At 74.8% G+C, this 115,343-nt stretch carries 82 protein-coding genes and 2 pseudogenes (2 of these 84 running past the window's edge); 44 read left to right on the forward strand and 40 right to left on the reverse strand.

Features of this window, described 5'->3' with window-relative positions; translation table 11 throughout:
* From RM555_RS01880 to RM555_RS01910, 7 genes and pseudogenes are all read left to right on the forward strand, one after another.
* Nucleotides 1-5,411, forward strand: the 3' end of a protein-coding gene (locus tag RM555_RS01880) for an SDR family NAD(P)-dependent oxidoreductase (RefSeq protein ID WP_449560137.1). Its footprint begins 5,572 nt before the window's first position; 5,411 of the gene's 10,983 nt are visible here — the last part of the coding sequence; its start codon lies beyond the left edge, outside the window; it ends in the stop codon at nucleotides 5,409-5,411.
* 36 nt (nucleotides 5,412-5,447) lie between these two features.
* Nucleotides 5,448-10,448, forward strand: a complete 5,001-nt coding sequence (locus RM555_RS01885; RefSeq protein WP_311410125.1) for a type I polyketide synthase — start codon at nucleotides 5,448-5,450, stop codon at nucleotides 10,446-10,448.
* 49 nt (nucleotides 10,449-10,497) lie between these two features.
* Nucleotides 10,498-20,004 carry a type I polyketide synthase gene (locus tag RM555_RS01890; RefSeq protein WP_311410126.1) on the forward strand — a complete coding sequence of 3,169 codons (9,507 nt, stop codon included), beginning with the start codon at nucleotides 10,498-10,500 and terminating at the stop codon, nucleotides 20,002-20,004.
* Between the two features lie 25 nt (nucleotides 20,005-20,029).
* Nucleotides 20,030-25,501, forward strand: a pseudogene (locus RM555_RS01895) (type I polyketide synthase); the annotation flags it as partial.
* Between the two features lie 88 nt (nucleotides 25,502-25,589).
* Complete coding sequence (locus RM555_RS01900) at nucleotides 25,590-26,642, forward strand: ABC transporter ATP-binding protein (protein WP_311410128.1); 1,053 nt, start codon at nucleotides 25,590-25,592, stop codon at nucleotides 26,640-26,642.
* Nucleotides 26,639-27,478, forward strand: a complete 840-nt coding sequence (locus RM555_RS01905; RefSeq protein ID WP_132240281.1) for an ABC transporter permease — start codon at nucleotides 26,639-26,641, stop codon at nucleotides 27,476-27,478. Before RM555_RS01900 ends, RM555_RS01905 begins: the two co-directional genes overlap by 4 nt.
* A 448-nt stretch (nucleotides 27,479-27,926) precedes the next feature.
* On the forward strand, nucleotides 27,927-29,333 hold the full coding sequence (locus tag RM555_RS01910) for a glycosyltransferase (RefSeq protein WP_311410271.1): 1,407 nt from the start codon (nucleotides 27,927-27,929) through the stop codon (nucleotides 29,331-29,333).
* Nucleotides 29,334-29,400: 67 nt separating this feature from the next.
* Here RM555_RS01910 and RM555_RS01915 read toward each other — a convergent pair whose 3' ends face one another.
* Nucleotides 29,401-32,217 carry a helix-turn-helix transcriptional regulator gene (locus tag RM555_RS01915; RefSeq protein WP_311410129.1) on the reverse strand — a complete coding sequence of 939 codons (2,817 nt, stop codon included), beginning with the start codon at nucleotides 32,215-32,217 and terminating at the stop codon, nucleotides 29,401-29,403.
* 779 nt (nucleotides 32,218-32,996) lie between these two features.
* Nucleotides 32,997-35,849 carry a helix-turn-helix transcriptional regulator gene (locus RM555_RS01920; protein WP_311410130.1) on the reverse strand — a complete coding sequence of 951 codons (2,853 nt, stop codon included), beginning with the start codon at nucleotides 35,847-35,849 and terminating at the stop codon, nucleotides 32,997-32,999.
* Between the two features lie 1,392 nt (nucleotides 35,850-37,241).
* Here RM555_RS01920 and RM555_RS01925 point away from each other — a divergent pair.
* Entirely contained in the window at nucleotides 37,242-38,621 is a 1,380-nt protein-coding gene (locus RM555_RS01925) for an AMP-binding protein (RefSeq protein ID WP_311410131.1), read from the forward strand.
* 45 nt (nucleotides 38,622-38,666) lie between these two features.
* On the opposite strand, the gene RM555_RS01930 is transcribed toward RM555_RS01925, so the two are convergent.
* The gene (locus RM555_RS01930; protein WP_311410132.1) at nucleotides 38,667-39,146 is read right to left on the reverse strand and encodes a cold-shock protein; all 480 of its coding nucleotides are present in this window, start codon (nucleotides 39,144-39,146) and stop codon (nucleotides 38,667-38,669) included.
* 173 nt (nucleotides 39,147-39,319) lie between these two features.
* Between RM555_RS01930 and RM555_RS01935 the strand changes: the two genes are divergently transcribed.
* The gene (locus tag RM555_RS01935; RefSeq protein ID WP_311410133.1) at nucleotides 39,320-39,982 is read left to right on the forward strand and encodes a 4'-phosphopantetheinyl transferase family protein; all 663 of its coding nucleotides are present in this window, start codon (nucleotides 39,320-39,322) and stop codon (nucleotides 39,980-39,982) included.
* Here RM555_RS01935 and RM555_RS01940 read toward each other — a convergent pair.
* A complete protein-coding gene (locus tag RM555_RS01940; RefSeq protein WP_311410134.1) occupies nucleotides 39,979-41,388 on the reverse strand; it encodes an acyl-CoA synthetase in 1,410 nt (469 codons plus the stop codon). The two genes, RM555_RS01935 and RM555_RS01940, sit on opposite strands and share 4 nt — an antisense overlap.
* A gap of 237 nt (nucleotides 41,389-41,625) precedes the next feature.
* Here RM555_RS01940 and RM555_RS01945 point away from each other — a divergent pair, with 237 nt between their 5' ends.
* The 5 genes from RM555_RS01945 (at nucleotide 41,626) to RM555_RS01965 (ending at nucleotide 45,179) form a co-directional block, all read left to right on the forward strand.
* On the forward strand, nucleotides 41,626-42,300 hold the full coding sequence (locus tag RM555_RS01945) for an HAD-IA family hydrolase (RefSeq protein ID WP_311410135.1): 675 nt from the start codon (nucleotides 41,626-41,628) through the stop codon (nucleotides 42,298-42,300).
* 305 nt (nucleotides 42,301-42,605) lie between these two features.
* Nucleotides 42,606-43,547, forward strand: coding sequence for an ABC transporter ATP-binding protein (locus RM555_RS01950; protein WP_311410136.1), 942 nt, complete (start codon nucleotides 42,606-42,608; stop codon nucleotides 43,545-43,547).
* Nucleotides 43,544-44,281, forward strand: coding sequence for an ABC transporter permease (locus RM555_RS01955; protein WP_311410137.1), 738 nt, complete (start codon nucleotides 43,544-43,546; stop codon nucleotides 44,279-44,281). Before RM555_RS01950 ends, RM555_RS01955 begins: the two co-directional genes overlap by 4 nt.
* A 250-nt stretch (nucleotides 44,282-44,531) precedes the next feature.
* Nucleotides 44,532-44,777 carry a DUF5988 family protein gene (locus RM555_RS01960; RefSeq protein WP_311410138.1) on the forward strand — a complete coding sequence of 82 codons (246 nt, stop codon included), beginning with the start codon at nucleotides 44,532-44,534 and terminating at the stop codon, nucleotides 44,775-44,777.
* Nucleotides 44,778-44,798: 21 nt separating this feature from the next.
* The gene (locus RM555_RS01965) at nucleotides 44,799-45,179 is read left to right on the forward strand and encodes a VOC family protein (RefSeq protein ID WP_311410139.1); all 381 of its coding nucleotides are present in this window, start codon (nucleotides 44,799-44,801) and stop codon (nucleotides 45,177-45,179) included.
* Between the two features lie 32 nt (nucleotides 45,180-45,211).
* Here RM555_RS01965 and RM555_RS01970 read toward each other — a convergent pair whose 3' ends face one another.
* The 7 genes from RM555_RS01970 to RM555_RS02000 form a co-directional block, all read right to left on the reverse strand.
* Nucleotides 45,212-46,960 carry a hypothetical protein gene (locus tag RM555_RS01970; protein ID WP_311410140.1) on the reverse strand — a complete coding sequence of 583 codons (1,749 nt, stop codon included), beginning with the start codon at nucleotides 46,958-46,960 and terminating at the stop codon, nucleotides 45,212-45,214.
* Nucleotides 46,961-46,966: 6 nt separating this feature from the next.
* Nucleotides 46,967-48,415 (reverse strand): VWA domain-containing protein, encoded by a 1,449-nt coding sequence (locus RM555_RS01975; protein WP_311410141.1) that lies wholly within the window; start codon nucleotides 48,413-48,415, stop codon nucleotides 46,967-46,969.
* A 35-nt stretch (nucleotides 48,416-48,450) separates the two neighbouring features.
* Nucleotides 48,451-50,628 carry a serine/threonine-protein kinase gene (locus tag RM555_RS01980; protein ID WP_311410142.1) on the reverse strand — a complete coding sequence of 726 codons (2,178 nt, stop codon included), beginning with the start codon at nucleotides 50,626-50,628 and terminating at the stop codon, nucleotides 48,451-48,453.
* On the reverse strand, nucleotides 50,625-51,494 hold the full coding sequence (locus RM555_RS01985) for a hypothetical protein (protein WP_311410143.1): 870 nt from the start codon (nucleotides 51,492-51,494) through the stop codon (nucleotides 50,625-50,627). Before RM555_RS01985 ends, RM555_RS01980 begins: the two co-directional genes overlap by 4 nt.
* A gap of 14 nt (nucleotides 51,495-51,508) precedes the next feature.
* A complete protein-coding gene (locus RM555_RS01990; protein WP_311410144.1) occupies nucleotides 51,509-52,591 on the reverse strand; it encodes a transporter substrate-binding domain-containing protein in 1,083 nt (360 codons plus the stop codon).
* Complete coding sequence (locus RM555_RS01995) at nucleotides 52,588-53,982, reverse strand: hypothetical protein (RefSeq protein WP_311410145.1); 1,395 nt, start codon at nucleotides 53,980-53,982, stop codon at nucleotides 52,588-52,590. Before RM555_RS01995 ends, RM555_RS01990 begins: the two co-directional genes overlap by 4 nt.
* A gap of 245 nt (nucleotides 53,983-54,227) precedes the next feature.
* Nucleotides 54,228-55,466 carry a PucR family transcriptional regulator gene (locus RM555_RS02000; RefSeq protein WP_311410146.1) on the reverse strand — a complete coding sequence of 413 codons (1,239 nt, stop codon included), beginning with the start codon at nucleotides 55,464-55,466 and terminating at the stop codon, nucleotides 54,228-54,230.
* An 85-nt stretch (nucleotides 55,467-55,551) separates the two neighbouring features.
* Here RM555_RS02000 and RM555_RS02005 point away from each other — a divergent pair, with 85 nt between their 5' ends.
* The 3 genes from RM555_RS02005 (at nucleotide 55,552) to RM555_RS02015 (ending at nucleotide 59,229) form a co-directional block, all read left to right on the forward strand.
* Entirely contained in the window at nucleotides 55,552-56,643 is a 1,092-nt protein-coding gene (locus RM555_RS02005) for a ferredoxin reductase (RefSeq protein ID WP_311410147.1), read from the forward strand.
* A gap of 14 nt (nucleotides 56,644-56,657) precedes the next feature.
* Nucleotides 56,658-57,800, forward strand: coding sequence for a fatty acid desaturase family protein (locus RM555_RS02010; protein ID WP_311410148.1), 1,143 nt, complete (start codon nucleotides 56,658-56,660; stop codon nucleotides 57,798-57,800).
* A gap of 256 nt (nucleotides 57,801-58,056) precedes the next feature.
* A complete protein-coding gene (locus RM555_RS02015; protein WP_311410149.1) occupies nucleotides 58,057-59,229 on the forward strand; it encodes an alanine--tRNA ligase-related protein in 1,173 nt (390 codons plus the stop codon).
* A 258-nt stretch (nucleotides 59,230-59,487) separates the two neighbouring features.
* On the opposite strand, the gene RM555_RS02020 is transcribed toward RM555_RS02015, so the two are convergent.
* Nucleotides 59,488-61,068 carry a pectate lyase family protein gene (locus RM555_RS02020; protein ID WP_311410150.1) on the reverse strand — a complete coding sequence of 527 codons (1,581 nt, stop codon included), beginning with the start codon at nucleotides 61,066-61,068 and terminating at the stop codon, nucleotides 59,488-59,490.
* Nucleotides 61,069-61,719: 651 nt separating this feature from the next.
* On the opposite strand from RM555_RS02020, the gene RM555_RS02025 reads away from it, so the two are divergent.
* Together RM555_RS02025 and RM555_RS02030 are read left to right on the forward strand one after the other, a co-directional pair.
* On the forward strand, nucleotides 61,720-63,537 hold the full coding sequence (locus RM555_RS02025; protein WP_311410151.1) for an acyl-CoA dehydrogenase: 1,818 nt from the start codon (nucleotides 61,720-61,722) through the stop codon (nucleotides 63,535-63,537).
* 111 nt (nucleotides 63,538-63,648) lie between these two features.
* Nucleotides 63,649-64,014 carry a hypothetical protein gene (locus tag RM555_RS02030; protein WP_311410152.1) on the forward strand — a complete coding sequence of 122 codons (366 nt, stop codon included), beginning with the start codon at nucleotides 63,649-63,651 and terminating at the stop codon, nucleotides 64,012-64,014.
* A 60-nt stretch (nucleotides 64,015-64,074) separates the two neighbouring features.
* Here RM555_RS02030 and RM555_RS02035 read toward each other — a convergent pair whose 3' ends face one another.
* Nucleotides 64,075-65,769 (reverse strand): long-chain-fatty-acid--CoA ligase, encoded by a 1,695-nt coding sequence (locus RM555_RS02035; RefSeq protein WP_311410153.1) that lies wholly within the window; start codon nucleotides 65,767-65,769, stop codon nucleotides 64,075-64,077.
* A 110-nt stretch (nucleotides 65,770-65,879) separates the two neighbouring features.
* Here RM555_RS02035 and RM555_RS02040 point away from each other — a divergent pair, with 110 nt between their 5' ends.
* Entirely contained in the window at nucleotides 65,880-67,508 is a 1,629-nt protein-coding gene (locus tag RM555_RS02040; RefSeq protein WP_311410154.1) for a glycosyltransferase 87 family protein, read from the forward strand.
* Here the strand turns inward: RM555_RS02040 and RM555_RS02045 are convergent.
* Nucleotides 67,465-67,641 (reverse strand): hypothetical protein, encoded by a 177-nt coding sequence (locus RM555_RS02045; RefSeq protein WP_311410155.1) that lies wholly within the window; start codon nucleotides 67,639-67,641, stop codon nucleotides 67,465-67,467. The two genes, RM555_RS02040 and RM555_RS02045, sit on opposite strands and share 44 nt — an antisense overlap.
* A gap of 11 nt (nucleotides 67,642-67,652) precedes the next feature.
* On the opposite strand from RM555_RS02045, the gene RM555_RS02050 reads away from it, so the two are divergent.
* On the forward strand, nucleotides 67,653-67,883 hold the full coding sequence (locus tag RM555_RS02050) for a hypothetical protein (protein WP_311410156.1): 231 nt from the start codon (nucleotides 67,653-67,655) through the stop codon (nucleotides 67,881-67,883).
* Nucleotides 67,884-68,196: 313 nt separating this feature from the next.
* On the opposite strand, the gene RM555_RS02055 is transcribed toward RM555_RS02050, so the two are convergent.
* The gene (locus tag RM555_RS02055) at nucleotides 68,197-68,910 is read right to left on the reverse strand and encodes a polyamine aminopropyltransferase (protein WP_311410157.1); all 714 of its coding nucleotides are present in this window, start codon (nucleotides 68,908-68,910) and stop codon (nucleotides 68,197-68,199) included.
* Nucleotides 68,911-69,042: 132 nt separating this feature from the next.
* Here RM555_RS02055 and RM555_RS02060 point away from each other — a divergent pair, with 132 nt between their 5' ends.
* Nucleotides 69,043-70,047: a zinc-binding dehydrogenase gene (locus RM555_RS02060; protein WP_311410272.1), complete on the forward strand. Its 1,005-nt coding sequence runs from the start codon at nucleotides 69,043-69,045 to the stop codon at nucleotides 70,045-70,047.
* 366 nt (nucleotides 70,048-70,413) lie between these two features.
* Here RM555_RS02060 and RM555_RS02065 read toward each other — a convergent pair whose 3' ends face one another.
* The 8 genes from RM555_RS02065 to RM555_RS02100 form a co-directional block, all read right to left on the reverse strand.
* Complete coding sequence (locus RM555_RS02065) at nucleotides 70,414-70,953, reverse strand: hypothetical protein (protein ID WP_311410158.1); 540 nt, start codon at nucleotides 70,951-70,953, stop codon at nucleotides 70,414-70,416.
* A gap of 77 nt (nucleotides 70,954-71,030) precedes the next feature.
* On the reverse strand, nucleotides 71,031-71,687 hold the full coding sequence (locus RM555_RS02070) for a response regulator transcription factor (RefSeq protein WP_311410159.1): 657 nt from the start codon (nucleotides 71,685-71,687) through the stop codon (nucleotides 71,031-71,033).
* The gene (locus RM555_RS02075) at nucleotides 71,669-72,799 is read right to left on the reverse strand and encodes a hypothetical protein (protein WP_311410160.1); all 1,131 of its coding nucleotides are present in this window, start codon (nucleotides 72,797-72,799) and stop codon (nucleotides 71,669-71,671) included. Before RM555_RS02075 ends, RM555_RS02070 begins: the two co-directional genes overlap by 19 nt.
* Nucleotides 72,792-73,850, reverse strand: coding sequence for a sensor histidine kinase (locus RM555_RS02080; RefSeq protein ID WP_311410161.1), 1,059 nt, complete (start codon nucleotides 73,848-73,850; stop codon nucleotides 72,792-72,794). Before RM555_RS02080 ends, RM555_RS02075 begins: the two co-directional genes overlap by 8 nt.
* Before the next feature lie 209 nt (nucleotides 73,851-74,059).
* Entirely contained in the window at nucleotides 74,060-74,968 is a 909-nt protein-coding gene (locus tag RM555_RS02085) for a sulfite exporter TauE/SafE family protein (RefSeq protein WP_311410162.1), read from the reverse strand.
* Nucleotides 74,965-75,567: a rhodanese-like domain-containing protein gene (locus RM555_RS02090; protein ID WP_311410163.1), complete on the reverse strand. Its 603-nt coding sequence runs from the start codon at nucleotides 75,565-75,567 to the stop codon at nucleotides 74,965-74,967. Before RM555_RS02090 ends, RM555_RS02085 begins: the two co-directional genes overlap by 4 nt.
* Nucleotides 75,568-75,703: 136 nt before the next feature.
* On the reverse strand, nucleotides 75,704-77,107 hold the full coding sequence (locus RM555_RS02095) for an MBL fold metallo-hydrolase (protein ID WP_311410164.1): 1,404 nt from the start codon (nucleotides 77,105-77,107) through the stop codon (nucleotides 75,704-75,706).
* Between the two features lie 136 nt (nucleotides 77,108-77,243).
* Entirely contained in the window at nucleotides 77,244-77,513 is a 270-nt protein-coding gene (locus tag RM555_RS02100; protein WP_089000744.1) for a metal-sensitive transcriptional regulator, read from the reverse strand.
* Nucleotides 77,514-77,728: 215 nt separating this feature from the next.
* Here RM555_RS02100 and eccB point away from each other — a divergent pair, with 215 nt between their 5' ends.
* On the forward strand, nucleotides 77,729-79,114 hold the full coding sequence (gene eccB / locus RM555_RS02105; protein ID WP_311410165.1) for a type VII secretion protein EccB: 1,386 nt from the start codon (nucleotides 77,729-77,731) through the stop codon (nucleotides 79,112-79,114).
* A 138-nt stretch (nucleotides 79,115-79,252) separates the two neighbouring features.
* On the opposite strand, the gene RM555_RS02110 is transcribed toward eccB, so the two are convergent.
* From RM555_RS02110 to RM555_RS02130, 5 genes are all read right to left on the reverse strand, one after another.
* The gene (locus RM555_RS02110) at nucleotides 79,253-79,858 is read right to left on the reverse strand and encodes a class I SAM-dependent methyltransferase (RefSeq protein WP_311410166.1); all 606 of its coding nucleotides are present in this window, start codon (nucleotides 79,856-79,858) and stop codon (nucleotides 79,253-79,255) included.
* Between the two features lie 95 nt (nucleotides 79,859-79,953).
* On the reverse strand, nucleotides 79,954-80,592 hold the full coding sequence (locus tag RM555_RS02115) for a GNAT family N-acetyltransferase (RefSeq protein ID WP_311410167.1): 639 nt from the start codon (nucleotides 80,590-80,592) through the stop codon (nucleotides 79,954-79,956).
* A gap of 50 nt (nucleotides 80,593-80,642) precedes the next feature.
* Nucleotides 80,643-81,509 carry a carbohydrate ABC transporter permease gene (locus RM555_RS02120; protein WP_132240245.1) on the reverse strand — a complete coding sequence of 289 codons (867 nt, stop codon included), beginning with the start codon at nucleotides 81,507-81,509 and terminating at the stop codon, nucleotides 80,643-80,645.
* Nucleotides 81,509-82,471 carry a carbohydrate ABC transporter permease gene (locus RM555_RS02125; protein WP_151454691.1) on the reverse strand — a complete coding sequence of 321 codons (963 nt, stop codon included), beginning with the start codon at nucleotides 82,469-82,471 and terminating at the stop codon, nucleotides 81,509-81,511. The genes RM555_RS02120 and RM555_RS02125 overlap by 1 nt, the downstream gene beginning before the upstream one ends.
* Complete coding sequence (locus RM555_RS02130) at nucleotides 82,468-83,862, reverse strand: ABC transporter substrate-binding protein (protein WP_311410168.1); 1,395 nt, start codon at nucleotides 83,860-83,862, stop codon at nucleotides 82,468-82,470. The genes RM555_RS02125 and RM555_RS02130 overlap by 4 nt, the downstream gene beginning before the upstream one ends.
* A gap of 116 nt (nucleotides 83,863-83,978) precedes the next feature.
* On the opposite strand from RM555_RS02130, the gene RM555_RS02135 reads away from it, so the two are divergent.
* From RM555_RS02135 to RM555_RS02160, 6 genes are all read left to right on the forward strand, one after another.
* Nucleotides 83,979-85,019, forward strand: a complete 1,041-nt coding sequence (locus RM555_RS02135; RefSeq protein ID WP_311410169.1) for a zinc-binding dehydrogenase — start codon at nucleotides 83,979-83,981, stop codon at nucleotides 85,017-85,019.
* Entirely contained in the window at nucleotides 85,016-85,834 is an 819-nt protein-coding gene (locus tag RM555_RS02140; RefSeq protein WP_311410170.1) for a sugar phosphate isomerase/epimerase family protein, read from the forward strand. The genes RM555_RS02135 and RM555_RS02140 overlap by 4 nt, the downstream gene beginning before the upstream one ends.
* Complete coding sequence (locus tag RM555_RS02145; protein WP_396888657.1) at nucleotides 85,831-87,195, forward strand: MGH1-like glycoside hydrolase domain-containing protein; 1,365 nt, start codon at nucleotides 85,831-85,833, stop codon at nucleotides 87,193-87,195. The genes RM555_RS02140 and RM555_RS02145 overlap by 4 nt, the downstream gene beginning before the upstream one ends.
* 139 nt (nucleotides 87,196-87,334) lie before the next feature.
* Complete coding sequence (locus RM555_RS02150) at nucleotides 87,335-87,724, forward strand: DUF2267 domain-containing protein (RefSeq protein WP_311410171.1); 390 nt, start codon at nucleotides 87,335-87,337, stop codon at nucleotides 87,722-87,724.
* A 270-nt stretch (nucleotides 87,725-87,994) separates the two neighbouring features.
* Nucleotides 87,995-88,753, forward strand: a complete 759-nt coding sequence (locus RM555_RS02155; protein ID WP_311410172.1) for a thioesterase II family protein — start codon at nucleotides 87,995-87,997, stop codon at nucleotides 88,751-88,753.
* Nucleotides 88,754-88,840: 87 nt separating this feature from the next.
* Entirely contained in the window at nucleotides 88,841-89,794 is a 954-nt protein-coding gene (locus RM555_RS02160; protein WP_311410173.1) for a TauD/TfdA family dioxygenase, read from the forward strand.
* Between the two features lie 3 nt (nucleotides 89,795-89,797).
* On the opposite strand, the gene RM555_RS02165 is transcribed toward RM555_RS02160, so the two are convergent.
* Nucleotides 89,798-91,054, reverse strand: coding sequence for a hypothetical protein (locus RM555_RS02165; protein WP_311410174.1), 1,257 nt, complete (start codon nucleotides 91,052-91,054; stop codon nucleotides 89,798-89,800).
* A gap of 31 nt (nucleotides 91,055-91,085) precedes the next feature.
* Nucleotides 91,086-91,676: a D-alanyl-D-alanine carboxypeptidase family protein gene (locus tag RM555_RS02170; protein WP_311410175.1), complete on the reverse strand. Its 591-nt coding sequence runs from the start codon at nucleotides 91,674-91,676 to the stop codon at nucleotides 91,086-91,088.
* 598 nt (nucleotides 91,677-92,274) lie between these two features.
* On the opposite strand from RM555_RS02170, the gene RM555_RS02175 reads away from it, so the two are divergent.
* Complete coding sequence (locus RM555_RS02175; RefSeq protein ID WP_311410176.1) at nucleotides 92,275-93,912, forward strand: BCCT family transporter; 1,638 nt, start codon at nucleotides 92,275-92,277, stop codon at nucleotides 93,910-93,912.
* Nucleotides 93,913-94,056: 144 nt separating this feature from the next.
* Nucleotides 94,057-94,635, forward strand: coding sequence for an AAA family ATPase (locus RM555_RS02180; protein WP_311410177.1), 579 nt, complete (start codon nucleotides 94,057-94,059; stop codon nucleotides 94,633-94,635).
* Between the two features lie 166 nt (nucleotides 94,636-94,801).
* Here the strand turns inward: RM555_RS02180 and prfH are convergent, their stop codons facing one another.
* The 4 genes and pseudogenes from prfH to RM555_RS02200 all read right to left on the reverse strand — a co-directional run bounded on the left by prfH (nucleotide 94,802) and on the right by RM555_RS02200 (nucleotide 98,807).
* Nucleotides 94,802-95,491, reverse strand: coding sequence for a peptide chain release factor H (prfH, locus tag RM555_RS02185; protein WP_311410178.1), 690 nt, complete (start codon nucleotides 95,489-95,491; stop codon nucleotides 94,802-94,804).
* Nucleotides 95,488-96,663 (reverse strand): RNA ligase RtcB family protein, encoded by a 1,176-nt coding sequence (locus RM555_RS02190; protein ID WP_311410179.1) that lies wholly within the window; start codon nucleotides 96,661-96,663, stop codon nucleotides 95,488-95,490. The genes prfH and RM555_RS02190 overlap by 4 nt, the downstream gene beginning before the upstream one ends.
* Nucleotides 96,664-96,888: 225 nt before the next feature.
* Nucleotides 96,889-97,593 (reverse strand): annotated as a pseudogene (gene blaOXA, locus RM555_RS02195) (class D beta-lactamase); the annotation flags it as partial.
* Between the two features lie 611 nt (nucleotides 97,594-98,204).
* On the reverse strand, nucleotides 98,205-98,807 hold the full coding sequence (locus RM555_RS02200; protein WP_311410181.1) for a DUF4291 domain-containing protein: 603 nt from the start codon (nucleotides 98,805-98,807) through the stop codon (nucleotides 98,205-98,207).
* An 88-nt stretch (nucleotides 98,808-98,895) separates the two neighbouring features.
* On the opposite strand from RM555_RS02200, the gene RM555_RS02205 reads away from it, so the two are divergent.
* Complete coding sequence (locus RM555_RS02205; protein ID WP_311410182.1) at nucleotides 98,896-99,378, forward strand: type II toxin-antitoxin system PemK/MazF family toxin; 483 nt, start codon at nucleotides 98,896-98,898, stop codon at nucleotides 99,376-99,378.
* A 4-nt stretch (nucleotides 99,379-99,382) separates the two neighbouring features.
* Here RM555_RS02205 and RM555_RS02210 read toward each other — a convergent pair whose 3' ends face one another.
* Both RM555_RS02210 and RM555_RS02215 read right to left on the reverse strand, forming a co-directional pair.
* Complete coding sequence (locus RM555_RS02210; RefSeq protein ID WP_311410183.1) at nucleotides 99,383-100,033, reverse strand: flavodoxin family protein; 651 nt, start codon at nucleotides 100,031-100,033, stop codon at nucleotides 99,383-99,385.
* A gap of 118 nt (nucleotides 100,034-100,151) precedes the next feature.
* Nucleotides 100,152-100,802, reverse strand: coding sequence for a GGDEF domain-containing protein (locus tag RM555_RS02215; RefSeq protein ID WP_132240227.1), 651 nt, complete (start codon nucleotides 100,800-100,802; stop codon nucleotides 100,152-100,154).
* Nucleotides 100,803-101,063: 261 nt separating this feature from the next.
* Between RM555_RS02215 and RM555_RS02220 the strand changes: the two genes are divergently transcribed.
* The 6 genes from RM555_RS02220 (at nucleotide 101,064) to RM555_RS02245 (ending at nucleotide 106,350) form a co-directional block, all read left to right on the forward strand.
* Nucleotides 101,064-101,303, forward strand: a complete 240-nt coding sequence (locus tag RM555_RS02220; protein ID WP_132240226.1) for a DUF397 domain-containing protein — start codon at nucleotides 101,064-101,066, stop codon at nucleotides 101,301-101,303.
* Between the two features lie 135 nt (nucleotides 101,304-101,438).
* Nucleotides 101,439-102,320, forward strand: coding sequence for a helix-turn-helix domain-containing protein (locus RM555_RS02225; RefSeq protein WP_396888658.1), 882 nt, complete (start codon nucleotides 101,439-101,441; stop codon nucleotides 102,318-102,320).
* Between the two features lie 107 nt (nucleotides 102,321-102,427).
* Nucleotides 102,428-103,276, forward strand: coding sequence for an SAM-dependent methyltransferase (locus RM555_RS02230; RefSeq protein WP_311410185.1), 849 nt, complete (start codon nucleotides 102,428-102,430; stop codon nucleotides 103,274-103,276).
* 145 nt (nucleotides 103,277-103,421) lie between these two features.
* The gene (locus RM555_RS02235; protein ID WP_311410186.1) at nucleotides 103,422-104,477 is read left to right on the forward strand and encodes a LacI family DNA-binding transcriptional regulator; all 1,056 of its coding nucleotides are present in this window, start codon (nucleotides 103,422-103,424) and stop codon (nucleotides 104,475-104,477) included.
* Nucleotides 104,478-104,479: 2 nt separating this feature from the next.
* Nucleotides 104,480-104,683: a hypothetical protein gene (locus tag RM555_RS02240; RefSeq protein WP_311410187.1), complete on the forward strand. Its 204-nt coding sequence runs from the start codon at nucleotides 104,480-104,482 to the stop codon at nucleotides 104,681-104,683.
* 104 nt (nucleotides 104,684-104,787) lie between these two features.
* Nucleotides 104,788-106,350 (forward strand): serine/threonine-protein kinase, encoded by a 1,563-nt coding sequence (locus RM555_RS02245; RefSeq protein WP_311410188.1) that lies wholly within the window; start codon nucleotides 104,788-104,790, stop codon nucleotides 106,348-106,350.
* 6 nt (nucleotides 106,351-106,356) lie between these two features.
* Here the strand turns inward: RM555_RS02245 and RM555_RS02250 are convergent, their stop codons facing one another.
* The gene (locus RM555_RS02250) at nucleotides 106,357-107,184 is read right to left on the reverse strand and encodes an MOSC domain-containing protein (protein WP_311410189.1); all 828 of its coding nucleotides are present in this window, start codon (nucleotides 107,182-107,184) and stop codon (nucleotides 106,357-106,359) included.
* Nucleotides 107,185-107,360: 176 nt separating this feature from the next.
* Between RM555_RS02250 and RM555_RS02255 the strand changes: the two genes are divergently transcribed.
* The 4 genes from RM555_RS02255 (at nucleotide 107,361) to RM555_RS02270 (ending at nucleotide 111,393) form a co-directional block, all read left to right on the forward strand.
* Nucleotides 107,361-108,167 (forward strand): DedA family protein, encoded by an 807-nt coding sequence (locus tag RM555_RS02255; RefSeq protein ID WP_311410190.1) that lies wholly within the window; start codon nucleotides 107,361-107,363, stop codon nucleotides 108,165-108,167.
* Between the two features lie 680 nt (nucleotides 108,168-108,847).
* Nucleotides 108,848-109,441 carry a hypothetical protein gene (locus RM555_RS02260; RefSeq protein WP_311410191.1) on the forward strand — a complete coding sequence of 198 codons (594 nt, stop codon included), beginning with the start codon at nucleotides 108,848-108,850 and terminating at the stop codon, nucleotides 109,439-109,441.
* 272 nt (nucleotides 109,442-109,713) lie between these two features.
* On the forward strand, nucleotides 109,714-110,685 hold the full coding sequence (locus tag RM555_RS02265) for a pirin family protein (RefSeq protein WP_311410192.1): 972 nt from the start codon (nucleotides 109,714-109,716) through the stop codon (nucleotides 110,683-110,685).
* Between the two features lie 42 nt (nucleotides 110,686-110,727).
* Nucleotides 110,728-111,393: a hypothetical protein gene (locus RM555_RS02270; protein WP_311410193.1), complete on the forward strand. Its 666-nt coding sequence runs from the start codon at nucleotides 110,728-110,730 to the stop codon at nucleotides 111,391-111,393.
* Between the two features lie 257 nt (nucleotides 111,394-111,650).
* Here RM555_RS02270 and RM555_RS02275 read toward each other — a convergent pair whose 3' ends face one another.
* Nucleotides 111,651-112,301 carry a DUF1345 domain-containing protein gene (locus RM555_RS02275; protein WP_311410194.1) on the reverse strand — a complete coding sequence of 217 codons (651 nt, stop codon included), beginning with the start codon at nucleotides 112,299-112,301 and terminating at the stop codon, nucleotides 111,651-111,653.
* A 236-nt stretch (nucleotides 112,302-112,537) separates the two neighbouring features.
* Complete coding sequence (locus RM555_RS02280) at nucleotides 112,538-112,810, reverse strand: DUF2795 domain-containing protein (RefSeq protein WP_132238082.1); 273 nt, start codon at nucleotides 112,808-112,810, stop codon at nucleotides 112,538-112,540.
* Between the two features lie 154 nt (nucleotides 112,811-112,964).
* Here RM555_RS02280 and RM555_RS02285 point away from each other — a divergent pair, with 154 nt between their 5' ends.
* The gene (locus tag RM555_RS02285; protein ID WP_311410195.1) at nucleotides 112,965-113,375 is read left to right on the forward strand and encodes a DUF2267 domain-containing protein; all 411 of its coding nucleotides are present in this window, start codon (nucleotides 112,965-112,967) and stop codon (nucleotides 113,373-113,375) included.
* A gap of 29 nt (nucleotides 113,376-113,404) precedes the next feature.
* On the opposite strand, the gene RM555_RS02290 is transcribed toward RM555_RS02285, so the two are convergent.
* A complete protein-coding gene (locus tag RM555_RS02290) occupies nucleotides 113,405-114,571 on the reverse strand; it encodes a CaiB/BaiF CoA transferase family protein (protein ID WP_311410196.1) in 1,167 nt (388 codons plus the stop codon).
* Nucleotides 114,572-114,644: 73 nt separating this feature from the next.
* Between RM555_RS02290 and RM555_RS02295 the strand changes: the two genes are divergently transcribed.
* Nucleotides 114,645-115,343, forward strand: partial view of a glycosyltransferase gene (locus RM555_RS02295; RefSeq protein ID WP_311410197.1) — the 5' portion only. It continues 480 nt past the right edge of the window; 699 of the gene's 1,179 nt are visible here — the first part of the coding sequence; its start codon is at nucleotides 114,645-114,647; the stop codon falls past the right edge of the window.

Here is a 115,343-nt window from a genome sequence, read left to right on the forward strand (position 1 = left end):
CCGACCGGGGCTGGGACCTCGACAGCCTCTACAGCCCCGATCCGGACGCCCCCGGCACCTTCTACGCCCGTGGCGGCGGCTTCCTCAGCGGCGTCGACCGCTTCGACCCCGGCTTCTTCGGCATCTCGCCCCGCGAGGCGCTGGCCATGGACCCGCAGCAGCGGCTGCTGCTGGAGACCACCTGGGAGTCCTTCGAGTCCGCCGGCATCGACCCGGCCGACGTACGGGGCAGCAGCACCGGCGTCTTCGTCGGCACCAGCGGCCAGGACTACGGCTCGCTGCTCGCGTACTCGCCGGAGGCCGCCGAGGGCTACATGCTGACCGGGATGACCAGCAGCGTCATCTCGGGCCGCGTGGCGTACACGTTCGGGCTGGAGGGGCCGGCGGTGTCGCTGGACACCGCCTGCTCCTCGTCGCTGGTCGCACTGCACTGGGCCGGTCAGGCGCTGCGGCGCGGCGAGTGCGACATGGCCCTCGCCGGCGGCGTCATGGTGATGGCCACCCCGACCGCGTTCGTCGAGTTCTCCCGGCAGCGCGGCCTCGCGGCCGACGGCCGGTGCAAGTCGTTCGCCGCGTCCGCCGACGGCACCGGCTGGTCCGAGGGCGTCGGCATGCTGCTCGTGCAGCGGCTCTCCGACGCCCGCCGGCAGGGCCGCACCGTGTACGCGGTGGTGCGCGGCTCGGCCATCAACCAGGACGGCGCCTCCAACGGGCTGACCGCCCCGAACGGCCCCTCGCAGCAGCGGGTGATCCGGCAGGCCCTCGCGTCGGCCCGCCTGACGACCGCCGACGTGGACGTGGTCGAGGCGCACGGCACGGGCACCACCCTCGGCGACCCGATCGAGGCGCAGGCCCTGCTCGCCACGTACGGGCGGGAGCGGCCCGCCGACCGGCCGCTGCTGCTCGGCTCGATCAAGTCGAACATCGGTCACGCCCAGGCCGCCGCCGGTGTCGCCGGTGTGATCAAGATGGTGCAGGCCATCCGGCACGGCCTCGTCCCGGCGACGCTGCACGTGGACGAGCCGTCCCCGCACATCGACTGGACCTCCGGCGCGGTGGAGCTGGCGACGGAGTCGCGGCCGTGGCCGGCGGTGGACCGGCCGCGCCGGGCGGCGGTGTCCTCGTTCGGCATCTCCGGCACCAACGCCCACGTGATCATCGAGCAGGCCGACGAGCCGCAGGCCGTGGCTCCGGCCGAGCCCGGCCCCGGGCTCGTGACCTCCGACGCGGTGCTGTGGTCGCTGTCGGGGCGGTCGAAGGGCGCCCTGACCGGACAGGCGGCCCGCCTGGCGGAGTACGTGCGCGAGCGCGGCGACATCGACGCGGCGGCGGTGGGCTGGTCCCTCGCCGCCACCCGGTCGACGTTCGACCACCGCGCCGCCGTCGTCGGGTCGAGCCTGGAGGAGCTGCTGGCGGGGCTGGACGCCCTGGCCTCCGGGACGCCGGCCGGGAACGTCGTCGCCGGCACCGCCACGCCCCACGGTGCGGGCCCGGTGTTCGTGTTCCCGGGTCAGGGTGCGCAGTCGGCGCGGATGGCGGCCGGTCTGGTGGGTCGTACGCCGGTGTTCGACGCGCGGCTGGCGGAGTGCCAGCGGGCCCTCGCCCCGTACCTGGACGTGGACCTGGTGTCGGTGTTGACCGGTGACGACGAGTCGTGGCTGGAGCGGGTCGAGGTCGTGCAGCCGGTGCTGTGGGCCGTCGGCGTGGCCCTGGCGGCGGTGTGGCAGCACGCGGGGGTGACCCCGGCTGCGGTGGTCGGTCACTCGCAGGGCGAGATCGGCGCGGCCTGCGTGGCCGGGATCCTCAGCATCGAGGACGCGGCGAGGGCCGTGGCGCTGCGCTCGCGGGCGCTGACGGTCCTGCGGGGCACCGGCACGATGGCGTCGGTGGACCTGTCGGCCGACGCGGTCGCCGAGCGGCTGCCGGCGTTCCCCGGCGTGGGTGTCGCGGCGGTGAACGGCCCGTCGACGGTCGTGGTGTCGGGTCCGCCGCAGCCGGTCGCCGACCTGGTGGAGTCCTGCCAGGCCGACGGGGTGCGCGCGCGGTTGATCCCCGTGGACTACGCGTCGCACTCGGCGGCGGTGCAGGAGGTCGCCGAGCAGTTGCGTGCCGACCTGGCCGACGTGGCGCCGCAGCAGGGCCACACCCGGCTGGTGTCGACGCTGACGGGGGACTGGGTCGAGCCGGCGTCGATGACCGCCGGCTACTGGTTCGACAACCTGCGGCAGACCGTCCAGTTCGACGCCGCCGTGCGGGTGGCCGTCGCCGCCGGGCACACGACGTTCGTCGAGATCAGCCCGCATCCGGTGTTGACGATGCCGGTCACGGCGATCCTGGACGACGCCGGCGCGAGCGGGCACACGCTGGGCAGCCTGCGGCGGGGTGACGACGACGCGACGCGGTTGCTGACGAACCTCGCCACCGCCCACACGATCGGCCTGCCCGTCGACCTGGGCACGGTCCTCGCCGGGACCGACGTCGTGGCGCTGCCCACGTACGCCTTCGACCACCAGCGGTACTGGGTCGAGCCGCCGCTGCACCGGGCGCAGGACGTCAGCTCCGCCGGCCTCCAGGACGCCGGGCACCCGCTGCTCAGCGCCACGCTGACCTTCCCCGACAGCGAGCGGATGGTCTTCACCGGGCGGCTGTCGGTGCGTACCCACCCGTGGCTCGGCGAGCACCGGGTGATGGACAACATCCTGCTGCCCGGCACCGCCTTCGTCGAGCTGGCCACGTACGCCGGCGAGCAGGCCGGCTGCCCGACGGTGGAGGAGCTGACCCTGCTCGCCCCGCTCGTCCTGCCCGAACTCGGCGCGCTCCAGGTGCAGCTCATGGTCGGCGACCGGGACGACGACGGGCGGCGCACCGTCCAGCTCTACTCCCGGCCCTACCGGGACGGCTCCGACGAGATCCTGGCCGACGTCGCCTGGACCTGCCACGCCACCGGCCTGCTCGGTCCGCAGCCGGCCGACGCCGCGCCCGCCTTCGACCTGGGGGTGTGGCCGCCGCCCGGCGCGACGCGCGTCGAGGCCGACGACTTCTACTCCGGCATCGAGGCCACCGTCTTCGGGTACGGCCCGGCGTTCCGTGGCCTGCGCGCCGCGTGGACCCGCGACGACGAGGTCTTCGCCGAGGTCGAACTGCCCGCCGACCACCACGCCGAGGCCGGTCGCTTCGGGGTGCACCCGGCGCTGCTGGACGGCGCGTTGCAGGCCATGTCGATCGGCGGCTTCCTCGGCCGGATGGGCGACGGCGCCGACGCCACCGTGCCCCGCCTGCCGTTCGCCTGGACCGGGGTGTCCCTGCTCGCCGCCGGGGCCACCGCCCTGCGCGTACGCGTCGCCGCCGCCGGCGAGGTCGGCGTCTCCTTCCAGGTGGCCGACGCCACCGGCGCCCCGGTGCTGCACGTCGACTCGCTGATCATGCGCCGGGTCTCCGGCGACTCGCTCGGCGCGGCCCGCTCCGGCCGGCACGAATCGCTGTTCCAGGTGGACTGGCCGGCGCTGCCGGTGCCCACCGGCCCCGTGCCGGCGGCCACCCGCTGGGTGGCGCTCGGCGACGACCTGGCGCTCAGCGCCGCCTGCGAGGCGGCCGGCGCCCGGGTGCGTACCGACGTCGGCCTCGACTCGCTGGGCGACCTGCTCGCCGGGGGTGAGCCGGCGCCCGAGGCGGTGATCGTGCCGATCGGCGACGCCGGGGACCCGACGGATCCGGCGCTGGCCGGGCAGGCGCGGGCCACCACGCACCGTACCCTCGCCGCGTTGCGGACCTGGCTCGCCGACGACCGGTTCGCCGAGTCCCGGCTGGTGCTGGTCACCCGCGACGCGGTCGCGGCGGGCGAGCAGCAGGTGGTCAACCTGCGCCAGGCCCCGGTCTGGGGTCTGCTGCGCACCGCCCAGCTCGAACACCCGGGCCGGTGCCAGCTCGTGGACCTCGACGACACCCCGGACAGCGCCACCGCGCTGGCCGCCGCGATCGCCTCCGGCGAGCCGCAGCTCGCCGTGCGGGCCGGGCAGGTGCGCACGCCACGGCTCGGGCGGGTCCCGGCCGGCGTGGAGCCGCTGCCCGGCGGGATCGACCCGGACGGCACCGTGCTGATCACCGGCGGCACGGGCGTGCTGGGCCGCATCCTGGCCCGCCACCTCGCCGCCACCCACGGCGTGCGGCACCTGCTGCTGGCCGGGCGGCGCGGCGCGGCGGCCGAGGGGATCGACGACCTCGTCACCGAGCTCGCTGGCGCCGGTACGGAGGTGACCGTCGCGGCCTGCGACGCCGCCGACCCCGACGCCCTGTCGGCGCTGCTGGCCGGGGTGCCCGCGGCGCACCCGCTCACCGCCGTGGTGCACGCCGCTGGCGTCCTCGACGACGGCGTGCTGGAGTCGATGACGCCTGAACGGGTGGACGCGGTCGCCGTGCCGAAGATCGACGCGGCGTGGCACCTGCACCGCCTCACGGCCGACGCGAACCTCGCGGCCTTCGTCCTCTTCTCCTCGGCGGCGGCCACCCTGGGCAGCGCCGGCCAGTCCAACTACGCCGCGTCGAACGCCTTCCTCGACGCCCTCGCGGCGCACCGCCGGGCCCGCGGGCTCGCCGGCATCTCGCTCGCGTGGGGCCTCTGGGAGCAGGCCAGCGGCATGACCGGCCACCTCGGCGACGACGACGTGCGGCGGATGGCCGAGCAGGGCGCCGCCGGTCTCGCCACCGAGCAGGCGCTGAACCTCTTCGACGCCGCGTGGCGGCTCGACGCGGCGGCCGTCGTGCCGATGCGCCTGGACGTCGGGACGCTGCGGGGGCAGGCCGAGGCCGGCACCCTCGCGCCGATGCTCCGGGCCCTGGTCCGGGTGCCGCTGCGGCGCTCCGTCGACGCCACCGGCGCCCGCTCCGGCGGGGTGCAGCTCAGCCAGCGGCTCGCCGGCCTGGCCGGCCCGGAGCGGCTCAAGGTCGTGCTCGACGTGGTACGGGCGAACATCGCCGCCGTCCTCGGTCACGCCGGCGCCGACGCCGTCGACCCGAACCGGCTCTTCACCGACCTGGGCTTCGACTCGCTCACCGCCGTCGACCTGCGCAACCGGCTCAACGGCCTGTCCGGGCTGCGGCTGCCGGCGACGCTGGTCTTCGACTACCCGACGCCGACCGCGCTCGCCGAGAAGCTGACCAGCGAGATCGCCGCCGACGCGGCACCCTCCACGCAGCCCCTCTTCCAGGGCATCGACACGGTGGAGAGCCTGCTCAACGCCATCCCGCTCGACCCGGCGGCCCGGGCCCGGTTCACCGCCCGGATGCAGGACCTGCTCGCCAAGGCGTCCGACCTGGCGGCCGGACCCGCCGCCGAACCGGACCGGCCCGACCTCGACTCGGCCAGCGACGACGAGATCTTCGACTTCATCAGCAAAGAGTTTGGAATCTCCTGAGATGACCAACCTTCCAATCGAGGCAGGTGCCCCCCGATGAGCGATGACAAGCTGCGGTACTTCCTCAAGCGGGTCACCGCCGACCTGCACGAGACCAAGCGCAAGCTGCAGACCGTCGAGGCGCGCGACCAGGAACCCCTGGCCATCGTCTCGATGAGTTGCCGCTTCCCCGGTGGCGTTGGGTCGCCGGAGGACCTGTGGGAGCTTGTCGCCGACGGCCGGGACGCGCTCACCGAGTTCCCCGACGACCGGGGGTGGGACCTGGAGTCGCTCTACGACCCCGACCCCAACAAGCCGGGCAAGAGCTACACGCGCATCGGCGGGTTCCTCGACGGCGCCGGTGACTTCGACCCGTCCCTGTTCGGGATCTCGCCGCGTGAGGCCCTCGCCATGGACCCGCAGCAGCGGCTGCTGCTGGAGACGTCCTGGGAGGCCATCGAGCGGGCCGGCATCGACCCGCTGTCGCTGCGCGGCAGCTCCACCGGTGTCTTCGTCGGGCTGAGCACCTCGAACTACGGCATGGGTCTGCCGCACGTGCCCGAGGGCGTCGACATGTACATCGGCACCGGCAACACCACGAGCGTCGCGTCCGGCCGGATCTCGTTCACCCTCGGCCTCAACGGCCCCGCCGTCACCGTCGACACCGCCTGCTCCTCCTCGCTGGTGGCCCTGCACCTCGCCGTGAACGCGCTGCGCCGCGGCGAGTGCGACCTGGCCATCGCCGGTGGCGTCACCGTGATGGTCACCCCCGGCGTCTTCGTCGTCTTCTCCCGGCAGCGCGGCATGTCCGTCGACGGCCGGTGCAGGGCCTTCGCGGCCGGCGCGGACGGCACCGGCTGGGGCGAGGGCGGCGGCGTGCTCGTCGTGGAGCGGCTGGCCGACGCCGAGCGCAACGGCCACCCGATCCTCGCCGTGATCCGGGGCAGCGCCCTCAACCAGGACGGCGCGTCCAACGGGCTCACCGCCCCGAACGGCCCCTCCCAGCAGCGGGTCATCCGGCAGGCCCTCGCGAACGCCCGGCTCGGCACCGCCGACGTCGACATGGTCGAGGCGCACGGCACCGGCACCACCCTCGGCGACCCCATCGAGGCGCAGGCGCTCATCGCCACGTACGGGCAGGACCGGCCCGCCGACCGGCCGCTGTGGCTGGGCTCGGTCAAGTCGAACATCGGCCACACCCAGAGCGCCGCCGGCGTCGCCGGGCTGGTCAAGATGGTGATGGCGCTGCGCAACGGCGTCATGCCGGAGACCCTGCACGTCGACGAGCCCTCCCCGCACGTGGACTGGACCGCCGGGGCGGTCTCCCTGCTCACCGAGTCCAAGCCGTGGCCGGAGCTGGACCGCCCCCGCCGCGGCGGCGTCTCCTCGTTCGGCGTGAGCGGCACCAACGCGCACGTGATCCTGGAGGAGTACCGGCCGCGCGTCGCCGAACCGGCGTCCGTGGACGGCGACGAGGCCGTCGAGGCCACCGCCGTCGAGCCCGCGCGACGCCCCGGCCTGGTCGGCTCGGACGTGACCCTCTGGCCGGTGTCGGCCCGGTCGCGCTCCGCCCTCGCCGGGCAGGCCGCCCGGCTCGCGCGGCACGTGCGCGAGCACGGCGACCTCGCCCCGGCGGCCGTCGGCTGGTCGCTGGCCACCACCCGCTCGACGTTCGACCACCGCGCCGCCGTGGTCGGCCTCGGCACCGACGAACTGCTCGCCGGGCTGGACGCCCTCGCCGCCGGCCACCCGGCCGGCAACCTCGTCACCGGTACGGTCACCAGCGCTGGCGCGGGCCCCGTCTTCGTCTTCCCGGGTCAGGGTGCGCAGTCGGCGCGGATGGCCGCCGGTCTGGTCGGTCGGACGCCGGTGTTCGACGCGAAGCTGGCCGAGTGCCAGCGGGCCCTCGCCCCGTACCTCGATGTCGATCTCGTGTCGGTGCTGACCGGCGACGACGAGTCGTGGCTGGAGCGGGTCGAGGTCGTGCAGCCCGTGCTGTGGGCCGTCGGCATCGCCCTCGCGGCCGTGTGGCGCGCGGCGGGCGTCGTCCCGGACGCGGTCGTCGGCCACTCGCAGGGCGAGATCGGCGCAGCGTGCGTGGCCGGCATCCTCAGCCTGGACGACGCCGCGAGGACCGTGGCGCTGCGCTCCCGCGCCCTGGCGGTGCTGCGTGGCACCGGCACGATGGCGTCGGTGGACCTGTCGGCCGACGCGGTCGCCGAGCGCCTGCCGGCGTTCCCGGGCGTCGGTGTCGCGGCGGTCAACGGCCCGTCCACCGTCGTGGTCTCCGGCCCGCCGCAGCCCGTCGCCGACCTCGTGGCCGCGTGCCAGGCCGAGGGCCTGCGCGCCCGGCTCATCCCCGTGGACTACGCCTCCCACTCCGAGGCCGTGCAGCAGGTCGCCGAGCAGCTCCGCGCGGACCTGGCCGACGTCACCCCGCAGGCCGGCCACACCCGCCTGGTCTCCACCCTCACCGGGGACTGGGTCGACCCGGCCTCGATGACCGCGGACTACTGGTACGACAACCTGCGCCGCACCGTGCGGTTCGACGCCGCCGTCCGGACGGCGATCGCCGCCGGGCACACCACGTTCGTGGAGATCAGCCCGCACCCGGTGCTGACGATGCCGGTCACGGCGATCCTCGACGACACCGGCGTCACCGGCCACACCCTGGGCAGCCTGCGCCGCGGCGACGACGACGCGACCCGGCTGCTGGCCAACCTCGCCACCGCGTACGCCATCGGCCTGCCCGTCGACCTCGCGAACGTCCTCGCCGAGACCGAGGTGGCGCCGCTGCCCACGTACGCCTTCGACCACCAGCGGTTCTGGCTGGACGGCAGCGGCGGCCCCGACCTGCAGAGCCTGCTCCAGGGCGCGGCCGGCGGCGACCCCAGCGACACGAGCTTCTGGGCGGCCGTCGAACGCGGGGACGTCACCGCCCTCGCGGAGACCATCGCCACCGAGGACACCCCGGCCCACGAGGTCCTCGACGCGCTGCTGCCGGCCCTGCCGCTGCTCACCTCGTGGCGCCGGCAGCGGCGCCGCCAGTCCGACATCGACAGCTGGCGCTACCAGGACACCTGGAAGCCGCTGACCGGCGTCGCCAACCGGGGCATGAGCGGCACCTGGGTCGTCGTGCTGCCCACCGGCGACATCATCGAGCCCTGGCAGGACGCCTGCGTCGAGGCGTTCGCGGCGGCCGGCGCGACGCTCGTCCCGGTGCCCGTCTCCACCCCCGACGTCGACCGCGACCAGTTCGGCAAGCTGCTTCAGGAGGCGCTCGCCGCCGCGCCGGGTGGCGACGACGCCGCCGCCGAGGTGACCGGCGTGGTCTCGCTGCTCGCCTTCGACGAGCTGGCCCACCCGCTGCACCCGTCGGTGCCCGGCGGCTTCGCCGCCACCGTCGCGCTCTTCCAGGCCCTGGGCGACCTCGGCCTGCGCGCTCCGATGTGGAGCGTCACCTCCGGCGCCGCGTCCGTCGGCATGGCCGACCTGCTGCGCTCCCCGGTGCAGTCGCTGGTCTGGGGCTTCGGCCGGGTCGCCGCGCTGGAGCACCCGCAGCGCTGGGGCGGTCTCGTGGACCTGCCGGAGGCCGTCGACGAGCGCTGCGCCGACCTGCTGGTCGCGGCCCTCACCGCCGCCGGTGAGGAGGACCAGATCGCGGTACGCCCCGGCGGCCTGCTCGCCCGCCGGCTCACCCGGGTGCCGCTCGGCGAGAGCCAGCCCGCGAACCCGTGGCAGCCGTACGGCACGGCGCTGGTCACCGGCGGCACGGGCGCGCTCGGCGGGCACGCCGCCCGCTGGCTGGCCCGCAGCGGCGTGGAGAACATCGTGGTCGTCAGCCGGCGGGGCATGGCCGCGCCGGGCGCGCAGCAGCTCGTCGACGACCTCACCGAGCTGGGCGCCCAGGCCACCGTCGTCGAGTGCGACGCCTCCGACCGGGACGCGCTGGCCGACCTGATCGACGCGATTCCCGCCGAGTACCCGCTCACCACGGTCGTGCACGCCTCCGCCGTGCTCGACGACGCCATGATCAACGACATCCGGCCGGAGCAGATCGAGCGGGTGCTCCAGGCCAAGGTCGACGTCGCGTACAACCTGCACGAGCTGACCCTCGACCACGAGCTGTCGGCGTTCATCATGTTCTCGTCCTTCGCCGGCAGCGTGGCCAGCTCCGGCGTCGGCAACTACGCCCCGAGCAACGCGTTCCTCGACGCCCTCGCCCAGCACCGGCGTGGCCTCGGCCTGACCGCCACCTCCATCGCCTGGGGGGCGTGGGCCGGCGGCGGCATGGCCGACGGGCCGCTCGGCGAGCTGCTGCACCGCCACGGCGTACCCGAGATGACCCCCGAGGCGGCCATCGCCGCGCTACACCAGGCCGTGGACCACGGCGAGGCGTTCCTGACCATCGCCGACATCGCCTGGGAACGGTTCTCCGTCGCCTTCACCGCCACCCGGCCCGGTCCGCTGATCAGCGACCTGCCGGACGTGCGGCGCCTCGTCACGGCCGAGCAGATGGCCAGCGTGGAGGCCGGCGACGGCCCGGAGACGTTGCAGGACCGGCTCGCCGGCCTGCCCGCCGCCGAGCGGCTCGCCGTGCTGCTCGGCCTGGTCCGCAGCCAGGTCGCCGCCGTGCTCAACTACCCGTCCGCCGAGTCGGTGGACGAGCACCGGGCGTTCCGGGAGCTGGGCTTCGACTCCGTCACCGCCGTCGAGCTGCGCAACCGGCTCGGCTCGGCCACCGGCGTGGCCCTGCCGGTCACCCTGGTCTTCGACTACCCGACCCCGACGACCCTGGCGGAGTACCTCTTCGCCGAGGTCGCCCACGACGACGTGGTCACCCCGACCGCCCTCCTCGACGATCTGGACCGGATCGCCGACAGCCTCGACGTGGTGGCGCGGGACGAGGCGGCCCGGGTGCGGGCCACCGTACGCCTGCAGGCGATGCTGTCCCGGCTCGCCCAGGACAGCGGTGGCGCCGACATCGGCCGGCACCTCGACGACGCCACCGACGACGAGTTGTTCGCGATGGTCGACAAGGACCTCGGCATCTCCTGACCTTCCAGCTCCAGCTCTCTCCCGTCCCTTTCGAGGAAGCGGCACTCCGATGGCCAACGAAGACAAGCTCCGCGACTACCTCAAGCGGGTCATGGCGGATCTCCACGACACCCGCCGCCGGCTCAGTGAGGCACAGTCCCAGGAACTGGAGCCGGTGGCGATCGTGGCGATGAGCTGCCGGCTGCCGGGCGGGGTGCGCAACCCCGACGACCTGTGGGAGCTGTTGCGGGACGGCCGGGACGCGGTCACCCCCTTCCCCGACGACCGGGGCTGGGACCTGGAGCGCCTCTACCACCCCGACCCCGACCACCCGGGCACCTCGTACGCCCGGGAGGGCGGGTTCGTCGACGGGGCCGGCGACTTCGACTCCGCCTTCTTCGGCATCTCGCCCCGCGAGGCGCTGACCATGGACCCCCAGCAGCGGTTGCTGCTGGAGACGTCCTGGGAGGCGGTCGAGGCCGCCGGGATCGACCCGGCCTCGCTGCGCGGCAGCCGGACCGGGGTGTTCGTCGGCACCAACGGGCAGGACTACGGCACCCTGCTGATGATGTCGCCGGACGGCGACGAGGGGCACTCGATGACCGGGGGCGCGGCGGCCGTCGCGTCGGGCCGGGTGTCGTACACCCTCGGGCTCGAAGGGCCGGCCGTCTCCATCGACACGGCGTGCTCGTCGTCGCTGGTGGCACTGCACCTCGCGGTGCAGGCGCTGCGGGCGGGGGAGTGCGACCTGGCGCTGGCCGGCGGGGTGACCGTGATGGCCACCCCGGGCCTCTACATCGGATCCAGCCGGCAGCGCGCCCTCTCCACCGACGGGCGGTGCAGGTCGTTCGCCGCCAGCGCCGACGGCGCCGGGTTCTCCGAGGGCGTCGGCTGGCTGCTGGTCGAGCGGCTGTCGGACGCCCGCCGCAACGGCCACCACGTCCTCGCGGTGGTCCGCGGCACCGCCGTCAACCAGGACGGCGCGTCGAACGGGCTGACGGCCCCGAACGGGCCGGCGCAGCAGCGGGTGATCAGCCAGGCCCTCGCCTCCGCCCGGCTCTCCACCGCCGACGTCGACGTCGTGGAGGCGCACGGCACCGGCACCAAGCTGGGCGACCCGATCGAGGCGCAGGCGCTCATCGCCACGTACGGGCAGGACCGGGGGGACGCACCGCCGCTGCTGCTCGGCTCGGTGAAGTCGAACATCGGCCACGCCCAGGCCGCCGCCGGCGTGGCCGGGGTGATCAAGCTGGTGCTCGCCATCCGGCACGGCGTCGTCCCGGCGACGCTGCACGTCGACGCGCCGTCCCCGCACATCGACTGGACGGCCGGCGCGGTGGAACTGGCCACCGAGGCCCGGCCGTGGCCCGAGACGGGCCGGGCGCGGCGGGGCGCCGTCTCCTCGTTCGGCATCTCCGGCACCAACGCCCACGTGATCATCGAGCAGCCGGACGAGTCGGCCGAGGAGCGCCACTCCGACTCCGCCCCCGGGCTGGTCGCGGCCGACGCGCTCCTCTGGCCGGTGTCGGCCCGGTCGAAGGCCGCCCTGGCCGGGCAGGCCGCCCGGCTCGCGTCGCACCTGCGACAGCGCGACGGGCTGGAGCCGGCCGCGGTGGGCTGGTCCCTGGCGGCCACCCGGTCGACGTTCGACCACCGCGCCGCCGTGGTCGGCTCGACCACCGACGAGCTGCTGGCGGGGCTGGACGCGGTCGCGGCCGGCCTGCCCGCCGGGAACGTGGTCAGCGGAGTGGCGTCGAGCCCCGGCGCGGGCCCCGTCTTCGTCTTCCCCGGTCAGGGTGCGCAGTCGGCGCGGATGGCCGCCGGTCTGGTCGGTCGGACGCCCGTGTTCGACGCGAAGCTGGCCGAGTGCCAGCGGGCCCTCGACCCGCACCTGGACGTGGACCTGGTGTCGGTGCTGACCGGCGACGACGAGTCGTGGCTGGAGCGGGTCGAGGTCGTGCAGCCGGTGCTGTGGGCCGTCGGCATCGCCCTCGCCGCGGTGTGGCAGCACGCGGGGGTGACCCCGGCCGCGGTGGTCGGTCACTCGCAGGGCGAGATCGGCGCGGCGTGCGTGGCCGGGATCCTCAGCCTGGAGGATGCGGCGAAGGCGGTGGCGCTGCGGTCCCGCGCCCTGACCGTGCTGCGCGGCACCGGCACGATGGCGTCGGTGGACCTGTCGGCCGACGCGGTCGCCGAGCGCCTGCCGGCCTTCCCCGGCGTGGGGGTGGCGGCGGTCAACGGCCCGTCCACCGTCGTGGTCTCCGGCCCGCCGCAGCACGTCGCCGACCTGGTGCAGGCGTGCCAGGCCGAGGGGGTCCGGGCCCGGTTGATCCCCGTGGACTACGCGTCGCACTCGCCCGCCGTGCAGGAGGTCGCCGAGCAGCTGCGCGCCGACCTGGCCGACGTGACGCCGCAGGTCGGCCACACCCGCCTGGTCTCCACCCTCACCGGGGACTGGGCCGACCCGATCTCGATGGGCGCGGACTACTGGTACGACAACCTGCGCCGGACGGTGCTCTTCGACACGGCGGTGCGGGTGGCCGTCGCCGCCGGGCACACCACGTTCGTGGAGATCAGCCCGCATCCCGTGCTGACGATGCCGGTCACGGCGATCCTCGACGACACCGGAGTCACCGGCCACACCCTGGGCAGCCTGCGCCGCGACGACGACGACGCGACCCGGCTGCTGACCAACCTCGCCGCGGCGCACGCCATCGGCCTGCCCATCGACCTGACGAAGGTCCTGCCCGCCGCGCCCACCGTCGACCTGCCCACGTACGCCTTCGACCACCACCGGTACTGGCCCGCTCCGCCGGCCTTCCTCGCCGCGCCCGACGGCGAGCCGGACCTCGACCGGTGGCGCTACCGGGTCACCTGGCAGGCCGTGCCCGACCTGCCGCTGACCTGGCTCGCCGGCACCTGGCTCGTCCCGGTACCCGCGGCGCTGGCCGGGGACCCCCTGGTCGCCGACGTGCTGTCGGCGCTCGGCAACTTCGGCGCGGACGTCGTACCCGTGGAACTGGACGCCACCGACGACCCGGCGGCGCTGGCCGAGCTGCTGCGCGCCGCACTCGCCGGCCCGGACGGACCCGCCGCCGTGCTCTCCCTGCTGGGCCTGGACGAGCGGGCGCACCCGGAGCACCCGGCGACCTCGCTGGCCGTCTCGGGCACCGCCCTGCTGGTGCAGGCGCTCGGGGCGCTCGGCGTCGAGGCGCCGCTGTGGTGCGCCACCCGGGGAGCCGTCGCGGTCAGCGCCGACGACCCGGCGCCGAGCCCCGTCGCCGCCTCCGTCTGGGGGCTCGGCCGCGCGGTCGCCCTCGAACACCCCGCCCGCTGGGGCGGCCTGCTCGACCTGCCGTACACCCTCGACGCGCAGGCCGGCGCCCTGCTCTGCGCGGCGCTCGGCGCCAGCGGCGAGGACCCGTTCGGCGGTGACGCCGACCAGTTCGGCGACGACGACGGCGCGGAGCGGTTCGGCGGCGGCGAGGACCAGCTCGCCGTGCGCGAGTCCGGGGTCTTCGTCCGCCGGCTCACCCGGCTCACCGAACCCGAGTCGACCGCGTCCGGCGACGCCGTCGACGACACGTGGCGGATGCGCGGCACCGTGCTGATCACCGGCGGCACCGGCGGGCTGGGCGGACACCTGGCCCGCTGGGCGGCCCGCTCCGGCGCCGCGCACGTCCTGCTGGCCAGCCGGCGCGGCCCGGACGCCCCGGGCGCCGCCGAGCTGGAGGCGGAGCTGACCGGCCTCGGCGTACGGGTCACCGTGGCCCGCTGCGACGTCGCCGACCGGGCACAGGTGGCCGACCTGCTGGCCGCCGTCCCCGCCGACGCCCCGGTGACCGCCGTGCTGCACACCGCCGCCGTCCTCGACGACGGGATCGTGGACACCGTCACCCCGCAGCGCCTGCACACCGTCGCCGCGCCCAAGTGCGCCGCCGCCGTCCACCTGGACGAGCTGACCCGGGACCTCGACCTGGACGCCTTCGTGCTGTTCTCCTCGGTCGCCGGCACCACCGGCAACGCCGGGCAGGGCGCGTACGGGGCGGCGAACGCGTTCCTCGACGCCCTCGCCGAGCGGCGCCGGGCCGAGGGCCTGCCCGCCCTCTCGGTGGCCTGGGGCGCGTGGAGCGGGGCCGGCCTGCCCGCCGACAACGAACGCGCCCAGCAGCGGCTGCGCCGGGGTGGCATGCTCGGCATGGACCCGGAGCTGGCCGTCGAGGCCCTCGCCCGGGCGCTGCGGCGCGGCGAGACCACGACCCTGATCGCCGACATCGACTGGGCCCGGTTCGCCCCCGCGTTCACCCTGGTCCGGCCCAGCCCGCTGATCGGCGACCTCGCCGAGGTGCGCGAGGCGACGCGGCCGGACCCGCAGGAGGCCGCCGAGGAGGCGACGGACGTACCGTCGGCCCTGGCGCGGCGGCTCGCCGGGCTCGCCGCGGCGGAGCGCGCCGCGACGCTGCTGGAGCTGGTCCGCCAGTGCGCGGCGACCGCGCTCGGCTACGGCGCGGCCGACGACATCCCGGCCACCCTGCCCTTCCGCGACCTCGGCCTGGACTCGCTGACCGCCGTGGACATGCGCAACTTCCTGGCCACCGCCACCGACCTGCGGCTGCCCGCGACCCTCGCCTTCGACTACCCGAACCCGACGGCGCTCGCCGCGCACCTCGACGAGCTGCTCACCGGGGCCGCCCCGGACGTGGCCACCCCCGCCCCGGCCGCACTGGCCGACGACGACGATCCGATCGCCATCGTGGCGATGAGCTGCCGCCTGCCCGGCGGGGCGGACACCCCGGAGCAGCTGTGGCAGCTCCTCGCCGCCGGCGGCGACGCGATCGGCGAGTTCCCCACCGACCGGGGCTGGGACCTCGACCGGCTCTTCGACTCCGACCCGGAGAAGGAGGGCACCAGCTACGCCCGCGAGGGCGGATTCGTCACCGGGGCCGCCGACTTCGACGCCGGCTTCTTCGGCATCAGCCCCCGCGAGGCCCTGGCCATGGACCCGCAGCAGCGGCTCCTGCTGGAGGCGTCCTGGGAGGCGATCGAGCGGGCCGGCATCGACCCGCACGCGCTGCGCGGCAGCCAGACCGGCGTCTTCGTCGGCACCAACTACCAGGACTACCGGAACCTGATGTTCAGCGCCGAGGGCGCCGAGGGGCACCTGATGACCGGCAACGCCGGCAGCGTGCTCTCCGGCCGGGTGTCGTACACCCTCGGGCTGGAGGGGCCTGCCGTCTCGGTCGACACCGCCTGCTCGTCGTCGCTGGTCGCGCTGCACTGGGCCTGCCAGGCGCTGCGCCGCTCGGAGTGCTCCCTCGCCCTCGTCGGCGGCGTCACCGTCATGTCCACCCCCGGGGTGTTCGTCGGCTTCAGCCGGCAGCGGGGACTCGCCCCGGACAGCCGGGTCAAGGCGTTCGCCTCCGCCGCCGACGGCACCAGCTGGGGCGAGGGCCTCGGCCTGCTGCTCGTCGAGCGGCTCTCCGACGCCCGCCGCAACGGCCACCCCGTGCTCGCCGTGATCCGGGGCAGCGCCGTCAACCAGGACGGCGCCTCCAACGGCCTGACCGCCCCGAACGGGCCGTCGCAGCAGCGGGTGATCCGGCAGGCGCTCGCCAACGCCGGCCTCACCCCGGCCGACGTGGACGCCGTCGAGGCGCACGGCACCGGCACCAAGCTCGGCGACCCGATCGAGGCGCAGGCCCTGCTCGCCACGTACGGCCAGCGGCCCGCCGACCAGCCGCTCTGGCTCGGCTCGATCAAGTCCAACATCGGGCACACGCAGGCCGCCGCCGGCGTCGCCGGGATCATCAAGATGGTGCTGGCGCTGCGGCACGGCTACCTGCCGCAGACCCTGCACGTCGACGAGCCGACCGACCAGGTGGACTGGTCCGTCGGCGCGGTCGAGCTGCTGGGCGAGGGCCGCCCGTGGCCGGTCACCGACCACCCGCGCCGCGCGGCCGTCTCCTCGTTCGGCATCAGCGGCACCAACGCGCACACCATCCTGGAGCAGGCCCCGGAGCCGTCCGTCGTCGAGCCGCCGACGGGGGAGCCGGCCGGGCTGCCGGTGGTGCCGGTGCTGCTGTCGGGACGTACGGCGGTCGCGCTGGCCGCCCAGGCCGACCGCTGGGCCGAGCAGCTCACCGGGCTGGAGGCACCCCGGACGGTCGACGTGGGCTGGTCGTCGGCGGTCTCCCGGGCCACCCTGGAGCACCGGGCCGTCGTGCTGGCCACCGACCGGATCGCGCTGGGCGCCGGGCTGCGCGCCCTCGGCGCCGGTGAGGACTCGCCGCTGGTGGTCACCGGCGTGGCCGCGTCCCGGCCGAAGGTGGCGTACCTGTTCTCCGGGCAGGGGGCGCAGCGGGCCGGGATGGGTCGCGAGCTGGCCGAGGCGTTCCCGGTCTTCGCCGCCGCGCTCGACGAGGCCTGCGCCGCACTCGACCCGCACCTGCCCCGCCCGCTGAAGCCGCTGCTCTTCGCCGAGCCCGACACCGGAGAGGCCGAGGCGCTGGACCGGACCGAGTTCACCCAGCCGGCGCTCTTCGCCGTGGAAGTGGCGCTGTTCCGGCTGTTCGAGGCGTGGGGGGTGCGCCCCGACGCGGTCGCCGGGCACTCCATCGGCGAGTTCGCCGCGGCCCACGCCGCCGGGATGCTCTCCCTGGCCGACGCCGCCGAGCTGGTCGCCGCCCGGGGCCGGCTGATGCAGGCGCTGCCGGCCGGCGGGGCGATGCTCGCCATCGCCGCCACCGAGGCCGAGGTGACCGCCGGGCTCGGCGACCGCGCCGACCGGGTCTCCGTCGCCGCCGTCAACGGTCCCGCCGCCGTCGTGGTGTCCGGGGCCGGCGACGCCGTCGAGGAGCTGGCCGCCGAGTGGAGCGCGCGGGGCGTCCGGATCCGACGGCTGACGGTCAGCCACGCGTTCCACAGCCCGCTGATGGAACCGGTGCTCGACGACCTCGCCGCCGTCGCCGGACGGCTGCGGTACCAGGACCCGACCATCCCGATGATCTCCACCGTCACCGGCGCGCCGGTCGACGCGGCGGAGCTCGGCACGCCGGAGTACTGGGTGCGGCACGCCCGCGACGCCGTGCGCTTCGCCGACGCCGTCGCGGCGCTGCGGGAGCGCAACGTCACCGGCTACGTCGAGATCGGCCCGGACGGGGTGCTCACCGCCCTCACCCAGGCCGTCCTGGCCGAGGACGCCCCGACCGGCGGCCGGGCCCCGCTGGTCGTGCCCGCCCTGCGCCGGGACCGCCCCGAGCCGACCACCCTGCTGCGGGCGGTCGCCGCGCTGCACACCCACGGCGTCTCCCCGGACTGGTTCGCCCTCTACGCGGGCACCGGCGCGCAGCGCGTCGACCTGCCCACCTACACGTTCGACCGGCAGCGCTACTGGCCGGAGCCGCCGCCGTGGGCCAGCCTGGCGGCCGAGGACGACCGCACCGACGTCGAGCGCCGCTTCTGGGCGGCCGTCGAGGCCGAGGACCTCGAGTCGCTGGCCCGCGACCTGGACGTGGACCGCGACCAGCCGTTCGGGACGGTGCTGCCCGCGCTCTCCGCGTGGCGGCGGCGCGGCCGGGAACGGTCCCTGGTCGACGGCAGCCGGTACCGGGTCGTCTGGGAGCCCATCGAGGAGACCCCGCAGGAGCAGGATCCCGGCCGCTGGCTGGTGCTGCTGCCCGCCGACCGGGCCGACGACCCCGACCTGAACTCCTGCACCTGGGCCCTGGGCACCGACGTGACCATCGTGCCCGTGGACACCGGCGCCGACCCCGACGAGCTGTGCGGCGGGTTCGCCGACGTGCTCACCGAGGCACTCGGCGAGGACGGGGGACCGCTGTCGATCCTCTCCTTCCTCGGCCTGGACGACGCCCCGCACGCCGAGCACCCGGCGCTGCCGCGTGGCCTCGCCGCGACCGTGCACCTGCTCCAGCAGCTCGTCGACCTCGACGCCCCGGCCCGGCTCTGGTCCGTGACCCAGGGTGCCGTCGGGGTCGGCGACGGCGACGTCCCGGCCAACCCGCGGCAGGCGATGCTGTGGGGCCTGGGCCGGGTGGCCGCGCTGGAACAGCCCGCCCGCTGGGCCGGTCTGGTCGACCTGCCCACCGACCTCGAGCCCTGGACGGCGATGCGGCTCGGCGGCATCCTCACCGGCGGCGGCGTGGAGGACCAGCTCGCCGTCCGCGAGTCCGGGGTGCTGGTGCGGCGGCTCGTCCCGGCCGTCACCGACGGGGAGCCCACGCCGTGGCAGCCCCGGGGCACGGTGCTGATCACCGGCGGCACCGGCGCGCTCGGCGGGCACGTGGCCCGCTGGGTGGCCGGCGCCGGCGCGGAACGGGTCGTGCTGACCAGCCGGCGGGGCACCGACACCCCCGGCGCCGCCGAACTGCTCGCCGAACTGACCACCCTCGGGGTGGACTGCCGGGTCGCCCGCTGCGACGCCGCCGACCGGAACGCGGTGGCCGAGCTCCTGGCCGACCTCGGGCGGGAGGGACCGCCGCTGCGCGCGGTGGTGCACGCCGCGGGGGTCAGCGAGGTGGTGCCGCTGGCCGACACCACCCTGGAGGACCTGGCGTACGTCATCGCCCCGAAGCTGTCCGGCGCCGAGCACCTCGACGAGCTGCTCGACGACGTCGACCTGGACGCGTTCGTGCTCTTCTCGTCCATCTCGGCGGTGTGGGGCAGCGGCGGGCAGGGCGCGTACGCGGCCGGCAACGCCTACCTGGACGCCCTCGCCGAGCGGCGCCGGGGCCGGGGCCTGGCGGCCACCTCCGTCGCGTGGGGGCCGTGGACCGAGTCCGGCATGTACACCGAGGGGGCGGCGGAGCAGCTGCGCCGCCGTGGCCTGCGGGTGATGCCGCCGGGCGTGGCGATGGCGGGGCTGCGGCACGCCCTGGCCGCCGGGGACACCTGCGTCACCGTCGCCGACGTCGACTGGGCCACCTTCGCGCCGCTGTTCACCTCGCTGCGGCCCAGCCCGCTGCTGGCCGACCTGCCGGCCGTACGTGAGCTGGCCGTCACGCCCGCCGACGCGCCGGACGCCTCCGCGCCCGTCGCCCGGGACCTGCTCGCCGAGTTGCGGGCGTTGCCCGGCGACGAGCGGCGGGCCGCCCTGCTGGAGATGGTGCGCATCGACGCGGCGAAGGTGCTCGGCCACTCCTCCGCCGACGTGATCGAGACGGACCGGGGCTTCCTGGACCTCGGCTTCGACTCGCTCACCGCCGTGGAGCTGCGCAACCTGCTCACCGCGGCCACCGGGCACGACCTGCCCACCACGGTCGTCTTCGACTACCCGACGCCGGCCGGCCTGGCAGACCACCTCTACGAGGAGCTCTTCGCCGACGGCGACGGGGAGTTCGGCGACGACGGTGACGAGGAGTCGGTCCGCCGGGCCCTCGCCGCGATCCCGCTGGACGAGCTGCGGCGGACGGGCCTGCTCGACCAACTGCTCCAGTTGGCCCGCACGAGCGCCGGTCCGCCGGCCGTGGCGCCCGTCGCCCCGGCCGCGCCCGAGGCGCAGATCCACGAACTCGACGTCGCGGGCCTGGTCCGGATGGCCCTGGAAGGCTCCGACTCGTGACCCGGCCGGCCCTGAGGAGCCCCCGATGAGTGTTTCACTGGACGAGGTCGTCGGCGCGCTGCGCGCGTCCCTGCTCGACAACCAGAAGCTCAAGCAGCAGAACCAGCAGCTCACCGCCGCGCTCAGCGAGCCGGTGGCGATCATCGGCATGAGCTGCCGGTTCCCCGGCGGCGTCGGGTCGCCGGAGCAGTTGTGGGACCTGGTGGCCGACGGCACCGACGCGATGTCGGCGTTCCCCGACGACCGGGGCTGGGACCTGGGGGCGCTCTACGACCCCGATCCCGACCCGGACAGCCGGGGCACGTCGTACGTGCGGGAGGGCGGGTTCCTCTACTCCGCCGGGGACTTCGACCCCGCCTTCTTCGGCATCAGTCCCCGCGAGGCCCTCGCGATGGACCCGCAGCAGCGGCTGCTGCTGGAGACCGCCTGGGAGGCGTTCGAGCGGGCCGGCATCGACCCGACCACGCTGCGCGGCGCGCCCACCGGCGTGTACGCGGCGACCAGCAGCCAGGGCGACTACGCCGCGCTGCTCACCGGGGTCAGCGGCGGCGTCGAGGGCTACCTCGGCACCGGGAGCGCCGCCGCCGTGGCCAGCGGCCGGATCTCGTACGCCCTGGGACTGGAGGGGCCGGCGGTCACCGTGGACACCGCGTGCAGCTCGTCCCTGGTCGCGCTGCACCTCGCCTGCCAGGCGCTGCGGCTGGGGGAGTGCACCATGGCGCTGGTCGGCGGGGTGTCGGTGATGGCCACCCCGACCGTCTTCGTGGAGTTCTCCCGCCAGCGCGGCCTGTCCACCGACGGCCGGTGCAAGTCGTTCGCCGCCGCCGCCGACGGCACCGGCTGGTCCGAGGGGGCCGGCATGCTGCTGGTCGAGCGGCTCTCCGACGCCCGCCGCAACGGCCACCCGGTCCTCGCCGTGGTGCGCGGCAGCGCGGTCAACCAGGACGGGGCGAGCAGCGGGCTGACCGCCCCGAACGGCCCGTCCCAGCGGCGGGTGATCCGGCAGGCCCTGACCAACGCGGGGCTGACCGCCGACCAGGTGGACGTCGTCGAGGCGCACGGCACCGGCACCACGCTCGGCGACCCCATCGAGGCGCAGGCGTTGCTGGCCACGTACGGGAAGGACCGCCGCGCCGACCGGCCGTTGTGGCTGGGGTCGGTGAAGTCGAACATCGGGCACACCCAGGCGGCGGCGGGCGTCGCCGGTGTGATGAAGATGGTCCTGGCGATGCGGCACGGGGTGCTGCCGCCCACCCTGCACGTGGACGAGCCCACCCCGCACGTCGACTGGTCGGCCGGGGCGGTCTCCCTGCTCACCGGGGCGGAGCCCTGGCCGGAGACCGGGCAGCCGCGCCGGGCCGGGGTCTCCGCGTTCGGGATCAGCGGCACCAACGCGCACGTCATCATCGAGCAGGCCGCCGAAGCGGACACCGACGACGCCCGGCCGGCCGGTACGCCCGCCCCGCCGACCCCCTGGATCGTCTCCGCCCGCTCCGCACCGGCCCTGGCCGGGCAGGCCCGGCGGCTGCTGGCGCACCTGGCCGACCACCCCGACCTGGCCCCGGCCGACGTGGCGTACTCGCTGGTCACCACCCGCGCGGCCCTGCCGCACCGGGCAGCGGTGATCGGCGAGGACCGCGACGCGCTGCTGGCCGGCCTGCGCGCGGTCGCCGAGGAGCGCAACACCCCCGGCGTGGTACGCGGGGTGGCCCGCCCGGCCGGCAAGGTCGCCTTCCTCTTCACCGGCCAGGGCGCCCAGCGCCTCGGCATGGGCGCCGAGCTGTGCCGCCGGTTCCCGGTGTTCGCCGCGGCCTTCGACGAGGTGGCCGGGGAACTGGACCGGCACCTGAGCCGGCCGCTGCGGGAGGTGGTCTTCGCCGATCCCGACTCGCCCGAGGCGGCGCTGCTGGACCGTACCGAGTTCACCCAGCCGGCACTGTTCGCCTACGAGGTCGCCGCCTACCGGCTGGTCACGGCGTGGGGGCTGCGCCCGCAGCTCCTGCTCGGCCACTCGGTCGGCGAGCTGGCCGCGGCGCACGTCGCCGGCGTGCTGTCGCTGGCCGACGCCGCGGCCCTGGTGGCCGCCCGGGGCCGGCTGATGCAGCAGCTGCCGCCCGGCGGGGCGATGCTGGCGGTGCGGGCGTCCGAGGCCGACGTGACACCGCTGCTCGACGAGCGGGTGTCGCTGGCCGCCGTGAACGGTCCCCGGTCGGTGGTGCTCTCCGGCGACGAGGAGGCCGTGCTCGCGGCCGGTGCGCGGCTCGCCGCCGAGGGCCGGCGGCCCCGCCGGCTGCGGGTCAGCCACGCCTTCCACTCCGCCCGGATGGACGCCATGCTGGCCGACTTCCGGGTCGTCGCGGAGAAGGTCACCTGGCATCCGCCGACCCTGCCGGTCGTCTCCGACCGCACCGGCGCGCCGCTCACCGCCGCCCAGGCCACCGACCCGGGCTACTGGGTCGACCACGTCCGGGACACCGTCCGCTTCCACGAGGGCGTCGCCACCCTGGCCGCCGCCGGCGTGGGCACCTTCCTGGAGCTGGGCCCCGACGGCGCCCTGACCGCGCTGGCCCGCGAGTGCCTGCCCGACGTCGAGCCGGCGGCCTTCGTGCCGCTCAGCCGCCGGGACCAGCCCGAGCCGGCCAGCCTGCTCGCCGCGCTCGCCGCCGTCGACCTGCGCGGCGCCGGGGTGGACTGGCCGGCCCTCTTCGCCGGCAGCGACGCCGCGCGCGTCGAGCTGCCCACCTACGCCTTCCACCACGAGCGGTACTGGCCGGATCCGCCCGCCGTCGACCTCCGTCAGCCCGCCGCGCCGAGCGACGACGACGAGTTCTGGGCCGCCGTGACCCAGGACCGGCCGGCCGCGCTGGCCGCCGCGCTCGGCCTGGACGCCGACCGGCAGGAGGCGCTCGCCGAACTGCTGCCCGCCCTCGCTTCCTACCGGGACCGGCGGCGTCGCGGCTCCGCGCTGGACGGCCTGCGGTACCGCGCCGACTGGGTCCGCGTCGCCGCGCCCTCCGGCACCGCGACGACCGGCGGCTGCCTGGTGGTGGCCGGGACGCGGACCGACGCCACGGGCGTGCTGACCGCACTGCGCGCCGAGGCACTGGACCCGGTGCTCGTGACCGTGGGCGACGACCCGGACGAGATCACCCGGGCCATCGAGCGCGCCGGCGGCGCCCCGTCGGTCGTGGTCTCGCTGCTGGCGGCGGAGGCCACGGGGACGGTCGCGCTGGCCGGGACGGCCGCGCTCGTCCGGGCCCTCGCCGGGGGCAGCGCGCCGGTGTGGACCGTGACCCGGGGCGCGGTGGCCGTCGACGCGGACGATGCCGCGCCCGGCGTCGCCGGCGCGTACCTCTGGGGCCTGGGCCGGGTGCTGGCGTTGGAACAGCCGCGCCTCTGGGGCGGGCTGGTCGACCTGCCGGCGGAGCCGGACGACGCCGCGCTCGCCGCGCTCGCCCGGCTCGTCGCGGCCGGCGGCGACGAGGACCAGCTGGCGGTACGTTCCGGCGGGGTGTACGCGCGGCGGCTGTCGCGCGCCCCGGCCGGCACCGCCGCCGACGCGGACTGGCGGCCCCGGGGTGCGGTCCTGGTGCACGGGGCCGCGGCGGTACGCACCCCGCACCTGCTGCGGTGGCTCGCCGACCGCGGCGCCACCCATCTCGTCCTCGCCGGTCCCGGGGTGCCCGCCGGCACGGTCGGCCCGGACGTCGAGGTCACCGTCGTCGACGACCTCGACGGGCTGCCCGAGGCGCTGGACCGGCTGGCCGACGCCGGGACCGTGGTCCGCACCGTCCTGCACGTCGCCGACTCCGACGGGGCCGGCGAACCGGTCGCGGCGCTGGACCCGCGCGAGCTGGCCCACGCCGTGGCCGCCCGTACCGCCGGGGTGGAGCTGCTCGACCGGGCCTGCGCCGGCCGGCCGATCGACGAGTTCGTGGTCTTCACCTCCACGGCCGCCGTCTGGGGCAGCGGGGGAGCGGCGATCGCCGCCGCCGCCGGCGCCGGGCTGGAGGCGCTGGCCGCCGGCCGGCGCGCCGCCGGCCGCCCGGCCACCGTCGTCGCGTGGGTGCCCTGGGCCGACGAGGTCACCGACCCGGCACAGCTGCGCCGCCGGGGGGTCCGTCCGCTCCCCGCCGAACTGGCCGTGTCCGCGTTGCAGCAGGCCGTGGGCCGCGGCGACGACCAGCTCGCGGTCGCCGACCTCGACTGGCCGGCGTTCGTCCCGGCCTTCACCGCCGTACGGCCCGCACCGCTGCTGCGCGGCGTGCCCGAGGCGGCGGCAGCCGCGGACCGGGACGCCGGCCCCGGTGGCGAGGCGACCGACCCGGCCCGGGCCTTCCGGGACCGGCTGGCCGGCACCCCGGCCGGCGATCGGCACGGGATCCTGCTGGATCTGGTCCGCGCGCGCGTGGCCACGGTGCTCGGGCACGCCTCGCCCGGGGCGGTCGAGGCCGACCGGGACTTCCTGGAGCTCGGCTTCGACTCGCTGACCGCACTGGAGCTGCGCGACGCGCTGTGCCAGGAGACCGGGGCGGAGCTGTCGGCCACCCTGCTCTTCGACCACCCCACCCCTACGGCGCTCGCCCGCCACCTGCTCGGTCAGCTCGGCGGCGCGGACGCGGCCGGGGACGGCGCGGACGACGCCGGGGGACCCGCTGCGGAGAGCTCCGGCGGCGGACTGCTCGGCGGGCTGTTCAACCAGCCGAAGGCGCGCGAGGATCCCGCCGGGTACGCCGAGCTCCTGGTCAAGCTCGCGCAGTTCCGGCCCAGCTTCAGCGAGCCGGCGCAGCTCACCCGCCCGGCCGGCATCCTGCGGCTGGCCGAGGGCGCCGCCGCGGCGCAGCTGGTGTGCTGCTGCACCATGTCCCTGCTCTCCGGCGCCCACGAGTACGCCCGGCTCGCCGCCGGCTTCCGGGGGGTGCGCAACGTCTGGGCCCTGCCCAACCCCGGGTTCGGCGTGGGCGAGGAGCTGCCCGCCGACCTCGACGCCCTGCTGCGGGTGCACGCCGACACGGTGCTGCGCGCCGTCGACGGCGGCCCGTTCGTGCTGGCCGGTCACTCGGGTGGCGCGATGGTGGCCAACCTGCTCGCCGGCGAGCTGGAACGCCAGGGCCGCTCGCCGGACGCGGTGGTGCTGATGGACACCTACCCGGCGAACAGCGAGGTGCTCGGCGGGTGGGTGCCGCAGCTGCTCGACGGGATGATCGACCGGGAGACCGCGTACACGCCGATGGACGACTGGCGGACGACCGCGTGGGCCGGCTACCTGCCCCTGTTCCTGGACTGGCAGCCGACCGAGATGGCGGCGCCGACCCTGCTGGTCCGGGCCAGCGAGCCGTTGGGGGAGTGGGACGGCGAGGAGGACGGCTGGCGGTCCCGCTGGCCCTACCCGCACGAGGTGGCGGACGCGGCCGGTGACCACTTCAGCATGGTCGCCGACCGGGGGCCGGAACTCGCCGGCACGCTTCAGCGGTGGCTGGCCGCGCGGGGCCTGTGACCGTTCCCGCCCCTGGCGTGCCCCTAGCGGCCCCCTATCGGCGCACACACATCTATCGAACCGACGTTGCAGGACGGAGCATGACGACGTGGACGAGGCAGTGGTGGTCACGGAGCTGGTCAAGCGGTACCAGCCCAACATGCCACCGGCGGTGGACGGGCTGAGTTTCTCCGTCGCCGCCGGTGAGGTCTTCGGCCTGCTCGGGCCGAACGGGGCGGGCAAGACGACGACGATCGGGGTGCTGACCACTCGGGTACGGGCCACCTCGGGCCGGGCCCGGGTGTGCGGCGCGGACGTGATCGGCGCGCCCGCTGTCGCGCGGCAGTTGCTGGCGGTCGTACCGCAGCGGGTGAACCTGGACCGGGCGCTGACCGTCCGGCAGAACCTGCTGTTCCACGCGGCGTACCACCGCGTGCCCCGGGCGGAGCGCATCCGGCGGGCGGACGAGCTGCTGGACCAGATGGGGCTCAAGGACTTCGCGAACCACCGCACCGACTTCCTGTCCGGCGGTCTCGCCCAGCGCACGATGATCGCCCGCGCGCTGATGCACTCGCCCCGGGTGCTCTTCCTCGACGAGCCGTCCGCGGGCCTCGACCCGCAGTCCCGGCTCTTCGTGCACGACCGGGTCGCCGAGCTGAAGCGGTCCGGGGTGACCGTGGTGGTCACCACGCACGACATGGACGAGGCGGAGAAGCTCTGCGACCGCGTCGGCATCGTCGACCACGGCAAGCTGCTCACCCTGGACACCCCGTCCGCGCTGACCCGTACGCTGCCGGGCAGCAGCACCCTGACCCTCGTGGTGACCCCCGGCGCCCCCGCCGAGCAGGTGCGGGTCGCGCTCGACGCGATCCCGGACGTGGAGCAGGTGGAACACTTCAAGGTGACCGCCCCGGCGCCCGTCGCCGCGCCGGCGTTCCCGGGCATGCCGGCGATGCCGATGCCCGCGCCGGCCCCCGACGCGCCCGCCGACCCGGACGCCCCGCTCTCCTTCCGGGTCTACACCAGCGGCCAGCCGGCCAACGCCATTCCGATGGCGATGAAGATCCTCGCCGACCTGGGCTGCGAGGTCCGTGACCTGAACATCGGCCAGCCCAGCCTGGAAGATGTCTTCATCCACCTGACCGGAAGGGAACTTCGGTGAGCGTCGCCGCCCCCGCCCCCCCGTCCGCGCCGTCGCCGGCCTCGTCGCCGCCGCCGGTGCGCGCGCTGGACCAGTTCGCCACGTTCCGGGCGGTGCTCTCGCGGGACCTGTTCGTCACCGGCCGGGAGCTGGTCGGCTTCCTGCTCCAGGTCTTCATCCAGCCGCTGTTCATGCTGTTGATCTTCGGCAAGGTGCTCAGCGACCTGGGCTACGCCAGCGACGACTTCTCCAACGTGCTGCTGCCCGGCGTCATCGCGCTGAACGCCTTCCTGATCGGCCTGGAGAACACCGCGCTGCCGATGATGATGGACTTCTCCTTCACCCGGGAGATCGAGGACCGTCTCCTGTCGCCCATGGCGATTCCGCTGGTGGCCCTGGAGAAGATCGTCTTCGGCGGCATCCGCGGCCTGATCGCCGGCGTGGTGCTGATCCCGGTCGGCATGCTCATGCTCGGTGTCACCTGGCCCTGGGCGGTCGTGCTCAAGGTGGTCGGGGTGTTGGCGATCGGCGCGCTGGTCGGTGCGGCGGTGGGCCTCGCCTTCGGCACGCTGGTGCCGACGCAGCACATCCAGATCATGTTCACCGTGGTGATGACCCCGATCATGTTCACCGGCGCGACCCAGTTCCCGCTGCTGGGCCTGGACTCGCTGCGCTGGTACCAGGTGATCTGCTCGCTGAACCCGCTCACCTACATCAGCGAGGCGACCCGGTCGCTCGTCGGCCCGCCGGGGGTCGAGTCGCTGCCGCTCTGGCTGTGCATGTGCGTCCTCACCGGGGTCTTCGTGGTGTTCTCGATGATCGGCATGCGTGGCTTCATGCGCCGCGCCGTGGACTAGCCGAACCGCGGTCGCGGACCGCGCGGCCCCGGCAGGGGCGCGCCGGCCCGGCGATCCCCGTCCCCGTTCCCCGTACCACCTCGACGCCGATGGCCCGAGCCGCTTCCGCGGCTCGGGCCATCGGCGTCGGTGCGTGTACCCCATCGGCAGGCACGAATGTCGACATGGTAGGTTAGTCCGAAATAATCGGCACATAACCCGCCCCTCCAGCGAGCGTTGCCATGCCAGCCGTGGCAGTCTGTGCAGAGGGCGCCAGCTCGAGGTCCCGGCTGTTCCGGAGTGCCAGCCCTTTCGACCCGAGCTTCGCCGCACGTTGCTGCATCGATGTGTATCGATGTCGATCCGCCGCCGACCGAACGGCTCCACGAACAGCCCGCCGGCGCGGCGTACTCCAGGGTCGGACGGCGCGGGTCGCCGCACAGGCGGGAAGGAGTGACGGACGGTGGACATGACCGGAAACGACCGTGACCGGGCGGTACTCGTCGTCGCCTACAACAGCGCGGGGATGTTCAACCCGCTGCTCAGCATCGTGGGCGAGCTGAAGGCCCGGGGCGTCGGGAACGTCTGGTTCGCCTCGACCGAGGATCGCCGGGCGGACGTCGAGGGACTGCGAGGGCCGGGCCAGGTCTCGTTCGTCTCGCTCGGCCCGGCCCGGCCGCAGTCGTCACCGGACAGCTGGGACGACGCGACGTACCGGGCGCTGACCACCGGCGACCGGGCGACCAGCTTCGCCCGGTACCTCGACGTCAGCACCGACTACGACCACGTGCGGCAGCTCTACCGGCGCTGCCTCCAGGTCATCGACGTGGTCGGGCCGGTGGTGGCCGTGGTCGACAGCCTCGCCAGCTGGGCGATGGACGCGGCGCAGACCCGGCAGCTGCCCTTCGTGGTCAGCATCTCGCTGCCGCCGTCCAACTTCTTCCAGGAGCAGCTGCCGTCGCGCTACCCGGCCCCGTTCTCGGGGCTGCCGGAGCGGATGACGCCCCGGCAGCAGGCGGCCAACCTCGGCTTCCGCAACCGGCTGGTGCGGGCGCTGATGGAGCCGGACCGGCTGCGGCGCAGCCTCGCCGCCGTGGCCGCCCGGAAGGCGGCCGGCATCCACAACCCGGAGATGCGCCCGGCCGGCTACGTCGAGGCCGCCGAGGCGCTCATGGCGTACACGGTGTTCGGCTTCGAGTACCCCTTCGCGACCGCCCCGGAGAAGCTGCGGATGCTCGGTCCCGTCGTGCCCCGGGAACTGCCGCCCGCCGACGGCGACGACGAGCTGACCCGGTGGCTCGACGCGCACCCCTCGGTGGTCTACGTCGGCTTCGGCACCATCATGCGACTGTCGCGCGGCCAGGTGGACGCGATCGTCGAGATCGCCGACCGGCTCGGGCCCGAGCACGCCGTGCTGTGGAAGGTGCCCGCGCGCCAGCAGCACCTTCTCCCGCCGGCGCGGCGGCTGCCGGGCAACCTGCGGGTGGAGGCGTGGGTGCCGTCGCAGCACCGGGTGCTGGCCCACCCGCACGTGCGGGTCTTCTTCAACCACGGCGCCGCCAACGCCATCCACGAGGCGGTCCACTTCGCCGTGCCGCAGCTGGTGATGCCGTTCTGGCTGGACTGCCCCGACGGTGCGGTGCGCGCGGTCGACAGCGGGGTGGCCCTGTCCGTCGAGCGCGCCGACTCGCCGGACGTCGAGGACGTCCTCGCCAAGCTCGCGCGGCTGCTGGGCGAGGAGACGTTCCGGGCGCGGGCGCAGCTGTGGAGCCGGCGGATGCGGGAGGCCGGCGGGGTCACCGCCGCCGCCGACCTGGTGCTGGAACACCGCGACGAGGCGGCGGCCCGTCGTACCGTCGGGCTGGCCGTCGGCTGATCTCCCGGTCGCCGTACGCGCCGCAGGGGCGCGGTGGGCCACACCCACCGCGCCCCTGCGACGTCGGTCAGGACGCGGCGCCCTGGGTCTCGTCGGCCAGCGCCTCCGCGTACGCGACGAGTCGGGACGGCAGGTCCGTGCGCCGCTTGACGTCGAGCTTGCGGTAGACCCGGGTCAGGTGCTGCTCCACCGTGCTCACGGTGATGAAGAGCTTGCTGGAGATCTGCCGGTTGGTGTGCCCCTGGGCGGCCAGCGCGGCGACCCGGCGTTCGGCGTCGCTCAGCCCGTCGTCCGGCTCCTGCAACTCGGCCGCGGCCGGGTACGCCGGCAGCCCGCTGCCCGGCTCCCGGCGGATCAGCCGCTGGGCCAGCACCGACGCCCCGCAGTCCTGGGCGAGCTGGTAGGCCCGGCGGACGAGCAGTCGGGCGCGGGCGGAGTCCCCGGCGCGTTGGAGCGTCTGGCCGGTGTCGCCGAGGGCCCGGACGAGTTCCAGCCGGTCGCCGCTGGACTGGAGCAGGTTGACCGCTTCGGAGAGCAGCTTGCGCCGGTGGTCCTGGGCGGCGGTGGTGGCGAGCAGCCGGAGCGTACGGCCCCGGGTGCGGTCGTCGACCCCGTGCGGCACCCGCAGCTGCTCCTGGAGAAGCTGCGTGGCCTGCGTCTTGTTGCCGACGCTGAGCTGCACCCGGGCCAGCTCCAGCCGCCACGGCACCAGCCCGGCCGCGTCGACGCCCCAGGCGCGCATCAGCTCGCCGCAGCGGCGCAGGTCGGTGGTGGCGGCGTGCGGCCGGCGCACGGCCAGGTGGTGCCGGGCCCGGGCGGCCAGGTAGTGCAGGCCCAGCGGGGTGCGGAAGATGCCGGGCGGGACGGGGTGGGCGAGCCACCGTTCGGCCTCGGAGAACCGGCCCGACTCGGTCGCGCAGGCGACCAACGTGGCCAGCGGGCCGGCGATGGCCACCCCCCAGGCCGGGGCGGGCATGTCCTCCAGGGCCGCCCGCGCGTGGTGCTCCGCGCCGGGCAGGTCGCCGACGCGCAACGCCGCCTCCGCCCGGACCGCCCGGATGACGGCCCGCCACACCGGGGCGTGCTGGGCCACCGGCCGACCGAGCAGCACGTCCCCCCAGACCGCGGCCCGGTCGGACCGACCCGCCCAGAGCAGCGCCAGCAGGGGAGCGGTCAGCAGACCCAGCGCGCCGTCGTCCGTGTGGTGGCGCTGGAGAAGCTGCTCGGCGGTTGCCACGGTGTCGTTGTCCGCGGCCGGCGTCAGCGCGGTGCCGAGCACCGTCACCGCCTGGAGCAGCGGGCTGATCGTGGTCGGCGCGCTCGCCGCCCGGCTCCAGGCGCTCGGGGTCTCCCGCACGGTGGTCAGGTGCTCCGGGTGGGAGAGGGAGACCAGCAGCTGCATCATCCGCAGGCGACCGGCCGTGCCGGCCGGGCTGTGCTCCTCGTCCGTCGGGAAGGCGCTGACCGCCTCGGTGGCCTCGTCCACCCGGCCCTGCCAGAGCAGGTAGGGCACGGCGGACAGGCCCGCGTCGGTGGACCACCCGGCGGCCCGCGCCGTCTCCACCAGCTCGGTCAGCTGCCCGTTCACGGTCAGCGGGTTGAGCTGCCAGCGGGCGTTCACCAGCATCTCGGTGGTGGCGGTCCGCTGCTGCGCGTCCACCGGGGCGCGGGAGACCAGGCGAAGGCACGCGGCGGCCACGTCGGGTCGACCCGACGCCAGCGCGTGGCCGGCGGCGTCCTGGAGCACCGGCACCACCCAGGGCGCGCTCGCCGAGCCGGCGGCCACCAAATGCTCGGCGACCACGCTCGGCTCGGCGCCGTGGTCGTGCAGCACCTCGGCGGCGCGCTGGTGCAGGCTCCGCCGTTCGTCGGCCGACATGTCGCCCAGGATCGACCGCAGGATGCGCGGGTGACGGAGCTGGTCGCCCTCCATGAGGCCCGAGGTGCGCAGCACCCGTACCGCCGGGGCCGTCGACTCGGGCACCACGTCGAGGAGGTGGCCGAGCAGTTCGGTCGTCGCGGGCCGGTTGAGCACCGCCAGCGCCTGCGCCACCCGGCGCACCCCCGGCTCGTGCCGGTACAGGCAACCGAGCACCGCCTGGTCGAACGCGTCGCCGACCGGCGGACCGTACTCGTCGTTCGTCTCCGCGCCGGCCCGCTCCTCGAGCAGCGCCCGGGTGAGCAGCGGATTGCCGCCGGTCATGCGGACGCAGCGTTCCGCCGTCCGCCGGGCGTCGGCGTTGTCGGCCTCGCCGCCGACCAGCCGGGCGACGGCGTCGACGGTCAGCGGCGGCAGGCCGATGCGGGAGAAGTGCGGCTGGCTGAGCAGCTCGGCGCGGAACAGCGGGTGCGGCGGGCGCAGCGTCGAGGCCTCCGCGAGCACGACCATGATCCGGGCGTGGCGCAGCCGGCGGGTCACGTAGAGGAGGCAGTGCAGCGAGGCCGGGTCCGCGTGGTGCACGTCGTCGACGGCGAGGACCAGGGGTCCGGCGGCGGTCAGGTCGAGCAGGGTGGCGAAGAGACCGTGCAGCAGGGGGGCCCAGGCCCGGTCGCCGTCGGCCGCCTCGGCGCCGGGCTCGGGCAGCGGTACGGCGAAGGTGGCGTCCCGCACCAGCTTCTCGACCCGGGCCGCGGCCTCCGGAGTGAGCCGTGCACTGTGGAACAGCTGCCCGATCACTCCCAGGTGAAGCCCGCGCTCGGCCCGGGAGCCGGCGGCGCTCATCACCTGCCCGCCGGCGCCCGCCGCCCACTCGCTGAACGACTCCAGCAGGCTCGTCTTGCCGCTGCCCACGGCGCCGGTGACCAGCGCGACGTGTCCGCGCTGCTGGTCCTCACAAGCCCGGAACGCGCGCCGGAGCCGGGTCGTCTGTTCCTCTTGCTGCACCAACACCAACGTGTCAGCCCTTCTCCTACGCGGCGCGGGACCGGGAACCCCGGTGTTGCCGACGCCGCCTCCCCCTTGCCGGACAGCCGCCCCTCCACCCGTGTCTTCCGGGTAGGGGTGGAGCGCACCGGGCCGCCGTGCCGGGTGGACCTGGAAATCTTTCGCCGGACCGGGGTTCTCGCCGTACGGTCCGGGTGCTCAGGGGAGTCTGGCACCGGCGCGGGTGTGCGACAACGGGCGCGAGACCCCATCGTTTCGCGCACAAACCTGCGGCCCTGAAACGCATTTAGGGGTTGCGCGAAGCGCGATGAAGGGGTGTCGGACTCGACCCGGTGGGGGAGATGGCGACACGGTGAGTGGCTGGTGTCGGGTGTGCGGCTTGATGGTGTCACATCGACCTTCGCGACGCACGCCCGGTTGCACGCTCAGTGCTGGGGTGTGGACACCCGGCGACGGTCGGCGCAGGTGGCGGCCGAGGCCATCCCTCCACAGTCGACTGGAAAGACCGGCGGAAGCCGGGGCGAACGGCGGCGGACGGCCGCCGGCGGCCCACGCCGGAGGGAGGTGTAAGGAAGGGCCCCTTGCTAACGCATAGCGTTAGCAAGGGGCCCTTCCTTACACCGTGGTGGCCGCGGGTGCCGGGCGACGTGGTGGTGCGGGCCTCGTGCGACCGTAGGTCGACGAACCGGCCCGGGGACAGGGCCCAGGAGACCACGGCCGGCGATGAGCCGCGGCCGGGACGGTCGGCGAGGGCCGGAGCGGTGGTCGACCGGCGAAGGTCAGCGCGGCCGGGGCCCGGCGGGCCGCTGGCCCGGGTCGTCCCTGCCTCGCGGCGGCGGGTCCAGGACCGTCGCGCCGGGTCGGTTCATGCGCAGCCGGGCGGCCAGCTCGCTGCGCGAGTTGACGTCCAGCTTCCGGTAGATCCGGGTCAGCCGCTGCTCGATGGCGCTGACGGTCAGGAAGAGCTTCTCGGCGATCTCGCGGTTGGTGTGGCCCTGGGCGGCCAGGGTGGCCACGTTGCACTCCGCGTCGGTCAGTCCCCGGACGACGGCCGTCGCGCCGGCGCTCTCGGCGCCGCCGCTCCTGGGGGAGAGGCCGGGCCGCAGCATCGGGATCCCGCACTCCTCGGCGAGGACCCGGGCCGACCGCGCCGCGACGCGGGCCTGCCGCCGGTCGCCGGCCTGCTGGTAGGCCTGACCGAGGTCGGCCAGGTTGTGCGCCAGCTCCATCCGGTCGCCGCACTGCCGCAGCAGTCGGACGGCGCTGCGCAGGTGCGGGATCCGGTCCGGCCCGTCCTCCGTGGCGGCCAGGACCCGCAGGGCGGCGGCCCGGTGCCGCACGTGCACGGGCCGCAGCCGGGCCAGCTCTTCGCGGACCAACCGGCCGGCCTGCTGGCGGCGGCCCATCCGGAGCAACGCCCGCGCCGACTCGGTCCGCCACGGGACGAGGCCCGAGAAGTCCAGCCGCCAGCGGTTCATCAGCTGCCCGCAGAGCTGGAAGTCGGCCAGGGCCGCCTCCGGGCTTCCCGCGGCGAGGGCGTGCATCCCGCGGGCCTGCAGGTAGTGCAGCCCGATCGGGGTCTCGAACATCGCCGGGGGCACCGGCATCTGGAGGGTGGCCGCCGCCGCGTCGAGCTGGTCCATGAAGGTGAGGGCCCGTACCCGCACGGCGAGCGGTATCCCGATCACCACTCCCCAGCCCTTCGGCGAGAGCTGACTGAGCGCCTCGTCGGCCAGCTTCTCGGCTCGGGGCAGGTCGCCGAGCCGTCCGGCGACGGCCGCCCGGAGCGCCGCGAGCGTCGCCGACGGGGTGGGGTAGCGCGGGGTGGCGGGGTTGCGGCCCAGCCGGTCGCACCAGTCGTCGGCCAGGTCCAGCCGGTCGGCGTAGATCATGGCGATGAGTGCGCAGACGGCGGTCCACATGTTCGGTTCGTCGTCCAGCCCGGTGGTGGACAGTGCCCGCTCGGCCTGCTCGACCGCGCTGGCGTCACCGCGGTCGAGCACGGCGGACAGCAGGGTGGCGCCCTCGATCCCGCGCTTGACCTTGGCCAGCGTGAGCGGGTCCCGGACGGCCACGGCGGGTGCGGGGCGGTCGACCATCACGCCGGGGTAGAGGGTCGACATCCAGCCCGTGGTGACGAGCAGTTCGGCGGCGGACCTCGGGTCGACGCTGTCCGCCCGTTCGCTCAGGTGGTTGACGAGCTCGACGGCCTTGTCGATCTCGCCGTGCCAGAGCAGGTAGTGGATGGCGCCGGCGGCCTGCTGGCTGCCGAGGTGCCCGGCGCGGATGGCGGTGACGACGCCGACCAGGTGGGGGATCGCGGCCTGCGGGTCGATGCGCCACTCGGCGCGGGCCAGCGCGGAACGGATCCGCGCCCGCAGGCATTCGCCGGCGCAGCTCCGGTGCGCGCGGCGCAGGTAACGCAGCGCGGTCTCCATCTCGCCGTCGCGCAACGCCTGCTCGCCCGCGTCCAGCAGGGTCTGCGCCATCCAGGGCTCCGCCAGCTCGTCGATCCCGACCAGATGCGGCGCGATCCGGGCCGGGGCCGCGCCGTCGTCGTGCAGCAGGCAGGCCGCCTCCAGATGCAGCCGTGCGCGTTCCTCGGCGGTCATGCCGTCGAGGACGGCCTGCCCCACCGCCGGATGGCGCAGCCCCTGCTCGGTGATCAGCCCCGCGCTGGTCGAGTCGTCGATCGCTCCGAGCGCGGCCCGTGACCGCGCGTCGACGAGGTGGGGCAGCAGGTTGCCGTGCAGCGGCTCGCCGGTCACGGCCAGCACCCGGGCGGCGTTGAGCACGAGCTGGTCGCAGCGGTACAGGCAGCTCAGCACGGCCTCCCGGAACGACTCCCCGACCACGGGACGGTCGGCGGGCCGGGGCGCGGCCGCCTGGTCCTCGGCGAGCGCCTGCACCAGCAGCGGGTTGCCGCCGCTGATCCGATGGCTCTCCTCTGCGATGGTGCGGGCGACCGGAACGCCGAGTCGCCGGGCGAGCAGTTGGAACGTCCCGTCGGCGGTGAGCAGCGGCAGCCGGATGCGCTGCAGCCGCGCGGGTTGCAGCAGCTCGGCGTGCACGTCGGGCCGCCACGGCCGGGTGCGCGGCGCCTCCGTCAGGATGATCAGCACGGGTAGCCCGGAGATCCGTCGGGCCACGTAGTCGAGGCAACGCAGCGACGGCACGTCGGCGTGGTGGACGTCGTCGACCGCGATGACCAGCGGCCCCTGCGCGGTCATCTCCAGCAGGGCCCCACCGATCGCGGCGGTGGCCAGGGCGGTGTCCTCGTGGTCCGTGTCGTCGGCGTCGGTCCAGGTGAGGGCACCCGCGTCCAGCAGCCGCCCGAGGCGGGCCCAGAGGTCGGGGTCACCGGCTCCACTCAACGGCGCCGCCCGCACGAGCTGCCGGATGACCTCCAGCGGGACGGTGCGTTCGGCGCGGGAGGCGCTCGCGCCGAGGACCCGTGCGCCGGAGTCGCAGGCCCGCCGGGCGAAGGTCTGCAACAGCGTGGTCTTGCCGGAGCCGACCGGGCCGGTCAGCACGGCGACGGTCCGGTTGGTCGGGGAGGCCTCGCTGCGGGACAGGTCCGTCAGTCGCCGTTCCAGCGTGCTGAGCAGGCACGACCGCTCGGTCAGCTCCATCGACGCGGCCCCCGGAGGAGCGTGCGGGCCGCGGTCACCGGAGGGGCCGCCCGCCCTGCGCGCCCCTGGAGCTCGACGAAATCGGAGACCGGCAATTCTTGACCCATTCCATTATTAGCAAATATAGACGACCGTCGAGCATCGCCGGCGAACCATCGACCGACTTGACCGGCTGGCGACTCCGGGTTGCGCCCCCGCCGGTGTCGGTGATAATTCCCCAGCCTCTCCGGGCCGGCCTTCCCCCTATCGACCACCGTGATGGTGGGAGTATGGCAGTTCGGCAATTGGGCGGCAAGCCGAGGTTTGTAAAGGATGGGCAAACATCGGTTCTGTCTCGCGTCGCCCCGGGCGGGCCTTCGCGGGTACGGGCGACAGCGGAAAGTCGCCGGGTGGTCCCGTAACGTGACAGCATGCCGCCGTGGCCCATTGGTCGCGCCTTTTCCGGCCCGCTCGGCGATTGGCGGACGCGTTCTTGCGTGCTAAGCGTCCGGTGTGTGTCCACGTCGTCACCGCGACGGAACTCCCGTCGTCGGCCCGTCGGCGGCGAAGCCGCCTCCCGCCGGCGGCCGTCCCGCGTCGGGTGGGCCGGAAGCCCTCGACGTCATCCCGTGTAAGCGCTGCTCAACTCAGTGTCAACATGGCCGGCGGGCGGTCTGGTGGCCATGGGCGCGGTGCGGCCCGGCGTGGGAGCGCTGACGGTCGGAAGGGGGCCGGGGGTGCCTGCCGGCCCGCGGGCCCGGACCGGCGACGAGAGGCTCCAGGGTGCGGGCGGGCGGCTCGACAATTGTTAAAGGTTCCCGATTGTTGCGCCGTGCGACATCGCCTGCCCGAAGTGCGACTGCGGGCCGCCGGGTCGCCCGGGATCGGGACTCGGCGCGCGTCGACGATGCGCCACCCGATTCGGACCTTTGGGAAATTAACCGATTATGTTGTTAAAAAAGAATTATGTTCCCAGGGGCCTGTCGGTGGGCGCCGGCGTCGCTGAGTGGCCGACGGAATGCGATCGAACAAGTGTAACCGACATCAATGTCCGAGCGATCCGTTACTGCCGATCGACAATTTCCCGTCAAAAGTCGACTCCAATGTCCGTCACTGTCGGCGAGTCGTCGTCCATCCATAGTGTCGGCCACGGGAAAGGGCGATCCGGCCCGCCGCCGCCGAAAACCGGGCGAGGTCCTGTCCTACCTGGCCTGTCGGCCTCGCAGGGGACCCGGTCCGGGCAGCTAGGGGTTGTGCCGGGCCGATAGCCCGGCCTAATTTCGGGGCACCCGTTTCCATCATCGGGATAGTCGGATATGGGGCCGTGCCCCGTCACCTGAAGGGTTCTGTGGCCGTCGTGATGTTCCACCTGCTGCCGCGACTCGTTGCCGCCCTCCGCAGGGGATAGCGCAGATGACACTGCTGCCGGCGCTGCGGGGATTCGGCGCGGACCGGGCCGATGCGGTCACGGTGGCCGGCGGCACGCTCTCCAGCGAGGCCCTGCTCGGCTGCGTCACCGCGGTCGCCGACCGGATCAGGGGTGCGGTCGCGGTCGCCGTCGACGGCACACCGACCCTGGAGACGGTGGTGGGAATGCTCGGCGCAGTCCACGCGGGCGTCCCGCTCGTACCGCTGCCCCCCGACGCGGACGAGTGCGAACGGGGCCGCATCCTGCGGCAGTCCGGGGCGACGGTGCTCCTCGGCCGCAACCGGTCCGGCACCCACCGGCTGCCCACCGTCCCGGTCGACCTGCGGGAGCGCTCCTCGACACCGCACCCGGAGCCGGCGCCGGGCACCGACGCGGTCATCCTCTACACCGGGGGCGCCGGCGGGCCGTCGCGCGGGGTACGCATCTCGCGTCGCGCCATCGCCGCCGACCTCGACCTGCTGGCCGACGCGTGGCGGTGGAACGAGGAGGATGTCGTGGTCCAGGGCGCGCCGCTGTTCCGGGCGTACGGCCTGGTCGTCGGCCTGCTCGGCGCGTTGCGGGTCGGCAGCCGCTTCGTCCACCTCGACCGCAACGCCGCCGCCGGACCGGTCGGCACCATGTACCTGGGGTTGCCCGAGCAGTGGGCGAAGATCGCGCTGAACGCCCGGTGGGCCCGGTCGCTGTCGGCGGCGCGGATCCTGATCTCCGCGGACGCCCCGCTGGCCTGCGCCGTGGCCGAACGCCTCCGGCTGCTCACCTCGCACACGCCGGTCCAGGCGTACGGCACCACCGAGACGCTCATCGCGCTGACCGGGCGGGCCGACGATCCCACGGTCGCCGGTGCCGTCGGCACCCCCCTGCCCGGGGTGGAGACCCGGGTGCTGGACCGCGAGGCCCGACCGGTGCCGGCCGACGGCGAGTCGGTCGGCGAGTTGAGCATCTGCGGGCCGACGCTGTTCAGCGGCTACGTCGAGGGCGGGCGGGGCCATGCCGCCGGTCACTGGCACGCCACCGGCGACCTGGCCACCGTGGCCGCCGACGGCTCGTACCGGATCATCGGTCGGCGCGGGCTCGACGTGCTGCACTGCCGGGGCCGGCGGATGCACGCCGGGCAGATCGAGGAGGCGTTGCTGAGCCATCCCGGCGTCCGGGAGGCCGCCGTCGTCGGCACGCCGCACGACGCCCTCGGCGAGCAGGTCACCGCGTACGTCGTCGCTGAGGGGTTGACCGCGCAGGTGCTCATCGACCACGTCGGCCGGTATCTCTCCGCGGGTCAACGACCCCGGCGGGTGCACTTCGTCGACGAGCTGCCGCGCAGCGCGCTCGGCCGGATCAGAAAGTCCCTGCTGATCGCCGCCGGCTGAGCCGACCGGGCCGTGGTCGGCGGTCCACCGACGTCCGCCCCGCGGTCAGCCCTCCACCCAGCCGTGCCGTCGGGCCAGGTCCAGCATCCGGGCCCGCACCGCCACGATCTGCGCCCCGGTCAGGTCCGACACGGACGTGACCAGCGCCTCGGTGGTCTCCGTGCAGAAGGCCCGCTCGGAGAGCACGTCGCACAGGCCCTCGTCGTCCTCCGCGCCGCCCGTGGCCGGCCCGCCATCCCTGCTGCGCCCGCCGGTGAACGCCACGCCGGCCCGGGCGGGCGCCGCGGTGCCGGCCGTCCCGGTCCGCTCCGCGCCCACGGCAGCGCCCACCACCCGCACCAGCACGGCCTTGGGGCCACGGTCGGTCCCCACCGCCTCGTACTCCACCGGGACACCGGGCGTCAGCGCCCACTTGTCGCCGTCCAGCATGTTCGCGTGCACGAACACGTCGTCGCTGCCGTCGTCCGGGGCGATGAACCCGTAGCCCCGCACCTCGTCGAACCGCACCACCTTGCCAGTGAGCATCGCTTTCCCGCATCCATCCGACCAAGATCCGCGTGCCCCGCCCATGGAACCGGGGCCCGCCCCCAGACTGGCAGCCGCCCGCGCGGCCCGGCACCCGTACCCGACCCCTATGGTGCACCGTACCGTCGGTGCCGGCGCAACGCGCGTTGCCGCAGCGCCTAGCATCGGCGGACGTGATCGAGCAGATCCTGCCCACCGCCGTGGCGGTGGCCGAGGCCTTCACGGACCCCGCCGGCCTGACCCTGTTCCCCGAGGAAGAGGCGCTGGTGGCCCGGTCGGTGGAGAAGCGTCGCCGGGAGTTCACCACCGTGCGGCACTGCGCCCGCACGGCCCTCGGCGAGCTGGGCCTCGCGCCGGTGCCGATCGTCTCCGGCGCCCGCGGCGCCCCGGTCTGGCCGTCCGGCGTGGTCGGCAGCATGACGCACTGCGACGGCTACCGGGCGGCGGTCCTCGGCCGTACGACCGCGTTGGCCACCCTCGGCGTGGACGCCGAGCCGCACGCGCCGCTGCCCGACGGGGTGCTCGACGCGATCGCCCTGCCGGCCGAGCGGGCGCGCACCGCCACGCTGGGCGCGGCCCGCCCCGCCGTCTGCTGGGACCGCCTGCTGTTCAGCGCGAAGGAGGCGGTGTACAAGGCGTGGTTCCCGCTCACCGGCCGGTGGCTGGACTTCTCGGAGGCGGACATCGTGATCGATCCGGCCGGCACGTTCGAGGCCCGGCTGCTGGTGCCCGGCCCGGTCCTCGGCGGGATCCCGGTGACGGCCTTCGCCGGCAGGTTCCTGGTCGAGCGGGGACTGGTCGCCACCGCGATCAGCATCCCGGCCGTCCGGCCCTAGTCCGCCGTCAGCCTGGTCTTCTGCACCTTGCCGAGGGCGTTGCGGGGCAGCGCGTCGACCAGGCGCACCTCGCGTGGCCGCTTGTGCGCCGACAGGTGCCGGGCCACGAAGTCGATCAGTTCGGCCCCGTCCACCCCGTCGCCCACCACGTACGCGGTGACCTGCTGGCCGAGGTCGGGGTGCGGGGTGCCCACCACGGCGGCCTCGCGGACCCCCGGGTGCGCCAGCAGGGCGTCCTCCACCTCGCCGGCGCCGATCCGGTAGCCACCGCTCTTGATCAGGTCGGTGGACGCCCGCCCGACGATCCGGTGCCAGCCGTCCGGGTCGACGGTGGCGACGTCCCCGGTGCGGAACCAGCCGTCCGGGGTGCGGCTCGCCGCGTCGGCGTCCGGACGGTTCAGGTAGCCGTCGAACAGGGTGGGGCCGTCGACCTGGAGCTCGCCCATCGCCGCCCCGTCGGCGGGGAGCGTGGCGCCGTTCTCGTCGACCAGCCGCGTACGCACCCCGGGCAGCGGCAGCCCGACGGTCCCCGGCCGGCGCGGACCGTCCGCCCGGGCGCTCACCGTGATCAGGGTCTCGGTCATCCCGTACCGCTCGACGGGCCGGTGCCCGGTGAGGGTGGCGAGGTCCGCGAAGACCGCCGCCGGCAGCGCCGCGCTGCCCGAGACGAGCAGTCGCGCCGGACGCAGCGCCCGGGCCGCGTCCGGGTCGGCGGCGATCCGGGACCACACGGTCGGCACGCCGAAGTACATCGAGCCCTTGGCGGCGGCGTACCGTTCGGGTCGCGGCCGGCCCACGTGGTGCAGCCGGCCACCCAGCCGCAGCGGCCCGAGCACGCCGAGCACCAGCCCGTGCACGTGGAACAGCGGCAGGCCGTGCACCAGCAGGTCGTCCGGCGTCCACGCCCAGGCGTCGGCCAGCCCGTCCAGGCAGGCGGCGACGGCACGGCGGGAGATCACGGCGCCTTTCGGTGCGCCGGTGGTGCCGCTGGTGTAGAGGATCACCGCGGTGCTGGCCGGGTCCGGCTCGGGGTGGACGGTGTCCGAGCGCCGGCCCAGGTCGACGGGCACGACGGCCCGGCCCGTGTCCTCGGCGGTGCGCTCCGCGCCGGCCGGGACCAGCAGCGCCGTCGCGCGTGAGTCGCGCAGGATGTGGTCGCGTTCCATCGGCCCGGCGTCCGGCGGGACCGGCACGACCGCCGCCCCGGCCGTGAGGGCGCCGACCACCCCGACCACCGTCTCCAGGGTCGCGGTGGCCTCGATGGCGACCCGGTCGACGCCGCGCAACTCGTCGGCCACCGCCGCGGCCAGGCGGCGCAGCTCCACCCAGGACACCGCGCGGTCGTCGACGCGGATGGCGTCCGGACGCTCGTCGGTGCCTCCCGCGAGCCAGCTCAGCAGCGGCATGGTGCGACCCCTCTCCAGCGGCTCGGGCCCGGGCCGGTCCGGCCGGGCGTGCCGCGGCGGCCGGACGACGGGCACCCGGGACGCCGGTAGGGTCGGTGGGGCGCCGGCGGATCCAGGTGGGCGCGGTGCGCCGCGCCGGCGGGCCCGGAACGACGGTCCTGACCGTAGTCGGGGGGCACCCCGGTCTGCCACCCCTACCGGGCGGCGCGCCGGGTCGGACGGCGGGAGGTGACGTCGGTGGTCGCGGACGCGACGGCGTGGACGGCGGTACCGGGCGGCGTTCGGGCCGTGGTGCTCGACCTCGACGGGGTGCTGGTCGACAGCCTCGCCGTGGCCAGGGAGGCGTTCGCCCTCGCGTACGCCGAGGTGGTCGGCGAGGGCGTCGCCCCGGTCGAGGAGTACTGCCGCCACCCGGGCCGGTACCTGCCGGAGGTGCTGGAGCTGATGGGCCTGCCGGCGACGCTGGCCGGGCCGTTCGTGCGGGAGAGCAACCGCCTCGCGCACCGGGTCACGCCCGTCGACGGGGTGCCGGAGCTGCTCCACACCCTGCGCCGGCGGGGCATCGGGCTGGCCGTGGCCACCGGCCGCAGCGGGGTCCGCGCCCGCGACCTGCTCGGCCGGCTCGACCTGCTGCCACTGGTCGACCACGTGGTGGGCTCGGACGAGGTGCCCCGGCCGAAGCCCGCTCCGGACATCGTGCGGCGGGCGCTGCGCCTGCTGGGGGCCCACCCGGGGGAGGCGCTGATGGTCGGCGACGCCCCCAGCGACCTGGCCAGCGCGCGGGCGGCCGGGGTGCTGGCGGTGGCCGCGCTGTGGGGCGAGTCCGACGAGGAGACCCTGCGCGCCGCCGGCCCGGACGTCGTCCTGACCCGGCTCGACGAGCTGCTGCCGTTCTGCCCGGCCCGCCGGTGACCGGCCCTCGAGCGGGAAGCGGGCGAAGGTGGCGCCCCGTGGACGGACACCTGAGGTGACCGGTCGACACCCCTGCCCCCGCGCCGCGTTCGCGGTCGGCACCCCTGTCCCGGGCCGGTTCCCGGTTCGATACCCCCGATTTGTCAGCTGATCAGTTGATCGGCACATCGGTTGGCCGGATGATGTCGGGCGTCGGTCGGCCTGGTGCCGGCCGGCCGGCCCGTTCCCGCAAGCCGACGCCGCGATCAGCCGAGGGGTCCCGCCCTTCTCGACGGCAACCCGCACGTGAAGGAGGACCACCCCCAATGCCGGTCATCGAAGTCGATCATCTGCAGAAACGGTACGGCGAGAAGATCGCGGTCGACGACGTCTCCTTCACCGTGGAACAGGGCGAGATCTTCGGCGTGCTCGGCCCGAACGGGGCCGGCAAGACCACCACGGTCGAGTGCGTGCAGGGGTTGCGTCGTCCCGACGGCGGCACCATCCGGGTGCTCGGGCTCGACCCGGTCCGCGACCGCACGGAGGTGCGGCAGCGCGTCGGCGCCCAGCTCCAGGAGAGCCAACTGCCGGACAAGGTACGGGTGTGGGAGGCGCTGGACCTGTACCGGTCCTTCTACCGCAACCGGGCCGACATCGACGAGCTGCTGACCGACCTCGGCCTGGCCGAGCAGCGCAACACCTACTTCCAGAAGCTCTCCGGCGGGCAGAAGCAGCGGTTGTCGGTGGCCCTGGCACTGGTCGGCAGGCCGGAGGTCGCCATCCTCGACGAGCTGACCACCGGCCTCGACCCGCAGGGCCGCCGGGACACCTGGGACCTGGTCGAGCGGATCCGCGACCGGGGTGTCACCGTCGTGCTGGTCACCCACTTCATGGAGGAGGCGCAACGCCTCTGCGACCGGCTCGCCATCATCGACAAGGGGCGGGTGGTGGCCATCGACAGCCCCGCCGGCCTGCTCACCCGGGTCGGCAGCGAGCACCGGGTGCACTTCCGTCCCGCCGAGCCGGTCGAGGACGCCCTGCTGCTCGCGGCGCCCGACGTGACGGGGGTGTCCCGTTACCGCGACGAGGTGACGGTGACCGGCACGAAGGACGTGCTCCAGTCGGTCCTGTCCGTGCTCAACGGGCGCGGGATCCGCTACGACGCGCTGCGGGTCGAGCAACCCACCCTCGACGACGCGTTCGTCTCCCTCACCGGCCGCTCGGGCCGGACCGCCGCGCAGTCCCCGACCGACGGGAGGTCGTCGTGAGCGCCCTGTCCAAGCTGATCGCCGTCGAGACGAAGCTGTTCCTGCGGGAACCGGTGTCGTTGTTCTTCGTCTTCGCCCTGCCGATCGGCCTGATGCTCGTCTTCGGGTTGCCGCAGCGCGCCGGCACGGCCGCCGACACCGGGCAGCACGCCGAGCAGACCTTCCTGCCGTCCCTGGCGCTTGCCCTCACCATCGGCATGCTCGCGCTCTTCACCCTGCCGATGGCGCTCGGCATCTACCGGGAACGCCGGGTGCTGCGCCGCCTGGCGACCACCCCGGTGCAGCCCGCGCTCCTGCTGGTGGCGCAGGTGGTGGTCAACCTGGTGATGGGCGTGCTCGGCGCGGTGGTCACCGCGATCGCCGTCCGGTTCCTGCTGGACCAGCCGGCGCCGGCCAACGTTCCCGGGTTCGTGCTGGCCTTCCTGCTCGGGGTGGCGTGTCTCTTCGCCGTCGGCCTGCTCATCGCGGCGCTGGCCCCGTCCGCCCGGGCGGCGCAGTCGATCGGCCCGGCGCTGTTCTTCCCGCTGCTCTTCCTGGCCGGCGCCTGGCTGCCGCGCGACCGGATGCCGAGCGCGCTGGCCGCCATCGCCGACTACTCGCCGCTGGGTGCCACGGTGGACACGCTCGGTGCGGCGTGGGCGGGTGCCAACCCGGAGCTGCCGCAGTTGATCGCCCTGGCGGTGACGGCCGTGGTCGGTTCCGTGGCGGCCACCCGGTTCTTCCGCTGGGAGTGATCCTGCGCACCCGCGCGGCCGATGCGGGGGACGTCGTCGCTGCCCAGGGCCGTTCCTAGGGGTGGCCTAAGGGTGTCCGGCGAATGTGATCTGGATTACGTTCGGAGCGGAACGGGCGGCCGGAACCGGACAAGGACGTTCGGCCGTGAAGCGTCCGTTCACCCGGCAACGGGTGTCGTCAGGCCTGTGTGGACGCGTCCGCCGTGCGGCGGCTCGTCCGAGGTGTGCGGAATGCGACGGAGGTCGTGCCATGAAGGACGTTTCGCAAGCTGATCCGGTCACCCGGGACGCGGTCGGCGTCATCGACGTCGTCCTGGAGGGTGGTCCGGTCGATCTGCCCGCCGACCTGCGCAGCCGTCAGGTGGCGCGGGCGGAGGAGAAGATCAAGGTCCTGCACTACGGCGGGTACGAGCACTTCGAACGGGGCGCCACCCCGCTGGCGGTCGACCTTCCGGTGGTCTTCCGCTGGACCGGTCGGACCCGGATCGCCGAGTAGGGGAAGGGCGGCACCAGTCACATGAGGGCACAGAACCACCGGCCGGGTCCCCACCTGACGGTCAGCGACACGAACGAGGCCATCGCCTTCTACACGGATGTCTTCGACGCCGTCGCGATCGTACGGGAGTGTCTGCTCGACGGGCACGTCCTGCACGCGGAACTGGCCGTCGGCGGCCACCGCCTGACCGTCAGCGAGTGGTACGAGGCGGGCGCGCCGTCGGCGGTGGAGAGCCGCGACGACGTGCTGACCATCGAGCGGACCGACCCCGAGTCGGTGCTGCGGCGGGCGGTGGCCGCCGGTGCCCGCGTGGAGACGCCGGCGGATCCGTCGCGCCAGGTGACGCTGCGCGATCCCGCCGGCCTGTGCTGGTCCGTCGTCGGCCCGCAGCGGGCGGCGTAGGCGAACACCCGCGACGCCCACCGCTCCGTCGGTCATCGCACCGGCCGGGAGCGGTGGGCGTTGCGGGTGCGCAGGGCGAAGAAGAGCGCCGCGGCCCGCCGGACCTCACCCGGTCGTCGTGGATCGGTGGCGATCTCGTGCAGCAGGTCCCGGTCGGCCCGGTCCGCCGCCAGCGTCGTCAACAGCGAGAAGCACTCCCGGGCGGCGTCCCGGCCGCCGGGACCGTCCGCGCCGTCGGACCAGTGGGTGAGTAGCGCCGCCAGCACGTCCGCCCGGAACGCCGGCGCGCCGGCGGCGGCCGTGCCCCGGCCAGCGAGCAGGTGACCGGCGGCGATCGCCCCGACCGGCTCGGTCAGCCGGGCGCGCAGGAAGGCCGGTGTGACGGCGGCCCGGCTGATCGCCTGCAACGCGACGAACCGCGCCGAGCCCGTGTTCATCAGCGTCACCCACTCGTCCGGCCGCCAGTCGCGGGCGAGCGGCCCGGCCGCCAGGTACTCCACCAGGCTGGGCCAGACCGAGGCCAGGGCGTGACGGTCGGCCCGGAAGAGGTCGGTGGCGAGCAGGATCTGCCGTACGCGCGCGGGCCAGTCTGGCAGCACCGTCGCCGGGGGAGCCGGGGCGTGGGCCGCCGACCAGTCGACGACCGCCGCCACCGGGTCGCCGCCGGCGACGGCGGCGGTCGCCGCCACCTCGACGAGGTCGGTGTGCCGGGTGTCCAGCCAGGCGGCGACCGCCTCGCCGTCGGGCGGGCGGCGCCGCAGCGCCGCGCAGGCGGCGTCGACGCTGGTCCGGCCGCCGCGCAGCAGGGCGCGGACGAACTCGTCGAGCAGGGCGGCCGGGCCCGCCGGCGTGGCCGCCTCCGCCTGCCCGCTCTCCCAGACCAGCACCGCGACGGTGGCGGTGAGCGGGTTGTGCACCGGCCCGGTGATGCGCTGGGCGTGGGTCCAGTCCAGGAACCTGCGGGCCGTGGCGCCGTCGGGGAACCAGTGGGCCGCCAGCAGCGCCACGTCCGCGTCGGTGAAGTGCGCCAGGTGGTACGCCGGATAGCCGTCGCCCAGCACGGCCAGCTCGTCCTCCGCCAGGTGCCGCGTGGTCACCAGGACCCGCCAGGGCCTCGGCGGGCCGGCCGGGCGGGGGGAGCGGGCCAGCTCCGCGAGGCGGTTCAGGACGACGGCCCGCTCGTCCGGGTCGGTCACGGCGTCGAGCGCGTCGACGCAGACCAGCCACCGCCGGCCGGGGGCGGGGGCCTGCTCGACGTCGAGCGGGGCGCCGTCGCGCGGGTACGCCTCGGCGAGCGCCACGGACAGCGGCTGGTGCACCAGGGCGGCGGCCGGCAGGCTCACCAGCACCGGCCCGGGCGGGCAGCGCCGTCGCCGCCCGCGCCCGGCGAGCCACCGGCGCGCCGAGCGGGCGCTCTCGTAGCGCACGAGTGCCGTCTTGCCGCTGCCCGGCTCCCCGATCAGCAGCACGTTGCCGGCGCCGGTGAGCAGGTCCGCCACGTCGACGCCATCGCCGTCGCCATCGCCGGACGGGGCGAGCCGTGGCACCGCGCGGCGCGGCACGTACACCTCGGACAGCGGCTTGACGTAGCCGCCGAAGCGGTGCGGGTGGACGATGCCGGCGTCGGCCTCGCCGCGCCAGACCGGGCGCAGCGCGGCCCACCAGCCGCGCCGGCCCCGGGAATGGCGGCGGACGGCGACGGTCACGGTGACGAGCGCGGTGGCGAGCGTCACCGTGCCGCCGACGACGCTGGCGACCTTGTCCGAGACGTCCAGGTCCATCGCCGGTCAGGACCGCCCGGCGGGCCGGTCCGCCGACAGGTGGTGGGTGCCGCATCCCTGGCAGTACGCGCCGGTCTGCTCCTCGCGGCAGTGCCGCCACGGCGCGGGTGGTCCGGCCGGCGCGACCCGCTGGGCCGGCGGCTCCTGCGGTCCCCACCGGGACGTGTGGTGGGCCACGACCAGGGAGGACTGCGTGAGGCGGGCGTCGACGTCGGGCTTGAGGCGGACCCGGCCGTCGGCGGCGTCCAGGACGTCCACGACGCGGGCGAGCAGGGCGACGTCGTCGTCGCGGCCCGTGGCATGGGCGAGCGCCACCGCGCGCCCGAGCTGCTCCTCCGCCTCGACGACCCGGCCCGCCCGGGCGGCGGCCAGCCCGCGCTGGACCGCCGCCGCGTAGTCCTGCTGGCGGGTGTAGTACGCGACGCTCTCGTTGATCTCCGAGTACCGCAGGGCGTCCTCGGTCCACTCCACGTCGAGCGGCACCTCGACCGGCGTGGTGGCCGCACCCGCGTGGACGCTCAACCAGCCGATGCGCCGGCTCGCCCCGGGCGCCATCGCGTCGACCTCCAGGGCGACGTGGTAGTCCCGCTGGTCGTGCGGGCTCCACGCGCCGACCGGGTAGTCGGTGCCCAGCTCGCCGGCCGGCTCGCCGCGCCCGCTCAGGTCGGCCAGCGCCGGGTGCACCTGCTTGACGAAGCGGACCCGCGCCAGCCCGGTGGTACGCACCCGGAGCCGGACGTCGGGGACCCGCCGGGACATCGCGCGGGTCAGCACGGCCCGGAAGTCGTCGGCGAGCCCGTTGAGGTCCTCGACCGGCACGACGGGGTTGGCGCCCAACGCCTCCGCGATGCCGAGCAGTTCCGCCGCGTCCCAGTCGTGCACGCCGTCCGCGGAGCCGATGGCGCGGCAGTCGACGGTGAACCGGCCCACGCAGTCGTCCACCGCCGCCCGCAGGTCGGCGGGGAGCTGGGACTCGTTGCGCCCGTCGGTGAGCAGGATGACGTGCCCGATCGCGTCCGGCCGCGTGGCCAGCAGCTGGCGGGCCAGCAGCAGCCACGTGCCGATGGCGGTGCCGCCGTGCGGCGTCACGTGCCGCAACGCCTTGCGGGCGGCGGCCCGGGTGGTCTCGTCGGCGACCGCCAGCCGCCGGTCGACCGGGTAGACCATCGTGGCGTGGGCGGTGCCGGCCACCACCGCGAACGCGACCCCGTCGGGCAGGGCGTCGATGGCCGCGGCGGTGGCCCGCCAGGCGGCGCGCATCTTGGCCTGGGGCGCGCCCATCGAGCCTGAGGAGTCGAGCAGGATCACCTCCGCGAGGTCGTCGTGCCGGACGTCGGCGTCGACGGGTTCCTCGCCCCGGACGGTGGCGACCACGTCGAGGACCGCCCCGTCGGCGGAGACGCACTCGGTGTGGTGCGCGCGCAGCCGCAGCGGCAGATCGTTGGCGGGGGACACGGGTGACCTCTTTCCGTCGGGGCCGGCGGCCGGGCTCACCACCACGTCACCGGCCGGTACGCGTTGGCCAGCTCGACGAGCGCGATCCGCTCGCGCCGGTCGGCGGTGCGCCGGGCGCGGGAGCGGCAGCGGCGCTCGAAGGCGCGGCGGAGGGCGTCCTCGTCGAGCCGGTGACCGAACAGCCGCCGGCCGCCGTGGTGCTCCTCGGTCAGGTCGCAGTCCAGCGCGATCCGCAGGATGTGCGCCTCCACCTCCTCGCGTTCGCCGAACGGGGGCAGCTTGTCGACGATCGCGGCGGCGTCGAGCGCCGTGTCGAGCCGGTGCCCGTCGTCCGGCGCGTCGAGCAGGATGCGCACCGCACAGGTCACCGCCGCCGTCGAGGCGCGGGAGGACTCCGGCACCCGCAGCAGGGCGTCCGCCGCGCTGCGCGCGTCCGCCGTCTCCAGCAGGCAGCGGGCCAGCCCGAACGCCGCGCCCACCACGCCCGGGTCGGCGTCCCACACCCCCCGGTAGTGGTCGGCCGCCGTACGCGGGTCACCGTCGAGTTCGCAGGCCACCGCGTACGCGAGCCGCGTGGACACCTCGCCGGGCAGCCAGCCGTAGACCTGCGCGAACCAGCGCCGGGCGGTGGCGGCGTCCCGCCCCACCAGGGCCACCAGGGCGCGGTGCCACCACAGCGCCCAGTCCCGCGACTCCTCGGGGAAGTCGGCGAGCAGCGGACCGGCCTCGTCCACCCGCCCGGTGGCGAGGTGGGCCCGGACGGCGCGGTAGGTCACCTGCGCGGTCTGCTCCGGGGCGGTCCGCAACAGCTCGATGAGCTCGGCCGGGTCGGCGGCGCCGAGCGAGGCGAGGAACCCGGCGGCCGGGTCGGCGCCGTCGACCAGGGGTACGGGCAGGCCGAGCATGATCTCCACGACGTCCAGGGCGTCGCGGTCGGTGTGCAGGGCGAAGGCGCACGCGGACGGGCTGAACAGCGTGGACCGGGTCGGCCGGGGCACACCGTCGGTCGCCGAGCTGACCTGCCGCCGTACGCCCCGGACCTGTTCGCGCATCTCGGCCGCGGCGGCGAACCGGTCCTCCGGTGCGGCGGCGGTGGCCCGGGCGAGCAGCCGCAGGAACGGGTCGAGCCGCGCGGGCACGGGCAGCCGCAGCACGTCCTGCCCCGGCGGGATCCGGGTCACCTCGGTGGACCGGGGCATCAGGGTCAGCGCGGCGAGGGTCCGGCCGACGGTGTAGAGGTCCGACCGCACGCTCGGACCGGCGGGCCCCAGCCGCTCCACCTCCGGCGCGGTGTAGCCCGCGGTGCCCCACGCCGGGCTCACCGTGTTGTCGATGCGGCGGGCCGCGCCGAAGTCGACCAGCTTGATCGGGTCGTTGGTGCCCTGGCCGCCGACGCGCATCACGTTCTCGGGCTTCAGGTCGCAGTAGAGCCAACCCTGGTCGTGCAGGTACTCGAAGGCGTCGAGGATCTGCACGGCGTATCCCAGCGCCTGCGCCACGTCCACGGCGGTGGACCCGCCGCCCGGGCCGGCCGCGCTGCGGGCCTCCTCCAGGGTGCCGCCGTTGACGTACTCCATCACCAGGTAACCGGCGTCCCGGTCGGACTCGGGCCGCAGCGCGTGGGTGATGGTGACGATCCTCGGGTGGTTCAGCGCGATCAGCGCCTGCCGCTCGGCGACGAACGCCGCGATGGCCTCCCGGTCCTCCGGGTTGCGCTGCCCCTTCAGCACCCGCCAGGCGCCGTCCATGTCCTCGTCCCGGGCGAGGAACACCCAGCCGACGCCGCCGTTGCCGAGGCAGCCCTCGATCCGGTACCGCCCGGCGCGCAGGTCGCCGTCGGCCAGGGGCGGGGTGAAGGAGTACCGGGTGCCGCAGTCGGGGCAGAAGCCGGCGACCCGGGGCAGCCGGGGACCGCGGTGGCGGGGACACCTCGTGTTGCCGCAGTAGCGGGAGTGCTCGGGCACGACCGCCTGCGACACCACCGCCGTCAGGGGGTCGTGCGGCCGGGCGGTCGGCAGCACGGCCGGTCGCTCCCAGGGCCGGGACGTCGTGCGCAGCGGCCGTGGGCCGACCTCCGCAGCCGGTACCGGCCGGCCGGGGGCGCTGAGCCCGACGCCGGCCCCGACGCACTCGTGCCCCCACAGCCGGCAGAACCCGTCCTGGTCGACGGTGCCGGGGCAGTTGCGTTCCGCGCAGCCGCGGCTCGCCGTCATCGCGTACCCCCGTTCACGGCCTGCTGGTAGGCCCGCACCGCGCGGCTCGCGGCGGTCACGGTGAAGGCGTCGGGGCGCAGCGCGGCCAGCGCCTCCCGGTAGGCCAGCTCGACCCGCGGGTGCTCGGCCCGGCCCTCGTCGGCGGCCTTCTGCCGGTACGCCTCCAGCCGGCCGGTCAGCTCCACGTGGCAGCCCCGGCGCAGCCGGCGCCGCGCGGTGTCGGTCCGCTCGACCGCGCGGTCGACGGCGGCCCGCAGCGAGCCGTCGTCGCGTTCCGGCTGGACGTCCCCCCGCCACCACTGGCCACGGCCCGCCGCCTCGGCGGCGGTGAGCCGGTCCAGCAGCCCGTCGAGCGCGAGCGCCGCCAGGGGATCCGTCCCGTCGCCCAGCCCCTCGCCGGCGGCCTCCGTCGCGAGCTGCCGGAGCCGCTCGACGGAGGAGCGCAGCCGCTGCGCCCGGACCGCCAGCCGGTCCCGGCCGTACGCGTCGACGATCCGGCGGATCCGGGCCACGTGCTCGCGGGCCGCGACCAGGATCTCCTGGACATCCATCGCCTGCACCTGCACCGGCTCGCCGGTGGCGGCGGTGAACCGGACCTCGCACGGGCCGGTCAGCAGCCGGGCCAGGGCCTCCTCGCCCGCGTCCGTCGACCGGTCGATCCCGTCGAGGTCGTCCACCAGCCGGTCGAGGGCCAGCGACAGGCAGCCGAGCCGGTGCAGCAGGTCCCGGGCCTCCTGTGCGGGCGCGACGGCCGGGCCGTCGGGCTGCCGGAAGGCGTCCGTGACCAGCTGCTGCACGTCGAGCAGGTGCTCGCAGACCCAGGCGTGCGCGGCCAGGGTGGCGTCGAGGCGTTCCCGCACGGCCATCCGCCCACCGCCCATCAGTCGGCCGGCCGGGGGGCGGCCGGCGAGGGGTCGGGGGGCGGCCACCCGGTGGTGACCGGCCCGGGCGACGGCATGCCCCGGTCCCGGTGGCCGGCGAGCCACCGGTCGTGGGCCTGCTGCCACACCACCGCCGTACGCGGCTGCGCCAGCACGTGGTTGACGAACGCGACCAGCTCCCGACCGTCGGTCAGGCGGAACGCGAAGGCGTGCGGCTCGTCGGTGAACCAGGTGCAGTTCTCGTCCCGGTGGTGGTCGCAGGACCGCCTCTCCGGCCGGGGCGCCTCGGTCACCAACGTCGTGTCCGGGGCCATCCGGGCGAAGCCCAGCAGGATGTTGTCGTCGGTGCTGACCCCGTCGACCTGTCCCTGACGCAGCATGACCAGGCAGTCGACCGGGTGCGGGGCGTGCACCGGGACCGGCCGCAGGCCGCCAGCGGTGCGGTAGCCGGCGATCATCGCCAGCGAGGTGGTGTCCGTGGCGGCGCAGACCCGCCGGCCGCCGAGCTGTTCCATGCCCGCGAACTCGGGCGTGCCGTCGGCGTTCCTGCGGACCAGCACCGTCTGGCCGGAGTCGAGGTAGTCGTTGGAGAACAGCACCCGCCGGGCCCGCTCGCAGGACGCGGTCAGCGACGTGGCGACGACGTCGATCTCCCCCTTGTCGAGCATGGCGAAGGCGCCCTGGCCGGGCGGCACGGCCTTGAAGGTGAGCCGGTTGCGCGGGTCGTCGGCCGGCCAGAGGGCGCGGGCCACGGCCAGCATCAGCTCGATGTTGAAGCCCTCGAACCGCTGGCTGCTGGCGTCCCAGTGGCTCATGGTGGCGTCGGACGGGTCCACGCCGGCGACCAGTTCGCCCCTGTCGAGGATCCGGCGCGGGGGCGTCGGGTCGGGCGGGAGGCTGCGACGCACCGGGCAGACCCCGCCGGTCGCGTCGGTGGTCGGCGTCGTGGCCACCCCCGGTGGCCGCGCGGGGGGCGCGGGCGCGGGTGTCGCCGGCGCGGTGCACCCGGCCAGCGCCGCCAGGAGCGCGAGCGATGCGACCCGGCGCCGGGGCCGCGTCGGGGTCCGCCGGGGTGTGGTCACTGGTACTCCAGATGGCGCTGGCGCAGCCCGGCCACCACACCGGCGGCGGCGAGCAGGGTGACCCAGGCGGCGGCGCCGCCCAGGTGGCGGCGTGCCTCGGGCAGCTCGGCGACCATCCGGGTGACCTCCTCGTTGCGGGTGGTCAGTTCGGTCAGCAGGTGGTCCTCCGCCGCGACGAACGCCCGGCCCGCCGATCCCTCGGCGAGCACGGTGTCGACCGCGTCGCGGAACGCGTCGGGCGTCTTGATCTGCCGGGCCGGCCAGACGTCCTGCTCCAGCGCGGTGCAGTCGATCCGGTCCTTCGGTGCTTCCCGCCCCCCGGCGGGCCCGGAGCAGAGGTCCCGGCTGTCGAAGTCCGCCTTGTGCCCGGCCGGGTCGACGCTCGCGCCGAGCCCCAGGTAGACGTCGGCCCGGCCGGCCAGCAGGGCGCCGAGCCGCTGCTGGGTGGCGCTCTGCGCGTCGATCGCCCGTTCCAGTTCCGGGAACCCCCGGTCGGCGTCCGGCCAGTGCCACCACGAGGAGACCAGCATGGCCAGCACGGCCGTGGTGGCCACCGAGGCCAGCAGCAGGCCCGCGTTCAGCCGGCGCCGGGTCCGCCGGCGCAGCCACACCTGCACCACCACCAGCGCGGCGAGGGCGCCCAGCGGCACCAGCACGGACGCGGCCAGCCAGGGGCGGGCGTCGGCGCGGGCGTCGAGCAGCAGCCTGGTGTCGTAGTTCCACAGGCCCTGGGCCGCGGTGAGCAGCTCGGTGGACATGTAGTGCGACGCCTCCCGCGCGTAGGCGGAGGCGAGCACCGCGCGGGCCGCCGGGCTGCCCGTCCCGGCCTGCTCCGCCGCCCCGGCCGCCGGGCAGGGCTGCCGGTTGCCCGTGGCCGCCGCGGAGAGCGGACCGGCGACCCGCAGGGCGGCGCACACGACGTCGCGGTAGACCTTCAACCGGGCGGCGATGGTCGCCAGCCGGGTGAGGCGGTCCGGGTCGCCGACGGCGTTGCCCATCGAGTCGGTCAGCGTGCGCTCCACCTCGTGGACGGACGCGTCGTAGGCGGCCACCAGCGGGGCCCGCCGCTCCTCGGCCGGCGGCAGCAGGAAGACGGCGCTGGCCGCGACGTCCGCGTCCGCGAGGCCCTGGTAGATCTGCCGGGCGGTCGTGCTGGTGCCCACGGCGGTCGCTGCGGACCGCTCGCCCAGCGTGGTGGCCGACGTGCGGGACTGCACGGCGACGGCGGCGGTGGCGGCCAGCGCGGCGACCAGCACGGCGCCGCTGAGCACGATCAGCGCCGGGGTCGTCCGGAGCGCGTCGCGGAGCCGACCGGTGCCGCCGGAGCGGGTCGGCCCGCTGGCCGGGGCGGACCGGTCGGCCCCGGGCTCGTCCCCCGTGTGCGACGCCATGCCCGTCCTCCCGCTCGCCGGGGCCCTCCGGCGGCCTCCTGGCGGAAGGCGTCGCGGTACCGGAGGCGGCCCCGTCCACCCCGCCGAGCGGTCACCCGGGCGGCCTTCGGCGGAGTCGGCGGCCGGGCGGGTGGTCGCGGGCGGGGAGGATCAGGGTGGCACCGCGGATGTGCGGCTGGCACGCGTTTGTCCGGTATCTGACCTGAGCGTCACCGGTCGGCCACGCACGGGATCGGCCGGTCCGGTCAGAGGGCTGGGTCGTCGGCCTCGGTTCGGGGTGGGAAGGCCAGGGCGAGGGTGAGGTCGAGGACGGTCGCCGGGTCGGTCAGGCGCTCGCCGTACAGCTCGCGGAGCTTGCCCATCCGGTAGCGGACGGTCTGCGCGTGCACGAAGAGGTCGGCGGCCACGTCGTCGCGCCGGCCCTGGTGCAGCAGCCAGGAGCGCAGGGTCTCGGCGAGCCGGTCGGCGGTGCCCGGCGGCAGCGACGCGAGCGGCGCCAGGACCCGGGCGCGCAGGTCGGCGAGCCCTTCCGGGTCGGTGCTCAGCACCAGCTCGGCCAGGTGCTCCTCGGTGTCCAGCGCCGGCCCGTCGTCGGCCGGGCGCAGGCCGAGCGACAGGGCCCGGACCGCCCGCTGGTAGGAGGAGGCGACCAGGGCCCAGGGCCGGGCGGGGCCGAGCAGGGCGCGGCGGCCGTGCAGCACCCGGGCGAGCTGCCGCCGCCGGTCACCGTGCGTGTCGGGCACCAGCAGCACCGCCAGGTCCTCGCCCGCCCCGCCCGCCGGAAGGTCGTCGCCGCTCTCCAGGGTGTGCGGGTGCAGCCGGGCGAGCGCCGCGCGGAGGTTGGCCCGGGGCAGCAGGACGACGGTGAGGGTCTGCGGCGCCGGCCAGTCGGCCCGCTCGGCGCTGCGCAGCAGCGCCTCCTCGGGCTCCCCGGCGAGCAGCCGCTGGGTGAGCCGCTCCAGGTTGCGTCGCCGGGCCCGCCCGGCGCTGGCCAGCTCGTCGGCGTGCCCGGCCACGCTGGCGGCGGAGAGCTCGTCGATGTACGCGAACATCAGCTCGGCGAACTCGGCGACGGTGGCGGCGGACGATCCGCCCTGCACGGTGGTGGTGGACATCTCCCGCCAGGACACCCGGGCGCCGACGCGGTACGCGGCGAGCAGTGCGTCCACGCTCCGGCCGGAGCGTGCCTCGCCGCTGCCGAGGGCGTACGCGGCCTCCAGCGCGCCGACCAGCGGGGTGCTCGGGTCGCCGCCCTGGGAACGGCCGATGAGCTGGAGGAACGTGCCGAGCGCGATCTGCACCGCGGTCTCGATCTTCTCGCGCATCTGACCGGTCAGGGCGCCGGAGTAGCTGGGCACCTCGGCGGTGATGGCGGTCACCGTGCGCTCGGCGAGCAGGGGCAGCCGGTCGTGCAGCGCGCCAGCCACCCGGACGTCCAACTCGAGGCGGGCCGCGCGCCGGGTGGCCTCCGAGCGTTCGGACACGTTTGTTCCCTCCGCACAAAAAGCCTTGTCCGGTTCACCTTCGTAGGTCAAGATTTTATGCCATTCTGCCGGCGACCATCGAATCATGACCACCACCGTCCCGAACCCCTCCGGGAAGGCGGCCCTGCGGGGCCGGATCCTTCGGCTGGCCGCGTCGGTCACCACCCCGCTGCTGCCCGACGACTACCTCGACCTGGTCGCCCCGCTGCGCTCCGGCGCCGACCTGCGCGGCCGGATCCTCGCCGTACGCCCCGAGACCGCCGACGCGGCGACGCTGGTGATCCGCCCCGGCCGCGACTGGCGCGGGCACACCCCCGGGCAGTACGTCCGCCTCGGCGTCGACGTCGACGGCGTACGCCAGTGGCGGGCCTACTCGGTCACCTCGCCCCCCGCCCGCCGGGGCGGGCCGATCTCGGTCACCGTGAAGGCCATCCCCGACGGGGTCGTCAGCAACCATCTCGTCCGGCGCACCCGGCCCGGGACGCTGGTCCAGCTCGACCAGGCCCAGGGCGACTTCGTGCTGCCGGGCCGGCCGCCGGCCCGGGTGCTCTTCGTGACCGCGGGCAGCGGCGTCACCCCCGTGATGGGGATGCTGCGCGCCGACGTGCTGGGCGACGCCGACGTCGTCGTGGTGCACTCGGCGCCCACCCCCGCCGACGTGATCTTCGGCGCGGAGCTGCGGGACCTCGCCGCGCGGGGCGCGATCCGGCTGGTGGAGCGGCACACCGACACCGACGGGCTGCTCACCGTGGCCGACCTCGACCGCCTCGTGCCCGACCACCTCGACCGGGAGACCTGGGCCTGCGGGCCGCTCGGCCTGCTCGACGCCCTGGAGGAGCACTGGACGGCCGGAGGGCGCGGCGACCGGCTGCACACCGAGCGGTTCCGGCCGACCGTCATCTCGCCCGGCGAGGGCGGCACCGTCACCTTCGCCCGCTCGGGCGTCACCGTCGACGCCGACGGCGCCACCCCGCTGCTCGACGCCGGCGAGAACGCCGGGGTGCTGATGCCCTCGGGCTGCCGGATGGGCATCTGCTTCGGCTGCGTCCTGCCGCTGCGCCAGGGCGCGGTTCGGGACCTGCGCAACGGGGAACTGACCACGGCGGTGCCCGGCGACGGCGTCCGCATCCAGACCTGCGTGTCGGCGGCGGCCGGCCCCTGCGACATCGACCACTGACCGGAGTACCTGACGTGACCGTGATCCAGAACAAGACCGTCAACCCGATCGCCCACCTCACCGCCGAGGACATCGAGACCATCGGCAGGGAACTCGACGCGATCCGCGCCCGGGTGGTCGCCGACCGGGGCGAGCGGGACGCCGCGTACATCCGCCGGGTCATCTCGACGCAGCGCAAGCTGGAACTGGGCAGCCGGGTCGTGCTGCTGTTCTCCCTCTTCCCGCCCGCCTGGATCGTGGGCACGGCCGGCCTGACCGTGGCCAAGATCCTGGAGAACATGGAGGTCGGCCACAACGTCCTGCACGGCCAGTGGGACTGGATGCGCGACCCGAAGATCCACTCCACCACCTGGGAGTGGGACCACGTCTCGCCCGCCGACCAGTGGAAGCACTCGCACAACGAGCTGCACCACACGTACACGAACGTCCTCGGCAAGGACAACGACCTCGGCTACGGCATCATGCGCGTCGACGAGGACCAGCGGTGGCACCCGTTCCACCTGGGTCAGCCGCTGTGGAACTTCATCAACGCCTGCTTCTTCGAGTACGGCATCGCCGCGTACGACCTGGAGCTGGGGCGCAACCTGCGCAAGGGCCGGCACAAGAAGCCGGAGTTCCGGGCCCGGGCCCGGGCGGTGGGCCGCAAGATCCGCCGGCAGGTGCTCAAGGACTACGTGGTGCACCCGCTGCTGTCGGGGCCCTCGTTCCTGCACACGCTGGCCGCCACCTTCACCGCCAACCTCCTGCGCAACCTGTGGAGCCACTCGGTGATCATGTGCGGGCACTTCCCGGAGGGCGTGGAGACCTTCTCCCGGCGCTCGATCGAGGGCGAGACCCGCGGCGAGTGGTACCTGCGGCAGATGCTCGGCTCGGCCAACATCAGCGGCAGCCGGCTGATGCACATCATGACCGGCAACCTGTCGTTCCAGATCGAGCACCACCTCTTCCCGGACCTGCCCAGCAACCGCTACCAGGAGATCGCCCCCGAGGTGCGGGCCCTGTTCGACCGCTACGGGCTGAAGTACACCACCGGCTCGCTGCCCCGGCAGGTCTTCTCCGCGTGGAGGAAGGTCGTCCGGCTGTCGCTGCCGAACCGGAAGGCGCCCCGCCGGGTCGACGACCGCCCCGCGCCGGCGCTCGCCACGTCCGGCGTCTGACCCGCCCCCGACGCCGCCGCCCGCCGCGAAACGCGCTGGGCGGCGGCGCGGTGTCCCCGTACAGTCGGGGTATGGAGATCAGGCACCCCTTCGCCGCCGCGGCCGCGCGAGCTTCGCGCTCGTCGGTCGTCGCCGCCTGACCTCACCATCACCCGCCGGCGACCGGAAACGGTCCGCCGGCTTTCTCGTTCCCGTCGGCCCGCCGGTCCCCGGCGGCGGACCCTTTCCGGTCGTCCCACCCGGAAAGGCCACCGCCATGACGTACGACCCGATCAGCCGCACCTTCCTCGACTTCTTCCGCGAGCGCGGCCACGAACTCGTGCCCGACGGCTCCCTGATCCCGCCGCCGGGCGACCCGGTGCTCTTCACCACCTCCGGGATGCACCCCCTGACCCCTTACCTGGAGGGTCGGCCCCATTCGCTGGGTCGGCGGCTGGTGAACGTGCAGCGCTGCCTGCGCACCACCGACCTGGACGAGGTGGGTGACTCCACCCACCTGACCCTGTTCCGGATGCTGGGCTCCTGGTCGCTCGGCGACTACGACCTGCCGCGCAGCCTGCGGTGGGGCTACGAGCTGCTGCGCGACGGCTTCGGCGTGCCGCACGACCGGATGCACGTGACGGTCTTCGGCGGCGACGACCGGGTCGGCCCGGACGAGCCCTCGCTGCTCACGTGGGGTGAGCTGGGTGTGCCCGTGGAGCTGACGGGGGAGGAGAACTGGTGGTCCAACGGCCCGACCGGGCCGTGCGGTCCCGACACCGAGATCTTCCTCTGGACCGGTGACGGCCCGCCCCACGGCACCCCCGGCACCGACGAGCGGTGGATGGAGGTCTGGAACCACGTGGGGATGCGCTACCACCGGCACCCCGACGGTCGACTGACGCCGCTGCGCCAGCCCAACGTGGACACCGGGATGGGCCTCGAACGGCTGGAGATGGTGCTGCGCGGGCACCGTTCGGTCCACGAGGGCGAGGGCCTCGTGCCGTGGGTGCGCGGCGTGTCCGACGTGTGGGGCCTGCGCGACGGGTCGCTGCGCGTGGTCGGCGACCACCTGCGTACGGGCGTGGCGGTGGTCGGCGACGGCGTACGGCCCTCGAACACCGGCCGCGGCTACGTGCTGCGCCGGCTGTTGCGCCGGACGCTCACCACGCTGTGGCGCGACGACCCGTCCAGGACCCTGTCCGACCTGCCGACCGGGCCGGTGCGGCACACCCTCGACGGGTTCCGACAGTCCGTCGGCGTGGACGAGGTGCGGGACGTGTTCTCCGGCGAGGAACGGCGGTTCCGGGAGTTGCTGCGGCGCGGGCGGCCGGTGGTCTCCAGGCGGCGGTCCCGGGGACCGCTGACCGAGGCGGACTACCGCGATCTGCACGACACCCACGGGCTGCCGCGCGACCTCGTCGACGGCCTGCTCGCCGAGGTGGCCTGACCTCGGCGCCCGGCGCCCGGCGCCCGGCGCTCGGCGCTCGGCGCCCGGCGGCCGGCGGCCGGGGACCGGCGCCCGACGCCCGGCGGCCGGCGCCCGGCGCCCGACGCCCGGCGCCCGACGCCCGGCGCCCGACGCCCGACGCCCGACGCCCGGCGGCCGGGGACCGGTGGCGGCGGCGCTCGCCGGGTCGACGCCGGGCGGGTCGCCGCTGCCGTCCGGGACCGGGTCGCCGGTCCCGGACGGCGGCGGGAGCTGCATCTAGCTGGCGTAGGTCTCGAACTCGGCGACCTTCGGCGCGCCGCTCGAACCGGTGATCCTGAACGTGATCTTGGTCAGGGACGTCGCGGAGAAGGTGATGACGCCCGCCCCGCTGCCGGAGGCCAGGACAGCGCCGGTGCCGTGGTTGACGAGCTGCCAGGACCCGATGCTGCCCTGGGTGCCCGACGGCTCACGGATGACGACCCGGGCCACCCTGGTGGCGGAACCCCACTTGATCGAGATGTCGCCGGTCGCGCCCGACGGCGACCAGTGGGTGCTCAGGCTGCCGTCGCGCACGTTGCCGTAGCTCGTGCCGTCGGCCTTGCTGGAGCCGTCGGAGCCGGCGCCGATGCTCAGGTTGCTCCCGCTGGGCGGGTTCGTCGGCCCAGGGGTGGGGCTGCTGGTCGGCCCGGGCGTCGGGCTGGTGGTCGGCCCCGGTGTGGGGGTGGTCGGCGTCGGTGCCGGCGTCTGCGGCGAGCAGCTGCCGTTCGACTCCCGCAGGCCGGTGTTGGCGCCGGCCGTCTGGCGGACGACGTCCGGCACGCAGGCGGCCCCGTCCAGGCTGTACGAGTACGGGATGCTGACGCTGGTGTTGGACACCGGGTTCGGGCCGGCCGGGTTGTTGTCGCCGCTGCGGCTGGACCAGGTCACGTTGTCGAAGACGTTGCCGGCGACCTGCCAGTAGCCGGCCTCGCTGGTGTAGAAGGTGCCCAGGACGTCCTTGGAGTTCCGGAAGTAGTTGTTCTCCACCTTGGCCCTGGCCCCGGCCCGCGAGTTGATGCCGGACTCGTGGAGGCTCACGTAGTGGTTGTTGTAGATGTGCGCGATGCCGCCGCGCAGCAGGGGCGTACGGGAGTCGATGTTCTCGTACAGGTTGTGGTGGAACGTGACGAAGCCGTTCGAGCGGTCGCTCTCGCTGGACCCGATGAGGCCGCCACGGCCGGAGTTGCGCAGGATGCTGTACGACAGCGTCACGTACTGGACGTTGTCCTTCATGTCGAAGAGGCCGTCGTACCCCTCCGACTCCCCGCCCGAGGCCTCCAGGGTGGCGTGGTCGACCCAGACGTTGCGGACGGTGCTCTCCATGCCGATGGCGTCGCCGCCGTTGGACGTGGGCGAGCCCGACTTCTTGACGTTCCGGACCGTCACGTTCCGGATGATGATGTTGCTGGAGTCGCGGATGTGGATGCCCAGCTGGTCGAAGACGGCTCCGGTGCCGACCCCGATGATCGTGACGTTGCTGATCTGCTTGAGCTCGATCACGCCGGCGGCGGTGTTGCAGCTGTCGCCCGACACCTTGGCGGTGTTGCCGTGGTTGATGGTCCCCTGCACCTCGATGATGATCGGGGTGCTGCTGCTGGCCCGGGTGCACAGGGCCGTGTGGATCCCGGTGCCCGTGCTGACCCGTACCGTCTGCCCGCCCGCGCCGCCGGTCGTGCCGCCGTTCTGGGTCGCGTAGCCGGTGGCGGCGCCGGCGGCTGCCGACGCCTGCTGCATCGGCAGGGCCGCCACGCCGAGCGCGGCCCCGACGGCTGTCGTGGCCAGTGCCACCTGGAGTCGCAGTGCGACTGGTCGTCTCATCCTTGCCTCACCTTCGTATGAAATGCGGGGTGTTGCTGTCACGTGCCGTGGTCCGGCCGGCAGGGCCGTCGAGGCTGCCGACGTGTCGCCGGCCGCCGGACGGGTCGCTCGTCGACCCGGCTGTGGAGGTGTTCTTCTCGATGTGGAGCGGGTCGGCGGTTCCGCCCCGGCCTCGACCGTCGAGGTCGTCGGCGTCGGCCGCGAGGCCGCCAAGATCCGCTCGTGGTGGTGCCGTCGCCCGTGCCCGGAAAGCGCTTTCCAGCGAGGATAGGGACCTGTCTATCGCTATGGCAAGAACCTGTCCGGATTGCGGTGTGATGCCCCGCTCCGCCCACCCCGACAGCGGTCGTCCCCGCCGCCGCCGGTAGCGGGGGCAAACGACGTGGGCCGCCAGCGCGGGGGCCGTGTGCGCCGGTGGCGGGGGACGGACGTGGGCCGCCAGCACGGTGGCCGCGGGCGCCGGTGGCGCTTCGCCCCCGGCCGGAGGGCCGGCCGGGAACCCGGCGGCGTCGCCGCGGCACGGCCCGGGCCGACCCGACGGCGCGGCGTCGGGTGATGCGGTGGCCGGCCGGATCAGACAGGATGACCTGCGCGAGGGCGTCGCCGGGCCGCGCCGCGGCCGACGGCCCGCCCGTCGACGGAAGGAGACCCGTGTCGTCCACCCTGCTCTCCCGTCGCGACCTGCGCTTCCTGCTGCACGACTGGCTGGACGTGACCCGGCTGACCGAGCGGCACCGCTACGCCGAGCACTCCCGGGAGACCTTCGACGCCGTGCTGGAGCTCGCCGAGCGGGTCGCGGTCGAGCGGTTCGCCCCGCACAACCGGGCCGCCGACCTCGCCGAGCCCACCTTCGACGGCCGCCGGGTGCACACCATCGCGCAGGTCAAGGAGGCCCTCGACGTCTTCGCCGAGACCGGGCTGCTGGGCGCCGGCATGGACGCGTCCGTCGGCGGCATGCAGCTGCCGCACGTCGTACGGGCCGCCTGCTTCGCCTGGCTCCAGGCCGCCAACGCCGGCACCTCGGCGTATCCGCTGCTGACCCTCGGCAACGCCAACCTGCTGCTGGCGCACGGCAGCCCCGAGCAGATCGACACCTGGGTCCGCCCGATGGTGCAGGGGCGCTTCTTCGGCACGATGTGCCTGTCCGAGCCGCAGGCCGGCAGCTCGCTCGCCGACATCACCACCCGCGCCGAGCCGCAGGACGACGGGACGTACCGGCTGCACGGCACCAAGATGTGGATCTCCGGCGGCGACCACGAGCTGTCGGAGAACATCGTCCACCTGGTGCTCGCCCGGATCCCCGGCGGCCCGCCCGGGGTGAAGGGGATCTCGCTGTTCATCGTCCCGAAGGTGCTGCTGGGCGACGACGGCGCGCTCGGCGCCCGCAACGACGTCGTGCTGGTCGGCCTCAACCACAAGATGGGCTACCGGGGCACCACCAACACGCTGCTCAACTTCGGCGAGGGCGTGCACCGGCCCGGCGGGCGCCCCGGCGCGGTCGGCTACCTGGTCGGCGAGCCGCACCAGGGCCTGGCGCAGATGTTCCACATGATGAACGAGGCGCGCGTCGGGGTGGGTGCCGGCGCCGCCGCCCTCGGCTACACCGGCTATCTCAAGTCCCTCGCGTACGCCCGCCAGCGGCCACAGGGCCGACCGCTGGCCGACAAGGACCCGGCCACGCCGCAGGTGCCCATCGTCGCCCACCCGGACGTGCGACGGATGCTGCTGGCGCAGAAGAGCTACGTCGAGGGCGCCCTGGCGCTCGTCCTGTACTGCGGCCGGCTGCTCGACGAGGAGAAGACCGCACCGGAGGCGGCGGAGCGGGATCGGGCGCGGCTGCTGCTGGACGTGCTCACCCCGATCGCGAAGAGCTGGCCGTCGCAGTGGTGCCTGGCCGCCAACGACCTGGCCATCCAGGTGCACGGCGGCTCCGGCTACACCCGCGACTACGACGTCGAGCAGCACTGGCGCGACAACCGGCTCAACCCGATCCACGAGGGCACCCACGGCATCCAGGCGCTGGACCTGCTGGGTCGCAAGGTCACCATGCGCGACGGGGCCGGGCTGGCGCTGCTGGTGGAGACGGTCCGGGCCACGACCACCCGCGCGTGGCAGGCCGGGGGCGAGGCCGCCGAGCTGGCCGCCCCGCTCGGTGCCGCCCTCGACCGGGTCGCCCTGGTCACCCGGCGACTGTGGAGCACCGGCGACCCGGAGGTGGCGCTGGCCAACGCCAGCGTCTACCTGGAGGCGGTCGGCCATGTGGTGATCGCGTGGATGTGGCTGGAGCAGCTTCTCGTCGTCGAGGCGGCCGGCGGCCCCGGCGACGGCCCGGACGCCGACCTGTACGCCGGCAAGCGGCAGGCCGCCCGGTACTTCTTCCGGCACGAGCTGCCCCGCACCGGCCCGCAGTTCGACCTGCTGGACAGCCTCGACCGGACCACGCTGGAGATGCGCGACGACTGGTTCTGACCCGCCCCCGCCGGTCCCGCCGCCCCTGCGGGGAGCGCTGTGCCGCCGCTCGCGCGGGGAGCGCTGTCCCGCCGGGATCGTTGGTGCGCGGCCCGCCTATCCTTGCCAGCCATGAACCCCGGTGACGTGACCGTTCCGCCGCCCGCAGACGGAGCCGAGGAACGGCTGGAGACCTTGCGGGGCTGGTGGCGGCTGCCGGCTCCCGCGCGACGCGAGGTCCGGCTGCTCAGCCGCTCCGGACGGCACCACCCGGACCGGGAGATCGCCTGGGTGGCCTGGCGGTGGGCGCAGGTCGTGCTGCCGCCGGGAGCGCCGGAGCCGGGCCGTGCCCGCAACATGCTCAGCGCGGCCGGCTTCTGGGCGCTGATCCTGCTGGATCTGGTCACCGGCGTCGATCCGACGGACCCACCCGAGCCGCGGTGGCTCGACCGCCGCCGGGCCCGGCGCGTCCTGCGGGCCGGCCCGCCCGTCGCCTGACCGGTCGGCGGCCGGGGCGACCGCGCCTCACCCGCCATCGCGGCGCCGGGCCCGACGGTCTCAGCCGTCGGCGAGCAGCCGGTCGCGGACCTCCCGGCGCAGGACCTTGCCGATCTGCGAGCGGGGCAGGTCCTCGACGACGACCACGCGGCGGGGCACCTTGTAGCCGGCCAGGTGCCGCCGGCACGCGGCCCGCAGGCCCGCCTCGTCAGGTGGCTCGGCGCCCTCGTCCAGGACGACCGCCCCCACCACCTCCTCGCCGCCGTGCTCGCCGGGCAGGCCGACCACCGCGGCGTCGCGGACGCCGGGAACGCGGCGCAGCGCGTCCTCCACCTCCGACGGGTAGACGTTGAACCCGCCGGTGATGATCAGCTCCTTGATCCGGTCGACCACGCTGACGAAGCCGTCGGCGTCGGCCACCACGACGTCCCCGGTACGCAGCCAGCCGTCGGGCAGCAGCGCCGCCGCCGTCTCCGCCGGGCGGTTCCAGTAGCCGGCGAACACCTGCGGCCCCCGGATCAGCAGCTCGCCCGCCTCACCCGGGGCGCGGTCGCGCGACGGGTCCTCGGGGTCGACGATGCGGATGTCGGTGGACGGGAACGGCACGCCGACCGTGCCCGGCCGGCGGGCGGGGGAGACCGGGTTGCCGAGCGCGACGGGGGAGGTCTCGGTCATGCCGTAGCCCTCGACGAGCAGCCCGCCGGTGACCGACTCCCACAGCTCGACCGTCGCCGGGGGCAGCGCCATGGCGCCGGAGATGGCGTACCGGGCCGAGGAGAGGTCGATCCCGCGTTCCCGGGCCGCCGTGGCGAGCTTCTCGTAGATCGGCGGGACGGCGGGCAGGAAGGTCGGCGGCCGGCGACGCACCGCCGCCAGCGTCTGGTCCAGGTCGAAGCGGGGGAACAGCACCAGGGTGGCGCCGATGCCCACCGAGAAGGTGAGGCAGAGCGTCAGCCCGTACGCGTGGAACAGCGGCAGCACCGCGTACACCGTCTCCTCGCCGTCGCGCAGGCCCGGCACCCAGGCGCGGCCCTGCGCCGCGTTGGTCCGCAGGTTGCGGTGGCTCAGGATGGCGCCCTTGGGCGTGCCGGTGGTGCCGCCCGTGTACTGCAACAGCGCCGTGTCGTCCGGACCGGGGGCGGGATGCGCGGCGTCGAGGGGAGTGGCCTCGGCCACCAGCCGCTCCCAGGACAGCGCTCCGGGCGCGGGCCCGGTCATCGCCGCGCGGGTGGCCCGCGCCCGGGCCAGGGGCAGCCGCAGCGCCCAGCGCTTGCGCCGGGGCAGGGCCCGGGTGAGGTCCACCGCGACCACGGTCTCGACGGCCGTCGCGTCCTGGCCGTCGCGGACGAGGGGGGCCACCTTGTCCCAGACCACCGCGACCCGGGCGCCGTGGTCGGCGAGTTGCCGGGTGAGCTCCTGCGCCGTGTAGAGCGGGTTGTGCTCCACCACCACCGCGCCGAGGCGCAGCACGGCGTAGAAGGCGACCACGTGCTGCGGGCAGTTCGGCAGCACCAGCGCCACCCGGTCGCCCCGGCCGACGCCGAGCCGGCGCAGCGCCTCGGCCCCCCGGCTGACCTGGCCGTCCAGGTCGGCGTACGTGGTGGTGGCGCCGAAGAAGTCCAGGGCGATCCGGGGACCGAAGCGGCGGGCGGCGTCGCGCAGCAGGTCGACCAGCGACTCGTCGGACGGCGCGACGGTCGCCGGCACGCCCGGGGCGTAGCTGCGCAGCCAGGGCCGCTCGGCACTCAGGTCCATGTCTCTCCTCCGTGCGTGCCGGACCATTTCCTACTTGACGGTAACCTACGGTCTCGTAGGTAACGGTCGGGGTCCCCCCGTCCGACCGGCCCCGGCAGTAGACTCCGACGGTGCGGGATCGACGGGTCGTGGCGCTCTGGTCCGTGTTCGTCCTGCTCGCCGCCGGGTCGTCGGCGCTCGTCACGCTTCGCCCCGACCGCCTCTCCGACCTGCACATCTATCGTGGCGCACTGCTGCACCTGCAGGCCGGTCGGCCGCTGTACGAGTTCGCCGCCGAGAACGGCGGCCCCTTCACCTACCCGCCGTTCGCCGCGCTCGTGCTCTGGCCGGTCTCGGCCGTCGCCGAGGGGGTCGTGCAGGGGGTCTGGCTGGCGCTGATCTGCCTCGCGGTGGTCGCCATCGCGGTGCCGGTCGGCCGCGTACTGGCCGGGGGGCCTCGGCGGCACCTGGTCGTGCCGGCCATCGCCTGCGCCCTGATGCTCTCCGCGCCGGTGCAGAGCAATCTGCGCTTCGGCCAGGTCAGCGTCTTCATCGTGCTGCTCGCGCTGCTCGACGGCATGGGCGTCCCTCCGGCCCGGTTGCGGGGCGTGCTCGTCGGGGTGGCCGCCGCGATCAAACTGACCCCGCTGCTGTTCGTGGTCTACTTCCTCGTCACGGGCCGCTACCGGGACGCCGGGCGGGCCGTCGTCACGTTCCTGGCCTGCGCCGCGTTGGGCGCGGTGGTTCTCCCGGCGGAGAGCTGGACGTACTGGACCGAGGCGGTACGCAAGACGTCCCGGATCGGCAACCTGGCCTCGCTGGGCAACCAGTCGGTGCACGGCATGCTGCTGCGCCTCGGCCTCGACCAGGAGTCGCTCCCGCTGCTCTGGGCGGCCCTGGTGGCCGTCGTCTGCGCGGTGGCCCTGCTGCGGGCCCGGCACCTGGCGGCGCACGGGCGCCCCGGCCACGCCGCCGTGCTCGTCGGCTGCGCGACCGTCGCCGCGTCCCCCGTGTCCTGGACGCACCACCAGATCTGGCCGGTGCTGGCGGCGATGCTGCTGATCGGGGCCGACGGGGTCGCCCGGCGGGTCGCCGGCGGCGCCCTGCTGGTGACCATGGTGGTCTCGCTGGGGGTGGCGCTCAGGCCGGTCTCGACCACGTCCGGGGTGCAGTTCCTCCTCGAGAACGCCCGGGCCCTCGGCGTCGGTGTGCTCTGCCTCGCCGGGTTCGGCGGGGCGGCGCTGGCCGCGGCCGGCGCGGGCCGACGGACCCCGGCGGCCCGCGGCTGGCTGCGGGTGGGCACGACCGCCGCGCTGGCCGTGGCGTTCTTCGCCGTGCAGCCGCTGCCCGCCGGCGCCGATCCGACCTTCAAGGCGTACGCGCTCTCCGACGTCGCCAACCCGCGCTACTTCTTCGTCTGCCGGGGCCCGGCGGAGTGCGCCGCGTACGGCACGGACGCGCCGGTCACCTTCGGCACCCGCAGGGAGAAGACCAAGGTCCGCGTCAACGGGGTGGTGTCGCCCGCCGTCGCCCGGCTGGAATACCACTCCGCCCCCGGTGGCGCGCCCCGGGTCATTCCACTGCTCGCGCCCTACCCGGGCCCCCGGACGTTCTCGTTCCGGTCGGCGACCATGACCCACGGCCGGCTGGTCGCCTACGCGGCCGACGGGCGCCCGATCGCGACCTACGACGAGGAGTTGGCCGCCGCGCTCGCCGTCAGCGGTGCCCGGCGGAATGGCGCACCGCCCGCCGGCCCTTGACCACCCCTATGACGACGACCGCGACCAGCGCCACCACGCCGATGATCACCAGCCAGCGGACCGCCTCCAGCAGCAGCCCGAGCAGGACGAGCGCGCCGGCGACGACGCCGACGGCCCAGAGCATGGCTCGCATGTCCACCTCCCGTGACTCCGGCCGCGCGGCGCGGCCTGGCCGTCTGGCTTCCCGCCCCGCACCCGGCCATGCCGCCACGACCGGCGAAGTCCTCGCGCGGCACGCCGGTGGTGGACACTGTCGCTGACCTCACCGTCGTGGTCCGGGCCGCCGCGTCGGCCAGCACCGCCCGGAAGCTGGCGGTACGGGAGTACGCCGCGCACGCCCGCAGGGCCGCGACGCTCCGCCGACCATCCGACTGACCGGCGTCCGAGGAGGCCCGGCACGGTCGCCACCGCCGAGGCCGTCCGGCGCGGCCGCTCCGCCGCCCGGCCGACCGGGTGGATCTTGGACAGTTGTCGTCCTCGGGTAACGACAACTGTCCAAGATCGCGAGTGGATGTCGGCGGCGCGTGCTGCGGGCGTCGGTCCCGATCAGGCGCGGCGTCCCGCTGCCAGTTCGGCGGGTGCTCGGCGGATCCGGCCAGGTGGAGCAGCGGGGGCGTCCGGTTTCTGCGGTTCTCGTCCAGGCGGCGCAGCGTTCCGGGCGCCGCTCGGCGGGGCGTCCGTGACCGCGTCAGCGCTGGGCGACGTAGACGGTGTTGGCCGACTGCCCGCCGGTCAGCGGGTTGGCGAACGGGACGACGTGCGCCCGCGCGGTGCGGAACACCTCGGCGAGGACGGCCTCGAAGTCGGCATCGGGCGGATCGTCCGACCAGAGGGCGAACACCCCGTCCGGGTGCAGGTGGGCGGCGAGCCGGCGCAGGCCGTCGGGGGTGTAGAAGGGGGCGTGGCCGGGGTGCAGCACGTTGCGCGGCGAGTGGTCCACGTCGAGCAGCACGGCGTGGAACCGCCGCCCCGGCTCCCGCGGGTCGAAGCCGGTGCCGTCGGCCACCGCGGCGAAGAAGTCGGCCCGCACGAACCGGGTACGCGGGTCGGCGGCCAGCCCGGCGGCGAAGGGCAGCAGCCCCCGGCGGTGCCAGTCGATGACGTCCTCGATCGCCTCCACGACCAGCAGCGAGCCGACCCTGTCGTCGGAGAGCGCGGTGCGGGCGGTGTAGCCGAGGCCGAGGCCGCCGACGACCACGTCGAGCCCCTGCCCGGACAGGGGAGCCAGGCCCAGCCGGGCCAGCTCGATCTCCGCGACGGGGAAGAGGCTGGACATCAGGTACTCGTCGTCGAGCTTGACCTCGTACACCTCGACGTCGAGCGACGGGTCGCGGCGCCGGCGCAGGCTGATGAGGCCGATCGGGGTCTCCCGCCAGGCCAGTTCCTCGAATCGCACGCCCACGGGCCCGGATGCTACCCGCTGCCGCCCCGGGCCCCGGCGGCCGGCACGCGCATTCCTCCCGCCCGGCCGGGTATGCCCACCCGTCGAGGGCCACCCGACCGGGGGCCGGGCAGGGGGCGCGCGGTGGCGGACATGCTGGCCGGACGGCTGCACCTGACGGCACGGGCGCTGCGGATGGAGTCGGTGCCGGTGCCCGAGCCGCAGGACGGGCAGGTGCGCGTCCGGGTCGAGGCGGCGGGGGTCTGCCTGTCGGACGTGCACCTGATCGACGGCACCCTCACGCCGCTGTACCTGCCCGGCGACTCGGTGACGCTGGGGCACGAGGTCGCCGGGGTGGTCGACGCGTTCGGCGACGACGTCGAGGGCTGGCAGCCCGGCCAGCGGGTGCTGCTCCAGGCGGGGGAGCGGGACCGGCGCGGCACCGTGCTGACCCGGGGCGTGGACTACGACGGCGGCTGGGCCGAGTACGTCGTCGCCAGCGAGGGCACGGTGGTGCCGATCCCGGACGACCTGCCCTTCGAGCAGGCCTGCATCATTCCCGACGCGGTCTCCACCCCCTGGGCGGCGGTGACGGACACCGCGCGGACCCGCCCCGGCGAGGCGGTCGGGGTGTGGGGCGTGGGCGGGCTGGGCGCGCACGCCGTGCAACTGCTGCGCCTGGTGGGCGCGGCCCCGGTGATCGCGGTGGAACCGCTGGCCGCGGCGCGGGACCGGGCGGCGGCCCTGGGGGCCGACGCGGTGCTCGACCCGGCCGACACCGCGTTCCGCGACGCCGTGCTGGAGTTGACGGACGGGCGGGGGCTGGACGTCGCGTTCGACTTCGCCGGGGTGACCGCCGTACGCGAGCAGGCGCTGACCGTGCTGGGCCGCCGGGGCCGGCTGGTGCTCGCGGGCATCGCCAACAAGCCGGTGACGATCGCCTCGGACAGCCCGTTCACCTACTTCCAGCAGGCGGTGCTCGGCCACTACGGCTCGGAGCCCGAGCACGTCGAGCAGTTGGTGTCCCTGGCCCGGCAGCGTCGGCTCGACCTGTCGGCGTCGATCAGCGACGTGCTGCCGCTGGCCGACGCCGAGGAGGCGGTGCGGCGGGTGCACACCAAGCAGGGCGACCCGATCCGGCTGATCCTGCGTCCCTGAGCGGTCCCGGGTACACGCCGGCGGGCAGGATGGCGACGTGGTACGGCGGCTCGATCATGACCCGGCGGCCGGTGTGCGAAGGGGCGCGCCCCAACCCTCCGCCAGCCGGGACGGGTGGAGATCGCGGCCGCCGCCGCCGTAGAACTCGAGGAACTTCATGATCAGCGGGTCCCACCGATCCGACCGGCGGGCGCAGCGCGATGAGATCTTGGCAGATTCGGGCCCCTCCGAGGGCCGATTCCTGCCAAGATCTCGCCGGCTCCAGGGCGTCGATCGGCCCCGCCGCCTCTGGGCTCAGTCGTCAGTCGGCGCAGGATGGGGTCGCAGAGCGGCTCCGGTCACCAGTCTTCGACCCCATCGTCCGCCTTAGCCGTTGTTGAGGATCCAGGTGTACCCCTGGCAACCGACCAGAGCGTCGCACGAGTACAGCCTGATTCCGCTGCCGCGGCCGCCGAGCGCGTTGGGACTGGTGCTGTCCTCATAGAACTCTTTGTTGCAGTAGCCCCAGACCCCGGTGGTCAGATCGTTGCTGCACGTGCCCTGGCGGTACAACACCCAGGTGCTTCCGTTGTGCAGCCAGTTCTCCCACTGGGCATAGTGGCCGCGACCGTTGGTGTAGGTGTCCACCACCCAGAACTTGTCGCCGTACTTCTGGAAACACGACTTGCCGTACGGGCCGGCCTGGCACACGGAGTTGGACAAGCCGGGTGAAGACGCGGCTACGACCTGGTCGTTCTCCCATGCGGCTGCCGCCACGGTACTCGGGCTCGCGGATGCGCCAGCGCTGGTCACGACAAGAGCAGTGACCGTCAGTACGGCCGCTGCCGCTGCCGCCGCGATGCGGGTTCCTAGCTTTCCCATGATCTCCTCCGATCGGGTCATGAAGGACTGCGGAGCTGTTTCCACCTGTCCCTGCTCGAAGGCTAGGGCGGAGCAGGGCGGCGCCGTGACGGTCGATCGACCCACGCTCCGCGTGGGGTCCGCTACAGCTCTTCCAGCCGGACCAGACCGTCCTGAATGGCCCGGGCGACCAGCGCCGCCTTGGTGGAGGCCGGGCGACCGACGTTCGCATACCGGATGCGGACCCGGTCGATGTAGCTGCTCACCGTGCGCACGGACAGGCCGAGTTTGCGGGCCACCAGTTCCTTGGACTCGCAGGCGAACCAGCTGACCAGCACGTCGGTTTCCCTCGGCGTGAGTCGCGGCCGGTCGGGCCGGCTGTCCGTGCTGATGGCGCGGGCCATCGACGGGGACGTGTAGGGCAGGTTCTGACCGGCCGCGCGGATCGCATGGACCAGGTGACCGGGGCCCTCGGTCTTGGCGAGGCAGGTGAACGCGCCGAGGTCGAGGCAGGTGAGAATGGTGTCGCGGTCCTCCCGCATGGTGTAGACGATCACTCGACGGCCGGCGTCGACGAGCCGTCGCAGGTCGGGGTACGCCGGGACCTGCCCCTTGAGTAGCAGGTCGAACACGATGACGTCGGCGGAGAGGCCCGGATCCGTCCACGCCACTGCCGGTGTTCCGCCGGAGTCGATGACCTGGACCGGCGGTTCGGCCGCGGCGCACCACGCCTCGATCCCGGAAATGATCGCCGGGTGGTCGTCGATCACCACCACCGTGTTCAGCCCTGCGGTTGCCATGTGGCCTCCACCCACACTTTCGACCCGTCCACGAGTCGGGTGACGGTCACCCCGCTGTCGACGGCGACACCGGGTCCTGGATCGCTGCCGGAGCGCTCGCTGGCGTCGGCGTCGGCGTCGGCGAGGAGACTCACCGTGACGCCGGTCGTCGACCCGAGCACCGTGACCCGTACGTCGGAAGTGGCGTTCGCCATGATCCGCAACGCGGGCTCGGTCAACGCGCGACGTACCGCCAGCGGTGGTGTCGGCCACTCCCCGCACGTCCCGAGGTAGACGGCGACACCGTTGCGTTCCGCCAGTTCAAGACAGGCGCGCAGCTCGTGTAACAGCGGATCGGCCGCCTCGTCATGTTCGGCGAACAGACGGCGTAACCGTGCCGCCGCTACGGCGTAGGCGCTGCGGGCCCGCTCGTCGCCCAGGTTCACCGAACCGGTCGTCAGGTCGTCCAGCAGCGGTATGGACGTGGTGGCGAGGTCCGCGTATCTCAGCCGGCGGTCGGCATGCAGGTGCTCCGCGATGACCTCGGCAGTCCGCGCCCGCTCCGCGTCGGCGGTGGCGGCTGACGAGGTGGCCACGAGGTCGCGCAGCGCCATGGCGCCGGCCAGGACTGGCAACTCGCAACCGAACATGATCACGGTGACGACCACCAGGTCGGCGGTCTCGTGCCGCTGCCCGACCAGCGCCAACTGCGCGAAGCTCGCGACCGTGTACACGCCGAGGAAGACGGCCGCACCCACGACGCTGCGGTCCACCAGCAGCAGGATCCCGAACCAGCCGATGACGCCGTAGGACCATTCCTCTTCCGACATGAGTTTGGCGGCTGGAATTCCGGTGGTCGCCAGCGCCGCCGCCGCGATCACCGCCGCCACCAGTACCCAGCGCGGCCACCCGAGCGGCTCGTTCCGCAGGATTCGCACTCCGGCCACGACGGCGACCACAGTGAGGATCGTGAAGGCGAGCACCTGCCGGGCCGGGTTGCTGTAGGTCTCCCAGCCCGTGACCAGCAACGGCAGGGCGAGACCGAACAACGTGGTGACCGTGATCGCCAGCGTGGCCAGGCATAGGCCGCGCAGCAGCTTCCCCGCCATGAGGTGGGAAACCGGCTCAGCCATCCGGGACCTCCAGGGAGATCCGGGTGCCGGCGCCAGGACGGGACGTCACGATCGCTCGTCCGCCGACCCGTGCCATGCGTTGCGCTATGGACTGCGACACCCCGCGCCGGTGTGGCGGTACCCGCTCCGGCGCGAAGCCCCTGCCCTGGTCGGAGATCTCCACCAGGATCCGGTCCCCGGCCCGCCCCACCACCAGTACGGCGGTGTCGACGCCGGCATGGCGTGCCACGTTCGTCAGCGCCTCCCGAGCCGCCGCGCTGATCGCCGTGGCGCGAATCGCCGGCATCGGCACGGCCGCCGGCGAGCGCACCTCCACCGCGACCGGGGCGTGCCGCGCCACCTGGCCCAGCAGCCGTACCAGATCTGTGTCGCCGTCGGGAAAGTGCGGCTGCGCGGCTAGGATCTCCAGGTCGCGGGCGGCCTGCTCGGCCAGCCACGGCTCGGTGCCGTCGACCATGCGGGTGCCGACCGCGAGCAGGGTGGCTGCCGCGGTGTCGTGCAGTACCGCCAGGTGCTCCCGTTCGTCGGCACGTCGGGCTGCCGCGACCGTGGCATCGCGCCGGGCCCGTTCGCTCGCCGCGACGGTCCGGTCAGCCTGCTGGGCTCCGGCCCGCACGAGCAGGAACAGCACCCTGGACAGGCCGGCCTCCGCGAAGGTCCACAGGCCGAGCGAAACGGTGCCCGACCAGGTTTCGGGCAGGGCAAGGGCGTTGCCGGCCAGATGCGCCACCACGACCGCAATGGTCAGCAGCACGCCGCCGGCCGCGGTCGTGAGCCACTGGTGTGCGATGACCGTGACCGTCACTACGGCGAGGACCCAGTTCGTGCTGTCGACCGCCGCGTCCGGCGGCACGGTCCAGCGCTGGACCAGGCACAGCAGCATGATCACCAGCGTGTCCACGGGCAGTAGCCACCCGCGGGAGCTGAAGCGGACGTACACCACGCTCCACGCGGCGAGCCCGGTGGCCACGCCCACGACCAGCACGCGCCGGTCGGGGGCCGCCTGGAACAACGCGGCGCCGCTCACACAGCTCAGCGCCGTGGTGCGCATGACGACTGCGTATCGCCGGCCCAACCGGCGCAGCTCGCGTTCGGTGGCGCCTGCAGGCCGCAGTGGTAACGGACCCAGTCGCCACGCGCTCATGACGGCGTCCCGTCCTTCAGTCGCATCGGGCTCACCCCAGGGCGGATCGGGAGCGCCGTGCGCGCCCCGGGCCGACGACTACCTGCTCGAACGTCCACCCGGCGCCAGCGTAGTTCTTACATCGAGTCCTGTCTCTGCCCAGTCGTATTGGAGTCAGACGGCACCGGGGGCGGTGGGACCCGGCGGCGTCTCCGTCGCACCCCGGCGACCACCACTGCCACCGCCACCGTCGTCGTGGCGACGGTCCACAGCAGCGGGTCCGCCCGCAGATGTTCGGGCAACTGCTGGGCCAGCACGAAGGCGCCCATCGCCGCCACGAACCAGCCGAACGCCCGGCGCAGCACGTCCTCGCGGACGCGTCCGGCCAGCCTGCCGCCGGCCAGGCTGCCGAGCACGGCCGCGGCGGTGACGGCGGTGGCCAGGCCCGGGTCGATGTCGACGGTGGACAGGTAGCCGGCCAGCCCGGCGAACGACTTCATCGCGATGACGACGAGCGAGGTGCCGACCGCGACCGGCATCGGCAGGCCGCCCAGCAGCGCGAGGGCCGGCACCACCAGGAACCCGCCGCCCGCGCCGACCAGCCCGGTGACCAGTCCGACCACGACGCCGTCGAGGAGCACCCGCGCCACGGGCAGCTCACGCCGCTGCCGCCCGGGGCGGTCGTGCCGGCCCCGCAGCATGGCCGTCGCGGTGGCGAGCATCATGACGGCGAAGCCGGCGAGCAGGACGGCGGGCGGGACGAACGCGGCGAGGCGTCCGCCGCCGTACGCGCCGGCCATGCCCGCGGCCCCGAAGAGCAGGCCGGTGCGCCACCGGACCCGGCCGGCCCGGGCGTGCGGCAGCGCGCCGACAGCACTGGTCACCCCGACGACGAGCAGCGAGGTGGCGATCGCCTCGCGGGCCGGCAGGTCGGCCACGTAGACCAGCAGCGGTACGGCGAGGATGGACCCGCCGCCGCCGAGCAGGCCGAGGCTCACCCCGATGAGGACGGCCAGCGCGACGGTCAGCGCGAGGCTGCCGGTCACGGCAGGGGCCGGGGCGTCGGGTGGTCTCCGAGCCGACCGACGACGGTCTGCACGTCGCAGCTCGCGCCGCGGTTGTAGGGGAGCCTGCCGAGCAGCATGCCCATCGCGCAGGTGTCGGTGACGGCGGCGAAGGTGAGGCCGGCGCCGATGAGGCCGGCGACCCACTTCAGGCCGGGTACGAACACCGAACCGAGGACGCTGAGCAGGACGATCGAGCCGGCGACGAGGCGGACCTGCCGCTCCAGCTCCCAGCGGGGCGTGCCCCGTCGGACCGGTCCCCGGGCGGCCTGCCACGCGGTCATCCCGCCGTCGAGGATCCTGAGGTCGGGCAGCCCGACGCCCGCGAGGGCCTGCCCGGCCCGGGCGGCGCGGGCCCCGGAGCGGCAGATGAGCACCACCGTCCCGTCGAGGTGCCGCCGCAGCTCCTCGCGGTGCTCCCTGAGCACGTCGAGCGGCACGTTGTGGGCGCCGGGGACGTGGGCCGTCCCGAACTCCGCGGGGGTACGCACGTCCAGCATGCGCGGAGCGCGGCCGGAGTCGATCAGCTCGCGCAGCGTGGCGGCGTCGAGGGTGGGCAGGGCGCTCGGTGAAGTGGTCATCTCTCCTCGTTCAGGGGTCGATCGCCCGCGGAAGGGCAGGGTGGGTCGGCCCGGCGCCGATCGGCGGCGGGCGCGCGTCGCCGTGCGGACGACCGGTGGCGTACGCGGGGGGCGGGGCCGGCGGTGCGGAGGTCGGTCAGGCGTCGCCGGGGCTCATGGCGACCCCCGCGGCTCCGGCCCGGCCGAACTTGTCGTCGATCACGACGACCTCGCGGCCCGCGTTGGCCAGCAGCGAGGCGGCGGCGGTGGCCCGGTAGCCGGAGCCGCAGTGCACCCAGACGGTGCCGGCGGGCACCTCGGCGAGGCGTCCGGGCAGGTCGGGCAGGGGGATGTGCACGGCGCCCTCGACGTGACCGGCGGTCCACTCGTTGGTCATCCGGACGTCGAGCACCACGTCCGGGGCGGGCAGCCCCGCCGGGGTGTCGCCGGCCCGGGCGGCGGCCAGCGCGGGAAAGTCGGCCATCCGCAGCTCGCGGAGCTGTTCCGGCCCGGTGGACCACCGGTCGGGGTCGCCGGTGGCCTGGGCGGCCGGCCGGTCGATGCCGATGCGGACCAGTTCGCGCTGGGCGTCGGCGACCTGCTCCTCGGTCTCCGCCAGCAGGGTGAGCGGTGCGCCCCAGTCGATGAGCCAGCCGAGCCAGGTCGACATCGGGCCGTCGAGTCCGAGGGCGACCGTGCCCGCCAGGTGCGACGTGGCGTACGCCTTGCGGTGGCGCAGGTCGACGACCCACTGGCCGGCGGCGATCCGCTCCCGCAGCTCGGCGGCGTCGGCCCGGGCGACCGGGGTGAGGTCCACCGGCGCCGGGCCGGCGAGGTTCGCCACCCCCATGTGGGCGTAGTACGCCGGGTAGGCGTCGAGCCCGGCGAGGGTCTCGGTGACGAACTCGTCGGCGGCGAGCCGCAGCACGGGGTTCGCCCGCTTCTCCCGGCCGATCGTCGACTCGGGCGCGTCAGCCTGGCTGGCGGAGCAGAAGCTGCCGAAGCCGTGGGTGGGCCACACCTCGGCGCCGTCGGGCAGCAGGTCGGCCAGGCGCCGGGCCGAGGCGTGCTGGTGGTGGGCGAGTTCGTGGGCGTGCTCCCCGCCGAGCAGGTCGGTGCGCCCGGTGGTGCCGAAGAGCAGCGAGCCGCCGGTGAACACGCCGACCGGGCGCCAGCCGGAGTCGTCGGCCTCGTCGAGCACGTACGACAGGTGGTGGAACGTGTGTCCCGGCGTGGCGAGCACCCGCAGCCGCAGCGCGCCGGAGACCGGCACCGTGTCGCCGTCGGCGACCGGCGTCCGGTCGAAGTCGACCTCGTCGTCCGCGGCGACGAGGTAGCGGGCGCCGGTCAGCCGGGCCAGCTCCAGGCCGCCGGAGACGTAGTCGTTGTGGATGTGGGTCTCCACCACGTGGGTGACGCGTACGCCCTTCTCGCCCGCGAGGTACAGGATCCGGTCGATGTCGCGCTGCGGGTCGACCACGATCGCCACCGTGCCGTCGGAGGCCAGGTAGCTGCGGTCGCCGAGCGAGGACGTCGCGATGACGGACACCTCAACTGCCATTGCCGTGCTCCTTGTGGGATCAAATACCCCGGGGGGTATGTGGCGGACACACGTCGGGGGTGTTGACGTGTGCAATCTGTCTACCCGCACACGTCGCTGTCACGCAACGTGTGCGGTGCGTTTCTTCCGGTGGTGGTCAGGCGAGGGCGAGGAAGAGCTTCTCCAGCTCCTCCTCGGTCATCTCCGGGGAGTCGCCCCGCTCGCGGGCGGCGGTGCAGTGCCGCATGCCGGAGGCGATGATCTTGAAGCCGGCCCGGTCGATCGCCTTCGACACCGCCGCGAGCTGGGTCAGCGCCTCGCGGCAGTCCTGGCCGGTCTCCATCATCTCGATGACCGCGTTGAGCTGACCCCGGGCCCGCTTCAGGCGGGTCAGGGCCTCGCTCGTCATCTCGGGTCGCAGCTTCACCGCGCGCCTCCTCGCTCTCTCCCGGCATACCCCGGGGGGTACCCGTACGTGCCCATGCTATCCCCTCAAGTGAAAGGCGTCCGCGTCCGCGCGGTGATCCTGGTCGCTCCGGCGGGGTCCGGCGCCGGGAATCCCGGCGCCGCCGCCACGCAGGGTCCTCGGGGCATCGACGCAACGCTTATCCTGTGCCCTGACCGCCCATCGGAAGGGATGCGATGCCGTCGCGGCAGGACCAGCTGCACTCGTACCAGTTCACCGTCCAGCGGGCCGTCGCCGCCCTGGTGATGCGGGAGACCGACCCGGCGCAGTCGCCGTTCCGGCGGCTCGCCGGCGCCGGCCTGGCCAGCGTGCTGGTCGCGGCCATCGGCCTGGGCGGCTTCGCCCTCTACGGCCTCTTCACCGGGGGCGGCAGCACGTGGCGCGACCCGGGCGCGGTGATCGTGGAGAAGGAGTCCGGGGCCCGGTTCGTCTACCGGGAGGAGAAGCTGCACCCGGTGCTCAACTACGCCTCGGCCCTGCTGATCATCGGTGCCGAGCGGCCGAAGACGGTGCTCGTCTCCCGGCGCGCCATCGACGGGGTGCCGCGCGGGCTGCCGCTGGGCATCGCCGACGCCCCCGACTCGCTGCCCGCCAGGGGCCGGCTCTCCACCGCACCGTGGACGGTCTGCTCCGCCGCCGGCGAGGCCGACCGGACGACGCCCCGCTCGGCGCTGCTGATCGGCGTGACCGCCGGCGGCGGCCGGGCCCTCGGCGAGGACGCGCTGCTGCTGCGCCACCCCGACGGCGGGCTGCACCTCGTCTGGCACCAGCGCCGCTACCTGGTGCGCGACACCAACCGGGTGCTGGCTGCCCTGGCGGCCACCCGGGCCCGGGCGGTCCCGGCGGCCCCGGCCCTGCTCAACAGCCTGCCCGCCGGCGCCGACCTCGCCCCGCTCGCCCTGCCGGCCGAGGGGGAGCGCTCCGCGCGGGTGTCCGGGGCGCGGATCGGCGACGTCTACCTGGTGCGCAACTCCGGCGGTGGCCGGCAGTACGCCGTCGCGCTGCGGGACGGCCTGGCCGGCATCACCGAGTTGCAGGCCGGCCTGCTGCTGGCCCGCACCGGCCAGGGCGAGCCGGAGCCGATCACGCTCGGGCGGTTCGCGGCGCTGCCCAAGCTGCCCGACCTGTCCCCGGCGGGGCCCACCGCCCCGCCGACCGCGCCGCCCCGGCTGGCCGTCTCCGACGGGGCGGGGCTCTGCGCCCGGGTGGGTGACGACGGTGGCGTCACGGAGGTCCGCCTCGGCGTACGGCTGCCCGACCTCGCCGCCGCGCCGCGCACCGTCCCGGCGGCCGGGGGTGGGGTGCGCGCCGACCACGTCGTGGTGGAGCCGGGCCGTGGCGCGGTCGTCGAGGCGGTCGCGGCGCCCGGTGCGACCGGCGGCGCGGTCTCCGTGGTCACCGACCTGGGCCGACGCTACGTCCTCGCCGGCGGCGAGGTGCTGGGCACGCTCGGCTACCGCGACGTGCGGCCGGTGCGGCTGCCGGCCAGCCTGGTCGCCCTGGTGCCCGCCGGCGCCACGCTCGACCCGGCCGCCGCGCGGGTCGTCGCCGCCCCGGCCTGAGCGCGCCCCGGCCTGAGCGCGCCCCCGCCTGAGCGCGTCCCCGCCTGAGCGCGCCCCCGGCTGGGCCGGTGCCGGAGTCGCGCCGCTACCTCGGTGGCCTCGGCGAGGGCGAAGCGGTCGGGCGCGGCCGGGCGGGGCTCAGTCGGCGGGGCGGCGCAGCACGGTGACGGCGAAGTCGGCGTCGTCGCGCCACGGGCGCAGGTCCCAGGTGGCGAAGCGGTGCTCCAGCCGCAAACCGGCGGCCACCGCGTCGGCGTCGAACCCGGTCAGCGGGTAGCCCCGGTCGGTGCCGAAGCCGACCGCCAGCACGCCGTCGGGGCGCAGGTGGGCGGCGACGCGGCGCAGCACCTCCCGCTCGGTGCCGGGGGCGACGAAGGCCAGCACGTTCCCGGCCACGACCGCCGCGTCGAACGGCTCCGGCTCGCCGGCCGCCGCCAGGTCCAGCTCGCTGAGGTCGGCGACCAGCCAGCGCGGACCCGGGTGGTCGGTGCGGGCGGCCTCCACCAGCGCCGGGTCGGCGTCCACCCCGACCACGGTGTGGCCCCGGGCGGCCAGCGCCGCGCCCACCCGGCCGGTGCCGCAGCCGGCGTCGAGGATCCGGGACCCGGGCGCGACCAGCGCGTCCACCAGCCGCGCCTCGCCGGCCAGGTCGGCCCCCTCGGCGGCCAGCCGGCGGAACCGGTCGATGTACCACTGGGAGTGCTCCGGACCGGTCTCGGTCTGCCAACGGGTCGGGTTTGCCATGCCGCCACCGTAGCCGGGTCCCCGGTGCTCCCCGGGGGGTGGGGCGGACGGGGCGATGCCCTGCCGGCGCCGTGGGCCGGGGAAGCCGTGGCCGCTCAGGCCGGCGGGACGGCGCCGCCCGGGCCTCCCGCCGACGAGCCGGCAGCACCGGCCGACGGATCGACGCCGCCCGCCGACGAGCCGGCAGCACCGGCCGACGGATCGACGACCCAGTGGTTGGTGCGGAAGAGGCGGCCGGCGAATTCCGTCTGCTCCTCGCCGACGAGGGCGAAGCCGGCCGACCGGCAGATCGCGTTCGACGCGGCGTTGGTCGTGGCGGGGAAGGCGTGGATGAGGCCCCACCGGCCGTCGGCCCGGGCCAGGGCGAGCACGGCGCGGACGGCTCTGCCCGCCAGGCCCCTGCCCTGGAACTCCGGCACGACCATCCAGCCGATCTCGGACACGCTCCCGTGGGAGTACAACGTCACCGTCCCCGCCACCTGCGCGGAGCCGCCGGTAACGATCATCTTGATCCAGGCGCTACCGTCGCGGACGGTCGCGAGGTCACGCCGGAGCTGGGCGGGCACGCGCTCACGCGGCTGCGGCCCGCCCAGCTCCGCCATCACGGCCGGATCGCAGCGCATCCGCACGTACGCGTCGAGGTCGCCCGGCTCCACGTCGCGCAGCCGCATCCCGACCGCGGGCGGGGCAGCCGTGGGCGCGTCGTCGGGGACCGCGCCGGGGGAGGCATCCACCCGGCACATCCTCGGTCAGCGCCCACCGCGCGGCAACCCCGCCCGCCGCCTCAGCCCTTCTCCGCGCCGCTGGTGAGCCCCTCGGTGAGCAGGCGCTCGCTGGCGAAGAAGAGGATCACGATGGGCAGGGTGAGGATCACCGAGCCGGCCATCAGCACCGTCTTGGGCACCTCGACGCCGTCCGCGAGCTGCGCCAGCCCCAGCGACACCGTCCACCGGTGCGGCTTGTCGACCAGGAACAGCAGGGCGAACAGGAACTCGTTCCAGGCGATCATGAAGTCGTACAGGGCGACGGCCATGATGGACGGCGCCGCCAGGGGGAGGCTGACCCGGCGGATGATGCCGAGCCGCCCGGCGCCGTCGATGGCCGCCGACTCCTCCAGGCTGACCGGGATCGTCTCGAAGTAGTTGCGCAGCATGTAGACCGAGACCGGCAGGGTCTGCGAGATGTAGACCAGCACCAGGCCGAGCAGCGAGCCGCGCAGCCCGGCCCGGGTGAAGACCACGAAGAGCGGGATGGCGATGACGATCGACGGGAACAGGTAGACCGCCAGGAAGAGGAAGTCGACCTGCCGCCGGCCGAAGAACCGCAGCCGGGCGACCGCGTACGCGCCGGGGATCGCCACGGCCAGCGTCAGCAGCGTCGCCGCGACGGCGACCAGGCCGCTGTTGCGCATGAAGGTCAGGAATCCCTGGCCGCCGTCGTCGACGGCCTTCACCACCTCGGCGTACGTGTCGAACGTCAGCTCGCCCAGCCCCACGACCAGCGAGCCGGGGTCGAGCAGCAGGCGCTCGATGGGGCGCACCGAGAGCACCAGCATGTAGTAGAAGGGAAAGACGGTGACCAGCAGGAACGCGGCGATCACCAGCCGGCGCAGCCAGCGCAGGCCCACCGTCTCGATCCGGTCCCGGTCCATCAGCCGTCCCTCCGTCCGCCGAAGAAGCGCAGGTACACCACCACGAACACGATGAGCACCACGGCGAGCACGACCGCCTGCGCCGCCGCCGCGCCGATGTCCGTACGCGCGGTCAGGAACTCGTAGACCCGGACGCTGACCACCTCGGTGCCGGCGGCCCCGCCGGTGAGCAGGTAGACGTCGTCGAACTTGTTGAACGTCATGATGAACCGCAGCACCCCCAGCAGGCCGATCACCGGCAGCAGCTGCGGCAGCAGGATGTGCCGGAACCGCTGGGTGGGCGTGGCCCCGTCGACCCGGGCCGCCTCCTCCAGCTCGCCGGGGACCGCCTGGAGCCGGGCGAGCAGGAACAGGAAGGCGAAGGGGAAGTAGCGCCACGCCTCGAAGGCGACGACCGTGGCCAGGGCGGTCGACTCCTGGGACAGGAACGGCACCGGGGTGTCCCAGCCGAGGAACCGCCGCCCCCAGTCGTTGACGATGCCGAGCTGGGGGTCGAGCATCACCTGCCAGACGAAGGTGACCGCGACGACCGGTGCCACGTACGGCAGCAGCATCGACGCGCGCACCAGGGTGCGACCCCGGAACGGCCGGCGTACGACCAGCGCCGCCACCAGCCCGAGCACGATCGAGCCGGCGGTGCTGGCCACGGCGTAGACCAGTGTGGTCCACAGCGTGTCGGCGAAGCCGGGGGTGTTCAGCACCCGCTCGACGTTGTCCATCGTGAACTCGCCGAACAGTCCGGTACGCCGCAGCGTCGCCAGGCGTACCCGCTGGAAGGCCAGCACGACGGTCCAGACGATGGGGATGCCGATCACGGCGACCACGACGAGCAGGGTCGGGGCGACCAGCGCGAGCCCGGCGCGGGACTCGCGGCGGCGCAGGGTCAGCGGTCTGCGGCGGCGGGCCGGGGCCGGCCGCTCCCGGGCGGGGGAGCGGCCGGTGTCCGGTGGGGCGGTGGTCAATTGACGCCCGCCTTGATCGCCTCCACGTCCTTCTTCGCCCGTCCGGCGGCCGCGGCGGCGTCGGTCTTGCCGGCGATCACGTCGTTCAGGGCCTTGGGCACCGGCAGCTCGCCGAGGATCGCGCCGACGAGCTTGCCCTGGCCCTGGGTGAGCCCCCACCGCTGGAAGGTGTCGGGGCTGCGGCGCAGGCTGGCGAGCACCTCCTCGCCGTAGACCTCGGCGAGCGGCTTCCTGGTGTCGACGCCGGCCTGGCTGGTGTTCCAGGCGGTGAGGAACTTCTCCGGCTCCTGCGGCGTGCCCTTGCGGACGGGGAAGCGCCCTTCGGGGGACATGCCGAACCAGCGCGGGTAGCCGTCGCCGAGCATGTGCTCCACGAAGGACCTCGCCGGGTCGGCGGCGGCGCCGTCGAGCACGGCCCAGGAGCTGATCTCGCCGTACTGGGCGGGTTCGACGCCGTTCGGGCCCTTGATCGCGGTGACGAAGCCGCTGTTCTTCGCGAGGAACGCCGGGTCGGCCTGGCACTGCGGGCAGGTCGGCCTGGCGTCGTCGCGCAGGCCGGCCAGCTCGTCGAGGATGAACGGCGACCAGACCAGCATGGCCGCCTTGCCGGCGAAGTAGGTGGCCCGGGTGGTGTCGACGTCCTGCGCGCCCCTGACCGAGCTGGTGCGCATCAGGTCGCCGTAGAACCGGAACGCCTCGACGCACTCCGGGGAGTCCAGCTTCACGGCCCCGGAGTCGTCGGTGAGCTGGCAGTTGTTGGCCAGCGCGAGATGTTCGAAGGTCTGCTGGGTGAACACGTCGCCGGGGGCGGTGGCGGCCGTGACGCCGGCGACGCCGCTGGCGTTGAGCCTCGTCGCGGCGGCGGCGATCCTCTCGTACGTGTCGGGGGCGGGCAGCCCGGCGGCGGCGAACAGGTCCTTGCGGTAGACGAGCAGCTGCCCCCAGCCGTCGCTGGGCACGGCGAGCTGCCTGCCGTCGTCCGCGGTCAGCTCCAGGGCCCGCGGCGAGAAGGTCTGCCGGCCGAGCTTCTCGACGACCTCCGCGTTCGCCGAGGAGTGCAGCAGTTCGTTGCCGGCGAGGGTACGCACGCCGGCGAGCGACACCGAACCGACCACGTCGGGCAGTTCGCCGGCGGCGGCGCTGGTGGCGATCAGGGCGGGGAACTGGTCCTCGTTGACGGTGACGAGGTCGACGGCGATGCCGGTGCTGGCGGTGAAGTCCGCGATGATCGCCTTGGTGGCGGTGACCCGGTCGGCCACGTCCTCCAGGCTCCACACGGTGATCTTCCTGCTGTCGCTGTCGGATTCCTCGTCTCCGCAGCCCAGCAGGGTGGACCCGGTGACTGCCATGATCAGGGTGGCGGCGAGTATCCGCATCGGAGGTGCTGACATCGGTGGCACTCCTCTCGAAGGGTATACATGGGATTCAACCCCTTCGATTGATCAATTACAAGACATATGCCGATTTATTGCCTACGATGGAGCCCAGTGCTACCGGGATGTGACTCATGGTCAACTGGGTTGTCTCACTCGCCGGGCCCCGACGGATCAGCCTCGAGCCCTGCCCCCCGGACCCGCTCGGCCCCGGTCGGGTCCGCGTCCGCACCTGCTACTCCGGCATCTCGGCCGGCACGGAACTCACCCTCTACCGGGGCAGCAACCCCCGGCTGAGCAAGGACTGGGACGACGTCAGCCGGATGTTCGTGCCCCGGCAGACCGCCGTGCCGTACCCGCTGGTGGGCTTCGGCTACGAGGAGGTCGGCGAGATCGTCGAGGTCGCGCCCGACGTGGCCGACCGCCGGGCCGGGCAGGTCGTCTGGGGCATCTGGGGGCACCGCGCCGAGGCCGTCGTGCCCGCCGACACGGTGCATCCACTGCCCGCCGGGCTGGACCCCCTCGCGGCGGTCTTCGCCCGCCCGGGGGCGATCGCCCTCACCGCCGTGCTCGCCGGCGACCTGCACCTGGGCGACTGGGTCGCGGTCTTCGGGCAGGGCGTCATCGGGCTGCTCGCCACCCGGCTCGCCGCCCTCTCCGGCGCGCGCGTGGTCGCCGTCGACCGGGTGCCCGCCCGGCTGGCGCACGCCGGCCGACTCGGCGCCCGGATCGTCGTCGACGCGGGCGCCGAGTCCGCCGCGGCCGTGCTGCGCCGGGCCACCGGCGGCCGGGGCGCGGACGTCTGCCTGGAACTGTCCGGGGCGTACCCGGCGCTGCACGAGGCGATCCGCTCCACCGCCCACGCCGGCCGCGTCGTGGCCGCCGGCTTCTACCAGGGACAGGCCGACGCGCTCGGCCTGGGTGAGGAGTTCCACCACAACCGGATCCAGCTGGTGGCGGCCCAGGTCTCCGGGCCGACCCCGGCGCCCGGCATGGCCGGCCGGTGGACCGGGGCCCGCGTCGCACACACCTTCATGGACCTGGTGGCCGAGGGCAGCGTCGACCCGCTGCCGCTCGTGAGCCACGTCGTCGACGCGAGCGCGGTGGCCGACGCGCTGGCGCTGCTCGACCGCGGTGACGCGGACGCCCTCCAAGTGGTGCTGAGGTTCCCATGACGATTCCCCTGGCCTGCCAGGAACAGCTCCTGCCGGGCACCGACCTGATCCAGAAGTACGCGCTCGCCACCGCGCTCGGCTACGACGCGATCGAGCTGCGCGGCTCCGGCGACCTCGGCCTCGCCCGCCGGCTGCCCGAGCTGCGCCGGGCCCGCGCCGCCGGGGTGGTCATGCCCACCGTCTGCGTGGAGATGGACCACTTCATCGGCGACTTCGACCCCGAGCGCTCCCGCGACGCCGTACGCAACCTGCGCTCCCAGCTCTCCGTGATGGCCGAGCTGGGCGGCGTCGGCGCGATGACCCCGGCCGCGTGGGGGATGTTCTCCCGGCGGCTGCCGCCGTTCGAGCCGCCCCGCCCACCCGCCGCCGACCGGCAGGTGCTCGTCGACGCCCTGGGCGAGCTGGGGGAGCACGCCCGCACCGAGGGGGTCACCCTCTTCCTGGAACCGCTCAACCGGTACGAGGACCACATGGTCAACCGGCTCGCCGACGCGGTCGGCCTCTGCGCGGCCGTCGGGCTGCCCACGGTGCGGGTGGTGGCGGACACCTTCCACATGAACATCGAGGAGGACGACGTGCACCGGGCGCTGCGCGCCGCCGCCCCGTACCTCGGGCACGTGCAGGTCAGCGACTCCAACCGTTACCAGCCCGGCGCCGGGCACCTCGACTGGCCGGCGCTGCTCCGCACCCTGCTGGAGCTCGACTACCGGGGCTGGCTGGCGCTGGAGTGCCGGCTGCGCGGCGACCCCGTACGCGCCCTGCACCAGGCCGCCGCCGTGCTGCGTCACGCCCAGCCCCGGCAGGCGGCGGCGTGAGCACCGGGACCGCCGGCGGCCCGCCCACCGCCGTCGACGCCGGCGCCCACGACCGGGGGGCCCTGCGCCGCCTCGCCGTCGCCACCCTCGACGCCAACTGGGAACACGACCACACGGTGCCCTCGCGCACCCTCTACCCGCACCAGTGGAGCTGGGACTCCGCGTTCATCGCGATCGGCTGGTCCCACGTCCGCCCCGAGCGCGCCTGGTGCGAGCTGGCCAGCCTGTTCCGCGCCCAGTGGGTCGACGGGCGGGTGCCGCACATCGTGTTCAACCCGGCCCTGCGGGTCGGCTCGTACTTCCCCGGGCCGGAGTTCTGGGAGTCGGGGCTCGCCGAGGGCGCCCCGGCGGCCGCCACCTCCGGGCTGATCCAGCCGCCCGTGCACGCGCCCGCCGCCTGGCTCGCGTACCGCCGGTGCCCCTCGGAGCAGGCGCGGGCCGCGCTGCGCCGGCTCTATCCCCGGCTGGTGGCCCAGCAGCGCTACCTCGCCACCCGCCGGGACGTCGGCGGGGGCGGGCTGGCCTGCATCGTCCACCCGTGGGAGTCCGGGCTGGACAACAGCCCCGCCTGGGACGCGCCGATGGCGGCGGTGCCCGCCGACGCGGCCGTCATGCGCGCGTACCGCCGGCACGACACCGCGCACGCCGACGTCGCGCACCGGCCGACGGACCTCGACTACGCGCGCTACGTCGCGATCGTGGCGTCCTACCGCGAGCGCCGCTACCGCGACGACGACCTCGCCGGCCGGCACCCGTTCCTGGTGGAGTGCCCGCTGGTCAACGCCGCCATGGGCGCCGCCGAGCACGCCCTCGCCCGGATCGCGCCGCTGGTCGGCGCCGACCCCGGCCCGCACCGGGAGCGCGCCGCGCGGATCACCGAGGCCCTGGTGCGCCGGCTGTACGACCCGACGACCGGCACCTTCCACCCCCGGGACCTGCGCGCCGACCGCCTCGTGCCGGCCCGGACGGTGCTCGGCCTGGCCCCGCTGGTCCTGCCCGACCTGCCCGCGCAGCAGGTGTCGACGCTGGTCGCCGAGGCCTGCTCGCCGCGCTTCGGGCTGGCCGCCCGGATGGACCGGCCGCTGCCCAGCCACGACCGCACCGCGCCGGACTTCGAGCCGCTGCGCTACTGGCGCGGGCCGAGCTGGATGAACGTCAACTGGCTGGTGCGCCGGGGGCTGCTGCGCCACGGCCGCCCGGACCTGGCGGCCGGCCTGCGCGACTCGATGATCGAGCTGGTGGCCCGCTCCGGCTGCCACGAGTACTTCCACCCGGACACCGGGGTCGGGCTGGGCTCACCGGCGTTCGGCTGGACGGCCGCGCTGCTGCTCGACGTCCTCGCCGACGACCCGGCCGGCTGACCCCGGCCGGGTCGTCCCCGGTCGGCCGGCGGATACGAGGTCCGTCGACGGCCCCGCGCCCGGGGCCGGCCGGACGGCGGGGTCGTTTGCCGGTGCCGGGCGCGGGTAAGCGTGGGACCGCTGACGACAGGAGGCTGCCGTGCGGTTCCCCCTCTTCGTCGACGCGGTGTCCCGCCGCGCCGGACTACCCACCGCCCAGGCCGCCACGATCGCCCGCGCCGTGTTGCAGACCATGGTGGAACGGATGAGCGGCGGTGCGGCCGGTCGCCTCCCCGACGAACTCGACGGCTATCTCGCGGAGGCCGGTTCCGGCGACGGCCCGCCCGGCGCGCCCGGTCCGGCGGACTTCGTGCGACGGGTGGGGGAGCGGGCCGGGACGGACGAGGCCACCGCCCGGGCGGGAACCGGTGCCGTCTTCGCCACCCTGCGGGAGGCGGTCACCGTCGACGAGTTCCGCGACATGGTGGCCCGGCTGCCCCGGGACTTCGACGGCATGACCGAACCGATCCCCCGACCCGACGACGCCTGAGCGGCCACCCCGCCACCGCCCGCGCACCATCGCGGCGGCCCGCCACGCGGATCCTCGCGGGCGGGCATCGCGCCTTATGCTGCTTCCGACCCGAAGGTATAGGCAGATCATGAGGCCCCTCCTGGAGCATGGCGGTCGGCCCGATCGCGGTCGGCCCGCCGATGCCTCGGAGGGCGCCGCACCTCGGGTCGCTCCGGCACGCCGGAGCGACCCACCACCCGTTCCGGCGCCAGCGGCACCGGAGCGGCCCCTCTCGACGAAAGGCGCGCGGTGACCTGGTTCCTCTCCGCCGGCGGCTGGCACCCGGCGCCGGTCCAACTCTTCTGCCTGCCCTACGCGGGCGGGGGCGCGACCGTCTACCGGCGCTGGCAGGACGAGCTCGGCCCCGACGTCGAGGTGCTGCCGGTGCAACTGCCCGGCCGCGAGAACCGGATCAGCGAGAACCCGGTGTTCAAGGTCGTCGACGTCGCGCACGCCATCGCCGAACGGATCCGTGGCCCGTACGCGATCTACGGCCACTCGATGGGCGGCCGGGTCGCCTTCGAGGTCGTCCGCGAGCTGCGCCGCGCCGGGCGTCCGCTGCCGCTGCGGCTCTACGTCGGCGGCGCCCGCGCCCCGCACATCAGCGCGCCCAGCCACTTCGACGGGCTGTCCCGGGTGGACGACGACGAACTGCTGCGTCGCCTGGCGGCCGGCGGCGGACTGCCGGCGGGGCTGCTGGACTACCCGGAGCTGGTCGAGCTGCTGCTGCCCCTGCTGCGCGCCGACCTCGCCCGGGTGGACGACTACCGCTACACCCCCGAGGAGCCGCTGCCGATGCCGATCGTGGCGTTCAGCGGGCGCGGCGACGACACCGTCTACCGGGAGCACAGCGCCGGCTGGCGGGAGCACACTTCCGCCGGCTTCACCCTGCACGAGATCGACGGCGGGCACTTCTTCCTCAACGAGCGGCTGCCCGACCTGCTCGCCGTGATCCGGGCGGACCTCACCGCCGCCCGCACCGACGCGGCCACCCGCCACCACGGGTGAGCCGCCCCGCCACGGCCGCCCTCCGGGCCGCCATCCCGCTGTTCCGCGGCCGCCCGCGGCGACGGCGGCGACGACAGGAGCGAGAGCATGAGTGACCGGACCGCCACGCTGCCGATCGTCGTCGAGAACGACGGCCGCGAGCTGACCGAGCTGATCGCCGCCCGCCGCGCGGAGCTGCGGGCGGGCCTGGTCGAGCACGGCGGGCTGCTGTTCCGCGGGTTCGACGTCGGCGGCGTCGAGGGCTTCGACCGGGCGGTACGGGCGCTGTCCGGCGAGCCGCTGGTCTACACCGAGCGTTCGTCGCCCCGGCACGCCATCGCCGGCCGGGTCTACACCTCGACCGACTACCCGCCGGACGAGGAGATCTTCCTGCACAACGAGAACTCGTACCAGGCCCGCTGGCCGTTGACGTTGTTCTTCTACTGCATCACCGCGCCGCAGACGCGCGGCGCCACCCCGCTGGCCGACGTCCGCCGGGTGTACGCCGAGATCGATCCGACGGTACGCGAGGAGTTCGTCCGCCGTCGCTGGATGCTGGTGCGCAACTTCCACGGTGACTTCGGCACCCCGTGGCAGCACGTCTTCGGCACCGACGACCGGGCCGAGGTCGAGGCGTACGCGGCGGCGAACCGGATCGAGCTGGAGTGGCGGGGCGCCGACGGGCTGCGTACCCGCGCGGTGCGCGACGTCGTGCACCACCGGCCCGGCTCGGACACCCCGCGCTGGTTCAACCACGCCACGTTCTTCCACGTGAGCACCCTCGCCAAGGACCTCCAGGAGGGGCTGCTGGCCATGTTCGGCACCGACGGGCTGCCGGCCAACACGTACTACGGCGACGGCGGCGAGATACCCGCCGACGTCATGGACCACCTGCGGGCCGCGTACCGGGCGGCCAGCGTCCGCTTCGACTACCAGCGCGACGACGTGCTGGTCGTGGACAACATGACCGCCGCACACGGCCGGGAGCCGTTCACCGGCCCTCGCAAGATCGCCGTCGCGATGGCCGAGCCGCACGACCCCGTGGTGGCCGACGGCAGGTGACGCCTACCGGTCGGCGACGTCGGTTTCCGGCAGCTCCTCCGGGTTCGCGACCCAGGCGGAGAAGACCGGCAGGCCGTGCCACGGGCCGGTCGTGCCGCCGGCCCGGCTGTCGGTGGCGACCGCGACCACGGCGTACGGGTGGCCGAAGCGCAACTCGGCCACCCGGGCCACCCCCTCCGGCGGAAGGCTCTCGAGCATGGCGAATCCGGTGACGGCGGCCGCCTCGAAGCCGTACCGGCCGTAGCGGGCCATGGCGGCCTGTGCCGCCTCGAACTTCAGCCCCGGGGCGCCCAGCAGTTCGCCGAAGACCTCCGCGACGGCGGGGAAGCCCGACCCGGGGGCGGCCAGCTCGTGCCGGCTCCTGGCCGACCAGCACGGCAGGACGGCCGTGAGCCGCTCCTCCCGGCCGTCCGGCGCGTTCGTGCGGGTCGGCTCCTCACGCACGGTCCAGATCGGGCCGTCGCCCAGCGGGACGTCGAACAGGGAACGCCGATCCGCCGGAAGGCGGTCCGGCGAGGTGGTGGCGACCGCCGCCGCCACCTCGTGGGCGGCGGCGAGGACGTCCCCGGCCGGCACCTCGGGTGCCGCCGCGACCGAGACCACCGACAGCCCGGCCGTGCCCTCGGCGGTCCGCGCCGGCTTGGCGGTGGCGGCGTGGGCGGCCACGGTGCCGGCCCGCACGGTGTCGGTGATCCAGCACTGGTGGCCGTACTCGGGGCTGCGCAGCACCCGGCGCAGCCGGCCGGTCCAGGAACTGCCCGGCCCGAGCGCGCCCGCCGGCGCCACCTCGAACGGGTCCTCCCAGGAGATCCGGGTGGCCAGGGCGCTGGCCAGGACGAGCAGCACCTGCGGCGTCACCGTCAGCGGGAACTTCCTGATCAGGTCGAGGGTGTGGGTCCGGGCCCACGCGTCGAGGGCGTCCTGTTCCGGCACCGGTCCGGTGGCGGTCGACGCGGGCAGGGTCGCCCGCCATCCGTCGAGCCCGGTCGTCTCGATCCCGGGTCGGTGCCAGAACGCGGTCGCCGAGGGCACCAGGGGGTGTGGCGCGGCCACCAGGGCGTGGGCCGCCCGCGCGGCGGTCTCCGCGTCGGTGCCGAGCGTCTCCTCCAGGGCGGTGCGGGTCGGGCCGGTGGCGGCCGGTGCGGCGAGCGCCAGCAGCAGCCACGCGCCGAGCGGGGAGGCGACGTGGTGCCCGTCGCCGATCACGGCGTGCAGGCGGTCGGCGTATTGGGCCAGGGGGGTACGGATGTCGGTGGTCACCGCTTCACTGTGCCCGCTCGGCGGGCCGCCGTCACCACCTGTCGGTCAGCCGCACCAGTCGCGACGGCAGGGCGGGGACCACGGTCGGGGGCGTCGAGGCACCCGGGTGGGGCAGCCGGTCGGGGCGACGACCGGGCCGGTACTCGAAGTGCCACCACTCGTTGTCGTACACCCGGTGCAGATGGTGGCGCGCGCCGTACGTCTCCAACCAGCGCGCGCCCTCGGCGGGCCGTACGTCGAGGGCCGTGCCCGCGACGTGCCGCGACTCGTACGGCGGCAGTACCCGCAGCCGGGCCGCCTCCGGGGACCCGGCGCACCGGACCGCCTCGGCGAACAGGCGTGCCTGCTCCTCGGCGGTCCGGTGCCCGGACGTGAGCCCGATCAGCTCACCGTCGCGCCACAGGGCCTGCGCCCGGGCGGCCTCGAAGGCCGCGCGCGTGGCGGGCGTCAGGCCGGTCAGGTCCTCGGCCGGAAAGCGCGTCGCCAGCGCCCACTGGCAGGCCACATGCTTCGCCCGGCCGCGCGCGACGACGAACGCCACCGGCAGGAGCACCACCGCGAGAGCCAGCGTGACGGCCTCGTACACGCGATCGCGGCGCCGGGCGGACCGGGCCGCGCTCATGATGTTCGCCTGCCGGGCCAGGCGGACGACGACGGACCTGATCCGTGGCCCGGCCGGCGCCCGCCGTCGACCAGGAAGCCGCCGCCTCGTCGATGCCCCTGACCCGTGGCACTCCACGTCATCGACCGGAATCATGGAGTCAGAATTCCGTAACCGTCACGCGCCGGCCTGAGTACGACTACTCAGCGCGCGGTCGCGAAGCCGGGTCCCGCCTTGCCGTCGGGACCGTGCGCCGGTTCCTGCTCGGCCGGGCGCTCGCGCCGCACGGACCGATCGCGGCCCCGACGCGGCTCGCGTCGAGTGCGAACGCCCCTACCCGAGCCGCCCCGCCGGTTTTGTCACCGGACTGTCATGAGACCGCAGGGTCACCTCCAACATCGACGCCGAGAGTGATCGCCGGTCGTCGCCGACGTCCGTGGCGGCCGAGCCCCGGCCGACCCGTACGCCCGCCGGAACGACGTCGGCACCGGCGGCGACAACTTTCCGAGTTCCCGGGCCCCGGACGGGGCGCGGGACAACCCGACATGCGGGCCGACCGGCGCGCGCGGAGCCGGGAACGCGGCCCGCGTACCGGCCAGCCCACGGAGGTCCACAGACCATGACCGTGTCCGCGACAGGTCCGGCAACCGACGACAACACCCCGCCGGGCGACGCACCACCTGAGCCTGGCCGCCCCGCGCAGGGCATCGACCGGACGGTGCTGGGCGTCGCCGCCGCGGTGACCGTTCTCTTCGTGGCGTGGGGCATCGTCGCCACCGACAACCTCGCCTCGGTCACCGACACCGCGCTCGACTGGGTGGTCCGGTCGTTCGGCTGGGTCTTCGTGCTGGCCAGCACCGGCTTCGTGGTGCTGTCGATCTGGCTGGCGCTCAGCCGGTACGGCCGGATCAAGCTCGGCCGCGACGACGACGAGCCCGAGTTCTCCACCGTCTCCTGGGTGGCGATGATGTTCAGCGCCGGCATGGGCATCGGCCTGATGTTCTGGGGCGCCGCCGAGCCGCTGTCGCACCTGGCGACCCCGCCGCGTGGCCTCAACGAACCGAACTCCCCGCAGGCCGCGCGGGTGGCCATGGAGTACTCCTTCTTCCACTGGGCGCTGCACCCGTGGGCGATCTACGCCGTGGTGGGCCTCGCGCTGGCCTACTTCACCTTCCGCAAGGGTCGGCGCGGCCTGATCAGCAGCGCCTTCTTCCCGCTCATCGGGGAGCGCGCCAACCGGGGACCCGGCCGGGCCATCGACATCTTCGCGATCTTCGCGACGCTGTTCGGGTCGGCGGTCTCCCTCGGGTTGGGCGCCCTGCAGATCAACAGCGGCCTGACGAACCTCTGGGACGTGCCGAAGTCCACCCCGCTGGCGATCGGCATCATCGCGGTGCTCACGGTGGCGTTCGTGGTCTCCGCCGTCACGGGCGTCAAGCGGGGCATCCAGTTCCTGTCGAACACCAACATGGTGCTCGCGGTGGCGCTGATGTTCTTCCTGCTCGTGGTGGGCCCGACGGTGTTCGTCCTCAACACGCTCACCGCGTCGACCGGCGGTTACCTCTACGACCTCATCCCGATGAGCTTCCGCACCGGCGCCTTCGGCGGCGAGCAGTGGATGGCGGGCTGGACCATCTTCTACTGGGCGTGGTGGATCTCCTGGACCCCGTTCGTCGGCGCCTTCATCGCCCGCATCTCCAAGGGCCGCACCATCCGCCAGTTCGTCCTCGGTGTGGTGGCCATCCCGAGCCTCGTCAGCTTCGTCTGGTTCTCGGTGTTCGGCGGTACCGCCATCAACCTGCAACTCAACGGCACCGACCTGTCGGCCGCGGTGAAGGAGAGCCCGGAGGCGGCGCTCTTCGCGGTCCTGCGGGAGTTCCCGTTCTTCACCGTCACCGCGATCCTGGTCATGGTGCTGGTGGCGCTCTTCTTCGTCAGCGGCGCCGACGCCGCCTCGGTGGTGATGGGCACGCTCTCCTCGCGCGGCAGCCTGGAGCCGAAGGCCTGGCTCGTCTCCATGTGGGGCGTCCTGACCGGCCTGGTGGCCGCGGTGCTGCTGCTCGCCGGCGGACTGTCCGCCCTGCAGTCGCTGACCATCCTCGCCGCGCTGCCGTTCCTGTTCGTCATGGTCGGCATGGTCGTCGGCCTGCTCCGCGAGCTGCGGCGCGAGCCGGACAGCGCCACGATGGCCCCGGAACTGCGGGCCCTCGTGTCCGCCGGCACGTCACCGGCCGCCACGAAGCCCGAGTCCTCCTGACCCCGGCGCGTGCGGCGCGGGCCGTCCCTGCCAACCCGGGGACGGCCCGCGCCGCACGTGGGTTCCGGCCCGCGGACGTACCATCGTGGACGTCCGTACGGGCGGCGCCTCCCGGCGGCGTCGGGCCGAGCGAGGAGGCGTGTCGTGACCCAGGCCCAGCCGGCTGCCGCGCGGGCGCCGCGCCTGATCGTGCTCAACGGACCACCCGGCTGCGGCAAGTCGACGCTGGCCCGCAGGTACGTCGAGGACCACCCCCTCGCGCTCGACCTCGACATCGACCGGATCCGTGACCTCATCGGGCGGTGGCGTGATCATGCCGGCCCCGCCGGTCTCCTCGCCCGCGCCGTCACGCTGGCGGCGGCCCGGGCACACCTGGCCGGCCGCCACGACGTGATCATCCCGCAGTTCCTCGGCCGTCCCGAGTTCATCGAGCAGGCCGAGCGCGTGGCGCACGACACCGGTGCCCGGTTCCACGAGATCGTCCTGCTCGACGCCAAGGAGAACGCGCTGTGGCGATTCGCCGAACGCAGCCGTACCTCCACGGATCCGGCGCATCTCGACGCCCAGCGCCTGCTCGACCGGCATGGCGGGACCACCGAGCTGGCGGCGATGTACGACCGGCTGCTCGCCGTCGTCGCCGCCCGGCCCGGGACGAGCGTGGTGCGCAGCGAGCACGGCAGGGAGGACGAGGCCTACCGCCAACTCCTCGCCTGCCTCAGCTAGCGGCCGCCGCTCACGCCACCATGCGCTCCTCGGCCAGCTCCGTCAGCCGGACGGTGCACAGGCCGTGAACAACAGCCGCAGGTACGGCAGGTAGGGGACGATCCGGCCGCGGTCCGGGTGGCGTGGCGTGGCGTTGATCTGCCGGTAGAAAACCGACTCCCGCCGGTCACGAGGCTGACGCGTCCCGGCGGCGGGGTGAGCGCCCCCGGCGCGTCCGCTGCGGCGGACCCGCCCCCTGACCCGACGGTTCCGGGCGTTCGACGCGGGTGGGGTCGCCGCGGACGAGTTCGTCGTGGATGCGCCACCGGGCCGTGTCGGCGGCGCGCTCGGCGGTCTGGTCGTCGCGTGCGATCCGCTGCCGCAGCAGCTGGATGGCGAGGCGCCGGTTGAGGCTGAACTGCCGTTCGGTGTCGACCACCACGACGATGCCCGACGGGCGGTGGGTCGCCCGTACCGCCGTGCTGGCCTTGTTCCGGTGCTGGCCGCCGGGGCCGCCGGTACGGCAGGCCACGATCTCGACGTCCGCCTCCGCGAACGCCGTGGTCGGGCTGTCGAGCTGGCACGGGCGGGCGACGACGTACCAGTTCTTCCGGCCGGTGCTCGCCCGGTAGGGGCTGGGGGCCTGCCAGCACAGGGTGCCGGTCCACGAGGCGGCGAACGCCTCGGCGCCGTCGCCGGAGATCCGGATCACTGCCGACCGGTAGGTGTCGGGCCGTTCGCCCGGTACGGTCCGGACCCGGTGGGTCGTCAGGCCCCGCCGGGCGGCCTCGGTCTCCAGGCGGTGCAGCAGCCGGGCCAGCGCCCAGGCGCACTCCTGCGGGCCACGCCCGGCCGACACGAGCAGGTGCAGGCTCATGCCCGGCCCCGCTTGCGGCGGTCGTCGCGACGGTCGGACCGGGCGGTGGACCCGGCGTCGGGCGTCTTGTAGGTGACCAGGGGGACCGTGGTGGCCACGGGCGTGGCCAGGTCGTGGTCGACGAGATCCGTGATCACGCGTTCGATGCGCTTGTAGGCCGTGGGCGCCTCCTCGAAGAGCAGTTGGCGGTCGCCGCACACCACCAGCGACCCCACCGGGGTGCGCCGCAGTTCCTCGACGGTGTGCTTGGCGCGGCTGCGCCGCAGGGCGTCGGCGCGGGACATCTTGCGGCCCGCGCCGTGCGCCACCGAGTGGTTGGCGTCCGGGCCCGCGTGGGCGGCCACGAGGTAGGAGGCGGTGCCCCGGGTGCCGGCGACGAGCACGTCGCGGCCGTCGCCCGGCGCCGCGCCCTTGCGGTGCAGGTAGACGCCGTCGTGGACCTCCACCAGGTTGTGGCACTGGTCGACGACGGGCTCGGTGGGCTCGGCCCCCAGGGCGTGGGCGACCCGGGCGGCCAGCAGCCGCCGGTTGAGCGAGCCCCACCGTACGGCGTCGTCGTGCGCCGAGAGGTAGGCGGCGGGATCAGGGGCGGGGCCCGCGCCGTGGGCCTCGGTGTGCGCCCGCAGGATCCGCTCGCCCAGGCCCCGGGAGCCGGTGTGGACGATGAGCACGAGGTCGCCCGCGTCGAGCCCGAGCCGGCTCGCGTGGCCCGGCTCGAAGACCGTGTCGACGCGCGCCAGCTCGACGAAGTGGTTGCCGCGACCGACCGTCCCGAGCCCGTCGACGTGGCCGGCGGGGATGTCGCCCGCCACGGCGGCCCAGGCGGGGTCGTCGGCGTCCCGCCCGGGGTCGAGGGGGCGGTCGAGGTCGGGGAACCGGGCGGCGAGCCGCTCCGGCACGGCCCGCCTGAGCCTGATGGGGAACACGGCGATGCCGCAGCCGATGTCGGAGCCCACCAGGAACGGGTACAGCACGGTCGACGCCATGGCGGCGCCGATGGGGGCACCCTTGCCCGGGTGCAGGTCCGGCATGGCGGCGACGTGGATCATGCCGGGAAGGGCGGCCACCTGCTGGCACTGCGTCAGGGCCTCGGACTCGATCCAGCTCGTGGGGGAGGCGAACACGGTGACGGTGGCCGGGGTGGACTGCGGCGGGGACTGGTGCGGAGACAAGGACGCTCGCTTCTCGCTTGAACAGCATGGACGGACGGCACCACGACACCGGTCGGTGCCGCGCGCCTCGGCGATGGGGATGCTGCCCGTCAGAACGTCATGGACGACACGATTCCGGAGCCGACCGGGTGCGGCAACCGACTTTCCGCCGCGCCGGCGACCTGTTCGACGCCCTGCCAGGGCTTCCGCCTCGTAGCCGCAGGTCGTTGCGACGGTGTGCGGCGGTCAGGGGGCGGGCAGGGCGCCGAGGCGGTGCAGCAGCTGCCGGCCCAGCGGCAGGCGCTTGTCGGCGTCGCCGTCCGTCCGGACGTCCACGTTGAGCGCGAAGCAGTACAGCCGGTCGCCGCGATCGACCCAGCCGACCCACCATCCCGTGCCCGGGTCGGTGGCGTCCGTCCAGCCGGTCTTGCCGTGGAGGGCGTACCCGGCGGTGCGCTCCAGGCGCAGGATGTCCCGGACGGTGGCCTGGTGCCCCCGGTCGGCCGGCAGCCCGCCCCGGGCCAGCCGGGCCAGCCACCGCGCCTGCTCGTCGGCCGAGATCTCCAGCGGCCCGTCCAGCCAGAACCGGTCCACGGCCGGCCCGACCTCGCCGTTGCCGTAGCCGAGCCGGTGCAGCCACTCCCGCTCCCGGTCCGGCCCGATGCGGCGGGCCAGCTCCTGGAACACCGGCACGTTGGAGACCCGGACCGCGTCGCGCAGCCCCATGTCCCGCTCCCAGGCGGCGACGCGCTGCGGCCCGCCGCCGTAGGGGACCTTCTCCCGCTCGTCGCGCACCACGCCGGTCTCCAGCGCGATCAGGCTGTGCGCGATCTTGAACGTCGAGGCGGGGACGAACCGTCGCTCGGCCCGCTCCCGGTCGACCATGACGACGCGGCCGGCCGTCACGTCGTACATCACGAAGGTGCCCCGGAGGCCGGCCTGCCGGAACAGGCCCGCCAGGTCGTCGCGGACCTCGACCGCCGGCGCGGTCGGCGTGGGGGACGGGTCCGTCGCGGCGGTGGCGGACGCGGCGCCGGCCGCCGGGGGCTGCGGACGCCCGCTGCCGGTACAACCGGTCGCGCCGGCCAGCAGGAGCAGGGCGACGGCCGCGGCGCCCGCGACCCGCCGCCGGGGGCGGGCGCGGCCCAGGCCGACGACCTCGCCCGGCACCCCGACCGCTACGAGGCCCGGGCGGATTGCCGTCGGCGGCGCGGCCAGGCTTCGCGCCCGTGTCTCGAAGACCACCCGCCACCGCCTCCGTCCGTGCCGGCACCGACACCCCCAGTGAAGCACGCCGCTCCACCCAGGGGTCGGGGTCGAGGTCCGGTGAGCGGCCGGCCGGGATCTCGTACCACTCGCGCCAGTCCTCCAGGCCACCGCGGCACCCACCTCGGCGGCGGTCAGCGCGTCGGAGAGAGCCAGCCACGGGCCTACGTCGGCCACCGGCCAGAGCGGGAAGTCGTCGAGGCGATCCACCTCGAGCACCGGCTGGAGCCGTGGCGCGCGGCGGGTGGAGGCGGACCGGGACCCGACGGCGCGCCCACCGGGGGCACGGGGTCCGGTCACGATGCGGACGCGCCGATCACGGCGGCCACGTCGGGCGGCAGCGGGTACGGGCGCTCCGGGGGCAGCAGCGCCCCGGCGGCGGTGTCGTCGCCGGCGTCGAGCGCCGCGCGCACCGCGTGGGCGGTCGAGGTCACGTCGGTGAGACCGACCAGCCACTCGTCGACGTACCGGCGCACCGCCTCGCCGGAGAGCCCCACCTGTAGGGACCGGTGCGGCAGCGGGGCCAGGCGCAGCGACCGTTCCGGGTCCCACTGCACCCGCACCGGGCTGGCCCGCAGCCGTCGCGCCCAGTCCTCCCGGTCCTGGTGGCGGTCGCGCTCGAAGCTGCTCAGGCACGAGTTGGTCAGCGCCCACTCGAAGCCGGCGCGGGTGATCTCGACGGCCAGCACCCGCTCCTGCCCGGGCTTCGCGCCCCAGCCGCAGCGGTACATCATCCAGCGGAACGACGGCTTGATCCAGGTCATCCGTTCCCGCTTGAACGGCGGCACGAAGCGGCCGGCGGCCAGCGCCGGGCGGGCGATCTCCGGCGGGTACGCCTGGTACACGGTCACGGTGTCGGCGGTGAAGCGGGCGCGGACCTGGTGGGCGGGGACCTGCATGGCGCCGATCCTGACCGATCGTCCGGGCCCGGTCCATCGGATTGTCCCGCCCGGGCCGGCGGCCCCGGTGGGGGATAGGCTGCCGGTCGTGGCAGGTCTTCTCAGGAGTGTGGCGGTCCGTATCGGCGGGGTGATCCCGTCGCCGCGCCGGCCCGGGCCGGGCCCGGCGCGGGTCGCCCGCCCCCGCCAGATCGCGGCGTTGCAACGTCGGCAGTTGGCGTACGCCCCGGAGCTCGACGGGCACGCCGATCCGGGCGAGATCGTCTGGACCTGGGTGCAGTACGAGGACGACCCGCGTCAGGGCAAGGACCGCCCGGTGCTGGTGGTGGGCCGGCACAGCCGGACGCTGTTCGGGCTGATGCTGTCCAGTCAGGGCGAGCGCGACGGGCAGCGGCACTGGCTGGCGCTCGGCCCGGGCGAGTGGGACCGGGACAACCGGCCGAGCTGGGTGCGGCTGGACCGGGTGCTGACCATGCGGGAGGACGGCATCCGCCGGGAGGGCGCGGTGTTGGACCGGGCCCGTTTCGACCGGGTCGGCCGGGCCCTGCGCGCCGGCTACGGCTGGCGCTGACCCGTCAGGCCGGCTCGCGGCTCGGGCCGATCCCGGCGTCGCGGGCGTCCGGCGGCGGGTACGGCTGCTCGGCCAGCAGCCGGGCCAGGTGCGCGCTGTTGAGCGCCAACGCCGTGGTGGTGCGTCCCGTGGTGTCGGGCTTGGGGCGGGCGTCGATGTAGTCCACCTTGTGCAGCGCCTCGCCGACCCAGTAGGTGGCGCCCGCCGCGGGGCAGGTGAAGCCGACCTCGTTGAGGGCCTGCTGGACCTCGCCGATGGTGTGGTGCGCGCCGTCCTCGTTGCCGACGACCGCGACCCCGCCCACCTTGCCGTAGGTGAGCAGCCGGCCCTCGGCGTCGGTCTCGGAGAGCTCGGCGTCGAGCCGTTCGAGGACCATCTTGCACACGGCGGACGGCTGACCGAGCCAGATCGGCGTGGCGATGACGAGGATCTGCGCGGCCATCAGCCTGGACCGGATGACCGGCCAGCCGTCGCCGTCGCCCTCGTCGGTGGAGACGCCGAAGCGCACGTCGTGGTCGACGACCCGGATCAGGTCGCCCGGCACGCCCTGGTCGGCGAGGGCGTCGAGCACCTCGCGCCCGAGCACCTCGGCGCTCGACGGGGCGGGGGACCGCTTGAGGGTGCAGTTCAGGACCAGGGCCCGGATGCTCGCCACGGTGTTCCTCCCTCGGCCGGCGCGGCGCTGACCCTGCCGGCATACCCGGCAACCGGCGCGAGACACGTCGAAACGCGTCGTGCCCCGGCCGGCGGTCCGCTGGCGTGGGCCTGCGCGCTCAGCACTCCGCCAGGTGGGCGCTGTCGACGAGTTGCCGGGGCGGGCGGGCCACTCCGAGGCTCTTTGCCCGGTACATGGCGGCGTCGGCCCGGTCGAGCGCCTCGGTGAGCTGCGCGGGCCCGGTGACGGGGGCGAGCCCGACGGAGGCGGTCACCCGGACGCTGAGCCCGCCCAGCGGGATCGGCGCGGCGAGACTGTCGCAGAGCCGCCGGGTGGCGTGCTCGATCCACCGCCGGTCGATCGTGGGGCTGGCCAGCAGCCCGGCGAACTCGTCGCCGCCGAGCCGGGCGACCAGGTTGTCCCCGGCGAAGGCAGCGAGCCGTTGGGCGACGCTCACCAGCACCTGGTCGCCGGCGGCGTGGCCGTAGCGGTCGTTGATCTGCTTGAAGTCGTCGAGGTCGAGCACCACGGCGATCAGCGGCTGCCCGGCCGCGTCGGTGAGCAGCGTGGCGGCCAGGCGGTAGAACGCGCGGCGGTTGGGCAGGCCCGTCAGGGGGTCGTGGCTGGCGGCGTGCCGCTCGGCGGCCAGCTCGGCCTGGAGGTGCCTGATCTCGACCTCGGCCTGGATCGCGCGGCGCCGCAGCTGCCAGGAGGTGACGAGTGCCCCGGCGGCACAGATGCCGGACGCGATGGTCAACGGATCCGGCACGAGACCTCCCATCAGCACGTCGCCGCCGGCCCCCGCGCGCGGCGGTCCGCGCCCGCGTGTCGGGCCCCGTCCGTCCTGGTGGCAGCCCCAGGTCGGGTCACTCAGAGTGAACAGATGGGCACTGTCCACGTGCGTTATCATGCTCGCTGTCCGGTGCAGATGCAATAGCAGATGCACGTGCAGGAAGCCCTTCGTCGATATCGTGCCCCCTCATCAGGCACCGCTGCCCGGCATCGCGGGGCTCGCGAGAGAAAGACGTCCATGCAGCAGCCTCCGAACGGCGTTCCCACCACCCAGCTGCCCCCGCTCGCCTGGCAGAAGAGCCGCCGGAGCAATCCCAGCGGCAACTGCGTCGAGCTGGCCGAACTGCCCGGCGGCGCCGGCATCGCCCTGCGCAACTCCCGGCACCCGGAGGGGCCGGCATTGATCTACACGGTGGACGAGATCGCCGCCTTCGTGCTCGGCGCGCGCGACGGGGACTTCGACAACCTGATCGCCTGACCGCGTCCCGTCGACCGGGACGAATTGTCCGCACCGAAGAAGTTCACCTCACTCACGGTTCATGGCATGCTTACACGTCGGCCGCGCGAGGGCACCCGGTCGGCACGAACCGGCATGTGGAGGTCGGCTGTGACGATGGGTCCCGCCGAGGGCGGTCCGGGGACCGGCCCGACCGTGCTGCGCATGCTGCTCGGCACCCAGTTGCGCCGGCTGCGCGAGTCCAGCGGGGTGACCCGGGAGGGCGCCGGCTGGGAGATCCGCGCCTCCGAGTCGAAGATCAGCCGGATGGAGCTGGGCCGGGTCGGCTTCAAGGAACGCGACGTCGCGGACCTGCTCACCCTCTACGGCGTCACCGCGTCCGAGGAGCGGGAGGCGCTGCTCAAGCTGGCCCGCGACGCCAACAGCCCGGGCTGGTGGCACCGCTACGGCGACGTGCTGCCGAACTGGTTCCAGTCGTACCTCGGGCTGGAGGCGGCCGCCGCGCTCATCCGCAGCTACGAGGTCCAGTTCGTCCCCGGCCTGCTCCAGACCCGGGAGTACGCCCGGGCGGTGGTGCTGCTCGGGCACGGTCGGGCCGCACCGGCGGAGATCGAGCGTCGGGTCGCACTGCGTATGCAGCGCCAGCGGTTGCTGCACCGCGAGAATCCGCCGCAGCTCTGGGCGGTGGTGGACGAGGCCGCGCTGCGCCGGCCGATCGGCGGCCCGCGGGTGATGCGCGAGCAGGTGGCGGCGTTGATCGAGGCCACCAAGTCGCCGAACATCCGGCTCCAGGTCATCCCGTTCGCCGCCGGTGGGCACGCCGCTGCGGGCGGGGCCTTCACCATCCTGCGCTTCGGTGACCGGGAACTGCCCGACATCGTCTACATCGAACAGCTCACCAGCGCGCTCTACCTCGACAAGCGCGACGACCTCGACTACTACGCGGTCGCGATGGAGCGGCTCTGCGTGGAGGCCGAGCCGCCGGAGCGTACGCCGGGGATCCTCGGCGGGATCCTGGACGACCTCTACCCGGGGTGATCCCGGCGGGGCCTCGCCCGGGCGGCGGTGCGGCTACCATGGTCGCCGACCGGCGACAGTGGACGGACGCCCCCGGTCGCGGGTGGCGCAGAGTCGTGGAGGCTGCCTTGACCACCGATGCCCCGGGTACGACGACCGGCCCCGCGAACCCGAGCGACCGCATCGACACCTCGGTGGCCCACCCCGCGCGCCGGTACAACTACTGGCTCGGTGGCAAGGACAACTTCCAGGCCGACCGGGACTCCGGCGACATGGTGGCGGCGTCCTTCCCGACCATCCGCACCGCCGCGCTGGAGAACCGCCGTTTCCTCCAGCGGGCCGTGCGGCACCTCGCCCGGGAGGAGGGCATCCGCCAGTTCCTCGACATCGGCACCGGCATTCCGACCGCCGACAACACCCACGAGGTCGCGCAGGCGATCGCCCCCGAGTCGCGGGTGGTCTATGTCGACAACGACCCGATCGTGCTCGCGCACGCCCGGGCGCTGCTGACCAGCTCGCCCGAGGGCGCCACCGCCTACATCGACGCCGACCTGCGCGACCCGGAGCGGATCCTGGGCCACCCCGACCTGCTGCGCACGATCGACCTGTCCCGGCCGGTCGCCCTGATGCTGGTCGCGATCCTGCACTTCGTCGGCGACGACGACGACCCGTACGCCGTGGTCACGCGGCTGCTCGACGCGCTGCCGCCGGGCAGCTACCTGGCGGCCTCGCACGCCACCCACGACTACCTCCCCCCGCACGTGGCGCAGGAGGCGAAGGCGGCGGCCCGGGGCGGCAGCCCGCACGGCCTGATCAACCTGCGCACCCGGGCCGAGTTCATCCGGTTCTTCGACGGGCTGGAGCTGTTGGAGCCCGGCGTCACGTCGGTCGCCGAGTGGCGTGCCGAGGACGCGCCGCAGCCCCGCCCGGCGGCGGCCGAGGTCAGCATGTACGGCGGGGTGGCCCGCAAGGCCTGACCGCCCACTCCGTCCACTCCGACCACCCCGTCCGGCTGACCGGGCGGGGTGGATTCGTTGCGCCCACCGTACGGCGTTGACGAGGGCGGCCCGCTCCGCCTAGTCTCTGTATCGATCCAGTCTGAATCGATACAGAGAGGCCGCGGTGAAGCCGACCCTGCAAGCCGTCGCGGACGCCGTCGGCGTGTCCCGCAGCACCGTCTCCAACGCCTACAGCCGACCCGACCAGCTCTCCGCCGCCCTGCGCCAGCGGATCCTGGACGCCGCCCGGCAGCTCGGCTACCCCGGCCCCAACCCCACCGCCCGGTCGCTGCGGCGCGGGTACGTGGGCGCCATCGGAGTGCTCTTCGAGTCGCGGCTGTCGTACGCCTTCACCGACCCCTTCGCGGTCCGCTTCCTGGCCGGCGTCGCCGAGGCGGCCGAGCGGCACGGCACCAGCCTGCTGCTCGTGCCGCTGCCGGCCGACGAGCCCGCCGCGCGGCGGGCGGTGGAGAACGCCGCCGTCGACGGCTTCTGCGTCTACTGCGTCGGCGACGAGGGCTGGGTCGTCGACGTGCTCCGCGAGCGCGGCCTGCCCGTCGTCACGACCGCCCCCCGCGACGACGCCGGCCCCGACGACCGCTACGTCGGCATCGACGAGCGGGCCGCCGCCCGGGCGGTCGCCGCCCACGTGGCGGGGCTCGGGCACCGGCGGGTCGCCCTGCTCGGCGACGCCGTGCGTCCCGGCGCGGCGCCGGGCGAAGTGCGCCTCGCCGACGTGGCCGACGTGGCCCACCCGACGACCCGGGCGCGGCTGGCCGGGTTCGCCGACGCCTTCGCCGAGGTCGGCGTCGCCTGGTCCGGGCTGACCGTGCTCGCCGCCACCGACAACAGCCGGTCGGCGGGCGCCACGGCCGTCGCCGCCGCCCTCGCCGCCCCCGAACCGCCCACGGCGGTACTGGCCTGCGCGGACGTGCTCGCCCTCGGCGTCCTCGACGCGCTCGCCGAGGCCGGCCGCCCGCCCGTGTCGGTCACCGGCTTCGACGACATCGCCGAGGCCGCCACCGCCGGCCTCACCACCGTGCGGCAACCAGCCGAGGAGAAGGGGCGCATCGCCGCCCGACTCCTGCTCGACCCGCCCGCCGATCCGGCGGCCGGCCACGTCCTGCTACCCACCGCACTCGTCGTCCGGTCCTCCACCGGACCCGTCCCAGGGAGCTGACCATGGAACAGCCCACCGGCTTCATCCTCGCCGTCGACGCGGTGACCCGGCACGTCAACTCCGCCCGGCCGGACGCCCCCGTCCGCCCGGAGCGGCCCCGCGTCGCGCGACTCGCCCCCACCCGGCTGGCCGCCGCCGCCGTCCTGCGCCGGCTCGCCGACCGCATCCAGCCGCCGCCGGTCGCCGCCGCGCCGCGCTGCTCCTGACCATCGCCGTGCGGCCGGTCGTCGCCGTCCGAACCGCGACGACCGGCCCGCAACCGGGCACCGCGCTGGTGGCCGACCCCGCCGGCAGGGCAGACTGAACGGCTATGTCGCCGTTCTCGCCCACCCTGCGGTTGCACGACCGCTACGTCCTGCGCGAGCGCATCGGCCTCGGCGGGATGTCCGAGGTGTGGCGCGCCGACGACGAGGTGCTGCACCGGCCCGTCGCCGTCAAGGCCCTCACCCGGGAGTTCGCCACCGACCCGCAACTGCGGGCCACCATCCAGCGCGAGGCCCGCGCCGCCGCGCGGCTGACCCACCCGCACGTCACCCAGGTGTACGACTACGGCGAGGCGGCCCTGGACGGCGGCATCGTCGTCCCGTACCTGGTGATGGAGCTGGTGCAGGGGCGCAACCTCGCCGACCGGCTCGCCGACGGGCCGCTGCCCTGGCCGGAGGCGGTGCGGATGGCCGGCCAGATCGCTGCGGCGCTCGCCGCCGCCCACCGCATCGGCGTGGTGCACCGCGACGTCAAGCCCGGCAACGTGATGCTCACCGAGACCGGCGCCAAGGTGCTCGACTTCGGCATCGCCGCGCTCGCCGGGCCGCACCACCCGCGGGCGGGGCAGACCGGCGAACTGCTGATGGGCACGCCCGCGTACTTCGCCCCGGAGCGGATGCGGCCCGGGCCGCCGAACCCGGCCAGCGACGTCTACGCCCTCGGCGCGCTGCTCTACCGCACCCTCACCGGCCGGGCCCCACTGCCCGTGCAGACCTGGGAGGACGCGCTGGAGGTGCACGCCGGGCACCCGCCGGTGCCGCCCCCGCAGGTCCCCGGGCTGCCGCCCGACATCGCCGAGCTGACCCTGGCCTGCCTGGCCACCGATCCGGCGCACCGGCCGGGCGCGGCCCAGCTCGCCACCCGCTTCGCTGCGCGGGCGCCGAATCACCCGCCCACAGCCGTCCTACCGATCCCGTCCGCCGGCGCATCGTCTGCGACGTCGCCCTCGTCGGCAGACGCCGAGCATCCGCCGACCCTGATCGACCGCTCACCGCCGTCCCCGCACCCCACCGGCACCGGCCGCGCGGGGGTGCCGTACCCCACCCCGCCAGGTGGGCGCCATCCCGTGGTCGCCCGCACCGGCCGTCCCGCCCCGGCCGGCGGCGCGGGGACCACGCGCAACAGGCCCGTCACCGCGCTGGTCGCCGTCGGCGTCGCGCTGCTCGTCGGGCTCGTCGGGGCGCTCGTCATCGGCGACGGCGGAAGTCCGCCACCGGCGGCGGCCCCCGTCACCGGCACACCGGCTGGCAAGCCGACCTCGGCCAGACCGACGCCGCCGCCGGCCAGGACCACCGCCCCGCCGCCGGTGACCGCGCGGCCCGACCCGGTCGGCCTGCCGCAGTTCGTCGCCGAGTTCGCCGCGGTGCTCGCCTGGGCGCAGGCCCGCGGCGAGATCGACCGTAAGACGGTCGAGGAGCTGCGGGACAAGCTCGCGGACCTGAGCCGGGGCAAGGAGAAGGACCGGGCCAAGCGGGTCGAGAAGCTGCGGGAGCGCCTTGCCGAGGCGGCCGAGGAGGGGCAGCTCCCGCCCGACACGGTGGCCAGACTCGACGCCCTGCTCGACCGGATCGACAGGCCGTCGCCGGACGACGACGAGGACGACGACTGAACCGGCTCAGCCGACCTCGACCGCGGACCCCTGTTCCACCCGGCCGCCCCGCACCACCTGCGCGTACGCGCCCACGCACGGCTGCGCGTCGAGCTGCGGCAGCGGCGCGACCCGGTTGAGGCGGGCCGGGACGCGCAACGCCCCGGCCTGCCGGGGGAGCGACCCGTGCGCCAGGGTCGGCACCGCGCACCGCGGGGTCGGGGCGAGTACCCGCAGCACCAGCTCGGGGCCGACCCGCAGCTCGCGACCGGCCCAGTCGTTCTCGGCGAAGCCGTCCACGCCGACGTCGAGCACGAGGTTGGGTCGGTAGCGGACCGCCTCGACGGTGCCGCCCGGAAGCTCGACGGCCACCCGGGCCAGGGTGGCCGTCGTGACCAGGTGCACCGGGGCGAAGTCGAAGAAGGTGCCCGGCGCCGCCGCCCCGAGCGGGTTGGCGTCGACCGGCACCTCGGCGGCCGGACCGGCCGCCAGCACCGCGTCCGGGTCGGCCCGGTCCAGGAGCGCCCCGGCGGGCGGCCGGTCGATCAGCGTCACCGGGATGCCCAGCACCCGGGACAGCACGTCGTCGACGCCGGGGTCCACGCTGGACAATGCCCGCCCGTCGGGCAGCGTGATCCGTACCTCATCGGGTGCGGCGCCGGACGCGCGGAGCGTGAGCAGGTCGCGCCAGAGCCGGGGGTGCTTCGCGCTGGCCACCCGCCCGGTGTCCCGGTGCCGCAGGGCCAGCCGCCGGTCGCCCGCCACACCCGCCGGGCCGACGTCGGCGGCGGGCAGCCGCTCACCCAGCATCGACTTCACCGGGTAACGCCACAGCTGCGCCAGCCGCCCGGTCATCCTGCCGCCGCCCCGGCGCGGGGCGCCGCGACCCGGACCGGGGTTGCGCCGGCGGTCGTGGTGCGCGTCGTCACGGGGGCCACCCTAGTGCGAACCCCCGCCGCTGTGGACCGTCCGTGGGACGCAAGGGCCGGCCCGTTGGCGGACTCCCAGGATCGGTTCGTAGCGTGTGGGCCATGATTCGTACCGCGCACGCCCTGCTCGCCTCCGGCACTGCCCCCGAAAAGGCCGCGCCGCCCGAGGACGGGCTGGTCGGCTTCGTCATCGGCCTGGTCGAGCGGCTCGGCGGCCCCGGCGCGGGTCTGGCCGTCGCCCTGGAGAACCTCTTCCCGCCGATCCCCAGCGAGGTGATCCTGCCGCTGGCCGGCTTCGTCGCCGGCCAGGGCCGGATGAGCGTGGTCAGCGCGATCTTCTGGACCACCCTCGGCTCGCTGCTCGGCGCCCTCGCCCTGTACTGGATCGGCGCCGCGCTGGGCCGGGAACGGATCCGGGCGATCGCGCAGCGGCTGCCGCTGATCAAGCTCAGCGACGTGGACCGCACCGAGGAGTGGTTCCTGCGGCACGGGGTGAAGGCCGTCTTCTTAGGCCGGATGATCCCGATCTTCCGGAGCCTGATCTCCATCCCGGCCGGCGTGGAGCGGATGCCGGTGCTGACCTTCGCGGTCTACACGACGCTCGGCAGCCTGATCTGGAACACCACCTTCGTAATGGCCGGCTACCTGCTCGGCGACAACTGGCACCTCGTCGAGGGGTACGCCGGCGTGCTGCAGAAGGTGGTCATCGTCGCCAGCGTGGCGGCCGCCGGCTGGTTCGTGGTCTCCCGGATCATCCGGGCGCGGCGCGGTGAGGCGGCGGCCGTCGACCCCGTCCCGCCCGTCGACCCCGCCCCGCTGCCCCACGCGCCGGACCCGACGGGGCGGGGCACGATCTACCGCAGCGCGTACTCGGACGGGCAGGCGCCCGACCGCGACCTGTCCCGCTGAGCCGGTGGCGCGCGGTTCGTCGGGTCGATCATGCAGTTGTGGTGGCCGTCGTGCCCCGAATTGCGCCTCATGCGGGGCGCCACAACTGCATGATCGGCGCCCGCCTGCCCGGGTGCTCGGGTGCTTGGGAGATCTTGGTAGGTATGGGCCCTCTGAGGGGCGTTTGCCTACCACAATCTCGGAGGTGCGGGCGGGTCCCGGTGCGCCGGTTGTCCGGTTCCGGGGTTGTCGGTCGGTGGGGTGCCGGTGGCCGACCGCCCGGACGGCCCAATGAGCCGAGATGCCCGGTTCGGGGGTGTGGTCGGGGGCATCGTGGGGGCGGAATCGTGGCGGGGGTGGGGTCGTTACACCCTGCGTACGACCGAGCAAGGCAAGGCGTGCCGCCCGACAGGATGGTGTGCCAGGGCCCCGGAATGATGGCGGGCCGGGTGGTCGTTACACATGGTCCGGCCGACGTGAGGGCATCCCCCGCCCCGCGAGACGGCCCCGGTGCCGGCCTCTACGGCTCGGACATCAGGCCAACACGGCCGATCTGATCTTTCCTCCGGTGTGACGCCGGAGATCCCCTCCAGTTCTGCTGGAGTTTCCCCTTCGAGTTTCCTGGGCGCCGGACGGTGCTTGCACCTGCGTGAGCCGATCCCCCTCGGTGTGGGTGCCAACCCCCGAATGGAGCATTTCTGATGAACACGATTCTGCGTAAGAGCGTTCTTGGTGTTGCTGGTCTGGCGTTTGCCGGTGGCGTGTTCGCCGGTCCCGCGACCGCCCACGCGGCTCCGTCGGTGCAGTCGGCGGCCCCGGTCACCGCCGTTGCGGTGGCGGCGGACAAGCCGGACATGGGCAAGCTGGTGCCGCATGGTGTGCAGGGTGCGCAGTCGCGTGTCGACCTGTCGGATGAGCAGGTGGCGAACGTGAAGGCGATCATCGCGGCGACGAAGAAGGCCGGCATGGACGAGCGTGCGGCGGTGGTGTCGATCGCGACCGCGTTGCAGGAGTCGAAGTTGGAGAACCTGGGTCATCTGGGTGATCGCAACGACCACGATTCGCAGGGCCTGTTCCAGCAGCGTCCGTCCTCGGGTTGGGGCACGGTGGAGCAGATCACCGATCCGGAGTACTCGACGATGGCGTTCCTGAAGGGTCTGAAGCAGGTCGACGGGTGGCAGGACATGCCGCTGACGAAGGCGGCGCAGACGGTGCAGGTGTCGGCGTACCCGGACCACTACGCGCAGTGGGAGCAGATGGCCGCCGACCTGGTCGCCGAGCACTGGAACAGCTGACAGCAGTAGCCGATCGCCGCTGGCCGGCACCCCACCCGGGGTGCCGGCCAGCCGCATGTCCGGAGCTTCCCGGGCCCTCACCCGCCGGAGCTCGCCGGGGCGGCGCCGATCGGAGCCCTCGGGCCCCACCCACCGGAGTTCGCCCGGGCGACGCCCCACGGAGTTTCGGGCGTCGTGCATCGGAGGCGCCCCGACCGAGCCGGACGTCGGAGCCGGCTCGAGCGGTGGGGCGACCGACGGGTTCGTGGCCTGCCCGGGCGTACAGTCGGGCGGTGGAGCGTACCGAGAAGATGCCCGCGGAGACCCGACCACCCGGCGTGGCGACCGTCGATCCCGGCAGCGTCCTGCTGCCGGGCCACGACGTGCCGCTGGGGCGCTACACGACCGTTCGTCGGCTGCTGCCGCAGCGGCAGCGGCGGATGGTCGGGGCCTGGTGCTTCGTGGACCACTTCGGCCCGGACGACGTGGCCGAGCGGCCCGGCATGGAGGTGCCGCCGCATCCGCACACCGGCCTGCAGACCGTGACCTGGCTGCTCGACGGGGAGATCCTGCACCGCGACAGCCTGGGCAACGTCCAACCGATCCGCCCCGGCCAGCTCAACGTGATGACCTCGGGGCACGGCATCGCGCATTCGGAGCGGTCGCCCGAGCGGCATCCGCCGCTGATGCACGGCGTGCAGCTCTGGGTGGCGCTGCCGGACCGGGCTCGCGCCGGGGCCGCCGACTTCGCCCACCACGCCGACCTGCCGCGCTGGCGCGACGGTGAACTGGACATCACCCTGTTGGTCGGCGAGCTCGCGGGTGAGCGGTCCCCGGCCCTGACGTACACCCCGCTGCTCGGCGCGCAGCTTGAGCTGCACGGACCCGCGCCGGCCACGCTGCCGCTGCGGCCCGACTTCGAGTACGGGCTGCTGGCCATGTCCGGCACCGCCGAGGTAGACGGGGTGCCGTTCACCCCGGGGGCGCTGCTCTACCTGGGCGCCGGTCGGGAGCGGCTCACCCTGACGGGCGCGCCGGGGAGCCGGCTGCTGCTGCTCGGCGGGGCCCCGTTCGAGGAGCCGCTGGTGATGTGGTGGAACTTCGTCGGCCGCTCGCACGAGGAGGTGGCCGCCGCCCGGGAGGACTGGATGGCCGGGCGGCGTTTCGGCGTCGTCGCCGACGATCCCGCCCCGCCGTTGCCCGCCCCGGCGCTGCCGACCACCCGCCTCAAGGCACGCGACCGCAGCGGCGGGCTGCACGGCTGAGGCAGGCAGGCGTGGTCGGGCGCGGCGCGGGTAGTCGCCGGCATGCCGACCACAGCCACTTCCCGTGTCGAGGACAGGAAACGCCTGGTACGCCGGCTCGCCGGCAGCGGGCGCGGCTTCGCCGAGCAGTACGGCTTCCGGGTCGTCAACAACCCGTCGAGCCTGTTCCAGGTGCTCTGCCTCGCCGTGCTGCTGGCCCGCCGGGGTGACTTCCGGCGGGCCGTGGACAGCGCGCACGCCCTGCCCGCCGCGGGCTGGGACAGCGCCGCCCGGCTGGCCCGGTCCCTGCACGGTGACCGGGTACGCGTGCTTCGCGACAGCGGCCAGCGCGGCGACGTCGACGCCCTCGCCGACACGCTCGGCGACCTGGCGCGCGCCGTGGTGGAGCGCTACCGGGGCGACCTGCGCCGCCTGCGCGCGGTGGCCCACCACGACCCGGCCCGGGAGCGGGAGCTGCTCACCGAGCTGCCCGGGGTGGACGCCACGGTGGTCGATCTGTTCCTGCGCGAGGCCCAGGCGCTGTGGCGCGAGGTGGCGCCGGTGGCCGACCGGAGGGCGCTCGTCGCGGCCCGCCGGCTGGGACTGGGCCGCTCCGCCGACGACCTGGCGGGCCTGGCCGGCAGCGGGGAGTCCGAGCGGCTGGCCTGGCTGGTCGGGGCGTTGGCCCGGGTCGACCTGGAGAAGCGGTACGCGGAGCTGGCCGCCTGACGTCGTGGTGGGCTGGCCCACACTTCCTTCGTAATCGTCCGAACGGGTGATGTTCCATCGTATGATGGTCGCGGCACTGATACCCGCCCGGTTCGGGCGTGCATCGACCGCCTGGTGGTTGCGGCCCGGTTCGGGCCCGACCGGCCACCGGACAGGTTCTGTGTGGCGCCCCGGTCGCGGTTCGCGACGGGGGCGCCCGCCTGTCCGGCAACTCCCGCACTCCGCCGGGCCGCTGCCGACTCCACGGGGATGCCGGCTCATCTCGCCAGGCCGGCCAGCAGGTTCACCGTGACCGCGATGATGAACGCCCCGAACAGGTACGACACCATCGAGTGTCGCAGGACCGTGCGGCGCATCTCGTTGCTGGTCAGCGAGGTGTCCGAGACCTGGAAGGTCGTTCCGACGGTGAACGCCAGGTAGGCGAAGTCCGAGTAGCGGGGCGGCTCCGACTGGTTGAAGTCGATCCCACCGTCGGGCCCCGTGTAGTAGATCCGCGCGTACCGGGCGGCGAACACGGTGTGCACCACCAGCCAGGACAGCAGCACGCTCAGCACGCCCAGCCCGCCGTAGGCGTTGCGGGCGGGCGTGGCGGGCGTCCCGTGCGCGCTGGTCACCACGACGCCGACGGCCAGCAGGCTGGCCAGGCAGGCGGCGAGTAGCAGCACGTCGCGCACCGCCCGGTTCGGGTCCTCGTACACGGCCAGTCGGGCCGTCCCCGGCGCGTCCATCGGCCACAGCTTGCGCCAGACCAGCACCAGCCAGCTCAGTGCCGCGGCGTCCCAGCCGGCCAGCGGCGCCAGCGCCGGCGTGCCGGCCAGCGCGGTGAGCCCGCCGACCACCAGGCCGATCGTGCCCATCACGGTGAGCTGGACCGCGGCCGGGGTGTGCCCGACCGGCCCGCGCGTCATCCGTCACCGGCGCGGGCCCGCCCGGCGCGGGCGCCACGCTCCGGCCCGAACGTGCCCGGCGTGGACGCGCCCTGCGTGCCCGGCCCGAACGTGCCCGGCGCGCCCGGCGTGCTCGGCCCGAACGTGCTCGGCCTGGACGTGCCCGGCGCGCCCGGCGTGCTCGGCCCGAACGTGCTCGGCCTGGACGTGCCCGGCGTGCCCGGTCCGGGCGCTTCGGCGGCCCGCGACAGCAAGGGTCAGATGCCGCGCAGGTGCTGCGACACGCGCTGGTGCCGCTTGTCCCGGGCCTGCTCCGCCCGCTGGGCGGAGCCGACCTCCGGGGCCGCCTCGATGCCCGCGGAACGGGCCACCTCGTTGCCGTTGGCGTAGTCGACCGGCGGCAGGGCCCGCAACGCGCGCAGCACGTCCGGCGGGGCGCCCTCCCGTTCGGCCTGGCGTACCACGTCGTCCTTCTCGGCCGGGTAGTCCAGGCTCGACAGGTACTGCAGCACGTCGGCGTAACTCGCCATGGTGTCGGCTCCTCCGGGGCATCGATCCGGTCACGACCGGCGGCGGTTACCCGCCCGGCGGGCCGTCACGCGCCGTCCCGCGCGGAAATCCCCGTCGTTTCCCGGCCGTGCCGGCGGGTACGCGCAGGCCCCGACGCAGCCTGAAGGAGCCCGGATGAACTACGACACCTTCGTCGACCAGGTCGCCCAGCGCACCCGTACCTCCTCGGAGCAGGCGGTGACGTTGACCCGGGCGACGCTGGAGACCCTCGCCGAGCGGTTGACCGGCGGGGAGGTGCTGGACCTGGCGGCCCAGCTGCCCAAGCCGTTGCAGCTCGTGCTGAAGCCGAGCCCGGGTACCGAGTCGGCGGAGCGGTTCGGCGCGGCGGAGTTCGTCGCCCGCGTCGCCGTGCGGGCCGGCGTGACCGAGCCGGCGGCGCGCGACGCCGCCCGGGCGGTCTTCGTCACCCTGCGCGAGGCGATCAGCGGCGGCGAGTTCGACGACGTGGTGGTGCAGCTCCCGCGCGACTTCCGGGACATGGTCGAGCCCGCGATGGCACCGGGCGCCACCCTGCGCCGCTCCTGAGCTGCCGCCGGCCGGCGTGGTGCGCCGCCTCAGGCGACGGCGCCGGCGGCACGCAGGGCGGCGACCCGCTCCGGGGCGAAGCCCGCCCCGGCCAGCAGCTCGTCGGTGTGCTCGCCCGGCTGGGGCGGGGGGCGGCGCAGCGCGGTGGGAGTGCCCGAGAAGCGGGGCGCCGGGGCCGGCTGGGTGACCCCGTCCCGCTCCACGAAGGTGCCCCGCGCGGCCAGGTGCGGGTGCTCCGGCGCCTCCCGCCAGTCCAGCACCGGCGCCACGCAGGCGTCCGAGGAGCCCAGCAGCGCCGTCCACTCGTCCCTGGTCCGGGTGCGGAACAGCCGCGCCCACGATTGGCGCAGCGCCGGCCAGTTCGCCGGGTCGGTGCGGTCCAGCGCCTCGTCCGGGGCCAGCGGGAAGCCGGAGCGCCGGACGAGCTCGTCGTAGAACCGCGGCTCCAGCGCACCGACCGCCAGATACCGGCCGTCGGCGCACTCGTACGTGTCGTAGAAGGGAGCGCCACCGTCGAGCAGGTTCACCCCGCGCGCGTCCTGCCACATGCCGAGCCGACGCAGCGCGTGGATCTGGGTGCTGAGCACCGCCACGCCGTCGACGATGGCCGCGTCGACCACCTGGCCACGTGCGCCGCCGCGCACCGCGTACAGGGCGGAGACCAGTCCGAGGGCGAGCATCATCCCGCCGCCGCCGAAGTCGCCGAGCAGGTTCATCGGCGGCACCGGGCGCTCGCCGGCCCGACCGATCCCGTGCAGCGCGCCCGTCAACGCCAGGTAGTCGATGTCGTGCCCCGCGTACGGCGCCGCCGGGCCGTCCTGGCCCCAGCCGGTCATCCGGCCGTAGACCAGGCGGGGGTTCGCCGCGAGGCAGTCCGCCGGGCCGACGCCGAGGCGCTCGGTCACCCCCGGGCGGAACCCCTCGATGAGCGCGTCGGCGTCGGCGACCAGGGCCAGCACCACCTCCCGCCCGCCGGGGGACTTCAGGTCGACCCCGATCGAGCGGCGTCCCCGGTTGAGCAGGTCCGGGTGCGGGGTGCCGAAGGCGTCCGGGTCGACGTCCGTGGCCCGGTCCACCCGGACCACGTCCGCGCCCAGGTCGGCCAGCATCATCGCGGCGAACGGGCCGGGACCGATGCCGGCCAGCTCGATCACCTGTACGCCGGCCAGTGGGCCGGCCGGGACGTCCTCGGTCATCGGCACACCATAGGCGAGGTGCGTTTGCGTCGTAAGGGGCCGGGAACCCGCCCGCCGAGAAACGGGAGGTGGCGTGGTCGACGACCGGATCAGGGTGGCCATGCTGCACGGTCCGGGCCGGCCCGACGCCGACGGCGTCAGCGACTACGTGACGCACCTGGTCGAGGCGCTCGACGGCGTCGGTGTCGAGGTGATCCCGGTGCCGGTGCGCCCCGACGCCGACCGGGGACGCTGGCGGGCCGCCACCGCCCGGGCCGCCCGCCGGGTCCGCGAGCTGGCCCCCGACGTGGTGCACGTGCAGTTCGCCCCGTCGGCGTACCGGTTCTCGGGCCAGCCCGGACTGCTGCCGTGGCGGCTGCCCCGGCGGGTGCCGCTGGTCACCACCCTGCACGAGTACGGCTGGTGGGCCTGCCCCGGCTGGCTGCCGACCCGGCTCTGGTCGGCGCTGGAGCGGGCCCGCTGCTGGGACCGGGAGTCCGGTCGGCTGGTGCCGGCCAGCGCGGCCGTGATCGTCACCAATCCCGGCCACGGCGACGTGGTCCACGCGCGTACCGGCCGGCGGGCCACGCACATCCCGATCGCGCCGAACGTCGTCGACCGCGTCGGCGCGTCCACCGCGGGGGCGCGCCTGCGGGCGGAGCTGGGCCTGCCGGAGGGCGCGCCGCTGCTGGCCTTCTTCGGTTTCGTGCACCCGGTGAAGGGACTGCGGTACCTGATCGAGGCGCTGCCGGAGCTGCGTCGCGACCATCCGGACCTGCGGCTGCTGGTGGTC

It is taken from the genome of Micromonospora reichwaldensis (genome assembly GCF_031845925.1).
Taxonomy (GTDB): domain Bacteria; phylum Actinomycetota; class Actinomycetes; order Mycobacteriales; family Micromonosporaceae; genus Micromonospora; species Micromonospora reichwaldensis.

Bases quoted from the DNA above. Each gene is read 5' to 3' on its own strand.
- RM555_RS02175 (WP_311410176.1), top strand. From the start codon at position 92,275: ATGACCGTGTCCGCGACAGGTCCGGCAACCGACGACAACACCCCGCCG.
- RM555_RS02045 (WP_311410155.1), bottom strand. From the start codon at position 67,641: ATGCGAGCCATGCTCTGGGCCGTCGGCGTCGTCGCCGGCGCGCTCGTC.
- RM555_RS02035 (WP_311410153.1), bottom strand. From the start codon at position 65,769: ATGGACCTGAGTGCCGAGCGGCCCTGGCTGCGCAGCTACGCCCCGGGC.
- RM555_RS02120 (WP_132240245.1), bottom strand. From the start codon at position 81,509: ATGGACCGGGACCGGATCGAGACGGTGGGCCTGCGCTGGCTGCGCCGG.
- RM555_RS02070 (WP_311410159.1), bottom strand. From the start codon at position 71,687: ATGGCAACCGCAGGGCTGAACACGGTGGTGGTGATCGACGACCACCCG.
- RM555_RS01995 (WP_311410145.1), bottom strand. From the start codon at position 53,982: ATGGCGTCGCACACGGGGGACGAGCCCGGGGCCGACCGGTCCGCCCCG.
- RM555_RS02285 (WP_311410195.1), top strand. From the start codon at position 112,965: ATGAACTACGACACCTTCGTCGACCAGGTCGCCCAGCGCACCCGTACC.
- RM555_RS01960 (WP_311410138.1), top strand. From the start codon at position 44,532: ATGAAGGACGTTTCGCAAGCTGATCCGGTCACCCGGGACGCGGTCGGC.
- RM555_RS01925 (WP_311410131.1), top strand. From the start codon at position 37,242: ATGACACTGCTGCCGGCGCTGCGGGGATTCGGCGCGGACCGGGCCGAT.
- RM555_RS02130 (WP_311410168.1), bottom strand. From the start codon at position 83,862: ATGTCAGCACCTCCGATGCGGATACTCGCCGCCACCCTGATCATGGCA.
- prfH (WP_311410178.1), bottom strand. From the start codon at position 95,491: ATGAGCCTGCACCTGCTCGTGTCGGCCGGGCGTGGCCCGCAGGAGTGC.
- RM555_RS01930 (WP_311410132.1), bottom strand. From the start codon at position 39,146: ATGCTCACTGGCAAGGTGGTGCGGTTCGACGAGGTGCGGGGCTACGGG.
- RM555_RS02075 (WP_311410160.1), bottom strand. From the start codon at position 72,799: ATGGCTGAGCCGGTTTCCCACCTCATGGCGGGGAAGCTGCTGCGCGGC.
- RM555_RS02225 (WP_396888658.1), top strand. From the start codon at position 101,439: ATGGGTCCCGCCGAGGGCGGTCCGGGGACCGGCCCGACCGTGCTGCGC.
- RM555_RS02020 (WP_311410150.1), bottom strand. From the start codon at position 61,068: ATGAGACGACCAGTCGCACTGCGACTCCAGGTGGCACTGGCCACGACA.
- RM555_RS02080 (WP_311410161.1), bottom strand. From the start codon at position 73,850: ATGCGCACCACGGCGCTGAGCTGTGTGAGCGGCGCCGCGTTGTTCCAG.
- RM555_RS02250 (WP_311410189.1), bottom strand. From the start codon at position 107,184: ATGACCGGGCGGCTGGCGCAGCTGTGGCGTTACCCGGTGAAGTCGATG.
- RM555_RS01965 (WP_311410139.1), top strand. From the start codon at position 44,799: ATGAGGGCACAGAACCACCGGCCGGGTCCCCACCTGACGGTCAGCGAC.
- RM555_RS01980 (WP_311410142.1), bottom strand. From the start codon at position 50,628: ATGACGGCGAGCCGCGGCTGCGCGGAACGCAACTGCCCCGGCACCGTC.
- RM555_RS02110 (WP_311410166.1), bottom strand. From the start codon at position 79,858: ATGGCAAACCCGACCCGTTGGCAGACCGAGACCGGTCCGGAGCACTCC.
- RM555_RS01910 (WP_311410271.1), top strand. From the start codon at position 27,927: ATGACCGGAAACGACCGTGACCGGGCGGTACTCGTCGTCGCCTACAAC.
- RM555_RS02140 (WP_311410170.1), top strand. From the start codon at position 85,016: ATGACGATTCCCCTGGCCTGCCAGGAACAGCTCCTGCCGGGCACCGAC.
- RM555_RS02290 (WP_311410196.1), bottom strand. From the start codon at position 114,571: ATGACCGAGGACGTCCCGGCCGGCCCACTGGCCGGCGTACAGGTGATC.
- RM555_RS02135 (WP_311410169.1), top strand. From the start codon at position 83,979: ATGGTCAACTGGGTTGTCTCACTCGCCGGGCCCCGACGGATCAGCCTC.
- RM555_RS02015 (WP_311410149.1), top strand. From the start codon at position 58,057: ATGACGTACGACCCGATCAGCCGCACCTTCCTCGACTTCTTCCGCGAG.
- RM555_RS02030 (WP_311410152.1), top strand. From the start codon at position 63,649: ATGAACCCCGGTGACGTGACCGTTCCGCCGCCCGCAGACGGAGCCGAG.
- RM555_RS01920 (WP_311410130.1), bottom strand. From the start codon at position 35,849: ATGGAGCTGACCGAGCGGTCGTGCCTGCTCAGCACGCTGGAACGGCGA.
- RM555_RS02220 (WP_132240226.1), top strand. From the start codon at position 101,064: ATGCAGCAGCCTCCGAACGGCGTTCCCACCACCCAGCTGCCCCCGCTC.
- RM555_RS01950 (WP_311410136.1), top strand. From the start codon at position 42,606: ATGCCGGTCATCGAAGTCGATCATCTGCAGAAACGGTACGGCGAGAAG.
- RM555_RS02275 (WP_311410194.1), bottom strand. From the start codon at position 112,301: ATGACGCGCGGGCCGGTCGGGCACACCCCGGCCGCGGTCCAGCTCACC.
- RM555_RS01885 (WP_311410125.1), top strand. From the start codon at position 5,448: ATGAGCGATGACAAGCTGCGGTACTTCCTCAAGCGGGTCACCGCCGAC.
- RM555_RS02090 (WP_311410163.1), bottom strand. From the start codon at position 75,567: ATGACCACTTCACCGAGCGCCCTGCCCACCCTCGACGCCGCCACGCTG.
- RM555_RS02270 (WP_311410193.1), top strand. From the start codon at position 110,728: ATGCCGACCACAGCCACTTCCCGTGTCGAGGACAGGAAACGCCTGGTA.
- RM555_RS02240 (WP_311410187.1), top strand. From the start codon at position 104,480: ATGGAACAGCCCACCGGCTTCATCCTCGCCGTCGACGCGGTGACCCGG.
- RM555_RS01970 (WP_311410140.1), bottom strand. From the start codon at position 46,960: ATGGACCTGGACGTCTCGGACAAGGTCGCCAGCGTCGTCGGCGGCACG.
- eccB (WP_311410165.1), top strand. From the start codon at position 77,729: ATGCCGTCGCGGCAGGACCAGCTGCACTCGTACCAGTTCACCGTCCAG.
- RM555_RS02260 (WP_311410191.1), top strand. From the start codon at position 108,848: ATGAACACGATTCTGCGTAAGAGCGTTCTTGGTGTTGCTGGTCTGGCG.
- RM555_RS02280 (WP_132238082.1), bottom strand. From the start codon at position 112,810: ATGGCGAGTTACGCCGACGTGCTGCAGTACCTGTCGAGCCTGGACTAC.
- RM555_RS02005 (WP_311410147.1), top strand. From the start codon at position 55,552: ATGACCACCACCGTCCCGAACCCCTCCGGGAAGGCGGCCCTGCGGGGC.
- RM555_RS02245 (WP_311410188.1), top strand. From the start codon at position 104,788: ATGTCGCCGTTCTCGCCCACCCTGCGGTTGCACGACCGCTACGTCCTG.
- RM555_RS02060 (WP_311410272.1), top strand. From the start codon at position 69,043: ATGCTGGCCGGACGGCTGCACCTGACGGCACGGGCGCTGCGGATGGAG.
- RM555_RS01890 (WP_311410126.1), top strand. From the start codon at position 10,498: ATGGCCAACGAAGACAAGCTCCGCGACTACCTCAAGCGGGTCATGGCG.
- RM555_RS02170 (WP_311410175.1), bottom strand. From the start codon at position 91,676: ATGAGCGCGGCCCGGTCCGCCCGGCGCCGCGATCGCGTGTACGAGGCC.
- RM555_RS02160 (WP_311410173.1), top strand. From the start codon at position 88,841: ATGAGTGACCGGACCGCCACGCTGCCGATCGTCGTCGAGAACGACGGC.
- RM555_RS02095 (WP_311410164.1), bottom strand. From the start codon at position 77,107: ATGGCAGTTGAGGTGTCCGTCATCGCGACGTCCTCGCTCGGCGACCGC.
- RM555_RS01985 (WP_311410143.1), bottom strand. From the start codon at position 51,494: ATGGCCGTGCGGGAACGCCTCGACGCCACCCTGGCCGCGCACGCCTGG.
- RM555_RS01940 (WP_311410134.1), bottom strand. From the start codon at position 41,388: ATGCCGCTGCTGAGCTGGCTCGCGGGAGGCACCGACGAGCGTCCGGAC.
- RM555_RS02255 (WP_311410190.1), top strand. From the start codon at position 107,361: ATGATTCGTACCGCGCACGCCCTGCTCGCCTCCGGCACTGCCCCCGAA.
- RM555_RS02200 (WP_311410181.1), bottom strand. From the start codon at position 98,807: ATGCAGGTCCCCGCCCACCAGGTCCGCGCCCGCTTCACCGCCGACACC.